This is a genomic window from Burkholderia sp. BCC0419, from assembly GCF_902830285.1.
Lineage (GTDB): Bacteria > Pseudomonadota > Gammaproteobacteria > Burkholderiales > Burkholderiaceae > Burkholderia.
Map to the genome: position 1 here is coordinate 569,906 of NZ_CADESR010000003.1, position 114,427 is coordinate 684,332.

Sequence of the window (114,427 nt, forward strand, 5' to 3'; positions counted from 1 at the left end):
AGCGCTCCGGCTGCGGCGCGGTGCTCTCGGCCGCGCGCGCGGGCGCGCGGCGCAGTTGCGCCTTGATCCGCGCGAGCAGGATGCGCGGCTCGACCGGCTTGTGCACGTAGTCGTCCGCGCCGAATTCGAGGCCGAGCAGCTCGTCGAACGGCTCGTCGCGCGCCGTCACCATGATGATCACGCCGTCGTACTGCTTGCGTGCCTCGCGGCAGATTTCGAAGCCGTCCTTGCCCGGCAGGTTCACGTCGAGGATGACGAGATCGGGACGAATGGACAGGATCGCCGGCACCGCGGCGTCACCATGCAGCACAGTGTCGACTTCATAGTCGTTCTTGCGCAGGTAGCCGGCGATCAGCGTGGACAGGCGGGTGTCGTCTTCGACGAGCAGGATGCGAAAAGACATGGGCGGCGGTCGGATCATCGGGGAAGCCGCGGCGGCGCCGGCCGGTGCCGGACGCCGGCCCTCGGCCGAAACGTACCGCATGATACTGCGCCCGCCGCTCGCCTGTTTGCCGGTCTTGAAAATAAGGGCGCGATTCCGGCCGCGCTTGACGAATCGGCGCCGGGACGGTTCCATACGGGCTCGCCGGAATCCGGCCGTGCCTCTACCCTGCCTGACGTGATGAATTACCAATCGATTCTTGAACGCATCCACACCGAACTCGCCCCCTGGATTGGCCAGGGCCGGGTAGCCGACTACATTCCCGAACTCGCGAAAGTGCCCGCCGACAAGTTCGGGATGGCCGTCGTGACGCTCGATGGAAACGTTTACACGGTCGGCGATGCGCACGAGCGCTTCTCGATCCAGAGCATCTCGAAGCTGTTCGCGTGCACGCTCGCGTTCCAGCTGCTGGGCGACGAACTGTGGGAACGGGTCGGCCGCGAACCGTCCGGCACCGCGTTCAATTCGCTGGTCCAGCTCGAAAGCGAGCGCGGCAAGCCGCGCAATCCGTTCATCAACGCGGGCGCGCTGGTCGTCACCGACGTGCTGTGCCGCCGCTTCGTGAAGGCCGAGACGGCGCTCGTCGAATTCGTGCGACGGCTGATCGGCGCGAACGACATCGACTACGACTCGCGCGTCGCGACGTCGGAGTTGCAGCATGCGGAGCGCAACCGTGCGATGGCGCACTTCATGGCGAGCTTCGGCAACATGCAGATGCCGCCCGATACGGTGATCGACGCGTATTGCCGGCAGTGCGCGATCGAGATGAACTGCGTCGAACTTGCCACCGCCGCGCTGTTTCTTGCGAACGGCGGCGTCGCGCCAGTGACCGGCGAGCGGATCGTCGATTCGAGTTCCGCGAAGCGGCTGTCGGCGCTGATGCTGACCTGCGGCACCTACGATGCGGCCGGCGATTTCGTGTATCGGGTCGGGCTGCCGGCGAAGAGCGGCGTCGGCGGCGGGATCGTTGCGGTGCTGCCGGGGGAGATGGCCGTGTGCGTGTGGGCGCCGGGGCTGGATGCGAACGGGAATTCGTTGGCGGGGACCAGGGCTCTTGAATGGTTGACGACCTATTCGGGGCGCTCGATCTTTTGAAGCGTCGAAGTCAAGCATGCCTCATGTCGCGCGACGGCGGCAGATTCCTGTCGGCGCGCGCCAGAGCGCTCAATGGGAAATTCGGCCATCGGCAGCAATCGACCCATCTCGGCCAGTCGACGGCGTAGCCGCGGATTGATCCAATCGCCCACAATCACGCCCCCTCTTTCGCGAGCGACCGCCAAGTAGCACAGAATTCACTGCGAGGATTGGCTGGCCGCGCAGCGCGTGCTCATCCCACCTGCGGTGGACTCGTCGCCGTCAATGCTTCTGCTACTTGCCACAGGCGAATCGAATCCGCGCTCTTGGCGGAGCGGGGCTGTTTGGCAACGTGCGAGTTCCCGACGAGCAGAAAACGTGGGCCGTAGAATGCGCCCTGAGTCGCTGTCGGATCGACTGCCGCGTGCAAGAGCGAGTCCGTGGCCCATTCCACGTCCATGGACGGTACAAGTCGGAACGATAGCCTCTTGCGGGTTGAATCAGTACCCATATTCGGACCGCTCGTCTGAAGATTGGTGCGCGTATGGCCTGGATGGGCACTCGTACTGAGCAGGGGCCAGCCACGCTCACGCGCAATTTCTGCCAATCGATTTGCCAACAGCAGGCAGGCTAGCTTGGACTGCGCGTACGCCGTCATGGGCTTGTACGACCTTTCGCCTTGAAGGTCGTCGAAATTGATTGTGGCACCAATTGCGGCGCTGCTTGTCATCGTGGCGACGCGAGGAGACTTCGCTTCAAGCAGAAGCGGCAACAGCAGATTGGTCAGTGCGAAGTGGCCTAGGAAATTGGTCGCAAACTGTAGCTCGAATCCGTCGGAGCTCAGTACACGGGTCGGCGGCATCATGATCCCCGCGTTGTTTACGAGCACGTCGAGAGGGCGTCCCTCCTCGAGCAACTGGCGACCAAAATTCCTCACACTCGCGAGGCTGGAGAGATCCAACGTGCGGACGTCAATCGATGCCCCTGGAAACTCCTTGCGTATATCCCGGCGGGCGGCATCGCCTTTCGACTCGCTGCGTACCGCCATGATGACGTCGGCACCAGCCGCCACCAATCGCCTAGTCGCCTCCTTGCCGGTGCCGCTATTGGCTCCGGTAATGACAATACGGCGCCCCCGCTGATCAAGAGGTTTGTACATTCGCGTTTCTCCTATGATTTCATTCGATAAAGCCGGGCTCGGACGCGGACAGCTGGCAGGCATTCAGCTTCAGCCGACAAGGCACGTGCAGCCGAGAAATGGGTCTGGTGTCGGCCGGTCCGGGTGGACCCGCAGGGATTACTTTGGTGAAGTACACCGTATAGTGTAGTTTTCTTGACGAAAAGTAAACTCACCGGTGTAAATTTTCGGCTGCTTAGGCAACCCATCCCGACGTGCCTTACCGACCGCAAGGAGCCGAACTCGGTCGTCGAAGGCAGCACGGCACTCGCCCGTCCGTCGGTACCGATGGAATCACATGCGAGTTTATATATTCGTAGCGCAGGGACGCTGGCGCTGGAGTGGTTGACGACTTATACGGGGCGGTCGATTTTTTGAGGGGGCGAAGTTGGGCACAACTCATTCATTGCAATGAGATTGCGGAAAGCGGACGTTCGTGCCATCGCTTGACTACGTGTAGCCGGTGATATGGAGCTTGCGACTGTCCCGAGCCGCAAGCCGCGTCGGCATTGGACTTCGCTATACGAGCCCCTGAGCGGTCATCGCCAGCAATAGTCGTTCAGCGCCGATGCCGAAACCGGCTCCCTCCTGATAGGCGCCGCCACCCACCACTTGCTGTTGTGCTCCAAGTTCGGTACAGCGCATTTCGAAGCCCCGACCGTTCAGATAGTAGCTGAGGCCTCTGCGGGCCGAATCGTCGATTTCATAGCGAAGGCCGAGTAAATCGAAAAAGCCGATCGCTACCTCCTGGCTGCGTTTGACCGCGGATTCCGGGTCGGGGCATAGATACTCGAATCCTAGCTGGGAGAATTCGCGGTAGCGACCGGCTTGAGGGCGTTCATAGCGGTAGCATCGAGCGATATAAAACAACATCCGCTCCCGTTGTCGGCCCAGCAGCTCGCTGCATCGCTCCTGGAACAGTGCCGTTGCCTCGGGAATCAGGCAGCAAGCGCGTCCCTTCTTATCGGGAAAGGCCCACATCTGGCCGATGATCTCGCTGCCCCCGGCTTTTTGAATGAATGTATCTTGCGACCACAACGCCGGGACAATCGCCTCCTCTGCTCCGACGTTAATGAAGATAGCTCCGGAATTGGGTTTCCAGAGCGCGAATTTGCGCGGCTTCCTTGCCAACAATGAAGCGTGTTCCGCGAATCATGGTCATGAGAGTCCTCCTCGGGGTAAAAAATAAAAAAGGCGCCGTAGGCGCCTTGGTCGTTTGTACAGGAAGGGGGAGCTGCAATCCCGAATGTCCTGCTATGGACGTAACGAACCACGGCGCATCGGGTGACGACCGTGATGATGACGAGACTGGTTCGGGACGTTACGGAGTTCCATGCGGTTCATATTGGCACATTAATTTTGATTTGTGAACCGATCCATATGTCTCGGGGGCCACGACGTGATCTTAAGGACCTAAACGAGTCGCACGGCTAAAGATCGTCGACGATTTATCCTCTGTTGCCGACTGACCGATTCTGGCCCGAACGCGGCCGGATGCCGCCCAGTGACGCGTGACCCGCGCAGATCGGCGCGAAGCAATCAGCCGATATCGTCGGAAGCAGACGTTTATAGTATGCGGCGCCGCACCGGGTTGGGTCACCGGAGAACAATGACTTTTCCACCGTTATGCTCGAACTCGGAGCGAGTCGTACGACTGACCTCATGCGCCAGCGAGTCACTGTGAAGAATGTCTCGAAAAGACACTTTTGGCGGTCGATACGCTTCCCGGAACCCCTGAAACGACCCGCCGGCGACGCTCGAGCCGACTTCTTCAACACACGCCAGCCATGAGCACTTGAGATCAGACCGCTTAAGCGCGGCGTTTACCCGGTGTTCAACAGCAAGATAACCGTCCGTACCTTCTGCGATTGCGTGAAACTCGTCTGCCGTTACCTGCGTAACGACGATTTCCGGTCGATCTGTGCTCGTTAAGGACACCCATCCCATGGTCGCCATGTCGGTGTCGGCAGAAAATTCGACGATGGGAAATTGCTTCGCGCTGATATTCGACTGTAACCAGACGATGGCATCGTAAATAGTGGTCATGGTAGATGGCAGAGAATAGGCAAATCAAGCGGTGCAGCCAACGCGACAGGATCGATTGTCGACGAACGATACAACCTTATTGAGCGACCGCGCCGGGATGACATGGTTGGTTGCTGGAGTTGCAGCACGTTGGCGCTCGAATGGTTGACGACTTATATGGAACAGTCGATTTTTTGAGGCGCAAAAGTCAAATGCGACTCATTCTGTGCAATGGCAGCACGCGCCAGCTTCGATACACCGGCTGAGCGATTTCATCCATTCGTTGCATCGACGGGTTGAATCCGCAAAGTACAGCGGTCACTCGCCGGGATATCGTCGCTGACAGGTGGTCGGCCGATACGGTCTTCCGCATGAGCGTCAGTCCGGTATCCCGTTATGGTCCCCGAGCGGTCTGTCGGGCCAGTCCGCCCATCGGTCCGCGCGGGTAAGTTCGTACGCTTCGTTGAGCGGGTAACGAATGCGGTTGTCGTCGCGAGGACGCTCGCCGATCACCATCAACCTGACTTCGTCCTTCGTATTGTTGATGAAGGTGTGACAAATTCCGGTGCCGGCCGGAAACGCGACGGAATCGCCCTCGGCAATGGGGTGAAGCACGCCGTCGATCCATACATCGGGCTTGCCTTCGAGCACGTACACAAACTCCTGCTCGGTACTTTCGGCGTGTGGATATGACGTCCGTCGTCCGGGCAGAAGTCTGACATGATGGATTCCAATACGCGTAATGCCGAGTGCGGCTGAAAGCGGCGCGTCGAGCGCCATTGGCTCGGTATCGCCGCGATAGGAATGCGCATCCGGCTCTTCGAGTTCAGTCCAGTGTTTGATGAAATCTGGCCGGCTCATCGGGTGTTCTCCTTTAAGAGGAACGTCCATGATAGCGGCTTACAGAATTCGGCTATCGGCAACAACCGCCCTTGAGCCGCCCTGCGGCCCTCTCGTTAGCAGGCATTCAGCATGAACATTCAGGCCGCAATACGTTTCTGCATGAACACACTCAATGGATCGTCCGTGTAGTCTCCAAACGCCCCCCGGCGCTCATAGCCTACTGAAGCGTACAAAGCCAGCGCCTCAGGTTGGTATGGGCCCGTTTCAAGTTTGAGCAACCTGCAGCCAAGATCTATGGCCCGTGACTCAAGCACAGCGATGAGTTGCCTGGCGATGCCTTGCCCTCGGCCGCAAGGGCTTACGTACATTCGTTTGAGTTCGCCAAATTTCGGGCCGACAACTATCGCTCCACAGCCGATCGCCTGGCCCTCAGCGTCCCGCGCGACGGCAAATAGGACATTCGGTTGCTTCAACGATGCGAGGTCGAGAGCGTGCCTGCTCTCGGGCGGATACAGCGTATCTTGGTAGGTGTCCAAATCGGCGATGAGGGCGATCACGTCCGGTTGATCAGGGGATTCGAAAGCTATAGTCATGGCTGAGTAAGCACAGGAAACAAAAAGCGCTAGCTAATGGATGGACGCGTAATCGACGACGGCCGCTGACCGGGGCACATTCGCAGATTGTCAATGACCTTTCCTGAACTGTCGAACGTCTCAAATTGGCTGCGGATTCAACCCGTCGATGCAACGAATGGATGAAAGCGCTCAGCCGGTGTATCGAAGTCAGGCGTGCCTCCTCTGGCGCAACGGGATTTGAAATCGACAACGGATCGCCAACAGCACTTTCAGCATGCCTTCAAGCGCTTGAGTGCCGCGTAACGCTCAGGCCCTTGCCCCGGAACTGACAGCGAACCGCTCGTGCCAGGCAATCCAGCCGACAACACCCGACAGTGTCGCCGCGACAAGCGGCGCCACGCCATGCCCGTATTCGCCGTGGAGCGTGACGGTCGCGAGCGCAGCCAGCATCACGGTGCAGCCGAGCACCGAACCCCACAGTCGCGTCCGCGCTCGCGCCAGCAGGAAGGCGGTCATGAGTTCCAGCGAACCGGTCACGAAATGAAACCCGGGCGGATATCCCCACTTCAGGTATTCGTCGATGATGGATCGCGGGGCGACGATATTGCTGAGCGATCCCGCGACGAAAAAAGCGGCCAGCAACAAAGGCAATACCTGGCGCCACGACATCTTGGACATTCGTCCTTTCTCCTAGTCAGATCCACGCGCCGCCGAAGACCCGTGTGGCCGGCTCGTCGACGAGCCGGCCGATCACCGCTGACTGCCGCGGCTCGAAAAGGCGGCCTACGCGCCCCCGTTCTCGATGTGACTGCCCCGATTCATGTGTTGGCGGCCTTGTGGGCCGCCGCAAAGACGTCGCGAGCGGACGTCGTGCCCGCGACGTGCTCCGTACCCTCGACGCCGAGGTCCATCCATCCCGCGTTGACGGCATCGAACATTGCTTCGGCCGCCCCGGTCCGGCCCTTCGGGACACCGAACTGTTCAAATGCCGCCGCCCACCCGGCCCGGGGAATAGCAAAGGCCTTGACGTCGCGCTGCATGACTTCGCCGAGTTGGGCCGCGACTTCATCCGCGCTGAACATCGAGCCCAGCTCGACGACGCGATGCCCGGACCAAGCCGGCCCGGTCAGCAGCGTCGCCACCTCGGCGCCGATATCGTCGGTTGCGACCATGGTCGATTTGCGGCTCGTCGGGTCGTAGTAGACGGGCAGCGTGCCGCCCTGGGCGACGTGCAAGCCGTAAAGGAAGTTATCGAAAAAACCGCCGGCTCGCACATAGGCAATCGGCAATGTCAGGTCGCGAAGTCCTTGCTCCAGAAGTGACAGGGCCGTGATCAATCCCACCCCGCTGGTTCTGTTCGCGCCCATCGACGAGAGCGCGACCACCCGCGCCGGTGCGGCCTTGGTCAGCGCCTCGACGTAGTTCGCGATCACGCTCCTTGCTTCGTTGAAATCAGGCGACGGGGCCCAGACACCGGGCAGCATGACAAATGCACCTTCGACCCCTTCGAGCGCCCGCTCGACTGCGGCCGCGTCGTTCCAGTCGCCGTCGACCAGTTCCACGCCCTGATCCGCCCAGTGCGCGGCCTTGTTGCGATCACGGACCAGCGCACGTACTTTCCTGGCTCGCGCCAACAGATGTCGGGCCGTTGCACCGCCGACGCGTCCTGTTATTCCTGTTACCAAAAACATGTGTTTCTCCTGAAATCAGTATTGCCTTCGAGCATCGATAACCGACACTTGACCCCCGGAAAAAGCCGCGGCAGCGCCTTCAATCCATGGCGACCTGGGTGTCCGCCGACGCCTGAATATCGAAAGCAGGGAAACAGGGGACCGGCATGAGAACCCCGTGAAGAACGGTCTATGTTCGAGGGCAGGCCTATCATAGAGACCCGCGCCTCGCACCGTAAGGAGGCAGTTTTTTGTTACCTGAAGAGTTGAAGGGAACCCGAATGAGCACTGCACAGAATGCGATCGACAGATTCGGCCAATATCAACGTCAGTCACGCGACGCCCAGCCCGCCCACTGCGCGGTCCGCGACGTGCTCGACCGCATCGGCGACAAATGGAGCATGCTCATGATCATGGAGCTGGCGACACGATCGCAGCGCTTCAGCGAGCTTCGCCGGTCCGTCCCAGACATTTCCAAGCGCATGCTGACTCAGACACTCCGCGATCTGGAGCGCGACGGACTCGTCACGCGTCATGTTTTTCCCACCAAGCCGCCGAGCGTCGAATATCGTCTGGCCCCGCTCGGCCAATCTCTGCTGGACCCGATGGCGGCCCTCGTCGATTGGGCCGATCGAAGTTATTCAGACATCCATGCCGCGCGTGTCCGCTTTGACGGTGCACTCGCCCGATAAGGCACCCCCCGCAAAATTGTCCGAGCTATTGGAGAACGTCGTTCATGAACGAGGAAAACGCACCGGATATCGAAATGGCCACCCGCTCACCTACCCATGACGACAACGCACGCGCTCAAGGCATGGCCGCGCCGATTCCCCCCATCGCGCCCTCGAAAACCGCGCTGCTCGTCATGCATTACCAGACCGACATCCTCGGCCTGTTCCCGTCGGTCGCGCCTGAATTGCTGTCCAATACACGCCGGCTATGCGACGCGGCACGCGCTGCCGGCATCGGCGTCTGGTTCGCGAATCTCCGCTTCAGCCCCGGCTACCCGGAAGTCAGCCCGCTCAACAAGAACGGTCAGGGCATCAAGCAACTCGGTCTCTTCATCGACGACGCCCCGTGCCCCGAACTGGCCAGGCAGCCCGACGAACCGCTGATCATCGCCCACCGCGCGAGCGTATTCTTCGGCACCGATCTGCAGGCGCGGCTCATCGCACAGGGCGTCGATTCGCTGATCATGGTCGGCATCGCGTCAACGGGCGTGATGCTGTCGTCGATCGCCCACGCGAGCGACGCCGATTTCCGCCTCTACACGGTCAAGGATTGCTGCTACGACCCGGACCCGGTGGTCCACGAGCATCTGTTCGCCACCGCGTTCGAATCGCGCACGACGGTGCTGTCGCTCGCGGATGCGTTGCGGCTGCTGGCGTAACAACGGCCGACCGCACCGCCGCCCGGAACCGTCCGCCCGACGACTGTTTACCGGGCCGCCCCAATCCCCGCCAGAATGAGGTCGATGCCGGCCAGGAACTGCGCGCGCTCGTCGTGCGCGGCCAGTTGCGCCGCCACCTTGCGCACGAACGGGTACTGCGCCGGTTCGAGCTGCGCCCACCGCTCGGCAACGGTCGCGACGATCTCCGGCTGCCCTGCCTCGCGCGGAAGCAGCCGCGCGCCGGCCGCATACTGGCCGGCCAGCCCGAAGATGTAGTGCATCAGCGCCGACGCCGCGTCGAATTGCGCAGGCTCGGGCACGCCCAACGCCTGAAGCTGACCGCCGACCCGCTCCAGGATCCTCAGCACCGCCTGCTGCCACGGCTCACGGAACAACTGCGCCCCCACCCACGGATGCGCGCTGAACGCGTCGAACAGGCATAGCGCGACGCGCCGGATCGCTTCCGCCGCATCGCCGTCACGCTCCGTCGGCACGTCCGTCAGCGCAGCCGCGATCACTTGATCCGCGGCCGCCGCGAGCAGGTCGTGCTTGTCGGCGACATGCCAGTAGATCGCGCCGCTTCCGGTCGCCAGGTGCGCGGCGAGCGCGCGAAACGTCAGCGCACCCTCGCCTGAATGGTCGAGGATCCCGATCGCGGCCTCGACGATCCGCTCTTTCGACAGCGCGTCCGCACGCCGCTCGGTCCGGTTGCTGGTTTTCATGCGCGCTAGCTTGACACATCTGGAACAGCGTTCCAATATCTCGCCAATGGAACAATGTTCCATTTATTTTCCGAACTGAGTGCGATGCCCGCGGGTACCGCCTCTCGCTTTCGATCACACCGGCCGCCTTGGCCCGAAACCGAGCCACCCGATGAATCTGCCCGTGACCCACGATGTCGTGATTGCCGGAGCCGGCCCTGTCGGCCTGTTTCTTGCCTGCGAATTACGCCTCGCCGGTGCGTCCGTGCTGGTGGTCGAGCAGGCGGACGATCCGGAATCTCCGCTGAAGCATCTCCCGTTCGGCATGCGCGGCCTGTCCGCGCCGACCATCGATGCGCTCTACCGTCGCGGCTTGCTCGACGGCATCGCGCTGCCGTCCCGCGCAAAGGACACCGCGCACTGGATGCAGCAATCGCGTCGGCCGGCCGGTCATTTCGCCGGCATCCAGTTCTTTCACGACGACGTCGATGCATCGCAGTGGCCGTACCGCCTGCCCGGCCCGGCCGGCACGCACATGGCGACCGACATGGCGCGGATCGAATCCGTGCTGACCGCTCGGGCGTACGCAACGGGCGTCGAGATCCGGCGCGGCCTTGCCGTCGAAGGCTTCGATCAGTCGGACGATGGAGTCACGCTGTGCGCAGGCGACGAGACATTCCACGCACGCTGGCTCGTCGGCTGCGACGGCGGCCGCAGCGCGGTTCGCAAGGCCGGCGGCTTCGCGTTCGGCGGCACCGACGCCGAGTTCACCGGCTACTCGATCGAAGCCGAACTCGCCGAGCCGGGCGCGCTGCTGCCGGGCCGTCATTACACGGCGGCCGGGATGTACACATACACGCCGCCTGGGACCGTCGCGCTGGTCGAGTTTGACGGCGGCGCATTCCACCGGAGCGGACCGGTGACGCTCGAGCATGCGCAGGCCGTGCTGCGCCGCGTGTCCGGCACCGGCGTCACGTTGACCGCGCTCCGGCTCGCCACCACGTGGACCGATCGCGCGTACCAGGCGTCGACATACCGCAACGGCCGCGTGCTGCTCGCGGGCGATGCCGCGCACATTCACTCGCCGCTCGGCGGCCAAGGGCTCAATCTCGGGCTCGGCGATGCGATGAATCTCGGCTGGAAGCTGGCCGCGACGATCCGCGGCGACGCGCCGGACCGGCTGCTCGACAGCTACACGGACGAACGGCATCCCGTGGGCGCACGCGTGCTCGACTGGTCGCGTGCGCAGGTCGCGCTGATGCGGCCGTCCCCGAGTTCGCGCGCGCTCGCAGCGATCGTTCGCAATCTCGTCGACACGCGCGACGGCGCAACGTACTTCGCCGAACGCGTGTGGGGCGTGTCGCTCGCGTACGATCTCGGCGGCGGCCATCCGCTCGTGGGCCACGGCGTTCCCGACTTCGAACTGGCCGACGGCACGCGGCTCGGCGAACACGTCAGGCACGGCAAGGGCGTGCTGCTGGACTTCGATGTGAACCAATCGCTTCGGGTGCTGGCAACCCGCTGGCGCGACCGGATCGCCTATATCGCGAGCGACGCGAAGGACCGGCTCGGATTGCGCGCGGTGCTCGTGCGCCCTGATGGCTTCGTCGCATGGGCCTGCGAGGACGATGCGGACGTGGACGTGAACATCGACGCAGCCACGCATGCGGCAACGCGATGGTTCGGCGTGCCGTCCGCGGCGCGTTGAGCGCAGCCGTCCGACGCAGGAAACGGATGTGTATCGGCGACCGACAGACAAACCTGCATGTGCGCTTTCAACGACACACCGGACATCCTCGAATGCCCAGACCGCCCGCGACGTGCGCGATATCGCGCACGTCAGCCGCGCCCCCTCACTTCGCGATAAACACACCCGACGTCGGGCACGTGCCCTGCGTATTGCCGTCCGTCACGAGCGACGCCGCGCTCGGAAACTGCGTGGTTGCATTCGTCTTCACCGCGATCCACGCTTCGGTGAAGTAGCTCACGCCATTCGTCTTCGTGCATTTCAGCGACACCGCGCTGCGCGTGTTGCTGCCGAACGCGCCTTCGAACGCCGACAGCAACTGGTTACGCGTGACCGTCTTGCCCGCGTTCGCTTGCAGGAACGCGTTGAACGACGTGTTGCCCAACCGGCTGATCATGCCCGACGCCTGGTTCCAGTAAGCATCGGGCGTCGCCGAATTCGAACAGGTACCGTGCTTGAACCACTCGTGCTTGTCGAGACACGAAGCAACACCCGGCATGTACGTCGACAACGTGTTGCGCGTCGCGCTGCTGATCGGGTACGCGTCCATGCTGCACCACTGGTGCGCGTTGTCGAGGTCGATGTCGTTCTGCGGCACGCCGCAGTAGAACGGCTGGTTGCCGTCGTAGCGGTTCGGCCACAGCCCGTGCAGCGACAGGCTCGTCGCCGCATACGAGCCGGCGAGGTTCGTGCATTCCGGTGTGTCGTGCGACGCGCAGAAGCCGGGCTCCCACGATGCGGCGAGCAACAGGTAGTCGTAGCTGGTCTGCGCGGCGGCGTGCAGTGAAACGGAAGCGACGGCGAGTGCGGCAGCGGCGCGGGCGAGCGTCTTGAGCATGGCGTGTTTCCTCGGAAAAGGCTTGCGGGCGCGGGATGCGCCGCAAGGTTGTCGAATGTCTGCCCGCGATTGTTGCTGCCGCAACGTGGCACGAATGTGAAGGTGCACGAAAGAATTCGCGGGGCGCCGCCGACCCTGTTACGGCTGGTACCGGTACCGGTGATTGCCTTCCTCCGCATGCGACACCGGCATACGCTGTCGCCACTTTCATCCTGCAACGGAGCATCCCCATGGTGACGGCCACGCGGCTGGGCCAACCGTACTGCGTCGAGATCGGGAACGGGCGCAGCCTCGTGCGCTCGGACACGCACAAGGATGGCAAGGGCGGCGACGCCGGCATGCGGCCGCACGAACTGCTCGAAAGCGCGCTCGCGGCCTGCGTCTGCCTGTCGGTCGACCTGGCTGCGGAGCGGGCGGGCGTGACGCTGCCAACCTGTACGGTAGACGTCGCCATCGAACGCCTCGATCGCGAAACCGGTTTCGACATCACGGTGCGCTTCGCGGCGCCGCTGTCGGAAGCGCAGCAAACACTCGTCAATGACGCGGTAAGCGCGTCGCCGGTCACCCGCACGCTGGGCAAGCCGATACGGATCGGGCCGGCCACGATCGCGCACGACTGAGCTGATCGCCACGGACGTCGCATTGTCGACGCCAGTGCGTCGATGGTCGAACGGCATGCGCTTACCGCACGTGATCGCTCAGGCGCCGAGCTGCGTGCACGCGCGTGCCGACGCTTCGGGGCCCTCGAGCGCGAGAATCTGCCACACGCCGACGCTGACGCGCTGGCGCGCCGCCGTCGACGCATCGGCCAGCAACGCCTCGACACGCGGTGCGACATCGGGCGCCTTCTGCTGCAGCGCCGCGTGGTGCCGCGCACGCGACGCCGGCCCGGATTCGTACACGTCGCAAAGGCGCACCATGCCGGCGAGGCCGGCCAGAACGTCGTCCTTGTCGATCGGGGCCGGCTCGACGGGCGCGAGCCCGTCGCGCTCCTCCGGCGGCAGCTTGTTGCGCGCGCCTTCGTCGATCGCCGTGGCGGAAGCCGGCGGCAGGCCGCCGATCGCCGCGACGATCCGGCTGCCCGAGGCGATCATGTCGCCCTGGCACGCGATCTTCTCGGCGGCCGCGACGTTCGAGCAGAACGACACCGACATCCGGTACACGTCGTTGCTCATGCGCGGCACTTCGTCCGTGCCCGCCTGCGCGAGGCCGGCGCTCGCCAGCGTCAGCGCGGCGGGAATCAGGATGCGGAACGCTCTCGTCTTGTTCATTGTTGTCGTCCGTGGGTGCTGATGGCAGGCAAGATCGCCGGGCCGCGCGGAGACGCCCCTTGTGACGCCGGGCCCGCGTCCGGCGCCACGCGTTTCACTTCATCGACGCCGCCTCCGAGCCGCCGGGCGACAGCGCCGCGCTGTCCTGCTCGCGCCACGCGCGGCGCGACGCCATGATCGCGCTCACCGCCGAGCGCGCGACCTTCCACCACGCGAACGGACGCGGATCGGCGAGCATGCTGAGCGCGCGCGCATAGTCGAGCGTGAGCCCGGGCGTCCACGCCATCGTCACCGCGCGCTTGCGGATCTGTGCGGCCACCCACAGCTCGGGCGTAAGCAGCAGCCGCACGAACGCGCCCCACCCGGCCCGCGCGCCCTTCAGCCGCCACACCGCGCCGTCGAGCGCGGCCTCGAGTGCATTCGACACGGTGCTCGAGCAGTTGCGGTGCGTGAGGTTGTACGTCGTGTTCTGCCGGTACGACGACCAGAACGCATCGAGCTTGGCCGGATCGTAGTTGCGGATGCGCACGCGCACGGTCGACGGGCACCACGCTTTCGACTCGGTCGCATAGTCGGGCTGGAACAGGCCCGGCACGTCGTTCTCGCGCGTCGCGCGCAGGATGCGCGTGAATTCGTCCGGAGAACGATCGATTTCGACACCCGGATACAGGCTGATGTAGATGCCCTCCGGCGATTCCAGCGCCGCATGGCCGGTCGAGATCACACCGTTGACGTCCACCGCCGCGATATAGCGGTCGATCACCGGATAGCGGTGCGCTTCGGCCTTCGACGTGCCGGTCGGCGTCCACACGTGCACGGTGAGCGCCCGCTCGCCGTCGGCCGGCGGGCCGTCCCACTCGGATTGCGCGAACGGCGGCAGGTCCGGTGCATCGTCGAGATCCGGCGCAAGCGCCGGCGCGGGCGATGTCGCGAACGCCGGGTTGCGCGTCAGCCGCCGCACGCGTGCGGCGAGGCTCAGCATGTGCATCCCGCCGAACATCAGCAGCAGGCCGAGGCAGTACGGTACGGTGCCCGCATAGTGCGTCGGGTACGGCTGGAAGAAGAAGATCGCCAGCAGGATCTCGACGACGCCCCACGCGAACGCGACGTTCCAGCGGCGATAGCGCACCATCCACGCGGACGTGCATTGCAACAGCCCGTCGACGAGAAACAGCGTGCCGAAGATCATCGACAGCAGGAAGTGGCCGTGATGATGGCCGGCGAACACGAGCCCCGCGGCCACCACGACCGCGATACCTTTCACGTAGCGCAGGACGCGTTGCCCGCCGACCCCGCTGCCGGCCACCGCGAGCGTCGCGAGCCCCTCGATCAGGAACAGCCACGCGAACAGCTCGATCGGGAAATGCAGCGCGCCGTCGAGCGCGTCGACGAAAATGCCGACGCCCGCGGCGACCCACAGCCAGCCGAGCACGGTCAGCCCGCGCCAGCGGGTCCGCAGATATTCGATGCCCAGCAGCAGCAACACCAGTCGTACCATTGCGCCCTCGTGTCTTTTTTTGGGAAACGCGCGGCCTCGCGCTCCCTGTCGTGGCGACCGCGCGTCGGGCGACGCGCCGGCCGGAAGGCGGTCATCGTTGCCGGCGCGTCATGTCGTCGACATGATCGATGGCGGCCGGCACGCGCCGCTCTGGCCGAATAATAAGATATGGCGGGGCCGGTTGAAAGCCTCGCGAAAACGTTTTCGACGGGCGCGGACGGGCCCGGCCGCCCGCTGCCACGGCAGATTTCGGGTTCGACAACGTGCGGCGGATACGCGAGAATCCGGCTTCCGAGGGCGAAAGCCACCAAACCAAACCGAACCGCACAGACGGGACAACAAGAAATGAGCACATCCATCACGCGCCGGCGCCTGCTGGCCGCCGGCGTCGCCGCGAGCAGCCTCGCACTGTCGGGCTGTTTCACGCCGAAGCTGTACAAGAACGACGCCTACAGCGAATACGTATCCGCATTCATGATGACCGAAGACGGCAAGAAACTGGTCGTCCTCGGCACGCGCTACCATTACATCTTCGATCTGCCGGCCCAATTGCGGCCGGTACTGCTGTCCGGCTACCGGAAATCGGTACGCACGACATTCGAGGGCTTTCATGCGAGCGGCGGCAGCGTCACCGGGCATTACCGGATCGTGCTGCCGAAAGACGCTTCGGACGACGATCGACGGGCCGCCTCCGCCGACGGCTTCGCCAGCGAGCCGGCCGGCCTCGTGCTCGAAGGCGACATCGACGGCAAGCGCTACTCGACCGAGGGCTTCGTCGAGAAGGACAAGGCGGCCGCGCAACCGTTCAACCGCCCGTACTCGGTCTACATCAAGGAATCGCCGTCCGTCGTCGGCATGGGTCTGCGGATTCTCGCGACGCCGATCACGGTGGCCGCCGATGGCGTACTCGTGCTGGGCGGCATCGTGCTCGTGCCGTTCGCGGTAATCGCGATCCAGGCAAACGGCGGCATCCGGATCATGTAACGGCGCGCACGGTACGGCCGCACAGGAGCATCGCCATGACCGCCTCACCGCTTCATACGCCGCCGCTCGGCCCTCAACTCAAGCGCTGGCGCGCGCTGCACCGCGTGAAGCAAAGCCATGCGGCCGAACTGTTCGGCGTCGCACAATCGACGATCTCGCGCTGGGAGGCCGGCCTCCAGCAAATGTCGCCCGACGAGCGCGCGACGGCCGAACGGCTGCTCGCCGCGCGCATCGATTCGGCGGGCGACCACGCCCTCGCGCGGCTGATCGCCGGCAGCGCGGGCCGCATGCATCTCGTGTGCGACCTCACGCACCGCCTGCTTGCCAGTTCGCCGGCCCGCGCGGCCGAGTTCTCGCAGCCGCTTTCGACGCTGCTCGGCACGTCGCTGTGGCGCTACGCGCCCCCGGAAATCGTCCGCATGGAAGCCGCGCTCGACCCGCTCGGCTGGCACGACCGCGCGGGGCCGCCAAGCGTCGAGTTCGACACCGGCGCGAATGCGTCGCGCGTCGTGCCGATTCGCGGCAGCCGGTGCCGGTGGACGCGGATGACGCTGTCGGACGGCTCGGCCGTGCGACTCGTGGAAACGCTCGACGACACCGTGAATGGCATCACAATCCGGGAACGTACCGCATGTTGAAGCTGATCGTGCAAGAGCTTTTGCTCGGTGCGCTTGTTCTCTATATCGGTACCGGTGTACTGGTCGCGCTACGCTCGGGTGTCGCCAACGCCGGCGGCAAGCGCGTCGCACGCCGCGACCGCCCCTGCGCATTCGGGTTGATCGTGCTTGTCCAGATCGGCTTCGTCACCCTGTTCTGCTGGATCGCACTCACGCTGAAGTAAGCGCACGGCAACGCGCCATCATCGGCAAGCGAATCCGTGGCGCCCTGTCCCGCCTCCGTCACGCATATTTCATGCGTGGACGAACCCCTCGCGGCCGGCGTACGCTTGGCGGTTCATCGCAAGGACGCCGACCTTGACGTCCTGCTCCGCCTAAAGGCGGAGGATTCCCACATCTGGCGATGCACGTCCGCATCGGAGAATGTTCAACGCAGCGTTGGTATCTCGATCATGTTCGACACCACAGTCACTACAGGCCCACTCTCTTATTCGCAGTCCCGCGATACCTTTCGGCCGCGTCGTGCTGTCTTTCGACCCGCACGACGAACAGGACTGGGTAGAACCGCTTTCGTCCACTTCCTCGAACGTGGCTCCGTGCGCGATCGCTTTGTAGCGGAGCTTGTTTCGGAAGGACGACCAGGACGCGTCGTAGACGCTCTTCGCCATCCTGGTTCTGGCAAGTTTCGCGGCCGACACGTTGCCAACCGCGATGTAATCGAAACGCCGCACCAGATCGAGCGCGAGCTTGTGCTGGAAGTCGGCACGGGCGTTCGCCACCTTGGCGTACAGCTTCGCGATATGCCGCTTGTGCTTTCGCGCCCGTTGCGCTTTCGCCAGCTTTTCCGCCGCTCGTCGACCGAACCGGTCATTGGGCAGTTTCTCGCCGGTCGAAAGTGTGGCGAAGTCTTTCAGGCCGAGATCGATGCCGACACCGGAAAGGACCGGGCGGGCCTGCACATCGGGCATCTCGATCACGATGTTGAGAAACCAGTTGCCGCGTGCATCCTGCGCAAAGCTGGTTCCATCCTTGATCTTGCCTTCGGGAAGCGGGCGGCTGTTGAACACGCGAAAGGTGTTGCCGGCGAAACGGAACGCGTCGCCTTCGCGCTTCAGGTCACGGCCCTTCAGCGGCACCCAGCCCAGCGATTTCCGGCCGCGATAGCGCAGGTAGGGCCGATGGTGCTGACTGCGCGACTTCGCATATTGCTCGCACGTCGCGTTGATCGTGCCGGAATGGATCCCGAGTTCCTTGCTGCTGCCGGTCGTCAGCACGTTCAGGTCGAATCCTGTAGGCCACTTCTTGCCCCACTTCAGCGCGTGCTTCTGCGTGTCGTTGCAGAAGTTCCAAACGTAGTTCACCGCACGGCTCTGCTTGTTGAGCAGTCCGTTGAGCGACTTCACGCGGTAGCGGTAGACAAGGATCATGCCGGTGATCCTAACCCGTGGAAGAAGCTGCCTGTCAACAGCCCTCCTTTCCTTCCCGCCATCAATGGCGGGGTTTCTCGGGGCAAATTCTGATGAATCCCGATACGATCCGCGCGCGGCTCACTTTCCTGCGCGAAGCCGAACGCCTGAAGGACGTGCTGCGCAGCGGCCACACGTCGGCCGGACGCGCGGAAAGCACGGCCGAGCACAGCTGGCGGCTGTGCCTGATGGCGCTCGTGTTCGCCGATGCGCTGCCCGACGTCGATACGCTGAAGCTGCTGAAACTGTGCGTCGTCCACGACCTCGGCGAGGCGCTGCACGGCGACATCCCCGCGATCGAGCAGGCCGCGCACCCCGACAAGAGCGCACACGAACGCGACGACCTGCTGACGCTGACCGCATCGCTCGACCGCGCGGTGCGCGACGAGCTCGTCGCGCTGTGGGACGAATACGAGGCGGCCGCGTCGCCGGAGGCCCGCGCGGCGAAGGCGCTCGACAAGCTCGAAACGATCCTGCAGCACAACCAGGGCAGCAATCCGCCTGATTTCGACTACGCGTTCAACCTTGGCTACGGCCGTCGCTACACCGACGCCGCACCGCTGTTCCGCGCGATCCGCGAGATCGTCGACGCCGACACGCAGCGCAGGATCGGCGCGAGCGGACACCGCGCGTAAGCGCGCGGAATCGGGCGGCTTCACGCTCGCGCACCTCAACGAATGGCGGCCGACGCCCGAGCAAGGCGACACGTTGCCCGCGCTCGACGACGAACGCGCCCCGCCGACGATGGCGATCGCCGCCGCGCGGCAGTAGCGCGGGGCACGGCACGGGCGCTACTTTTTCACAGATCGCAACAATTACGCCGTCTGGCCAACCGCATTGGTACGGCGTCCGCACAATTCAGCACAAATTCCACACGATTCAGCGCGAATTCCTCGCTTACCATGAGCGCCTGATTCGATTCGGCACGCCCGCGCGATGCGTACGCGGACCCCGTCGCGGGCGACACGTCCGGCATGCAACGCCAACCGGATCGTTCCGTTCGGCCGCACGCATCGCCGGCGCCTGCTTCATCCTCGCCGCATTCTCATGACCCAGAAGACCCATCGCCGCCGGCGCATCGTGCTGGCCACCCTTGCCGTCGTCGCGATCGCCGCCGGTGTCACGCTGAAGGCCTGCGCGCCCGACAAGCGTCCGCAGTACCTGTCCGCGCCCGTCACGCGCGGCGATCTCGAGAACGCGGTACTCGCGACCGGCGCGCTGCAGGCGTTCAAGCAGGTCGACGTCGGCGCGCAGGTGTCGGGGCAGTTGAAGACGCTGAAGGTCAAGCTCGGCGACAAGGTCACGAAAGGCCAGTGGCTCGCCGAGATCGATCCCGTGATCTCGGAAAACGCACTGCGTCAGGCGCGCGCCAGCGAAGAAAGCCTGCGCGCGCAGCAGCAATCGACCGCCGCGCAATTGACACAGGCCGAACTCGCGTTCCGCCGCCAGCAGGCGATGCTGCCCGACGATGCGACGTCGCGCGAGTCGTTCGAGGCCGCGAAGGCGACGCTCGACGTGCAGCGCGCGACCCTCGCGTCGCTCGCCGCGCAGATCCGTTCGGCCCGCATCCAGATCGAGACCGCGCAGGCCAACCTCGGCTACACGCGCATCGTCGCGCCGATCGACGGCGAGGTCGTCGCGATCGTCACGCAGGAAGGTCAGACCGTGATCGCGCAGCAGCAGGCGCCGGTGATCCTGAAGCTTGCGAATCTCGACACGATGACCGTGAAGGCGCAGGTGTCGGAAGCCGACGTGATCCGCGTGAGCGCCGGCCAGAGCGCGTATTTCACGATCCTCGGCGAACCGGACAAGCGTCACTACGGCAAGCTGCGCGCGATCGAACCGGCGCCGCAGAACTACGCCGACGCGCAAAGCCCGCTCGGCGGAGGTGCCGGCGGCGGCGCGAAGCCGAACGCCGCGGTGTTCTACAACGCGCTGTTCGACGTGCCGAATCCCGAGCACCGGCTGCGCATCGCGATGACCGCGCAGGTCAACATCGTGCTCGGCGACGCGCGCAACGCGCTGATCATTCCGGCCGCCGCGCTCGGCGAGAAGCGCAAGGACGGCACCGTTGCGGTACGCGTGCTGCGCGCCGACGGCAGCACGGAAACGCGCCATATCCGCATCGGCATCAACAACAACGTGCGCGTCGAAGTGCTGGCCGGCCTGAAGGACGGCGAGCGCGTCGTGATCGGCGAAGCGTCGGCGGACGAGCACGCGCCGCTGTCGGACGTGGTGTAACGATGAGCCAGCCCCTGCTGAAACTCGCCGCCGTCACGCGACGCTTTCCTGCCGGCGACAAGGACGTCGTTGTCCTGAACAACGTCAACCTGGCGATCGACGCGGGCGAGATCGTCGCGATCGTCGGCGCGTCGGGTTCCGGCAAGTCGACGCTGATGAACATCCTCGGCTGCCTCGATCACCCGAGCGAAGGCACCTACACGGTCGGCGGACGCGACACGCACATGCTCGACAGCGACGAGCTCGCGCAGTTGCGCCGCGAGCACTTCGGCTTCGTGTTCCAGCGCTATCACCTGCTGCCGCACGTCGACGCGGTCGCGAACCTCGAAATGCCGGCGATCTACGCGGGCACCGCGCGCGCCGAGCGGCACGCCCGCGCCCGCGCATTGCTCGCGCGCCTCGGGCTCGCGGATCGCGCGCATCATCGGCCCGGGCAACTGTCCGGCGGCCAGCAGCAGCGCGTGAGCATTGCGCGCGCGCTGATGAACGGCGGCCAGGTGATCCTCGCGGACGAACCGACCGGCGCGCTCGACACGAAAAGCGGCCAGGACGTGATCCGCATCCTGCACGAGCTGAACGCGCTCGGCCATACGATCGTGATCGTCACGCACGACAAGGCCGTGGCGCGCCATGCGCGGCGCATCATCGAGATCAGCGACGGCGAGATCGTCGCCGACCGGCCGAATCGGCAATACGCGGAGGCGCTCGCGGAATCCGGTGTCGGCGCGGCCGCAACGGCCGAAACGACCGAAACGGCAGCCAACACGCCGTCCGCACCGGCTTCCGAAGATGCACCGCCGCCCGCCAATGCCAGCGCCGACACCGATCCCGGCCCGCGCGCCGGACGCTTCGTGGCCGGCACGGGCCGCTTCGCCGAGGCGTGCCGGATGGCGTGGATCGCGCTCGTGTCGCACCGGCTGCGCACGCTGCTGACGATGCTCGGCATCATCATCGGCATCACGTCGGTCGTGTCGATCGTCGCGATCGGCGAAGGCGCGAAGCGCTACATGCTCGAAGAGATCGGCAGCATCGGCACCAATACGATCAACGTCTATCCGGGCACCGACTGGGGCGACAGCCGTGCGGACACGATCCAGACGCTCGTGCCCGCCGACGTCGCCGCGCTCGCCGAGCAGCCGTACGTCGACAGCGCGACACCCGAAACGTCGCGCACGCTGCTGCTGCGCTACCGCAACATCGACGTCAACGCGCTCGTGAGCGGCGTCGGCGACCGCTACTTCCAGGCACGCGGGATGCGTTTCGCGTTCGGCGTCGCGTTCGACGACGACGCGGTGCGCCGCCAGGCGCAGGTGGCCGTGATCGACCAGAACACGCGCCGCAAGCTGTTCGGCGCGACGCGCAATCCGGTCGGCGAAGTGATCCTGGTCGACAACGTGCCGTGCGTCGTGATCGGCGTGACCGTCGACAAGAAGAGCGCATTCGGCAGCGTGAAGAGCCTGAACGTGTGGGTGCCGTACACGACCGCGAGCGGGCGCCTGTTCGGCCAGCGCTATCTCGACAGCATCACCGTGCGCGTGCGCGACGGGCAGCCGAGCGCCGCCGCCGAGAAAAGCCTCGAGAAGCTGATGATCCAGCGCCACGGCCGCAAGGACTTCTTCACGTACAACATGGACAGCGTGGTCAAGACCGTCGAGAAGACCGGCCAGTCGCTGACGCTGCTGCTGTCGCTGATCGCGGTGATCTCGCTCGTCGTCGGCGGGATCGGCGTGATGAACATCATGCTGGTGTCGGTCACCGAGCGTACGCGCGAGATCGGCATCCGGATGGCGGTCGGCGCGCGCCAGTCCGACATCCTGCAGCAGTTCCTGGTCGAGGCCGTGCTCGTATGCCTGCTCGGCGGCACGATCGGCATCGCGCTGTCGTTCGGCCTCGGCGCGCTGTTCTCGATGTTCGTCGCACAGTGGAAGATGGTGTTCTCGGCCGGCGCGATCGTGACCGCGTTCGTGTGCTCGACGCTCACCGGTGTGATTTTCGGGTTCATGCCCGCGCGCAACGCGTCGCGGCTCGATCCGATCGATGCGCTCGCGCGCGACTGACGAAACATGGCCATCACGCACTCCTCCCCGCTTCATCGCCTCGGCGCATTCGCATGCGCGGCCGCGCTGCTCGCCGGCTGCGCGGGTGCGCGCCACGCTCCGCTGCCGGCCGTCGCGATGCCCGTGAACTGGGCCGCGCCGGTCGCGGCCGACGCGCCGGCCGCCACGCGCGACTGGTGGCGCAACTTCGGCGATCCGCAACTCGACGCGCTGATCGACGACGCGCTACGCGCCAACGGCGACCTCGCGATCGCGGCGATCCGCGTGTATCGCGCGCAGTTGCAGGCCGGGCTCGTCGACACGAACCTGACGCCGAACGTGGCGCTCGGCGCGAACGGCACCGTGTCGCGCACGCTCGATACGCACCAGATGAGCCGGTCGAGCGGCCTCAGCGGCTCGCTCAGCTACGAAATCGACCTGTGGGGCCGGCTGGCCGCGCTGCGCGATGCCGCGCACTGGGAAGCCGACGCGACCGCCGCCGATCTGGAGGCCGCGCGGCTATCGCTGATCGGCACGACCGCGGCGCTGTACTGGCAGATCGGCTATCTGAACCGGCAGATCGCGCTCGGCGACGCGAACGTCGCGTATGCAGCGCGCACGCTCGCGCTCGTCCGGTCACGGCACACGGCCGGCGCCGTGTCGGGGCTCGACCTCGCGCAGGCCGAACAGAGCCTCGCCGCGCAACGCGCGGCGCAGACGCAACTGATCCAGCAGCGCACCGAGAACCGGCACGCGCTCGCGATCCTGTTCGACCGGCCGCCGCAGCAGCGCGCGGCCGAACCGGCGGCGCTGCCCGACGCCGCACCGCCCGACGTGGCGGCCGGCCTGCCCGCGAGCCTGCTCGGCCGGCGCCCCGACCTGCGTGCGGCTGAATTCCGGCTGCGCGAGTCGCTCGCGCAGGTCGACGCGACGCGCACGAGCTTCTATCCGACCTTCACGCTGACCGGCAGCGCCGGCACGACGAGCACGAGCCTCGAGCGCGTGCTGACGAATCCGGTCGGCACGCTCGGGCTCGGCCTCGCGCTGCCGTTCATCCAGTGGAACACGATGCAGTTGCAGATCAAGGTGTCGAAGTCGCAGTACGAGGAAGCGGTGGTCGGGTTCCGCCAGCGGCTCTACACGGCGCTCGCGGAAGTCGAGAACGCGCTGTCGGCACGCGTGCAGCTCGAACGCGAAGCCGAACAGCGCGCGCTGTCGCTCGCCCAGGCGCAGCGCGCCGAACGGCTGGCCGCCGCGCGCTTCGCAGCCGGCGCGACCGCCGTGCAACCGTGGCTCGACCAGCAGCAGGTGCTGAGGAGCGCGCAAAGCGCCGACGAACTGACGCGCCTGAACCGGCTCAACAACCAGATGAAGCTGTACCGCGCGCTCGGCGGCGGGACGTCCTGACGGGCCGTCACACGTCACACGCCATACGCCGGCCGCGTCATTCACACACGGCCGCCCCGCGCCGCGCCGGCGCGAACGCCACCGCGCTCGCGGCCGCGAGCACGGCCACGCCCGCCGCGCCGTACACCATCACCCAGCCGAACCCGTGCACGAGCGCCGCGTGCAGCGCCGCGCCGCTCGGGTCGGCCTGCGCGAGCGCCGGCGCGATCGCCTGCAGCCCGTCGGTGCGGCCCGACGCGATTTCCTGCGCGAGCCGGCGCAGCGCCGCGTCGCCGATCGCGCCGGCCGGCCCGCCCTTCAGGCTCGCGACGATCCCCGCCACCAGCACGAAGCCCATCGCCGCGATGTTCAGCGCGAGCGAGATCATCCGCGCGCTCATGTCGATGCCCGACGCCATCCCGGCCCGCGCACTCGGCACCGCGCCCGTCGTCGTGTTGGTGACGGGCGTGTTGGTCAAGCCGAGCCCGATGCCGGCGATCACGCAGCCCGGCAGCATCGTCAGCCAGCTCGCATGATCGGCCGCGCTGCCCAACCGCATCAGCACGAAACCGGCCGCGATCGTGAACAGGCCGCCCGGAATCACGACGCCCGGCCCGTAGCGCAGCGCGAGCCGTTCGCCGAACGGCGGCGCGATCAGCGTCGGCAGCGTGTACGCGAGCAACGCGAGACCGGCCGTCACGCTGTCGTAGCCGAGCGCGACCTGGAACCAGATCGGCAGGTAGATCATGAATGGCCAGAAGCTGAAGTTCATCCCCATCGAGCCGAAGATCGCGCCGGTGAACGCGCGAATCCGGAACACCGAGAAGTCGAACATCGGCCGCGCGCTGCCGCGCTCCGCGATGACGAAACCGGCCAGCGCGAGCACGGTCGCGCCGAGCACGCCGAGGCCGGCCGCGCTCGTCAGCCCGAGTTCGGCGCTTTGGGTGATGTAAAAGGCAAGGCCGAGCACCGCGAGCGACAGCGTGACGATGCCCGCGACGTCGAGCGCGCCCGCATGCGGATCGCGCGATTCCTGCACCGCGCCGCCGATCAGCACGAGTGCGACGGCCGCGAGCGGCGCATGGACGAGGAACACCCACGGCCAGCTCGCCAGCGCGACGATCGCGCCACCGACGATCGGCCCGAAGCCGAGCCCGATGCCGAACACGATCCCCCAGATTCCGAATGCGCGGCCGCGCTCGCGCCCTTCGCGGAACTGGTGCGACAGCACGGCGATCTGGCAGATCAGCATCGCGCCGCCGCTCGCGCCCTGCAGCAACCGGCCCGCGACGAGCACCGGCACGTTCGGCGCGAGCCCGCACAGCAGCGACGTCGCGCCGAACAGCACGGTGCCGATCACGTACACGCGCTTGCGGCCGAACCGGTCCGCGAGCGTGCCGGCCGCCATCAGCACCGTCGTACACGCGATCGTGTACGCGTTCATGATCCACTGCATGCCGTTGAAATCGCCATGCAGCACGTGTTCGAGCGTCGGCAGGATCACCGGCACGCTCGAGATTTCGAGGCCGAACATCAGCGACGTGAGACAGACGGCCGCGAGCGCGACCGCATTCCTGCGGGAGTCGGATAGCGTCATGCGTATTGCGCGGCGGCCCGGCGACAGGCCGCACGCCTCCAGATAAGTAGGATTCGCCGCGTGCGGCCGGCGACGCACGCTGGGCGGGAATCGGTACTATAGTGAGAATTCACCTCCCCATTGACGCACGCATTTCCATGCACTGGGGAATCTCAGGCCCCAATCAACGCAAACCCGCGATGACCGACAGACTCGACGGCGTAACGACCTTCGTCCAGGTCGTGGAATCGGGCAGCTTCGCGCTGGCCGCGGAACGGCTCGCCATGACGCGTTCGGCGGTCGGCAAGGCGATCGCACGGCTCGAGAAGCGGCTCGGCGCACGGCTGCTGCAGCGCACGACGCGCAGCCAGAGCCTGACCGACGACGGCCAGGCGTACTACGACCGCTGCGTGCGCGCGCTGGCGGAACTGGAAGCGGCGGAAGCCGATCTCGACTGCGGCCGCCACGAGGCGCGCGGCAAGCTGCGGCTGAGCGTGCCGCTCGCGTTCGGGCATCACTGCGTGACGCCGATCGTGCTCGACCTCGCGCGCACTTACCCGCACCTGCGGATCGACGTATCGATCACCGACCGTTTCGTCGATCTCGTCGAGGAAGGCATCGACCTCGCGGTGCGGATCGGCGCGCTCGCGGACAGCACGAGCCTCGCGGTGCGGCGGCTCGGCACGCAGTACGGCAGCCTCGGCGCGGCGCCGTCGTATCTCGCGCGCTACGGGATGCCGAAGACACTCGACGACCTGAAGCACCACCGGACGATCGCGTATTCGCGTTCGGGCGTGGTGCAGCCGTGGGACTTGCGCGCGCCGGACGGCTCGACGGTGCGGATCGACATGCCGCATCAACTGAGTTTCGACGACGTGCAGGCGATCGCGGCGGCCGGCGCGTCCGGGTTCGGGATTGCGTGGCTGCCGAGCTGGCTGCTCGATCAATACGTGAAGCGTGGGGAGATGGTGGTCGTGCTGGATCGCTGCTTCGTCTGCGAAGGCGACATTCACGCGATCTGGCCGAAGACGCGCTACCTGCCGCGCAAGACGCGCTGCGTGATCGACGCGCTTGCGGAGGCGATTCCGCCGATGATCGAGCGCCCGGACGAAGCGCGCTGAACGGGTCGCAGCCGACGCGCCGCGCGGCGCGTCGGGCCATCACGCAGAGATTACGCCGCGCCGAGATCGGCGAGCGGATGCGCGAACAGCTTCCACGGCGACGTCAGGAAATGCCGCACGCGTTCGGCGCGCAACTCGACGAGCGACGCGGGCGCCCAGCGCGGCTTGCGATCCTTGTCGACGAGATGCGCGCGCACGCCTTCGCGGAAATCGCCTTCCTCGATCGCGCGCGCGACGATGCCGAGCTCCATCCGGAACGATTCCGCGAGCGTCATCTGCCGGCCGCGCAACAGCGCCTCGCGCGTCACGGCGAGCATCGTCGGCGAATGGCTCGCGAGCGCATCGAGCGTCGCCTGCAACCATTGGCGGTGCTCGCGCGCCAGTTCGTCGCGCGCCAGATCCTGCGTGAGCGTCGCGACGATCCGCTCGACGGTCGAGCGCTTGTCGAAATGGCGGACGATCCACGGCATCTGCGTGTCGAGCGCCGCATGCGGCACCACGTTGCACGGCGGCTCGAACACCTTGCGCAGCGCCGGCAGCACGTCGCCGTCCCACTTGACGCTTTCGATGCGCGTCTCGAAAGTATCGAGCCACGCCGACGGCACGCACAGGTCCGCGAGCTTCGCGCTCAGCGCGTCGGCGCCCGACAGCATCGCGCCGGTCAGCCCCACGTACAGTTCGAGTTCGGCCGGCATGCCCGACAGGAAATGCGTCGCCCCCACGTCGGGCACGAGGCCGATGCGCGTTTCCGGCATCGCGATCTTGCTGCGCTCGGTCGCGACGCGCAGCGCCGCGCCCTGCGCGAGACCCATGCCGCCGCCCATCGTCACGCCGTCCATCAGCGCGACCACCGGCTTCGGGAACGTGTGGATCGCGTAGTCGAGCCGGTATTCGTCGACGAAGAACGGCAGCCAGGTTTCGCGCTGCGCGACCATCTTGTACAACGCACGCACGTCGCCGCCCGCGCAGAAGCCCTTCTCGCCCGCGCCGCGCAGCACCACCGCGACGATCTGGTCGTCGTGGCGGCAGCGCTCGAACAGCGCGGTCAGCTCGCCGATCATCGCGTACGACAACGCGTTGAGCGCGGCCGGCCGGTTCAGCGTGATCAGCGCCACGCGGTTCACCACGCGATACAGCACCTCGGGCGCATGCTCCGCGAATGCGTCGGGATTCGTCACCGGCGTGCTCATCGTTGCGGCTCTCCATCGGTGCGCCACTGCGGCGCGCGCTTGCCAAGGAACGCCGCCACGCCTTCGCGCGGATCGGCCGTGTCGAACAAATCGACGAAGCGTTCGCGCTCGACCGCGAGCGCCGCGCCGCGCGGCACGCCGCGGCGGGCGAGGCCGATCAGCTCCTTGCTGTAGGCGACCGCGTGCGGGCTTTGCCGCGCGACGTTGCGCGCCAGTGCGAGCGCCGCATCGCGCGCGGCGCCGCTTTCCACCACGTCCTCGACGAGGCCGATCCGCAGTGCGGTGGCCGCATCGACGCGCGCGCCGGTCAGGATGATCTTCTTCGCCCAGCCTTCGCCGACGAGCCAGGGCAGCGTCTGCGTGCCGAGCCCGCACGGCAGCAGGCCGACCGACGGTTCCGGCAGCGCCATCTGCGCATGCGTTTCGGCGATCCGCAGATCGCACGCGAGCGCGCATTCGAGGCCGCCGCCCATCGCATAACCGTTGATCGCCGCGATCGTCACGACGCGCGCGTCGTGCAGCGCCTCGAACGCCGCGCCGAAGCGCGCGGCCATCGCACGGGCGACCGCGCGGTCGCCGTCGGCGAACGTGTTGAGGTCGGCGCCCGCGCTGAAGAACTTCGGGCCGTCGCCGGTGATCACCAGCGCGCGTACGCGCGGGTTCGCGTTCAGTTCGGCGACGGTCGCCTGCAGTTGTTGCAGCCCGTCGGCGGTAAAGGCGTTCGCGGGCGGACGCTTGAGCGTCGCGCACGCGATCGCGCCGTCGTCGACGTAGTCGAGTTCGATCATGAGGCGTCCTTCTTCGTGGCCGGTTGGTACAGGCGGATCACCGCCGAGAAATCGAGCTGGCCGTCGCCGCGGCTGCTCATCGTCTGGTACAGCTGCTGCGCGAGCGCGCCGAGATAGACGGGCTGGCGCGCCTGCTTCGCCGCATCGTTCGCGAGGCCGAGATCCTTCAGCATCAGGTCGGTGCCAAAGCCGCCCGAGTAGCCGCGGGACGACGGCGCGGTCTCGATCACGCCCGGATACGGGTTGTAGGTATCCGAGCTCCAGCAGCGGCCCGTCGACGTGTTGACGATGCCGGCCAGCACCTTGGGGTCGATGCCGAGCGCGACGCCGAGCGACATCGCCTCCGACACCGCCGCCATCGAGATGCCGAGCACGAGGTTGTTGCAGACCTTCGCGACCTGCCCCATCCCCGTCGCGCCGCAGTGGACGATGTTCTTGCCCATGCCGGCGAGCACCGGCTTCACGCGCTCGAAATCCGCATCGCTGCCGCCGACCATGAAGGTCAGCGTGCCGGCCGCCGCGCCGCCGGTGCCGCCCGACACCGGCGCATCGACGAACGCACCGCCGTGCTCGCGCACCAGCGCGCCGAACGCCTGCGCGCTCGCCGGGTCGATCGTGCTCGAATCGATCACCGTTGCACCCGCGCCGAGGCCGGCCAGCACGCCGTTCTCGCCGGACAGCACCGAGCGCACGTGCGGCGCGGCCGGCAGCATCGTGATCACGAATGCCGCGCCCGACGACGCATCGCGCGGCGACGCGGCCACCTGTGCGCCGGCGTCCTGCAGCGCGCGCAACGCGTCGGCGCTCAGGTCGAACGCATGCACTTCATGGCCGGCTTTCAGCAGGTTCAGCGCCATCGGCGCACCCATGTGGCCGAGGCCGATAAATCCGATTTTCATGTTCGTGTCCTCCGCCGCTCAATGCAGCCGGATCGTCGTATTCACCGGGCCGGCCGTCGTGTCGTCGTCGAACCAGCGCGCGGTGACCGTCTTGGTCTGCGTGTAGAACTGCACGACCTGCTTGCCGTACGGGCCGAGATCGCCGAGCTTCGAGCCGCGCGAACCGGTGAAGCTGAAGAACGGCACCGGCACCGGGATCGGGATGTTGATGCCGACCTGGCCGACGTCGATCTCGCTCTGGAACTTGCGTGCCGCCGCGCCGCTCTGCGTGAAGATGCCCACGCCGTTGCCCATCGGATTCGCGTTGACGAGCGCGATCGCGTCGTCGAGTGTGTCGGCTTCCATCACGACCAGCACCGGCCCGAAGATTTCATGCGTGTAGACCGACATGTCGGGCGTCACACCCGAGAAGATCGTCGGCCCGATGAAGTTGCCCTGCTCGTAGCCGGCCACCTTCACGTCGCGGCCGTCGAGCTCGAGCTTCGCGCCCTCCTTGATGCCCGCGTCGATCAGCGTCAGGATCCGCGCCTTGGCGCCGCGCGACACGACCGGCCCGACGTCGGTGCCCGTTTCCGCGCCCGCGTTGACCTTGAGCGCCTTCGCCTTCGCGACGATGTCGGGCAGCCAGTCGCGCGCGTTGCCCACCAGCACCGCGACCGACGTCGCCATGCAGCGCTGGCCGGCCGCGCCGAAACCCGCGCCGACGAGCGCGTTGATCGCCTGCTCGCGGTTCGCGTCGGGCAGCACGATCGCGTGGTTCTTCGCGCCCATCATCGACTGCACGCGCTTGCCGTGCTGGCTGCCGAGGTTGTACACGTGCGTGCCGACGGCGGTCGAGCCGACGAACGAGATCGCCTTCACGAGCGGATGCGTGCAGATCGCGTCGACGACTTCCTTGCCGCCGTGCACGACGTTCAGTACGCCTTTCGGTACGCCGGCCTCGAGCGCGAGTTCGACGAGCTCCATCGTCGACATCGGGTCCTGCTCCGACGGCTTCAGCACGAACGTGTTGCCGCACACGATCGCCATCGGGAACATCCACAGCGGAATCATCGCGGGGAAATTGAACGGCGTGATGCCCGCGCAGACGCCGAGCGGCTGGCGCAGCGTGTAGGTGTCGACGCCGCCCGCGACGTTCTCCGCGAATTCGCCGAGCTGCAGCGTGCCGATCGAGCACGCGTGCTCGACCACTTCGAGGCCGCGGAAGATGTCGCCCTCGGCGTCGGGAATCGTCTTGCCCTGCTCGGCCGTCAGCGTCTTCGCGATGCGCTGCTGGTTCGCGCGCACCAGATCCTGGAACTTCAGCATGATGCGCATGCGCGCGGCGATCGGCGTGTTCCTCCACGTCGCATACGCGGCGTGCGCGGCCTGCACGGCCGCGTCGACTTCCGCGACGGTCGCGAACGGCACGCGCGCGAGCACCTGCTGCGTCGCCGGGTTGACGATGTCGCGCCACTCGTTGGTGGCGGACTCGACGAAGGCGCCGTCGATCAGCAGCTTGACCGTCGGCACGTCTTGCCCTGTACGGGGCGTCGGATTCGCGTTCATCGATGCATTCTCCTTGCAGAGGGCCGCGAAGCGGAATTCCGCCCGGCGGCCGGTTCAATTCGGCTGCGGGCGGCGGCCGCGGCATGCGGCGCGCGCGGCCCGCGGTCGGTCATTTCAGTTCGGCGGCGAAATCCTCTTCCCAGTATTCGCCGGGCATCCGCGCAGTCGCGTCGTCGTCGCGCTCGATCTCGCGGCGGCGCAGCTCGACGCGGCGGATCTTCCCCGAGATCGTCTTCGGCAGTTCCGCGAACTGCAGGCGGCGAATGCGCTTGTACGGCGCGAGCTTCTCGCGCGAGAAACGGAAAATTTCCAGCGCGAGCGCGGGGCTTTCCTCGTAGCCCTGCCGCAACGTGATGAAGGTCTTCGGCACCGACAGCCGCACGGGGTCGGGGCTCGGCACGACGGCCGCTTCCGCGATCGCCGGATGCTCGATCAGCACGCTCTCGAGTTCGAACGGGCTCAGCCGGTAGTCGGACGACTTGAACACGTCGTCCGCGCGGCCGATGTACACGTAATAGCCGTCGTCGCGACGCATCGCGATGTCCGACGTGCGGTAGTGGCCGTCGCGCATCGCGTGGGCCGTCGCGTCGGGGTTGTTCGCATAGCCCTTCATCAGCCCGACCGGGCGCGCGACGTCGGCGCCGATCGGCAGCGCGACCTCGCCTTCGGTCACCAGCGCGCCGTCCGGATCGAGCAGCGCGATCCGGTAGCCGGGAAGCGGCCGGCCCATCGAGCCCGCGACCACCGGCTGGCCCGGCGAGTTGCCGATCAGGCAGGTCGTCTCGGTCTGGCCGTAGCCGTCGCGAATCGAGATGTTCCATGCCTTCTTCACGCGCTCGATGATCTCGGGATTCAGCGGCTCGCCCGCGCCGACGATCTCGCGCAGCTTCACGTCGAACGACGCGAGCGGCTGCTGCACGAGCATGCGCCACACGGTCGGCGGCGCGCACAGCGTCGTCACGCGGTATTTGACGAGCGCATCCAGCACGACCTTCGGCTCGAAGCGCGCATAGTTGAACGCGAACACGCACGCCTGCGCATTCCACGGCGCGAAGAAGCAGCTCCATGCGTGCTTCGCCCAGCCCGGCGAGCTGATGTTCCAGTGGATGTCGCCCGGCTGCAGGCCGACCCAGTACATCGTCGACAGATGGCCGACCGGATAGGTGCGGTGCGTATGCTCGACGAGCTTCGGCTTCGACGTCGTGCCCGACGTGAAGTACAGCAGCATCGGATCGTTCGCGTGCGTGACGGCGTCCGGCTCGAACGCGGCGCTCGCCGCATAGCCGTCGTTCATCGCGAGCCAGCCCGCGCGCGGCGCGCCGGCAACGATCTTCTGCTTGAGGCCGAGGCCGGCTTGCTCGAACTTCGCGGTTTCGTGCTCGTCGACGATCGCGTAGGTCGCGCCGCCGATCTGCACGCGGTCGCGCACGTCGTCGGGCGACAGTTGCGTGGTGGCGGGCAGCACGATCGCGCCGAGCTTCATCGCGGCCAGCATCGCGTCCCACAGCTCGACACGGTTCGGCAGCATCAGCAGAATGCGGTCGCCGCGCCCGACGCCGATCGAGCGCAGCCAGTTCGCGATCCGCGACGAGCGCTCGGACATCTGCGCGAACGAGTACGGATCGCCCGTGCCGGTTGCCGCGTCGACGATCCACAGCGCGGGCTGGTCGTTGCCGCGCGCCATCGGGTCGAAGTAGTCGAGCGCCCAGTTGAACGCATCGAGCGCCGGCCATTCGAAATCGCGATACGCGGTGTCGTAGTCGGTGCGATGGCGCAGCAGGAAGTCGCGTGCGTCCAGGAATGCCTGTACCGTCATGTGTCGTCTCCGTCCAGTCTCCAGCGGTCAACCGGCGCATGTGCTGCGGCACCTTCCCGGTTCCGTGTTGCACGGCTCACGGTCACGTCGTTGCGTGCCGCGTTTGCCGTGCTGCCCTCGTGCCCTGCGTGATGCTGTCGTCGGCGCGACCGTCGCGGCTCACAGCTGCCGCGCGATCACCATCCGCTGCACTTCGCTGGTGCCTTCGTAAATCTGCGTGATGCGCGCGTCGCGATAGTGACGCTCGACTTCGTAATCGACCAGGTAGCCGTAGCCGCCGTGAATCTGGATCGCGTCCGAGCACACGCGCTCGGCCATCTCGGACGCGAACAGCTTCGCCTGCGACGCTTCCGACAGGCACGGCAGCCCGGCCGTACGCAGCTTCGCCGCGTGATGCACGAGCAGGCGCGCGGCGTTGATCTGCACGGCCATGTCGGCGAGCTTCTGCTGGATCGCCTGATGCTCGGCGATCGGCTTGCCGAACTGCACGCGCTCGCCCGCATAGCGGCGCGCCTTGTCGAACGCGGCGCGCGCGATGCCGAGCGCCTGCGCGGCGATGCCGATGCGCCCGCCTTCGAGGTTCGACAACGCGATCTTCAGCCCTTCGCCGCGATTGCCGAGCAGGTTCTCTTCCGGAATCGCGCAGTTCTCGAACGTGATCGGGCACGTATCCGACGCGCGGATGCCCATTTTCTTCTCGGGCTTGCCGACGACGAAGCCCGGCGTGTCGGTCGGCACCAGGAACGCGGAAATGCCGCGCTTGCCGGCGTCCGGATCGGTCATGGCAAAAACGATCGCGACGCCCGCGCGCTGGCCGTTGGTCACGAACTGCTTCGCGCCGTTCAGCACCCATTTGCCGTCGCGCAGTTCGGCCCGCGTGCGCAGGTTGTTCGCTTCGGAACCGGCATGCGGCTCGGTCAGGCAGAACGCGCCGATCACACGGCCGGCCGCCATGTCGGCCAGCCAGCGATCCTTCTGCGCGGGCGTGCCGAAACCGAGGATCGGCCCGCAGCCGACCGAGTTGTGCACGCTCATCATCGTCGCGCACGCGGCGTCGCCGGCCGCCACTTCCTCCATCGCCAGTGCATAGGCCACGTAATCCGTGTACGAGCCGCCCAGTTCCTGCGGCACGATCATCCCGAGCAGGCCCAGCTCGCCGAGCTGCGCGACGATCGCGTCGGGCAGGTGCGCGTCGTGGTCCCACTGCGCGGCGTTCGGCGCCAGCACCTCGGTGGCAAAAGCGCGCGCGGCGTCGCGGATCATCCGCTGGTCTTCGGTGTAAAGCTCGTCCATGGTGCTGCTGTCTCCCGCGGCCGCCGGGCGCGACCGTCCTTGCGTTTCGATGCAACAAGTGTAGGCAAGCGCGCGCGACTGTTCGATGCTCGCGTCGCTCATTTACACTGAGCGTTTTTGCCACACCGGCGACACCGATGAAGCAGGAAGACAAGGGAACCGTCGCGATCAGCCTCGTCGCGTACAGCGTCGCGCTGGCCACGCGGCGCGGCGTCGCAGCCGAGCCGCTGCTTGCCCAGGCCGGCATCCCGCCCGCGCTGCTCGGGCAGCCGCGCGCACGCGTGTCCGCGCAGCAATACGGCGCGCTGTGGAACGCGATCGCGCGCACGCTCGACGACGAGTTTTTCGGGCAGGATCGCCACCCGATGCGCAGCGGCAGCTTCATCGCGATGAGCCAGGCCGCGCTGTCGGCACGCGACGGGCTGCACGCGATGGCGCGCGCGGTGAATTTCATGCACTGCGTGCTCGACGACCTGCACGCGGAACTCGATGCGAATCCGCAGCGCGTGCGGCTGCGTTTCGTGCACCGCAACAACGGCGCGACGCCCGCGATGTTCACGTACGCGACCTATTTCATCATCGTGTACGGGCTCACCTGCTGGCTGATCGGGCGGCGCATTCCGCTGCTGCATGCGAGCTTCCGCTGCGACACGCCGCCCGCCGATCACGAATATCCGTCGATGTTCTGCGACGACATGCGTTTCAACGAGCCCGATTCGTATGTCGATTTCGATCCCGAATTCGCGACGCTGCCGGTCGTGCAGAACGCGAAGACGCTGAAGACGTTCCTGCGCAACGCGCCGGCCAGCTTCATCGTCAAGTACCGCAATCCGAACGCGCTCGCGCAGCGCGTGCGCGCGGTGCTGCGCGGGATGCCGCCCGCCGCGTGGCCCGGCGCGGGCGGGATGGCCGCGCGGCTGCACGTGGCCGAGGCCACGCTGCGCCGCAAGCTGCACCAGGAGGGCCATGCGTACCAGTCGATCAAGGACACGCTGCGGCGCGATCTCGCGTTCGAGGCGCTGGCCGACCCCGCACGTACGATCGCCGACGTCGCCGCCGCGACCGGGTTCGCGGAACCGAGCGCGTTCTACCGCGCGTTCCGCAAATGGAGCGGGCGCAGCCCGGCCGAGTTTCGTGACGAAGCGCTGGCGCGAGCGGGCGACCGGCGCTGACGCCGAAGCGGGCGGCCCGCGGGTCGGCAGCCGGCGCTGACGCCGCTCACCGGCGCCCCCGTATCGCGCAGCCAGGTCGCGCTGGCGGCCGTCCAAACGGGATCGCCCCCACGGCTTCGCGCTTTCCACCGAAACCGCCTAATCTTTAAGCATCGGGCCCACGCCCTTTTTGCGAGCCGGACGGCGTGCGGCTGCGCGCCGCCTGGACGCCCCGATGCGTTTTCATCGTCATGGGCCGTCGCCGGCGCCCGTCGCACCGGACGGACACCCTCTGCACTCCCGTCACCCGCTGACCGCGCGGGTCGCGCGCGCCGCGCTGTTCGCGGCGCTGCTCGTCGTGTGTGCGGCCGTCGCGGCGCCGACGCCGGCCGCCGCGTCCGGCACTGCGGCTGCGCCCGCGGGACCGCCGGCCGTCGTCGTGATCCCCGTCAACGGCGCGATCGGGCCGGCCAGCGCCGACTTCATCGTGCGCTCGCTCGAGCGCGCCGCACGCGAACATGCGCCGCTCGCGATCCTGCAACTCGACACGCCCGGCGGCCTCGACACATCGATGCGGCAGATCATCAAGGCCATCCTCGGCTCGCCGGTGCCGGTCGCCGCGTTCGTCGCGCCGGGCGGCGCGCGCGCCGCAAGCGCGGGCACCTACATCGTCTATGCGAGCCACTTCGCGGCAATGGCGCCCGGCACCAATCTCGGCGCGGCGTCGCCCGTGCAGATCGGCGTCGGCGGCGCCGCGCCGCCGGGCGCGAACCCCGCAGCGCCACGGCCCACCGGCGCATCGGGTGCATCGGGCGCGTCCGCCACGGCTGCCGCGCTGCCGACCGACACGCAATCGACCGAGATCCGCAAGGCGATGCAGGATGCGTCGGCCTATATCCGTGGCCTCGCACAGTTGCGCGGGCGCAATGCCGGATGGGCCGAGCGCGCGGTGCGCGAAGCCGTCAGCCTGTCGGCCAGCGAGGCGCGCGCGCAGCACGTGGTCGATCTGATCGCGCAGGATCCGGCCGACCTCGCGCGTCAGCTCGACGGCCGCAGCGTGACGACCACCGCCGGCACCGTGCGGCTCGCCACCGCGCATGCGCCGCTCGTCGTGGTCGAACCCGACTGGCGCAGCCGCTTCCTGTTGATCATCACCGATCCGAACGTCGCGCTGATCCTGCTGACGATCGGCATCTACGGCCTCTTCTTCGAATTCGCGAACCCCGGCTTCGTGCTGCCGGGCGTCGCCGGCACGATCTGCCTGCTGGTCGGGCTGTTCGCGATGCAGTTGCTGCCGGTCAGCTATGCGGGCCTCGGCCTCGTGCTGCTCGGTCTCAGCTGCCTCGTCGCCGAGGCGTTCCTGCCGACCTTCGGCGTGCTCGGTTTCGGCGGGATCGTGTCGTTCACGATCGGCGCGCTGATGCTGATCGACACCGACGTTCCCGGCTACGGAATTCCGTGGCCCGTCATTGCGAGCTTGGCGCTCGGCGGCGGACTGCTCGTCGCGGGCGTGTCGAGCGTCGCGCTGCGCGCGCGGCGGCGCCCGGTCGTGACGGGCGCCGAGGCGATGGTCGGCAGCATCGGCGAAGTGCTCGACGACGGGTTGCAGGCCGACCAGCCGCCCGGCGCAGCCGGCCCCGCGCCGTCGGCCGCGGGCTGGGCGCGCGTGCACGGCGAGCGCTGGCACGTCGCGAGCGCCGTGCCGCTCGCCGCGGGCTGCCGCGTGCGCGTCACCGGCCGCCACGGATTGCTGCTCACCGTCGCACCGCTCTACGACGTGCCGGCCCCCGAACAACAACACCAGGGAGAACCAACATGATGGGCTACACGTTCGGCTTCAGCAGCGTCCTGATCGTCTTCGTCGTGGTGCTCGTCGCATCGTCGATCCGCATCTTTCGCGAGTACGAGCGCGGTGTCGTGTTCATGCTGGGCCGGTTCTGGAAAGTGAAGGGGCCGGGGCTGGTGCTGATCATCCCGATCGTCCAGCAGGTCGTGCGGATCGACCTGCGCACCGTCGTGTTCGACGTGCCGCCGCAGGACGTGATCACGCGCGACAACGTGTCGGTGAAGGTCAACGCGGTCGTGTATTTCCGCGTCGTCGATCCGGAGAAGGCCGTGATCCAGGTCGCGCGCTTCTTCGACGCGACGAGCCAGCTCTCGCAGACGACGCTGCGTTCGGTGCTCGGCAAGCACGAACTCGACGCGCTGCTGGCCGAGCGCGAACAATTGAACGCCGACATCCAGAAGACGCTGGACGCGCAGACGGATGCGTGGGGGATCAAGGTGTCGACGGTCGAGATCAAGCACGTCGACCTGAACGAGACGATGGTGCGCGCGATCGCGCGGCAGGCCGAAGCCGAACGCGAGCGGCGCGCGAAGGTGATTCACGCGGAAGGCGAATTGCAGGCGTCGGAGAAGCTGCTGCAGGCCGCGCAGCGACTCGCGCAGGAGCCGCAGGCGATGCAGTTGCGCTACCTGCAGACGTTGACGACGATCGCCGCGGACAAGAATTCGACGATCGTGTTCCCGCTGCCGATCGATCTGCTGGGAGCGTTGCTGGATCGGTTGGGCGGGAAGCGGGATTCGTGACGAATGCACGCGGCATCCACCGCGCAACAGCCGCCATACGATTTTGTCGGCCCTGCCTATTCAACCATTGACGTTCAGTACCCGGCTTCGCGTTGATGCCGGATCGCGAGAATCGTGACGCCTTCATCATCGACGCGGTACATCACCACGTATCCGCTATCGCCGAAGTCGATCAGCCATTCGCGAAAAACGGCGTCGAGTTCGTCGACCGGACGCCCAAGTCGTGGCTGTTGCACCAGCACGTTGACGCCGGCACGAATCGCCTTGATCGCGCGGCGCGCGGCGGCCGGATCCTGGTCGGAGAGAAAACGATGAAGACGGGCGATGGCTTGTTGGGCAGGTCGAGTCCAGATCAGTCGTGACACTCAGGCGGCTCCGCTGCTTCACCGGTCTCGAGCTTCTCGAGGTATGCGTCCATTTCCTCGTGCGTCACGTGCAGGCCGGTCGACTGATAGTCTTCCCATGCCTGCATCGCCTCCTGTTTGAACGATTCGCGCTTTTCCTCACGCTCCACGTATTCGGCGATCGCCTCGCGCATGATCCAGTGCGGTGTACGTCGGCGCTGTTCGGCCAGGTGGCGCACCCGATCCTGAAGGGTCGGATCGAGTTTGATTGAGGTTGCCATGATAACGAGTATCCAGAAGTATTACCTTTGAGTAGTTTAGGCGTGTCCTCGCTCAAATGGCAAATCCCCCGAACGCTAGAGCCCTCCCTCCATTTCCCCCTTCCATTAGGACAAATCCTCACGTCCCGCGCCGCGGAACCGTCTATGATCGTTACATTACTCAATGACACATTAAATGCTGACTGAATAACCCGTGGCGATGAACGCCGGCGGGCGCGTTCCGGATCAGCACCCCCAACGGAGACGCATCATGACCGCCCACCATCCGCTGCCGGAAGTCCAGCTCGACGAGCTGCCGCAATTCCGCGCGGTCCAGCAGCTTGCCTACCGCTGCGTCGAAACCGTCGGCGCGATGCTCTACCCCGGCATCACCGAGAAGGAGGCCGCGCGCCTGTTGACCGAATGGCTGCAGGACAACGGCGTGCACGACTGGCTGCACAAGCCGTTCGCGTGGTTCGGCGACCGCACCGCGTTCGAGGGCTTCTCGGGCCTCAAGCACATGGGCGGCTTCAATCTCGCGTTCTTCCCGAGCAGCCGGCAGCTCGAAACCGACATGCCGGTGATCCTCGACGTCGCGCCGGTGCTCGACGGCATCGTCGCCGATGTCGGCTACGCGCACTGCCTCGGCCGCAACCCGATCCTCGAACAGTTGCAGGACGACCTGATGGACCATCGCGACATGATCGTGCGGCTCGTGAAGGCGCGCCGGTCGATGGCGGAAGTCGCGCAGGAAGTCGACGCGCTGTGCCGCCGCCAGGGCGTCGAGCCGCGCCACAAGGCCTATCCGTTCAAGGTGCTCGCGCATCGTGTCGCGAAGATCCACAAGCTGTCGAAGCCGCGCTTCGTCGCGCGCTTCGGGCTGAACGCGACGCGCAACCTGCTGCTCGACCAGGGCCGCGCGGCGAAACAGCAAGGCTGGTCGCCGCTGTGGTCGATCGACCGTCGCTCCGAGCATGCGCCCGTGCCGGGCCTGTGGGCCGTCGAGCCGCATCTCGGCTTCGCCGGCGTCGGCGCGAAATTCGAGGAGCTGCTGGTGATCACCGACGACGACGCGTACTGGCTCGACGAGGACCTGCCGCACGTGCGCCGCTGGCAGCGCCGCCAGGCCGAGCGCGCGCAGGCGGTTGCGACCGTTCCGGCCGCCGCCTGACCCTCCACGCCCTCCTCCCCCTGAACGACGGACTTACGATGCAGCCTCTTTCCGACGAAGCGCCGCTGGCCCTGTTCGAATCGGTTCACAGCGAAACGGCGGTCGCCTCCGGCGACCTGACGCTCGCGGTCAGGACCTGGGGCGACCCGGCCCGCTCGCCCATCGTGCTCGTGCACGGCTATCCCGACGACAGCAGCGTCTGGCAGCACGTCGCGCCGCTGCTCGCGCGCAAGCACTACGTGATCGCCTACGACGTACGCGGCGCGGGCCTGTCCGGCGCGCCGACGCGCACGGCCGACTACCATCTCGCGAAGCTGACCGACGATTTCGTCGCGGTGATCGATGCGCTGTGCCCGGGGCGCGCCGTGCACCTCGTCGCACACGACTGGGGCTCGATCCAGGGCTGGGAATTCGTCACCGATCCGCGCCTGGCCGGCCGCATCGCGTCGTATACGTCGTGCTCGGGGCCGTGCCTCGACCACGTCGGCTTCTGGCTGCGCGAACGCGTGCTGCGCCCGACGCCCGCGTCGCTGGCCAAGCTCGGCGGCCAGCTCGTGCGCTCGTGGTACGTGTACTTGTTCCATCTGCCGTTCATCCCCGAGCTCGGCTGGCGGCTGTGGCTCGGCCGCGCGTGGCCGGGCCTGCTGCGCCGGCTCGAGAAAACGCCCGCCGCGCCGCGCCCGACGCAGGCCGACGACGGCGCGCGCGGCGTGCGCCTCTATCGCGCGAACTTCATCCGCTGCCTGTTCGCGCCGCGCGAGCGCTACGCGCACGCCCCGGTACAGACGATCGTACCGCTCGGCGACAAGTACGTGAGCCCCGCGCTGTCCGAAAACCTGTCGCGCTGGGTGCCGCAGTACTACCGCCGCGAAGTCGCGGCCGGCCACTGGCTGCCGCTCGCCGATCCCGCGCGCTTCGCGGATCTCGCCGGGCAATTGATCGACGCGGTCGAATCCGGCAACGAAGCGCCCGCGCTCGCGAACGCGCGCCGGCGCGCCACCAGCGGACGCTTCAGCGGCAAGGTCGCGGTCGTCACCGGCGCGGGCAGCGGGATCGGTCGCTGCGCGGCGCTGGCCTTCGCACGCGAAGGCGCGACGGTCGTTGCTTGCGACATCGATCTCGCGAGCGCCGAACGCACCGCGCTGCTCATCGGGCTGACCGGCGCGCACGCGCATGCGAAACGCGTCGACGTCGGGTCTGCGGACGAAATGGAAGCGCTCGCGGCATGGGTCGGCAGCGAACTCGGCGGCGCGGACGTCGTGATCAACAACGCGGGCATCGGCATGGCCGGCGGCATCCTCGACACGAGCACGCGGCACTGGGAGCGCATCCTGCACGTGAACCTGTGGGGCGTGATCCACGGCTCGCGGCTGTTCGCGCAGCAGATGGCCGCGCGCGGCACCGGCGGGCACATCGTCAACACCGCGTCGGCCGCGGCATTCGGCCCGTCGCGCGACCTGCCCGCGTATGCGACGGCGAAGGCCGCGGTGCTGATGCTCAGCGAATGCATGCGCGCGGAACTCGCGGAGCAAGGCATCGGCGTGACGGCCGTATGCCCGGGTTTCGCGGAAACCGGAATCATGGCGTCGACGCACTACGCGGGCGCCAACGCACAGGACGAAGCGCGGCTGCGCAAGCGCGCGACCAAGCTGTACCAGATGCGCGGCCTGAAACCCGAAACCGTCGCGCAGGCGATGGTCGACGGCGTGCTGCGCAACCGCCCCGTCGTCGCGGTCGGCGGCGAAGCGCACGCGATGCGCTTCGTCGGCCGCTTCATGCCGTGGCTGGGCCGGATGATCGCCCGCGTCAGCATGGCATCGCATTGACGGCGCACGACGCCGCACAGGGAGACAAAATGACCGATACCGCCGACTACCACAAGATCAGGGCCCGGCACGTGAAGTTCGACTTCAGCGACACGCCGATCACCTGGGTGCCGAACGATCCGGGCAGCACGCACATCATCAACACGCTGAACCTGCTGTTCCCGGAAGGCGAGCTGTGGTTCTGCCGCGTGTACAACAAGGCGCTGCCGCTGATCACCGATGCACGCCTGCGCGACGAAGCCGAAGGCTTCCTGCGGCAGGAAGCCGTGCATTCGCGCTCGCACGGCGGCGTGCTGAAGCACTACTACGACCGCCACGGCATCGACACGAAGCCGTTCACGCAGAAGCTCAACCGGTTGTTCACGCGCGTGCTCGGCGAGCAGCCGCTGGGGCTGAAGATCGGCCATACGCGCTTCTGGCTGCGGCAGCAACTGGCCGTGATCGCGTCGCTCGAGCATTTCTTCGGCTATCTCGGCAACTGGGTGCTCAACGCGCACGGCCTCGACGAAGGCCGCGCCGACCCGACGATGGTCGACCTGCTGCGCTGGCACGGCGCCGAGGAAGTCGAGCACCGCACCGTCGCGTTCGACATCTACCGGCACCTGGGCGGCACCTATCCGGAGCGCTGCGTGCACATGGCGTTCGTGATCCTGCTGCTGCTCTACTACATCACGACCGGCGCGAAGTTCATGTACCGGCGCGATCCGGACGCCGGCCGCTACCCGGGCTTCGTGCTCGCGTGGTGGCAGGGTTCGCGGCGCGGACACCTGCCGTCGTTCTGGAAAGTGATCGGCGCGGCGTTGCGTTATTTCAAGCCGGGCTATACGCCGCACCACGAAGGCTCGACCGAGCAGGCGCTCGCCTACCTCGCGCGCTCCCCGGCCGCGCAGGCAGCCGCGCACGGCGGCAACTGGGGTACGACGAAGGGCGCCTGACCGCATTTCCGGCCGGTTCGGCGGCGGCGCCCGCCGAAATGCGTACAATCGCGGCTTCATTTCCCGGAGGTGCCGCGATGGCCATGAAGAAAACCGATCTCGAAAAAAACAAGGCGCTCAAGCTGACGCAAGCGATGAAGCAGTCGGGCGCCGCCCGTTTCGGCAAGGGCGCCGAAGACACGGCCAAGCTCGACCGCCGCGCGCAGCGCAAGCTCGACCAGGAACAGGGCCTCGTGCCGTTCGCGTGCAAGCTCAACGCCGAGCTCGTCGAACAGCTGAAGGCACGCGCGGCCACGCACCCGGAAGGGATGACGGGCCTGCTGTCCGAACTGCTCGTGAACGGCCTCGCGCAACGCGACGCGTAACCGCCACGTCTCTCGACATTTCCGTTGACACGGCTGCGCGGCCACGACACACTCGTTCGCATGCTTATGCTCAAGCTCATCGCCATCGCGCATAAAAACCGAGTGAACGCCCACCCGCGGCGATCACCGGAGGCGCTTGTGCGTTAGCATCGAGATTCAGTCACGCATGTCACAAGGCCTCGCCGGAAACGGATGAGGCCTTGTTGTTTTGGTGCGCGTCATCCCGCCCGGCTCAACGGATGGAGATGACGATGGACCAAGCAAGCCGGCTGGTTGCCTGCCCCGATCGGTGTCGCACCGATACGATCGCATTGCCGAGCGTCGAGTTGCATTTCATGGTCGCGCCGCGCAAGACGCTGGCGTGGCGCGCGCAGCACGACGCCGAGATTCGCGTACACGACGCCACGCTGTGGATCACGCGGCTCGGCAGCATCGACGATTACTGGCTGCGCACCGGCGACGTGCTGCGCGTGCAGCGCGGCGATCGCGTCTGGATCAGCACCGACGACGACCAACCCGCCGAAGCGTCGATCACGACCGTGTACGTGATGCAGCGCGATACGTGGCTTGCGCGTGCGCTCGCGTGGATGCGTGACCGGCTGAGTGAGCGATGTCGAAGTCGCGCATGACGCACGCATCACTGCGCACCCGATCCCGATGCGCAGCGACATCATTAAACGCCGCAGGCGCGCGGCAATGCATCGCCCGCGCATCTCCCCAAAATAGTCGTTGACAACGCCGCACGCCGACAACAAAATCGTTCGCATGCCTACGTTCAAGCTCATCGCCATCGCGATTCATTGCCCGGTGAACATTCGAAAGAATGGATCACGGGAGGCGCTTGTGCGTTAGCAATCGAGCAGTACCGCATGTCACACAAGGCCTCGCCGGAAACGGATGAGGCCTTTTTGTTCTGGTGCACGTCATCCGTCCGGCTCACTGAATGGAGAAGACGATGGACCAGGCAAGCCCGCTGTTTGAACGCCGCGATCGGCGCCACGCCGGCACGATCGCGTTACCGACCGTCGTGATCCGCTTCGCGGTCGCGCCGCGCACGACGATGACCTGGCGCGCGCCGCAGGATGCGGAAATCCGCGCGCACGGCGCGGCGCTGTGGATCACGCGGCCGCCGAGCATCGACGATTACTGGGTGCGGCCCGGCGAGGTGCTGCGTATCGCGCGCGGCGAGCGCATCTGGCTCGGCACCGATACCGACCGGTCGGCCGAAGCGACGATCACGACCGCGTACGTGCGGCGCGGCGAACGCGTCAGGCGCATGCTCGCGCAAGTGCAACGTTTGCTCGTCGGGGTAGGGAGAAGGAGCGGATGAGCGGCGCGCCGTTACGCACGCGCACGCGACACGCGGAACGGCCGCGACCGGAAACGGACGCACCCGCTGCGCAACGCGCCGCAGGTGCGCATCGAAGAACGCGGCACGCCGGTGCGTGCCGCGGGCGATCGCGCGCCGTGCACAGCGACGGGATGCAGCAGGTGCATCAGGTGCTGGCGGCGAGACGCGGGCCCGTGCTCCGGGGCGTGGAATCGAGGTCGGGACGTTGCGCGGCCTGCGAGGTCACCCACGGATCGATGCCCTGCTTCTGCACCTCTTCGAGGAATGACACACGTGTGCGCCAGTAATCCGCCTGTAATTTCGCATCGATGACGCGCTGTTCGGCTGTGAACAGTTCCATGCGCGCCGTCACGAGCATCGACGCGGCGGTTTTTTCCGGCGTGGGGGCGTGTCGCATCGCCCAGCGGCTGATCCAGTTCAACATGCTGACCTCCGTGATTACGGACGAACCCGCATCGGGCAATCGCAATCGGCACGCGCCTAACCGGCCGTGCCTAACTGGCCGTGCCTGCCCAAACGCGCAACGGCCTTGACCGCCATTCACCGCCTGGCCTGCACGGACTGCGACTTCCCCGCGTCGGCAATTACCGGCCGGCGTGTGCATGCGCGGTGTATCTATCCTAGAAAGACTTGCCGGTTTACGCGATGGGGTCTTGCAATCTTTTACACAGAAACCACAGTCGCCCCCGCATCGCGAAATGGCAGTTGCGGACGGGACGGCTTCGGCGCACGATAGCCCGATCCCTGCGACCGCCCGGACTGACGAACGGCCGCTGCACGCGGTTGCCGTGTCGTGTATCCGCACCGGCAGCACACGTGCGTTCGCTCGCCTGCACCGCGTTCGTGCAGCATGCGGGCGCTCCGTTTCAGTCGCATGTCATCGCGCACCGACCGCGTGCGACGCTGCCGGCATGCCGTTGCGCACGCATCGGCCGGTGCCGCCCGCCTGCCCCGCGCCCCTTCCGCTCGTTTCCACCGCTTCCACCGTTTCAGCCATTTCTGCCGGCCCGTGCCGCGCGAACCGGTAAAATGCGCGCCTTCGTCGCGCGGGCGGGCTGCCCGACCGTTCGCGCGCAGGCAACCGATCGTGCCCCCAACTATATCGTCCGAGCTATCCACGCTATTACAATCCGCCGATAGCCGGACAATAGTGGCTGGTTACAGTTAGCCGGCCGCGCTGCCTTTACAACAATTCGGCACAACAATCAACACGACAACCCGACCGGAGAAACGCCTTCATGGAATCCATCAAGCGGTATTTCGGCTTCGCTGAAGCCGGCACCGATTTCCGCACCGAAATACTCGCGGGCGTCACCACGTTCCTGACGATGGCCTACATCATCTTCGTCAACCCCGCGATCCTCGGCGACGCCGGCATGCCGAAGGAATCCGTGTTCGTCGCGACCTGCCTCGTCGCGGCGCTGGCGTCGATCATCATGGGGCTGTACGCGAACTACCCGATCGCCTGCGCGCCCGGCATGGGCCTGAACGCGTATTTCGCGTACACGGTCGTCAAGGGGATGGGCTTCACGTGGCAGGCCGCGCTCGGCGCGGTGTTCATTTCCGGCTGCCTGTTCCTGCTGGTCACGCTGTTCCGCGTGCGCGAGGCGATCGTCAACGGCATTCCGAAATCGCTGCGGATTTCCATTACCGCCGGTATCGGCCTGTTCCTCGGCATCATCTCGCTGAAGACGTCGGGCGTGATCGTCGGCAACCCGGCCACGCTCGTCACGCTCGGCGACCTGCACAAGCACGAGACGATCCTCGCGATCGTCGGCTTCTTCACGATCGTCACGCTCGACCACCTGCGCGTGCGCGGCGCGATCCTGATCGGCATCATCGGCGTGACGATCCTGTCGTTCTTCTTCGCCGGCAACCAGTTCCACGGCGTGTTCTCCGCGCCGCCGTCGATCGACGCGACGCTGTTCAAGCTCGACATCGGCGCCGCGCTGTCGACCGGCATCATCAACGTCATCCTCGTGTTCTTCCTCGTCGAGCTGTTCGACGCGACGGGCACGCTGATGGGCGTCGCGAATCGCGCGGGCCTGCTCGTCGAAGGCAAGATGAACCGCCTGAACAAGGCGCTGCTCGCCGACAGCACGGCGATCGTCGCGGGCTCGGTGCTCGGCACGTCGTCGACCACCGCGTACATCGAGAGCGCCTCGGGCGTGCAGGCCGGCGGCCGCACCGGCGTGACGGCCATCACCGTCGCAGTGCTGTTCCTCGCGTGCCTGTTCATCGCGCCGCTCGCCGGCGTCGTGCCGGCCTACGCCACCGCGCCCGCGCTGCTGTACGTGTCGTGCCTGATGCTGCGCGAGATGGTCGAGGTGCCGTGGGACGATGCGACGGAAGCCGTGCCGGCCGCGCTGACCGCGCTGCTGATGCCGTTCACGTACTCGATCGCGAACGGCGTCGCGTTCGGCTTCATCGCGTACGGCGGCCTCAAGCTGCTGACGGGCCAGGCCCGTACGGTCAAGCCGATCGTGTGGATCATTGCGGCCGTATTCCTGTTCCGCTTCTTCTATCTCGGCAGCGAGTAAGCGAAGCGCATTGCTGCACCGTACGATGAAATGCAAAAAACGCCACCTTCGGGTGGCGTTTTCGTTTTTGCACGATTCTTCTGCGATCCTCACGAATCGATGCGCATGCCCCTGCCGACGCTCGGGCCATCCCGCGCGGCCCGCATGCGAAAATGCCGCCCGGCCCCACCGAACGGCATTGCGTGAAAGGCAACGTCTTCGCGTGCACCGCGCTCCGGCGCGCGCCGCAAGACGAGCGTCGTGTCGTCAGCGCCAGTTGGCCTCGTAGAAACGCACGTAGCCGCTGCGCAGCGTCACGCATTGCGCGCGCGTTTCCGACAGCAGGCGCCGTGCGGCCGCCTCGATGCGCTCGCGGTGCTGGTCGAATGCGCCGACCATGTCCTCGAAACGCGGCGATGCCGCGCCGAAGTGGTCTTCCAGCGCCTCGGCGGTGATCTGACACTGGACGCGCTCGCCATTGACCAGTGCCGTGAACGCCAGCATCAGGTCACGCCCCGAATATTCAGGCTTCTCGTTCGTGAAATGGATCTGCATGGAAGCCGCCTCGACCGGTAGAAAACGAATGACCGCGTCCGTCGTCCGCTACCGGCCGGACGAAATGTACGCGGGCTCGCCGGCGGAGGCCCCGACCGCGGAGTGTGGCGCGATCGATGCATGCCGGTTGAATTCCACTTTAGACGGTTTCGCGCGGGAGACAAAAATTTCGGTGTGCGTCGTTCCGACGCGCATTTCGTCTGATCTGCGCGGCATCCAGCACCGTTTCGCAAACGGACGTCAGTGCGGGTCGGTCGGCCAGACGTTGAGCGCGATCGCGGCGGTCGTGGCGCCCACCGCAATCGCGGCCGCCCCGTATCTCACCGCGTCGGTCAGGTCGAACAGCAATCCGTGGATCGCCACGGCAATGCCGCCCAGCATGATGAAGGTGGCGATGGCCGCCAGCACGACTCTCAGTTCCGCCCGAACCATGATGCGTCTCCCGAACGGATGCATGTCGCGTCGCATGCTTGTTGCACTGCGGAACACGGCGCGTGCGTGCTCCATTTCCATCATTGCAGGCGGGCGCTTAAAAGCAAGGGGATTTTGTTGACGGTCGCACATCGCACGTGGCGCTTGTATGATGATGCGTACCCGGACGGACGGCTGTTGCGCCAAATGGTGCACCGCGAGCGGAGATGCACTCCGCCGCCGATTCCGATCCGGTCGGCCCCGGCGGCCCCGGGAACAGGAGACAAACCATGCCGCAACCCTTCGTGCTGCCCGCCACCGCGGGGCGTACCGACCTGCTCGCGCAGGCGCATGCGCGTTCGACCGCGGTCGGCCTGCGCGCGCACGAACGCCCCGATTTCTCGCCGCTGTCGCGCGTCGCGCTGCGCGCACTGCTCGACACGAACCACACGCTGTTCTCGCACGCCCGCCCGGTGATGGAGGATCTCCACGCGCAGATCGCCGAGACGCAAAGCCTCGTGCTGCTGACCGACGCCGACGGCGTGATCCTGCACAGCATCGGCGACGCGGACTTCATCGAGAAAGCCAACCGCGTCGCGCTGTGCAACGGCGTGTCGTGGGCCGAAGGCGCACGCGGCACCAATGCGATCGGCACCGCGCTCGCGTCGGGCCAGGCCGTGGTCGTGCACGGTTCCGAACATTTCCTGCGCGCCAACCACATCCTCACCTGCGCGTGCGCGCCGATCGTCGATCCGTTCGGCCGTACGCTCGGCACGCTCGACGTGAGCGGCGACCCGCGCGGCTCCAGCCCGCATACGCTCGCGCTCGTGCGAATGTCCGCGCAACTGATCGAGAACCACCTGTTCGCGAACCAGTGCGGCGAAGCGCTGCGGCTGCGCTTTCACGCACACGAGGATTGCGTCGATTCGCTGTTCGCGGGGCTCGTCGCCTTCGGCCCCGACGGCGGGCTGATCGCCGCGAACCGCAGCGCCCAGTTCCAGCTCGGCGCGTCGTTCGACGCACTGCAGCACCAGGCCAGCGACGCGTTGTTCGGCATGCGCTTCGGCCAGCTCGCGCAGCAGGCCGCGCGCGCGCCGGGCGCCACGTTCCGCCTCACGCTGTCGACCGGCGTGCGCGTGCTCGCACGCTGCGAATTCCCGGAAGCGCAGAAAACGACCGTCGCGGTCACGCCGCCCGCGCCGGCTGCGCGCGTGCGTGCGCCGGACCCCGACGCGATCACGTTCGCGACGCTCGACACCGGCGACGCGCGCATGGCCGCCGTACTCGAACGCGTCGCGAAGATCCGCGGGCGCGACCTGCCGCTGCTGATCCTCGGCCAGACCGGCACCGGCAAGGAATGGCTCGCCCGTGCGCTGCACCAGGCGTCGCCGCGCGCGGACGGCCCGTTCGTCGCGGTCAACTGCGCGGCGCTGCCCGATTCGCTGATCGAGGCCGAGCTGTTCGGCTATGAAGACGGTGCGTTCACGGGCGCACGCAAGCGCGGCAGCCCCGGCAAGATCGTGCAGGCCGACGGCGGCACGCTGTTTCTCGATGAAATCGGCGACATGCCGCTCGCGCAGCAGGTGCGGCTGATGCGCGTGCTGCAGGAGCGCGCGGTGATGCCGCTCGGCGGCGCACGCGCGGTGCCGGTCGACGTGCGCGTAGTCTGCGCGACCCACCGCGACCTGCGCGCGATGATCGCGGACGGCACGTTCCGCGAGGATCTGTTCTACCGGATCAACGGGCTCGCGGTCACGCTGCCGGCGCTCGCCGCACGCACCGACCTGCCGGCGCTCGTCGAGCGGATCCTCGCGCGGCTCGCGCGCAGCGAGCCGATGCCGCGCCGCCTCGCGGCCGACGTGCTCGACGCGTTCGCGCGCCACCGCTGGCCCGGCAACCTGAGGCAGATGACCAACGTGCTGCGCACGGCCGGCATGCTCGCCGAAGACGAAGCCGAAATCACGCTCGCGCATTTGCCCGACGATTTCTGGCTCGACTGCGACGACGCCCCGGCTACGCCGGCCGCATTGACCCCGTCGGCCGGCAAGCGCGAAGGCACGACGCTGCAAAGCCACCAGGCCGCGATGATCGACGCGGTGCTCGCGCGGCATGGCGGCAACGTATCGGCGGCCGCGCGCGAGCTCGGCCTCGCCCGCAATACCGTGTACCGGTATCTGCGGCGGCACTGACGCCCACGGCTGGCGGCCGTCGTCCGCCAGCGGGTTCGGGTATGCTTGGCGCGTTGCCGCCGACCCGCCGCCCGCTTCAGTCATGACCGATCCAGAACACCCACCCCTCGTGCGCATCGAACCGCTCGGCGCAACCTTCGACGCACCCGATGCGCTGACGGTGCTCGAAGCCGCCGCGTTCGCCCGCGTGTCGCTGCCGCGCTCCTGCCGCAACGGCACATGCCGAAGCTGCCTTTGCCGGATCGTCAGCGGCAGCGTACGCTACACGATCGAATGGCCGGGGCTGAGCCGCGAGGAAAAGGCCGACGGCTATACGCTGCCGTGCGTGGCCGTTGCAACGTCGGACCTCGTGCTCGACGTGCCCGACGCGGTCATGCTCGACTAGACATGGCGCGCGGCCGCGCGCGTCGCCCTGCAACGCTCGATCCTGCATGGAGAACATGATGATCCAGCAAACCGATCGCATCGAAAAACAGACGCTGCTCGCCGCGTCCCCCGACCGCGTCTGGGCAGCCGTCAGCAATTCCGGCGAATTCGGCCAGTGGTTCGGCGTGTCGTTCGACGGCCCGTTCGAAGCCGGCCAGCCGTTGTTCGGCCGCATCACGCCCACCCGCGTCGACGACGACGTCGCGAAGGCGCAGGAGCCCTATGCGGGCACCGTGTTCGAAATCGTCGTCGATCGTATAGAACCCAAACAACTGTTCTCGTTTCGCTGGCATCCGTTCGCGATCGATCCGAATTTCGATTACACATCCGAGCCGATGACGCTCGTGACGTTCACGCTCGCGGCGCAGGCCGGCGGCACGCTGCTCACGGTCACCGAAACGGGTTTCGACCAGTTGATCGAAGCGCGTCGCGCGACGGCGCGCGACATGAACGACCAGGGCTGGGCCGCGCAGATGACGCTGATCGCGAAGTATCTGGCGCTGCACGCGTAGCGCGCTGCTACGCCGCACGTGCGTGTCGGGCAGCAATCCGAAGACGATGATCTTCCTGTCCGCGTTCATGCCGCAGTTCATCGTGCACGACCGCCCGCTCGCGCTGCAGTTCGTCGTGATGTACGCGACGATCGCCTGCACGGTCGTGATCGTTCACAGCGTCTATTCGGCCGGCGTGCGCCGCCTGCATCGCGGCGTCGGCATGAGCCGCGCGGTGCGCGCGCTCAAGCGCGCGAGCGGGCTGCTGTTCGTCGGGCTCGGCATCAAGCTGCTGACCGCACGGCAGGCGTGAGCCGGCCCGATCCCGTCAGCGCATGCGAGCGGCCAGCGCGGCCGTGACCTCGTCGAACGACGGCCGCGCATCGACGTCCTCGTTCACGCACGCCGTCGCCAGCGCGTCGAGCTCGCCGGCATGCGGTTCGCAGCGCTCGAGCAGTTCGCCGAGCAGATAGCCGAACGCACGCACTTCGAGCCGCTCGAACCTCGCGCCGCGCGCGCGCTCGTTCACGTCGTACAGCGACGCCGCCCCGAAATCCCCGAGCAACGCGCCGCCCGCGCCGTCGTGCAGGATGTTGTGCGCATACAGGTCGCCATGCATGATGCCGCGCGCATGCAGATGGCCGGCCGCCGACGCGATGCCGTGCGCGATCCGCAACGCTTGCGCCGGATCGAATGTCGCATCGGCGCCATAGACGTCGCGCGTGCACGATGCGAAGCTCGGCGGCCCGGCGAGGTTCGTCAGCGCGGGATCGACCTGCTCCATCACGAGGCCGTGCGTGCCGTCCGGATGCCCGCGCACCTTGCCGATCACCGGGATCAGGTGCGGGTGACGGCCGGCATGCAGGCACGCGGCCATTTCGCAATCGGGCAGGCCGTCGCTCGTCACCGCGCCCTTGAACAGCTTGACCGCGACCGTCCGCGGCGGATGGCCGTCCGCACGCCATTGCGCGCGATAAATGACACCCGACGCGCCCTCGCCCAGTTTCAGTTCACATGACAGCGCGGCCCAGTCGATCTCCGTGACGTCCGGCCCCGCCGACGCCGCGGCCTCCGGCGCCGCGCCGAGCGGATTGCCGGCAACGGCGAGCCATGCGAGACGCGGCAGGCGCAGCAGCCAGTCGGGCAACGCGTCCAGCCGGTTCGCCGACAGACGTACCAGCTCCAGCGCGCGGCAGGCGGCCATTTCCGCGGGCAGCGCCCGCAGCTGGTTGCCGGCAAGCATCAGCTTCTGCAACCGCGCACAGTCGCCGATGTCGGTCGGCAGTTCGCCGATTGCATTGTCGGTCAGGATCAGCCAGCGCAGCGCACGCGGCAGCGCGCCGCGCGGCACGGTACGGATCCGGTTCGCCTTGAAGCCGATCATGTCGAGTTGGCCGCACGCGCCGAGCACGTCGGGGAAGGCGGTGAAGCGGTTGCCCGACGCGAACAGGATGCGCAGGCGATGCAGCCGAGGCAGATCGTCCGGCAGCGCGGACAGCGCATTGCCGGTCAGGTCGAGGACTTCGAGCGTGTCGGCCAGATCGAAGATCTCGCGCGGAAATTCGGTCAGCCCGCACGCGAGCTTGAGTTGCCGCGCGCCCGACAGTTGTCCGGCCTGCAGTTGTTCGAGAGTGTGGGTCACGGGGAGAAAACGGGTGGCGGTTGCGGTGATCGTCGGGTCGATCGGACGAATTCTACCGGGATCGATCGGGTGCCCGTACACGACCTTGTCATACCCCCTTCACAAATGCGAAATGTGACGTTAGAATTGCGCCCCTTGCAGTGCCGACGTGGTGAAATTGGTAGACACGCTATCTTGAGGGGGTAGTGGCGAAAGCTGTGCGAGTTCGAGTCTCGCCGTCGGCACCAGATGCGTTTTCCTCGCATTCCGAGCATGGTCAGAAACCCGCGACAGCACATGGCTTCGCGGGTTTTTTGTTTGCAGCTACGCGAGCAACAGAAAATTCCGCACCACCGCGGACGGCTCGTCGCAGCGCGACGCAATGGCCAGCCTGGCGCGAAACCGGTTACCCGCGAACGGCCGGTACACGACCCCGGGAACCTGCACCTGCGTAATCGCCTTCGGCACGACCGACACGCCGAGCCCGGCCGCCACCAGCGTCACCGCGGACGCGATCTGCGGCGCCGGTTGCGCCATGCGCGGCTCGAACCCGGCGGCCTGGCACGCAGCGACGATGTCGTCGAACAGCGCGCCGCCGGCCGTGCGCGGCACCTGCACGAACGACTCGTCGGCCAGCTCCGCCAGATCGATGCGCCGCCGCTGCGCCAGCCGATGCGCGACAGGCAGCGCGACGAACATCGGCTCCTCGTCCCAGTCGGCTACCCGCAGCGTCGCCGCGACGCGGCGCTCCGGCCGCACGATCGCGACGTCCAGGCGCCCGGCCTCCAGCGCCTCCAGCAGGACGCCCGACGTCGCTTCCTGCAACGTCAGCTCCGCCTCCGGATACGCCTCGCGAAAGCGGCGAATCAGATCCGACACTTTCGGATTGAACGCGGCCGTCCCGGTGAAGCCCACCCGCAAATGGCCGGTTTCCCCGCGCGCGGCGCGCCTTGCCGCCCGTGCCGCGCGCTCGGCATCGTCGAGCACGCGGCGCGCCTCTTCCGCGAACACCTCGCCCGCCAGCGTCAGCTCGGCGCCGCGCGCGGTCCGCTTGAACAGCTCCACGCCGAGTTCGTTCTCGAGCGCCTTGATCTGCTGGCTCAACGGCGGCTGGCCGATGCCGAGCGTTTCGGCGGCCTTCGTGAAATTCGACGCGGCCGCGACAGCCAGAAAGTAGCGCAGATGCCGGAGTTCCATGCGTGACGTGACCTCGCGATGAGTCGGGCTGGCCTGTCGTCAGCCAGTGTTAAAACATATTGCTGCGGTTCCTTTCATATATTGGACATATATATGGCAGTGCGCAAGAATTCGCGTATTCCGTCGCACATCGAGTGCCTTCATGTCCTCCGCTTCGATTTCCCGATCCATGCCCGGCCCGCAACAATCCGCGTCCGATGCGCTGCCGGCCGGCGTGTCCCCGCGCTCGGCCGCGTACAAGCGCATCGCGTTCGCGCTCTTTCTCGCCGGCTTTTCCACCTTCTCGCTGCTGTACTGCGTGCAGCCGCTGCTTCCCGCGTTCGCACGCGAGTTCAACGTCGGCGCGGCGTCGAGTTCGCTGTCGCTGTCGCTGTCGACCGGGATGCTCGCGGTGTCGATCCTGTGCGCCGGCGCGCTGTCCGAACGGGTCGGGCGGCGCGGGCTGATGTTCACGTCGATGACGCTGGCCGCGCTGTTCAACCTGCTCGCTGCGTGGTCGCCGAACTGGCACCTGCTGCTGGTCTGGCGTGCGCTCGAAGGCTTCGCGCTGGGCGGCGTGCCGGCGGTGGCGATGGCCTATCTCGCCGAAGAAATCGCCGCCGACGGGCTCGGCTTCTCGATGGGGCTCTATGTCGGCGGCACCGCGTTCGGCGGCATGATCGGGCGGATCGGGATGAGCGCGCTCGAGGAGCACTTCTCGTGGCGAACGGCGATGCTGTCGATCGGCGTCGTCGACCTGCTCGCGGCGCTCGCGTTCGTGATGCTGCTGCCGGCCTCGCGACGCTTCGTGAAACGCACCGACCTGACGCTGCGTCACCACCTGCGGCTGTGGCACGCGCAACTGCGTCACGCACGCCTGCCGTTCGTGTTCGCGATCGGCTTCCTGGTGATGGGCGCGTTCGTGACGATCTACAACTACGCCGGGTTCCGGCTCATGGCGGCGCCGTTCAACCTGAGCCCGACCGCATGCGGGCTGATCTTCGGCGCGTACCTGTTCGGGATGGTGTCGTCATCGAGCGCCGGCGCGCTCGCCGATCGGCTCGGGCGGGCGCCGGTCCTGGTCAGCGGCATCGCCGTCTTCGCGGCGGGCCTCGCGCTGACGCTGTCGCATTCGCTCGCCGCGATCGTCGTCGGCATCGTGCTCGTGACGATCGGCTTCTTCGTCGCCCACTCGGTCGCGAGCGGCTGGGTCGGCGCGCTCGCGGGCGCCGCGAAGGGGCATGCGGCTTCGCTGTATCTGCTGGCCTACTATGCCGGGTCGAGCGTGCTCGGTTCGGTCGGCGGCGCGTTCTGGCAACGCGGCGCGTGGACGAGCGTCGCCGCGTATGTCGCGGTCCTGCTCGTCATCGCATTGCTGGCTGCGCGGCGGTTGAGCCGCGGTTGAGCCGCACTTGAGCCGCGCGTGATGCGGCGCGGTACGGCGCGGCGCGCACCCCGCACCGCGCAACGGCCGCGCAGCCGTCACGACGCCAGCGCATCGTCCCCCTTCACCGCATACACCGCCTCGCGCCGCCGCAGCTTCATCGCGATCAGCGCCGCCAGCACCGCGAGCGCGACGCCGGTGAGAAACCCGCCCGTATAACCGACCTTCGCGGTCAGCGACAGGATCGTCGACGACGCGATCAGCTCGCCGAGATCGCGCGTGCTCTGCACGGCCGTCACGTCGGTGCCGGCCTGATCGCTGCCGCCCGCGAAACGCATGCCGGCCGTCATGATCGACACGGACGTGATGCCGGTCGCCAGCGAGCCGAGCACCGTGCACAGCCACGCCCACGACGGCGACACCGGCAGCCACCCGCTCGCCTGCGCGAACCACAGCAGCGCGGCCGCGCCCGCGCAGCTCACGCCGGCCGTAAACGCGCGCCACAGGCCGAGCGCCCTCACGAGCCACGCGCCGCCGCCGCAACCGAGCACGACCGTCACGACGCCGCCCGCCATCCCGAGTTTCCCGATCGCGTCGAGCGACCAGCCCGCGTCGTTGAGAAACAGCTTCGACAGGCCGAAGCCCGATACGGCGGTCATTGCCGACAGCAGCGCGAGCGACAGCAGCGACCACGAACGCGGCCGCTTCGCGAAGCGCACGAGGCTCGCGTCGTGTTCGGGCCGCGCGCGGGCGCAATCCGCGTCGCGCGGCAAGACCCACAGCACGCAGACGAGGCTCGCGAGCGGGACGGCCGCCAGCGCGAGAAACGCGGTTGGCTGGCCGAACAGGCCGATCAGTGTCAACGTGCCGGCGCCGCCGCCGAAGAAGCCGATCATCACGCCCGCGATCTGGATCGCGTTGATCTTCGCGAGCGTGTCGCCGCTGAAGTGCTCGGCGGCCATCCCGTCGTTCGCGATGTCCTGCGTCGCGCTCGCCAGTGACGCGACGGCCAGCAGCCCGACCGCCCAGCCCGCCGTCGCGACCGTCATCCCGATCTGCGCGAGGCTGCCGAGGCACAGCACGACGAGGGTCTGCATCGGCAGCATCCAGCTGCGCCGCCGGCCGATGCGGGGCGACCAGCGGTTGTCGACGACGGGCGCCCACAGGAATTTCACGACCCACGGCAGCCCGACGAGCGGCAGGAACGCGAGTGCGTGAAGCGGCGCGCCGTCGTGGCGCAGCAGCGTCGGCATCGCATCCATCGCGATGCCGATCGGGATGCCCTGTGACAGGTAAAGCAGCGTGATCGTGATGACCAGGCGGCGGTGTTCGAGCAGATCGCGCATCGAAGTCTCCAGTTGCATGAGGTTAAAAAGGTTCGGCGCCGGCCGGCACGCGCGCGGCCTGCATTGCATCGCGACGCGGACGGCGCGCCGCCCGCAGCAGCAATGCGCCGAATGCGACGAGCGCCGCGTCGATCGGCCAGTACACGGGTTGGCGTGCGCCCAGCAGCGCGATCGCGCAATGGGCCGCGCCGGCCAGCCCGTATGCGACGCCGGCCGCGCGCATCAGGACGCGCAGCCATGCCGCGCGATCGGCGACACAGGCGGCGAGCGCAATCGCGCCGCCCCACACGGCCCAGAACAGCATCGCGAGCGCATGGTCGACGTGCACGCCGTCGGGCAGCGCACGGCCGGCGAACAGCAGCGCGCCGCCCGCGAGCACGAGCCCGCCGCACACGCCGACCGCGGCGGCGGCCAGCACGTCCGCCGAACGATCGCGCTGGGCGCGCCGCCGCTCGATCCACAGATGCAGCCCCGTTGCGCACAGCGCACACGCGGCGAGCCCCATCAGGCAATGCAGCACGCGCAGCACCTCACCGGCCGCCCCCACCCAGCCGTATTGCGCGAAATGCAGCGGCTGCACCGCGATGAACGCGCGCAGCCAGAAGCCGCGGCCGCGCGACGTGGCATCGGCGAGCCATTGCCCGTCCGTCGCGCGGTACAGGTGGCGTTCGAACACGGCCGTGCTCGGCAGGCCCGCGGTCGTGCCGGCAATCTCGACGCGCGCATTCACATCGCCCCAGCGATGCAGCACGACGGCTTCCGGCCGGAAATCCGGCTTGCGCGCCGCGTCGCGCCGCAGCAGCGCATCGAGATCGGGCGCATGCCGCCACGCGCCGCCGGCCTCGACGGGCGGCGGTCCGCCGAGCAGTTCGGCGAACGCACGCTGCGGCTGCCCCGGATACGCGACGCCCGCGAGCGATACCGTGCCGAGCGCGCCGAGCCCCGACAACGCGCCGGTGAACGCGAACAGCACGAGCCACGGCGTGCCCCACAGGCCGATCCACGCATGCAGGTCGAACAGCGCGACACGCAAGCCGTTGCCGCGCCGGATACGCGCCGCGTCGGGCCAGCGCTTGCGATGCACGACGACGCCCGCGACGATGAGCACGAGCAGCACGATGCCCCACAGGCTGACGAAGATGCGCCCGGGGAAACCGGCGAACAGCGTCTTGTGCAGCGTGACGATCAAGGTCGCCCGCCCTGCGTCGGGCAGCGGCGCGCCGGTCGCCGGATCGAGCGCGAGCGTGCACGTCTGGCGCGCGTCGCAGAAGCGGATGGCCGGATCATCCGGCCGCGGCAGCACGATGCGCGTGTCGTGCAACGCCACGCCGAGCGCCGCCGCGCGCGCGACGAGCGCATCGAGCGGCAACGTCGGCCGCGCGACGGCGAGCGCCGGCGGCCGCCACCAGCCCTGCATCGAATCGAATGCGAGACTCCAGGTGCCGCTGAACAACACGACGAACAGCACCACGCCGAACAGCGCGCCGGCGCCGCGATGCAGCGCGCGCCAGCGCGAACGCGACGAAGCGTCCATGTCAGTGCCCTCCCCAGAACATCGCGCACGGCACGAGCACCGCGAGCCACACACCCGCGCGCCAGACGGCCGGCCGCCAGCCGGGGGCGACGAGCACCCACAGCAACGCGGCGACGCTCGCGGCGAGCGTCAGCAACACGGCCGCATAGAGCCGGTTCAGGCCGTCGTCGGGGTAGTGACGGGCCAGCGTGAGCGCGAGCGCGACCGCACCCGGCAGCACGCCGCCGATCGCGATCGCCGCCCGCGTGCCCCAGCCGGACGCCATCAGAATTGCCCGCGCACGGTCAGCATCACGTTGCGCGGTTCCCCGTAACGGTTGTTCCAGCCCGGCTGGCTCAGGCTCAGGTAGTAGTTGCGGTCGAACAGGTTGTTGACGTTGAGCGCGGCGCTCCAGTGCTTGTCGTAGCGGTAGCCGAGCCGCACGCTTGCGAGCGCGTAGCCGCCCTGGCTCATCGAGACGCCGTTCGCCTGCGCCGAGTAACTGCTCTGCACCTGCATGCCGCCGCCGATGCTCCAGCGCCGCTCCTGCCACGGCAGGTCGTAGTTGGTCCACAGCCGGAACAGGTGGTGCGGGTTCAGCAGCGGCGCGAACGAACCCGCGTTCGCGAGGTTGTCCGCATAACGCATCGTGTCGTACGTGTAGCTCGCCCACACGCTCCACCACGGCGTGATGCGGCCGTTCGCCTCGAATTCGAAGCCCTGGCTGCGCACACTGCCGCCGTTCACGTAGTAACAGCTCGGCCCCGCGCACGGATGCGCGAGGTCAACCTGCGGGTTGTTGTCCAGATCGATGCGGAACGCCGCGAGCGACACGTCGAGCTTGCCGCCCGCCAGTTCGCCCTTCACGCCCGTCTCGTAGGTGCGCCCCTTCACCGGCGTCAGGATGCCGCCGCCCCACATCGACTTGGTCTGCGGCTGGAACACTTCCGCATAGCTCGCGTACCACGACCAGTCGCGGGCGAAGTCCCAGATCAGCCCGCCGTACGGCGTGAACTGGTGGCCGGTGTTGTAGTGCGCGCCGAGGCTGTCCTGGTTCCACCAGCTCATCCGGCCGCCGAGCACGAGCGTCACCGGTTCCGCGAGCTTGATGCGGCCGAGCCCGTAGACGCCCTTCTGCGAAACGTCGTTCTGCTGCGATTGCTGGTACGGCCCGATGCCGGGCTCGGGCACGCTGCTCGGGTTCCAGCGGTACACGTTCACCGGCGTGCCGGCCACGTCGCCGAGCAGCGGCGCCGTCATCTGCCCGCTGCTGCTGTTCGCGTAGGTGACGCCGAACAGCAGGTCGTGCGTGAGCCCGAACGCGTGCACGGGGCCCTGCACGTTCGCATCGAGGCTGCGGCTGTAGCTGCTGAACTGGTACGCGGCGCCGGTCAGCCGGCCGCCGGCGCCCGTGGCCGGATCGATCGCGCCGAACGAACCCGCGTACTTCAGGTCCGAGCGCATGCTCTGGTATTCGCCGCTGACCTTCGCCTTCCAGCCGGCGCCGAGCTTCTGCTCGACCGACGCGAACGCGCGCGTCGTGTCCCAGTTGAAACGGCCCCACGCGGTGTCGAGGAACGTCGAGCGCGACAGGCCGAGGCTCGATCCGTCGCGCGCCATCGGCACGCCGGACATGTCGGGCACCGACGTCGTCGTCTGGTACTGCGCACCGAACGTGAGCAGCGTGTCGCGCGTCACGTCGACTTCCGTGACACTATAGATCGAACGCGTGTCCTGCTTCGCATGGTCGTAGAAGAAGTGGCGATCCTCGTACGCGGCGACGAGCCGGCTGCGCACGGTGCCGGCCGCATTGAGCGGGCCGCCGATGTCGGCTTCCGCGCGATAGCGGCCCCAGCTGCCGACGCTTGCGGTGGCGTGCGCGGAGAACTGGTATTGCGGGCGCTTGCGCACGAGGTTGACGGTCGCGGCCGGATTGCCCGAGCCGTGCAGCAGCCCGTTCGCGCCGCGCAGGATTTCCACGCGCTCGTACACCGAGATGTCCTGCGGCGCGCTCGCCATGTCGCCGATCACGACCGGCACGCCGTCGAATTCGAACGAATCGACCTTGAAGCCGCGCACGAAGTACGCGGTGGTGAGCAGCACGTAAGGCTGAACGGTCACGCCGGCCGACTGCTGCATCACCTCGTCGAGCGAGAACAGGTTCTGCTGGTCGATCCGCTCGCGCGTCGTCACGCTGACCGACTGCGGAATCTCGCGCAACGCGAGCGGCATCTTGCCGACCGTCGCCACCGACGGATCGTCGGCCACACCGCGCGACGCATTCACCGCAATCGCCTTCAGCTCGCCGCCGGCAGGCTGCGCGGCGGCCGCCTCTTCCTTGCGGACTTCCGTGCCGCCCGCCGGCGCCGCATCGGCGAACGCCGCCGCCGGATGCGCGGCGATCAGCAGGCCGAGATACAGCGACGGACGCCAGCGCCCGAAACGGGCGGCGCGTGCGCCCTTCATCATCGATCTCTCAGGTTCCCGTACCTCGTACCGCATCCACGCCCCCGTATTTGATAATCATTCTCATTATCAATTAGAACCGGCAGGCGATTTTTCGATCGAGAGGCTTTTCCTATCGATTCCGGGCACGGCGGCCCGCATTGTTCACGTCAGTGCTCGGATTCGGCCGGACGGGTTTCCGCATCCGCGCCGGCGGGCGGCGCCTCGTCGTGCGGCCGCCCCGCGCGGGCGAACGTCGCGTACCACGCATCGGCCTCGATCAGTTGCGCATGCGTGCCGGTCGCGCGCACGCGGCCCGCGTCGAGCACGACGATCGTGTCGGCGGCCGCCGCGAGCGCCGGCTGGTGCGTGACGACGATGCGCGTACGCTGCCCGCGCAGCGCGACGAGACTGTCGCGCACGCGCCGCGCGCTCAGTTCGTCGAGGCTTGCGGTCGGTTCGTCGAACATCAGCACCGGCGCCCGCGCGAGCAGCGCACGCGCCAGGCATGCACGCTGACGCTGCCCGCCCGACAGTAACTGGCCGCCCGGCCCCACGTCGGTGTCGAGGCCGTCCGGCAAACGCTCGGCGTCGCGCAGCAGGCCTACCGCGTCCAGCGCGGCGCGCAGCTCGGCATCGGTCGCATCCGGCCGCCCCATCCGCACGTTCCACGCCAGGCTGCCGCGAAACAGCCCGTTGTCCTGGAACACGAGGTTGCGCGTCGCGGCGAGCGTCGCCTCGCTCAGGTGCCGCACGTCGGCGCGGCCGAGCAGCACGCGCCCGGCGCACGGATCGTCGAGCCGCGCGAGCAGGCCGAGCAGCGTGCTCTTGCCCGCGCCCGTGGGGCCGACGATCGCGACGAAGCCGCCCGCCGGGCAATGCAGGTCGATCCCGTCGAGCAGCGTCGCGCCGCTGGCCGACCGATAGCCGACGCGCACCGCGTCGACACTCGCGTCGTGTACCGGCGTGCCGCGCTCGGGGCTGTCGAAACGCGGCGCGTGCAGCACCGCGAGCACCGTGTCGAGCGCGCGCCAGCCGCCGCGCAACGCCTGGTCGAGCTGCGTGAGCTGGGCGAGCGGCTCGATGAAGCGCACGAGCAGCACGAGCACCGCAACGGCCGTCGCCGGGTCAAGCCGGCCGGCCGCGACGGCCCACGCGCCGCCGATCAGCATCGCGACGAACACGCCCTGCACCGCGCCCGCGAAGCCGAGTTCGAGCGGCAGCGAGCGCCGCATCAATGCACGCGTGCGGCGATGCTGTTCGTCGAACGCGCGCTGCAGCGCCGCGCGCGCGTCGCCCTCCCGGCCCGCGAAGCGCAGCAAGCCCTGATGCGCGGCGAAGGTCTGAAGCTGCACGGCCATGTCGCGATCGCCGGCGGCGCGCGCCTGTTCGAATGCGAGCGTGCGGGCGCCGCCGCGCTCCAGCAGCGCGAACAGCAGCACGGCCGCCGCCGCGACACACAGCGCGATGCGCCAGTCGATCCACGCGAGCCCCGCGACCACCGCGAGCGGCGTGACGACCGCGCCGATCAACGGCCCGAGCAGATGCGCGGGAATCCCCATCGCCTGCATGACCGGCCCGCGCAGCAACCCGGCCGGATGACTGTCGCGCACGGTCTGCCACGACGCGATGCGCGGCAGGTGTTGCACGAGGCGTTCGACGAGACCGACGGCCAGCGCGCCGCCCGCGCGATAGCCGCCGCGTTGCGCGACGTACAGCACGAGCGCATGGCACAGCGTCAGCGCGCCGAGCACGACCGTCCAGTGCAGCACGGCCGCCTGCGCGCCGGCGAACCATGCGCGGATCAGCGGCACGAGCAGCAGCCCGCACGCGCCGTCGAGCAACGCGGCGGCCATCGCCCAGCCCATCCCGCGCCACAGCGCGCGGCGCGTGTCGCGCGGCAGGCACTGCAAACGTTTGAGCGATTGCGTCATTAGGCTGCCTCCGCGCCTGCGGCGCCGCGTTCACGCCAGAGCCGCGCATACAGCCCGTGCGCGGCCAGCAGCGCCGCATGCGTGCCGCGTTCGACGATGCGGCCGCGCGCCATTACGAGAATCTGGTCCGCGTGCCGGATCGCGTCGAGATCGTGGCTGACGATCACGCGCGTACGCGTGTCGGCGCGCAGCGCATTGCGCAACGCGCGCCCGGTTTGCGGATCGAGCGCCGACGCCGGTTCGTCGAGCAGCAGCAACGGCGCGCGCGACAGCAGCGCACGCGCAATCGACAGCCGCTGCAGTTCGCCGCCGGACAGGCGCACGTCGCGCCCGCACACGCAGTCGTAGCCGCCCGGCAACGCGTCGATGCGTGCGTCGAGACAGGCCGCGCGCGCGGCGGCGCGAATCGCGTCGCGATCGGCATCGGGCCGGTACAGCGCGATGTTCGCGGCAATCGACACGTCGTCGAGCGCGGTGGCCTGCTGGAACACCATCGCGACCTGTTCGCGGCGCGTCTCCGATGCGAGCAGCCGCAGATCGGCGCCGCCGAGCCGCACCGTGCCGCGATCCGGATCCATGAAGCGCGCGAGCAGCATCAGCAGCGTGCTCTTGCCCGCGCCCGACGGCCCGACGATCGCGGTGGTCGTGCCGGCCGCGATCGTCGCGTCGATGTCGCGCAGGATCGGCTCGCCGTCGATGTCGACCTGCACGCCGCGCAGTTCGACCGACGCATCGCGCGGCACCTGTACCGCGCCGTCGACGGGTTCTTGCAGGCCCGGCTGCGCGAGCAACGCATCGAGCCGCGCGGCGGCCGCGCGCGCCTCGCGCAACGCATCGGCGCCGTGGCCCAGCGCGCGCACCGGCGCCGCGACCGCCCAGATCAGCAGCGCAAACGCACACAGCGTGCCGACCGGCAACTGGCCGGCCGTCAGCCACGTCGCGCCAAACACGACCCACGCGAGCAGGAACGGTGTGCCGAGCAGCACCTGTGTGCAGGCGCCGAGACCGCCGATGCGGCCGACCCACGCCGAGAACGCGCGCGAGAAATGCCCGGCCGACGCCAGCGCGGCCGCCTCGATGCCGGCGCCCGGATACTGCCGCACCAGCGCCGGGTTCTGCGCGAGCTGCGCGTAGTCGCCCATCAGCCGTTCGAGCGCCGCGTTGCGTGCCGTGAAGGCCGGTGCGAATCGTGCCGACCGCATCCAGCGGAACAGCGCCGCACCGGCGACGAGCGGCACGAGCGCGAATGCCAGCAGCGCGGGATTCAGGTAAAGCAGGCACGCGAGCGCCGCGCACGGCACGACCACGAGCTGCGTGAGATCGGCCGGTGCATGCGCAACGAGCTGGTGCAGCGCGCGCACGTCCTGGTCGACATGGCGCGCGACGCGGTCGCTGCCCGCACGCGCGAACCAGCCGAGCGGCAAACGCTGCAGATGATCGGCGAGGCGCTTGCGCAGGCGGTCGCCGAGATCGGCGTCGACGCGGTGCGTCAGGTGCAGCGCGATCGTCTGGCCGCCGAGCCAGCACGCCCCGGCCGCCACGGCCGCGACGAGCCAGCCGCGCGCCGCCGCGTCGAGCTGCGCCGTCACGCGCCATGCGTCGGCGAGATGCGCGAGCGCGAGCCACGGCACGAGCGACGCGATGCCGGCCAGCGCCTGCAACACCACCGCCGTGACGAGCGGCACCGCGAACGGCCGCAACATCGAAAGCAACGATCCGTTCATGCGGCACGCTCCAGCAGCATGCCGAGCGTCGCGGCGCGCGCATCGCCCGGCGGCTGCTCCGGAAAACCGAGTTGCGCCGTCAACTGCTGCCAGACGCGCGCCACGTCGATGCTGCGCTGGTTGCACGCCTGCAGCCCTTCGCCGGACACGAGCCGGTCGACCGCGCGCACGGCCGCCTGCGGCCAGCAGCGCGCGTGAATCTCGCCCCACGTGTCCTGTGCGTCGTCGCAGATCTGGAGGCTCGGCATGTCGTCGCCGGCCGGTTCGCCGAAGATCGGGAACAGGCCGTCCTCGTCCATCGTCGGCTCGCGCAGCGCGGGCGCCCACCACAGCGGGCCGTGCGGCGACGCGAGCGTCCACGTGCCGGCGTCCGTCGTCAGCGTGATGCCGAACAGCAGGCTCATCCGGCCGTCGTCGGCGGCCGCCATCTCGTTGTGCACGCGCAGCGACACCGGCGTTTGCGCGAGCACCATCGCGCATTCGCGCATCGACGACAGCGCCGGCCCGATCGGTTCGACCGACCACGGCCCGACGCCCTGCAACGCGGCCGCGAGCACGTCGAGCGCCGCGTAGCTCGCCTGCACCGAGCACACCACGTCCGCATGCACGGGTGCGCTCGTCTCGCGCAGCCGTCGCGCGACCGCGATGAAGCGCGCGACGACCGGCAGGTTCGGATAGAAGCTGTTGAGCAGGCAGCGGCGGCCCTGGCGCGACGCGGTGCGCAGCACGCGGTCCCACTCGTCGGGCAGCAGCGGATGCTCGATCACGACGTCGATCCCGCGTTCGAGCAGCCGGCAGGCCAGCGCGGCGCCCTCCGCGCCGCGCGCCGCGCCGCCGACGGCGACGCACGCGACGCGCACGTCGTCCGGCAACGCGTCGACGCGGTCGAACACCGGCGCGCCGACGCGCGCAGCCAATGCCGCCGTGCGCGCGCTGCCCTGGCCGAGGATGCCGGCGACGTGATACGAACCGGACGCCGCGAGGCCCGCCGCATAGAACTGACCGAAACGGGAGCCGGCCACGACGACCGGCAGCGGATGGACCTTCATCGTGCCTCCTTCAGGCGGGTGTCGACGAACGCGGCGTTCAGGCAATCGAAATGACCGCCGGGGATATCGACGGCCGTGATGCCGCCGAGCGCCTGCGCCGTCCAGTAATCGGTGAGCGCCGCGCGCTGCTGCGGAATCAGCGGGTTGCAGCGCTCCGGCACGAACAGCCGCAGCGCGCCCGCATACGGCGCCTCGCCGGCCCAGTGGCACGCCTGCACCGAATGCATGAAGAGCCGGTAAAGCCGCTCGCGCTCGTCGAGCAGCGGATGCGCGACCTCGTCCTGCATCGACAGGCCGGCCGCCGCGCGCAACACGCGGCGGCGCAGCCCGTCGAGCGGCTCGCAGCGATCGCCGAAGATCTCGAGCTGCGCCTGCAGGCTGCCGGGCGCGAGCCGCGCGGGGTCGGCCTTCAATGCGTCGGCGAGCGCGTCGGCCAGCACGTACGTTTCGGGAAAACCGAGCGCGTCGAGCGGCAGCCCGAGCGTCGCCGCGAAGTTGAACAGCACGAGCCGCTCGTCCTCGATCAGGTACGGAATCCGGTAGCTCGACACGATGTCGAGCGTGCGCACCGCGACGCCGAGCTGCACCAGCGACTTCGCCATCTCCAGCGCGACCAGCCCGCCCGAGCAGTAGCCGAGCACGTCGACCTCGCGCACGCCGCTGCGCCACAGCGCATCCGCGTAACGCCGGCCGAGCGTCGCGTTCAGGTGCCGCACCGGCAGGTCGAGATAGTCCTGCGCGTCGCGCACCGCGAAGCCGAGCACCGGGCCGAGCCGCGCGAGCGCGGGAAGCACCGGACGATAGGCATGCACGGTGCCGAGCCCTTCGTGCACGATCACGCGCGGCACGCCGTCGCCGGGCGCGAGCGGAATCGGCCGCACGTCGGCGCGCACGCGCGGCGCCGGCGCATGGACGACCGCCGACGCATGCGCCGCGCGCGAGGCGGCAGGCGCGGCCGTCGGCGTCGCGCTCGCCGGCTGTTCGCCCGCGTCGCGCAGGCATTGCGCGAACGCGGCCGGCGTCGGCTGCGCGAGCACCCAGCGCAGCAGCCGGTCGAACGGATGCGCGTGCGCGAGCGGTTCCTCGCCGCGCAGCCGCGACACGAGCTGCGCGATCAGCAGCGAATCGCCGCCCGCGGCGAAGAAGTCCTGATCCGGCGAGACGTTGCGCGTATCGAGCACGGTTTCCCACAAGCCGATCAATCGCGCCAGCAGCGGATCGGCGGCCGGTGTCGCGACCGGCCGGACCACGGCCGGCACCGGTTCGCGGATATCGGCGATGCCGGCCAGCGTACGGCGGTCGATCTTGCCGTTCGCGGTCACCGGCAAACGTTCGAGCACGCGCAGTTGCGACGGCACCATGTAGCCCGGCACGCGCTCGGCCACGAACGCCAGCAGCGTATCCGGCGCGATACGCGCCGCGCCGCGCTTCACGTGGGCCAGCAGGATGTCGTAGCCGAGCGCGGCGAGCGGCGTATCGGGCGCGACGCAACCGAGCGCGCGATCGCCCGCTTCCGCCTGCAGCCATTCGAGCCACTGCGCGTGCGGCACGAACAACCGCGCCGATGCGGCCCGCGCGTCGTCCGGCGTCTCCATCATCAGCCCCTGGCTGATGCTGATTTCCGGATGCTCGTCCGTCAGTTCCTGGATCACCCACCACGCGTCGGGCGCCGACAGCGCACGCAATCCGGCGATCAGCGCAACCGTATCGCGTGCATTGTTCAGCGCGCCGGAGCTGATCGTCAGGTCGACCGAATGCGGTGCAATGCCCTGCGCGTCGCATGGCGCGTTCATGTCGAAGCGCACGAAGCGCATCCACGGATACGAAGCGAAACGCTCACGCGCGGCCGCGAGGAAGTAGCTCGACACGTCGCTGAACAGATAGTCAATGCACGTCCCGGCTTCGACCAGCGGCGCGAGCGCATCGACGATCGCGCGCGTCGCGGCGGCCGTGCCCGCGCCGATCTCGAGGATGCGCCACGCGCGCTGCGGCTCGCGTGCGACCACTGCGCGCACGGCCTGCGCCATCCCGCGATGCAGTGCGCGGGCGTGTTCGCCGTCGCTGTACATCGCTTCGGCGATATGCGAAGCCCCTTCCGGGAACATCAGGCCGGCCGGCGATACGCTGCCGTCGATCTGCGCGCCGAGGCATCCGGCGCTGTCGCGGAAGTAGTCGACGAGGACGGCTGGCCACAGCTCGGGCGATGCGTGTTGCGCGAATGCGTCCCAGCAGGCTTGCGCGTCGACGCGGCTCGCATCAGGCCGCATACGCCAGCCCTCTTCGGCGTCCGCATCCAGCACGCCGTGCGCGACCAGCATCGCGAGCCAGTGGCGCAGCAGATGACGTCGTGCCGCCGGCACACGCAGCCGCTCGCACAGCATCGCGAAACCGGTCGAGCCGTCGGTCGTCAAGCCGCCGGCGGGCACGATCCACGCGGCGAGCGACGCCACGCACGCCATTTCGAGTTGCGCGACCGAACGCGACACGTCTGCTTGCGCGGGCCAGCGCGCGGCGTCGAACGCCGTACGCACGTGCGTCGCGATCTCGTGCAACGCGTCGTCCTGCGCTGGCGGGGGCGCTTCCGCGCCGTGCAGCGACACGAAGCTCGCGAGCCGGCGCTCCGCGCCGTCGCCGAGCACGATCGTCGCCGCTGCGCCGACGAGCGGATGCGCGGTCAGCGCCGCGTCGATCTCGGCGAGCTCGATCCGGTAGCCGCGGATCTTCACCTGATCGTCCTGCCGCCCCAAGAATTCGAGCGAGCCGTCGGCCCGCACGCGCCCGAGATCGCCGGTGCGGTAAAGCCTGCGCCCGTCCGGATGACGAATGAACCGTTCGTCCGTACGCACGGGATCGTTCGCGTAGCCCGTCGCGAGCCCGACGCCGCCGATATGGATCTCGCCGCGCACGCCCGGCGGGCACGGACGGCCGAGTGCGTCGAGCACTTCCATCGTCTGCCCGGTCAGCGCGCGGCCGTACGGAATGCTCGCGAGCTGCGTGTCTTCCGGACGGATCGGATGCTCGATCGACCAGATCGACGCTTCGGTCGCGCCGCCGAGGCTGAACAGCGCGCTGTCGGGCCAGCGGCGCCACCAGCGGGCCGGCAGCGTCACCGGAATCCAGTCGCCGGACCACAGCACGCGGCGCGGGCCCGGCACGTCGAGCGCCGGTTCGCCTTCGAGGTAGTCGATCAGCATCTGCCCCTGCGCGGGCACCGAGTTCCACAGCGTCACGCGATGGCGCACCATCAGTTCGGCCCAGTGCGACGGATCGTTGCCGCGCGCCGGATCGGGCAGCACGATGCACGCACCGCGCGCGGTCGCGCCGAAAAAGTCGTAGACGGACAGGTCGAAGCTCAGTTCGGCCAGCCCCAGCACCACGTCGCCCGCGCCGACCGCATGCCGCGCGCTGATGTCGGCGAGCGTGTTGCACACCGCCGCGTGGCTCAGCATCACACCCTTCGGCTCACCGGTGGAACCCGACGTGTAGATCACGTAAGCCAATGCGTCGGGGGCGATGTCGCACGCGGCGCGCGGCGGCCATTGCGGATCGATCGGCAATGCATCGATATCGATGCGCGCGCAACTTTCATGCTCGAACGCGAGCGCCTGCACGCTGACGACGGCACGTACCCGCGCATTGCGCAGAATGGCCTGCTGCCGCAGCGCCGGCTGGCGGCTGTCGACCGGGACGTACGCGGCGCCCGCCTGGACGATCGCGAGCACGGCCGCGAGCTGATGCGCGCACTTCGGCATCAGCACCGCGACGGTATCGCCCGCGCCGACGCCGGCCTGTTCGAGCGCGGTACGCAACGCCGCCGCATGCTGCGCGACCTCGCGGTACGTGCGTGCGCCTTGCGCATCGATCACGACCGGCGCATCGGGCGTGCGCAACGCCTGCGCAGCGAAACCGGCCGCGATATGCGTATCCACGTCCGGATGCACGCCGGCGACGGGCGCCGCGGACGGCAATACGATATCGCCCGCACGCGACCACCATTCGGCATCGTCGGCCAGCCGGCCCAGCAGCGCGACATACGCATCGAACATCGCGGACGGCATGCCGTCCGGAAACAGGTCGTCGCGCACGTCCCAGCCGATTTCCAGCCCGCCGAACTGGTCGGTCACCTGGCAGTCGAGCCACACCTGCGGCGTCTGGCTGATCATGTAGCGCGGCGGTTCGGCGCGAGTCGCCTGTTCGCCGAGCAGGCGCCCGACGCTGCCGATCCCGCTCGTGAACACCACCGGCATCAGCGCCGCGTCCTTGCCGCGCCGCCGCGCGAGTTCGCGCATCACGTCGACGCCGGTGAATGCGCGATGGTCGAGATCGTCGAACATCCGCGCGCCGATCGTGCGGGCACGCTCGACGAAATCGCGCCCGTGCGTCGCGTCGACGGCGAGCAGGCTCAGTGCGGTGAAATCGCCGAGCACCGCATCGATGCGCGGATGCACGGGCGGACGGTTCAGCACCGTCAGGTTCAGGCAGAACGCCGGCGCCTGGCTCCAGCGGCCGACGACCTCGGCGAACGCGACCAGCGCGACGCTCGCCGCGCTCAGCCCGAAACGGCTCGCATGGCCGCTCAGCGCGGCCCATTGCACGCGATCGAGCCGCGCATGCCGATGCGTGAAGCGCGGCCGCCCGTCGGTACGCATCGCGGGCACGACCGGCAGATCGGGACGCGCGGGCAGATCGTCGAGGCGCGCGAGCCACCACGCCTTGTCGCGCGCATGATCGGCACGCGTGCCGGCCTGCGCTTCATGCATCACATAGTCGCGAAACGTCGCGTCGAGCGGCGCGGGTTGCCATTGCGGATCGCCGTAACGACGCCACCATTCGGCGAGCAGCAATTGCAGGCTCGCGTAGTCGATCAGCGTGAAATCCACGGACAGGTGCAGCACCGCGCCATCCGGGCCGAGGCTCACTTCCGGCTGCAGCACCGGCCAGCGGTCGAGCGCGTGCACCGCATGGTCGAGACGCTCGCGCACGCGGTTCAGGTGGGCGTCGAATGCGTCCGCGTCTGAGTCGCGCAGGTCGTGCACGGTGAGCGGCTGCCACGGCACGTCGGGCAGCACGCGTTGCCATGCGTTGTCCTCGACGATCGCGCGCAGCATCGGATGGCGCGCCACGCACGCATTCCACGCGGCTTCGAAGCGCACGCAGTCGAGATCCCTGGGTTCGTCGTATTCGACGTACAGATGGCAGGCACTGCCGCCGAACTCGAACGATTCGTGCCGGCCGAGCACGTACGCGGCCTGCACCGGCGTCAACGCGAACCGTTCATGCCGGTGCGCCGGATCGCTGCGCCATGCGCCGTCCTGAAGGAAACGGACGAACGCGTCGCGTTCAGCCTTGATGCGCGCGGCGAGATCCGCATCGAGCGCGCCGGCCGGCGCGCGATAGCGCAACTGGCCGCCGTCGTCGCACCACAGTTCGATCCGTCGTTCGCGGCAGAGATCGAGCACGTCGTCGAAGCTCACAGCACGCCCTCCTCGATCGTCGCGACCGATGCGTCGCCATCGACGGGCGCCGCCGGCGTCAGTTCGTCGAGCTGCGCCGCGAGACCGGCCAGCGTCGGCTGCCGGTAGAACGCGGCCATCCCGATCCGCACGCCGAGCCGCTCGCGCAGTTGCGCGAGCAGGCGCGTCGCGAGCAGGCTGTCGCCGCCGAGCGCGAAGAACGTCGTGTCACGCACGTTCGCCGCGCGGCCGAGCGCCTGTTCCCAGCAGGCGAGCAATATCGCGTGCCGTTCGCCGACGGGCACGAACGCGTCGTGGGCGGCCGGTGCGTCGCCGAGTGCGCGCGCGAGCGTATCCCCGACTGTCCGGCGGTCGATCTTGCCGTTCGCGTTGAGCGGCCAGCGCGGCACGCACCACAGCGCATCGGGGCGCATCGCGTCGGGCAACCGGTCGCGCAGCCAGTCGGCCAGCGCCGCCTGCGCGATCGGCTCGCCGACCCTCCGCGCATCGATGCAGGCGAACGCCGCCGAGCGCCAGCTCCGTGCATCGAGCGCAAAGCCGCATGCGTGAGCGGCCGCCGCGAGCGCATCGTCGGCGAACGGCCGCGGCAGCGACGCATCGCCCGCGACGCTCGCGACGAGTTCGCGCAGCGGCGAATCGCGCAGCACGTCGGCGAGCAGCAGGCGGCCGTCCCGCGCGAGCAGTGCGGCCGCGATCCGGAACGTGTCGCGCGGATCGTCGCGCAGGTGCACCGCCGCGAAACTGATCACGCAATCGAATGCGCCGAAATGACGCGCCGGCAGCAAGCCGTCCTGCATCGTCTGAAGCGCGGGCATCGTTCGCGTGAAGCGTGCCTGGGCGTTGTGCAGCAGGCCCGGCGACACGTCGAACAGCGTCACGTCGAAACGCGGATCGTCGAGCACGCCGAGCCCCGCATCGAGCGCTTGGCCCGCACGCGCATCGAGCACCGCGACGCGCAACGCACCTGCGTGTGCCGCGGCCTGCGCGTCCAGCGCGGCGGCGAATTCGCGCAGCGCGCGGGCGCCGTCCGGCAAACGCGTCGCGAACGCGAGCGGCGCCACGCACGGGTCCAGCGACACGCGCTGCGCGGCGGTATCCGGATCGGCGGCGAGCGCGCACAGCGCCGCCGTCAGATCGTCGAGATCGGTTGCCTGCCAGTCGAGCCGATCGAGCGCATCGTCGATGGCGATCGATGCGTCGCCCTTCGCGTGCCAATGCGCATACAGCGACGGCGGCAAGCCCGCGTCGCCATCGAGCAGCCGGCCGGCAACCGCGCGCGCGACGGCCGCTTCCGCGGGCATCGTGTCGGCCATGCCGGCCTCCGCAAGCGACGATTGCGCGGTGTCCGCCGCGCAATCGGCCGGCACGAACGCCGCGACGATGCGCGCGGCCTCGCCTTGGACGACGTTCGCACACGCGCCGTCGATCTGCGGATGCGCGGCCAGCGCCGCCTCGATCTCGCCGAGTTCGATCCGGTGCCCGCGCACCTTCACCTGCCGATCCTCGCGCCCGAGGAATTCGAGCGTCCCGTCCGGCCAGTAGCGGCCGCGATCGCCGGTGCGATACCAGCGGCCCGACGCGTGCTGCATGAAGCGCTGCGCGGTCAGCTCGGGATCGTTCCGGTAGCCGCGCGCAAGACTGTCGCCGCCGATCAGCAATTCGCCCGGCACGTAATCGGGCGCATCGCGCCCGTCGCCATCGACGACGCGATACGCCTGCCCCGGCAACGGCCGGCCGTACGGAATCGAACGCCAGTGCGGCGGCACGTCGCGCACCGTCTGCACGTTCGACCAGATGCCGGCCTCGGTCGCGCCGCCGAGCGCGTGGAACGCACAGGCATCGCCGCAGCGGGCGCGCAGGCGCGCCGGCAGGTCGAGCGCGATCCAGTCGCCGGACAGCAGCGCCGCGCGCACGCTGCGGCACGCGTCGCTCGCCGCCGGCACGGCCAGCGCCATTTCCAGCAGCGCGGGCGCCGAGTTCCACAGCGTCACGCGGTGCTGCGCGATCAGTTCGATCCAGCGCGCCGCATCGCGCGCTTCATCCTGCGTCGGCAGCACGAGTTCCGCGCCGGCGCCCAGCGCACCGAACAGGTCGTACACCGACAGGTCGAAATCGAGCGCCGACACCGCGAGCAGCCGGTCGTCCGCGCGCACGCCGAGCAGCGCATCGATCGCGTCGATCGTGTTGATCGCCGCCGCGTGCGTCATCTCGACGCCCTTCGGCACGCCCGTCGAACCGGACGTGTAGATCACGTAGGCCGTCGCCTGCGGCGCGACCGCGAGCGGCGCGGCCAGCGGCGCATGCCGCAGCAGCGCGGCGATGCCGACATGCGGCAGCGGCCCGTCCGCGCACGCGGTGTCGCCGATCACGGCCTTCACGCCCGCCGCACGCTCGATCAGCGCCTTGCGTGCGACCGGCTGCGCGATGTCGAGCGGCACGTAGCACGCGCCAGCCGCCAGCACGCCGAACACGGCCGCGACCTGCGCGACCCCGCGCGGCAGGCTGATCTCGACGGCGTCGCCGTGCCCGATCCCGGCCGCCCGCAACCCACCCGCGATCGCGAGCGCCTGCGCGGCCAGCTCGCCGCGCGTCACCGCGCGATCGCCGCATCGCAGTGCCACGGCGGCCGGCTCGTGTGCGGCCAGCGTGAAGAAGCCATGATGCAGCGTGCGCGCGCGGCCGGGGGCCGGCAACGCGTTGAGCGTATCGCGCACGCGCCGCTGCGCGGACGGCAGCTCGACCGCGATCGGCAACCGCCAGTCGCGATCGCACAGCGCCTGCACGAACGCGACATACGCGCCGAACATCGCGTCGATCATCCCGTCCGGGAACAAACCGTCGACGCTGTCCCATGCGAGCAGCGCGCCGCCCGGCACGCGATAGAGCTGGTGATCGAGCCACACCTGCGGCGTCTGCGAAATCATGTCGTGCAGCGCGCCGAATACCTGCGCGAACGCATCGGGCACGAACGGCGCGTCGCCGAGATTGCACGAGAACACGACCGGCGCCGCGCGCGGCGTGCCCTGCCGACGCGCATCGCGCAGCACGTCGAGCGCCGGATACGCGGCGTGCGCGATCGCACCATGCAGCCGCTGCTGGAATGCGCGCACCGCGTCGGCCGCGCTCGCCTCGGCGTGCACGTCGCATTCGACGAGCAGCAGCGTCGTGAAGTCAGCGATCACGCGTCCCAGGTCGGGCGCATCGCCGTGCCGGTCGAACAGCGGCACGTTGAGCAGGAACGCATGCCGGCCGCTCCAGCGCGCGAGCACCGCCGCGAACGCCGCGCCGAACACCGACGACAGCGTGACGCCATGCTGCGCGGCCCGCGCCTGCAGACGCGCCAGTTCGTCCGTGCTCAGCGTATGCGCGACGCGGCTGAAACGCGGCGCGCGTATCGTTTCCGGCGCACGGGCGAGCGGCAGCGCCGGCCCTTCCGGCAGCGTCGCGAGCCGCGCCTGCCATGCATCGCGCGCCGCGGCCCGTGCATCGCGCGTCTCGGCTGCGCGACGCGCGAGCCAGACTGGGAACCACGTCGACGGCGCAGCGAGCAACGCCGACGGCTCGGCATAGGCGACGCCGATCTCCTGCATCAGCAGCCGCACGCTGTCCACATCGGCCGCGAGCAGGTCGACACTGAGCCACACGCGATCCTCGCCGCCGGGCATCTGCACGAGCCCCATCATGAACACTTGCGCGTGCTCGACGTCGAGACATTCGTGCGAACGGAACGCGCGCAGCGACGCCCATTCGGTTTCCGCATCGGCCGCCGTCCGGTCGCGCCAGTCCGCGTGCGCGAACACAGGCGCATCCGGCGCCGCGACGATCTGCTGGCGGCCGCCGTCGAAACGCGCGCGCAGCATCGGATGACGCTCGCGCACGCGCCGGCATGCCATGTCGAGACGAACGGGATCGATCGCGCGGCTGCGGAATTCGAGAAACGCGTGGCAGCTCACGTTGCCGAGCACCTCGCCATCGCCGCGGCCGAGCCAGTACGCCTGCTGCACCGCGGACAACTCGAACGGCGCATGCACGTCGACCTCGTCGACCGCTTCGGCAGCGACGCCGGCTTCCGCCCGAGCGATACGCGGCGCATTCACCAGCAACGCGACCCAAGCGCCGAGCGTCGGCATGCGCGCAAACGCGTCGAACGTCAGCGCGTAGCCGAGCCGGTTCACGCGCGTCTGCAGATACATCAACCGGATCGAATCGAGGCCGCAGCTCAGCAGGTCTTCGTCATCGTCGAGCGACGCGATCTCGTCGACGGATTCGTCGAGCAGCTCGGCGATCAGCGCGACGAGCTGCGCGCGAAAGTCAGTGGGGGAACAACAGGAAGGATCGGAATGGTCGGTAGTGGAATCGACAACGGTCTGGCTCATGGGCACGCCTTGTATGGGTCGTTCGACGGCGGGTCCGCGCGGCGGCGGCCACCGGTTAATGAGAATCTATCTCATTAACACCCATGAGCCCGGTCGATTCCTTTAGGCTGCCGGTCAGTTGTTTTAGATCGCCGCGCCCACCCGTTCCTCGCTGTCGATCGCGTTGGGCGACACGCGAATATCGCTCGGCGAAATCCCGTAACGCTTGCGGAACGCGATCGAAAAATGCGCGGGGCTGTAGCCGACGCGGTATGCGACGGTCGACACGTTCGCATCCTCCGCGCACAGCATCGCGTGCGCGGTCCGCAGCCGGTATTCCTGCAGATACGCATACACGCTCGTGCCGAACACCTTGCGGAAGCCCGCCGTCAGCTTGCGCGAATTCATCCCGACGCGGCCCGCGAGCGCGTCGAGCGTCGGCGGATGCTGGAGCTCGCGCGTCAGGATGTCGCTCGCCGCATACACGCGCTCGACATCCGACGACGTGACGCGCACGTCGGCCGGCGCGGACTGCCGCTGCGTGGCCAGCAACTGCGCGCTCAGCGCGGTCAGCTCGAACGCCTTCGCCTTCAGGTAGTACTCGCGCACCGCGCCCTCGAACGGGCAGGTGGCGATCTGCACGGCAAGCGCCTGCAGCGCCTTCGACGCCGGGCAACTGACGATGCGCGGATCGCCGCCCGTCGGCGCGAGCATCTTCTCCGGCAGCAAGCTCAGGTTGCGGTCGAGCGCGTCGAGGCCGAGCTGCACGATCGTGTAGCGCAGCGGCACGTCGCGGTCGTAGATCTGGTGCGTCGTGAATTCGCCGTCGTTGGCGATCACGCACAGGCCCGGCCCCTTGATGCATTGCTCGGGCTGGCCCGGCACGCGGCAGCGCAACTGCCCGCTCTGCACGAGGACGAGCTTCAGCCCTTTTTCGAGCGGCTCCTCGTACCAGTCGCGGCTGTCCGAGCACAGCGTGCCGCTCATGAGTTTCATGCCCGCGTCGATGTGCACCACGCCCGGATGGTTGCCGGGCACGAGCACCGGCGGGTGACGTCGTGACGAAGCGAAGGAGGTCGATCTCATCGGAGGTCCGTTGGTGAGGCGGCACGCGCGGACCGGCGCGCGCCGGCGGCGACCGGCCGATTGTCCGGCCGGATCGGGCGGGTGCCGCGCGACCGGCGCCCGATCGAACGAAATTGCCGCGATATCAAAAGAAACGGCGCTATCGCAGCACCTGTTACAAATGATAATACCTCTCATTTACATTTTCTGACAACTTGCCGGAACCCAGGTCAGCGCATGCAATCCTCCCCTTCCTCCCTGGCGGCGGCCGTGCCGGCCGACGCGCCCGATTGGCCAGACGACTTCGCGCGCCGCTACCGCGACGCCGGCTACTGGCAAGACACGACGTTCTTCGACGCGCTCGACGCGTGCGCGCAGCGCCATCCCGACGCGCTCGCGATCATCGACGGCGCCTGCCGCCTCCACTATCGCGATCTGCTGGCGCGCATCCGCCGCCTCGCGGGCGGCCTCGCCCGACTCGGCCTGGCGCGCGGCGACGCGGTCGTCGTCCAGTTGCCGAACGGCGCGCGCTTCATCGAGACGTGCTTCGCGCTGTTCCAGCTCGGCGTGCGGCCGGTGCTCGCACTGCCCGCGCACCGTCACTACGAGATCGGCGCGTTCTGCCGCTTCGCCGGCGCGCGTGCGTACCTCGGCGCGTCGCAACTCGGCGAGTTCGACTGCCGGCCGCTCGCAGCCGCGTTGCAGGCCGGCTGCCCGACGCTCGAGCACATCGTGATGAGCGGCGACGATCACGCGTTCACGTCGTTCGATGCGCTGTACGACGCACCGCCCGTGCATGCCTGCGCGGCAAGCGCCGACGACATCGCATGCTTCCAGTTGTCGGGCGGCACGACCGGCACGCCGAAGCTGATTCCGCGCCGCCATCGCGAATACCTGTACAACGTGCGCGCCTGCAGCGCCGCGAGCGGTTTCGATGCCGACACCGTCTATCTCGCCGCGCTGCCGATGGCGCACAACTTCACGCTGTGCTGCCCCGGCACGATCGGCGCGCTGCTCGCGGGCGGCCGGGTGGTGACGACCACACGGCCCGAGCCCGACCAGAGCTTCGCGCTGATTGCGCAGGAACGCGTCACGCATACCGCGCTCGTGCCGCCGCTCGCGCTGCTGTGGCTCGACGAGCAGCCGCAACGGCAGGCCGACCTGTCGAGCCTGCGCGTGCTGCAGGTCGGCGGTGCACGGCTGATGGACCACGCGGCCGCGCGTGTGACACCGGTGCTCGGCTGTCGATTGCAGCAGGTGTTCGGCATGGCCGAAGGACTCATCTGCTGCACGCGGCTCGACGATGCGCCCGAGCGCATCGCGCACACGCAGGGGCGCCCCGTATCCGAAGGCGACGAAGTGCGCATCGTCGACGAAACCGGCGCACCGGTCGCGCCCGGCGAAATCGGCGAACTGCAGGTACGCGGCCCGTACACGATCCGCGGCTACTACCGGCTCGCGGAGCACGACGCGACGGCGTTCACGGCCGACGGCTTCTACCGCAGCGGCGACCGCGTGCGGCGCACCGCGGACGGCGACCTCGTCGTCGAAGGCCGCGACAAGGATCAGATCAACCGCGGCGGCGAGAAGGTCTCCGCCGAGGAAGTCGAGAACCTGTTGCTTGCGCATCCGCAGGTGCACGACGCAGCGGTCGTCGCGATGCCCGATCCGATACTCGGCGAGCGGACCTGCGCGTTCGTCGTCGCACGCGCGCCTGCCCCGTCGAGACTGGTGCTGAAACGCTACCTGCGCGACTGCGGGCTCGCGGCCTTCAAGATCCCCGATCGCATCGAGTTCATGCCGCGCTTTCCGGAAACCGGCATCGGCAAGACCAGCAAGAAATCGCTGCGCGACCTGCTGCGCCGCCAGTTGCAGGCGGCGGCCGCATGAGCGCGCGCCCGACCGATTCGAACTGGATTCGCGAGTTGCGGCTGTCGCCGTGCCCGCGCGCGCAGCTCGTCTGCTTTCCGCACGCGGGCGGCACCGCGAATTTCTTTCGCGGCTGGAGCCGTGCGCTGCCGTGGGACGTCGATCTGCTGGCGCTGCAGTACCCGGGCCGCGAGGAACGCTTCGGCGAACCGTGCCTGCACTCGATCGACGCGCTCGCCGGCCCCGCCGCCGACGCGCTGCAACGCTATGCACACGCGCCGCTCGTGCTGTTCGGGCACAGCCTCGGCGCGGCGCTCGCCTATGAGGTCGCGGTACGGCTCGAAGCGCGCGGCGCCGCGCCGCTGTACGTGGCCGTTTCCGCGCTGCCGCCGCCGCATCGTCAGCGTCCGTCGGATCTGCACCTGCAATCCGACGACGCGCTCGTCGGCGATGTCGCCCGGCTGTCCGGCGAGCACGCCGCGCTGCTCGCCGATCCGGAAATGCGCGCGATCTACCTGCCGATGATCCGCCACGACTACCGCGCGATCGAAACGTATCGGCGCGACCGCCCGCCGCGAATCGATGCGCCGCTCGGCGTGATGCTGCCGCTCGCCGATACCGAGCTCGACCACGACGAAGCGCATGCGTGGCAGGACGTCGCGACGCGCCCGATCCGCGTCGAGACGTTCAACGGCGACCACTTCTACCTGCGACACCAATACCCGGCGGTGATCGCCCATCTGGTCGAACGGATCGACCCATCCCTTCGTTACGGAAAGGAGTACACATGAAAACACCGGACGCCTGCACGGGGCTTCCCGACATTCGCGAAGCCATCGATCGCCTGGACGCCGACATCATCGACGCGCTCGGCCGGCGCATGCAGTACGTGAAGGCCGCGTCGCGCTTCAAGCCGAACGAAGCGAGCATCGCCGCGCCGGAACGGGTGGCCGCGATGCTGCCCGACCGGCGCCGCTGGGCCGAACAGGCCGGCCTCGACGCCGACTACGTCGAGACGCTGTTCGCCCATCTCATTGCGTGGTACATCGCGCAGCAAACGCAATACTGGCGACAACAGCGGGGGCTCGCATGAACACCGGCCTTCCGCTGCTGCACGACACGTTCGCGCGTGCGGCCCGCCGCGCCGCCGCCACCGGCACACCGACGCTGGCGTCGGTCTCGGTGCCGCTGCGTCCGCTCGACTTCTTCGACCTGATCGCCGCCTGGGACGACGGCGTCACGCCGTGGTGCTTCCACGAAGCCGGCGACGCGTCCGTCACGCTGTTCGGCTGGGACTGCGCAGTCGAACTGAGCGCCACCGGCGACACGCGCTTCGCGCAGATCGATGCGCGCTGGCGCACGCTCGTGCGCGACGCGATCATCGCCGGCCCGCAACCGCCGCGGCTGGTGGGCGGCTTCCGGTTCGATTCGCAGGGCCCGCGCAGCGCGCACTGGGCGCCGTTTCCCGATGCGAGCATGACGCTGGCAAAACTGCTGATCGTGCGCGAAGGCGACGCGCACTGGGCCGTCTGCCAGCAGGTCGTCGCCGCCCACGACGATCCGGCCGCGCTCGCGCATGCGTGTCTCGCGCGGATCGAGTCGCTCGGCGCGCTTGCGCCGGCCGCGGAGGACGATGCGCCGCAACTGCTGCACACGCAGGCGTTGCAGGCAAGCGAATGGCAGCACGAAGTCCGTCGTGCGGTGGACGCGATCCACGACGGCGCATTCGGCAAGGTCGTGCTCGCCCGCGACGTGCTCGAACAGTACGCGCGGCCCGTCGCGATCGCGCCGCTGCTGCGCCGGCTGCGGCGGCGCGACGCGCATGCGCACCTGTTCGCGGTCCGCCGCGAAGGGGCGTGCTTCGTCGGCGCCACGCCGGAGCGGCTCGCGCGGGTCGCGGCCGGCGACGTGCGCACGCATGCGCTGGCCGGCACGATCAGGCGCGGCGCCACGCCCGACGACGATCGCGCGCTCGGCGCCGCGCTGATGGCTTCCGCGAAGGAACGGCTCGAACATGCGCTCGTCGTCGACGCCATCCGCGCCGCGCTGGCGCCGCTATCGCGCGCGCTCGACGTGCCCGATCGACCGTCGCTGCACCGGCTGCCGAAGCTTCAGCACCTGAGCACGCCGATCCGTGCGACGCTGAATGCGGATGCATCGCTGTTGCAGGTCGTCGCCGCGCTGCACCCGACGCCCGCGGTGGCCGGCCATCCACGCGCACCGGCGCTCGACCATATCCGTGCGCACGAAGGCTTCGATCGCGGCTGGTATGCGGCGCCGATCGGCTGGATCGATGCGCACGGCAACGGCGATTTCATCGTCGCGCTGCGCTCGGCGCTGATCGCGGGCGGCGCGTGCCGGCTGTTCGCGGGCTGCGGCATCGTCGCCGAGTCCGAGCCGGTCAACGAATATCAGGAAACCGAACTGAAGCTGTCGGGCATGCAGGCGGCGATCCGCATGCGCGATGCGGCGGCGGAGCGGCCTGGCCGCACGCAGGTGTCGGCCTCGTCGATGGCCGACTGATTCGCGTCGACCGTCACAGCAACGGCAGCGTTTGCCGGATATGGTCGGCGAATGCGGCCGTCAGGTGCGACGGCCGCTTCCGGTCGAACCTCAGCGTAATGCCCACGGCCGGCAACGGCGGCAAGTGCGGATTGCCGTTGACGATCGCGAGGTCGGCCGGCACGGCCGTCTGCGTCATCACCGCGAACGCCTGCCCCGAGCGCACCAGCGCGATCAGCCCGGCAAGGCTGCTGCTCGCATACGCGACGCGGTAGTCGCGGCCGGCGCGATGCAACGCGTCGCAGGCCGCGAGGTGATCGAGCGTATCGCGGTCGGACAGCGCAAGCGGCAGCGGATCGAAATGCGCGGGTTCGAGCCCCGGATAGCGGATCCACACCAGTTGCTCGCGGCGAATGATGTCGTCGGTCGCGCCGTCGTCCGGCACGGAGATCATCGCCAGATCGACCGCGCGCTTCTCCAGGTGTTCGACGAGCCGCGGCGTCGGCCCGCAGACGACTTCGACGATCGCCTGCGGATGCTGGCTCGAAAACTGCCGCAGCAGCGACGGCAGCCACACTTCGGCGTAATCGTCCGGGCACCCGAACCGGATCGTCCCCGACAGCCCCGTGCCGCACAGGTCGGCCATCGCCTCGTCGTGCAGCCGCAGGATGCGCTGCGCATGCACGAGCAGCCGCTCGCCCGGATGCGTGAGCACCACGCCACGGCCGGTGCGCTGGAACAGCGGCTGGTCGACAACTTCCTCGAGCCGCTTCATCTGCTGGCTGAGCGCGGATTGCGTGCGGCCGACGCGCGCGGCCGCGCGGCTCAGCGCGCGCACCTCGGCGATCACGACGAACGAGCGCAGCAGGTCGATTTCGAGCGAAAGCGCCAAGGTATTAGCTCCTTTTCTAGCTTGCATTAGAACTATTCGTTTCCATCAAACCAGACGCGCGCCTAGACTGCAAGCGATCCCTGCCCTTTGCCCGGAGCCGCCCGATGTCCGTGAACGACGACGCAACCTTCTGGCGCAACGCCAGGCAGCACCTGGTCCGCTACGGCGGCACGTTCGAGCCGATGATCATCGAGCGCGCGAAAGGCAGCTTCGTCTACGACGCCGACGGCCGCGCGATCCTCGATTTCACGTCGGGCCAGATGAGCGCAGTGCTCGGCCACAGCCATCCGGAGATCGTCTCCGTGATCGGCGAGTACGCGGGCAAGCTCGACCACCTGTTCAGCGGCATGCTGTCGCGGCCGGTCGTCGATCTCGCGACGCGCCTCGCCGACATCACGCCCGCCGGGCTCGACCGCGCGCTGCTGCTCAGCACCGGCGCGGAATCGAACGAGGCGGCGATCCGGATGGCGAAGCTCGTCACCGGCAAGTACGAGATCGTCGGCTTCGCGCAGTCGTGGCACGGGATGACGGGCGCCGCCGCATCGGCCACGTACAGCGCGGGCCGCAAGGGTGTCGGCCCCGCGTCGGTCGGCTCGTTCGCGATTCCGGCGCCGTTCGCGTATCGGCCGCGCTTCGAGCGCAACGGCGCGTACGACCCGCTCGCCGAACTCGACTACGCGTTCGACCTGATCGATCGCCAGTCGAGCGGCAATCTCGCGGCGTTCATCGCGGAGCCGATCCTCAGTTCGGGCGGGATCATCGAGCTGCCGGAAGGCTATATGGCCGCGCTCAAGCGCAAATGCGAGGCGCGCGGAATGCTGCTGATCCTCGACGAAGCGCAAACCGGCGTCGGTCGCACCGGCACGATGTTCGCGTGCCAGCGCGACGGCGTGACGCCGGACATCCTGACGCTGTCGAAAACGCTCGGCGCGGGGCTGCCGCTCGCGGCAATGGTCACGTCCGCGGCCATCGAGGAACGCGCGCACGAACTCGGCTACCTGTTCTATACGACGCACGTGTCGGATCCGCTGCCGGCCGCCGTCGGCCTGCGCGTGCTCGACGTCGTGCAGCGCGATGGCCTCGTCGCCCGCGCGAACGTGATGGGTGACCGGCTCAAGCGCGGCCTGCTCGACCTGATGGAGCGCTTCGACTGCATCGGCGACGTGCGTGGGCACGGGCTGCTGCTCGGCGTCGAGATCGTCAAGGATCGCCGGACCAAGGAGCCGGCGGACGGGCTCGGCGCGAAGATCACGCGCGAGTGCATGAATCTCGGGCTCAGCATGAATATCGTGCAGTTGCCCGGCATGGGCGGCGTATTCCGGATCGCGCCGCCGCTGACCGTCAGCGACGAAGAGATCGACCTCGGCCTGTCGCTGCTGGAGCAGGCGATCGCACGCGCACTGTAACGCCCTTCCCCGCGTCACGCGGTCCGTCGCACCGGCTCAACAACCAGCCGGTGCGACGGATTCCCGATCGATCAGGGCCTGTTCACGCTAATAACGGGCTTGCGCTGGCCCTAACCCGCTTCCGCCGCCCACGCTTCGGCATCTGCGCCGGCCGGCATGCGCATCGGGCTCGACGGATCGGTCGCCGCGCGCCACACGGCTTCGGCGACGTCCTGCGCACGGGTGATCGGCCCCGACGCATCGAGCATCCGCGCCACGGCCTTGCCGACGAAGTCTGCATACGCTTCGTGCTCGAAGCCGTGCATGTTGGCCCGAGCGTTGTCCGCGAAACGTGTGCCGGGCGCGCGGCCCGGCAGCACGAGATGCGTGCGCACGCCGAACGGTGCGAGTTCGACCGCCATCGATTCGGTGAACGCATTCACCGCCGCCTTGCTCGCCCGGTACGCGCTGACCAGCGGCAACGCCTTCAGCGTGACGCTCGACGTGACGTTCACGACCACGCCGGCGCCGCGCGCGCGAAACTGCGGCAGCACGGCCTGCGTCACCGCGATCGTGCCGATCGTGTTGGTGTCGAACAGCGCGCGCACCGTGTCGAGCGGCGTGAGTTCGGCCGGTGCGGCCGCGCCGAAGCCCGCGTTGTTGACGAGCACGTCGATCGGGCCGACCGCGTCGATCGCGGCGCGAATGCTGTCCTCATTCGTCACGTCGAGCGGCAGTACGCGCAAACGCTCCGACGGCGGCAGCACGTCGTCGCTCGGCTTGCGCATGGTCGCGACGACCTGCCAGTCGTGCGCCAGAAAATGGCGGGCGATTTCGAGGCCGAAGCCGGAAGAACAGCCGGTAATCAGTACGGTCTTCATGCGAACTCCTGGGATGTGTTGAGCATGTGTCCGTACGATAGATGGCCCGAACCGTATTCGCTACAATCGACAATCCGCTTTTCTTTTGCGAGAGTCCGGCGATGATCGACCCGCTGACCGAAGTCGTGACGCTGCTGCAACCGGGCGCGCGGTACTCGAAGTACGTGCGCGGCGCGAGCCCGTGGGCGATCAACCGCACGGTCGCCGGCGAGCCGTTCTATTGCGCGGTCCTCGACGGCGGCTGCCGGATCGCGATCGACGGGCACGCGCCGATCGAGCTGCTGGCCGGCGACTTCATGCTGATTCCGGCGGCCTACGGCGTGGCGATGTCGAGCCTCGAACCGCCGCCGCCGGGCGTCGACACCGCGCCGCCCGTCATGCTCGAGCACGGCGAATACCGGATCGGCGACCCCGCGAACCCGGTCGACACGCGGATGATGGCCGGCAACTGCAGCTTCGGTTCACCCGACGCAGCGCTGCTGGTGTCGTTGCTGCCCCGCTTCGTGCACGTACGCGGCGAGCCGCGGCTGACCACGCTCGTGCAACTGGTGCGCGACGAATCGCGCGCGCAGCGGCCGGCCCGCGAGATCGTGCTGGCGCGCCTGCTGGAAGTGCTGCTGATCGAGGCGATGCGGTTCACGACCGGCACGCACGCGTCGCCCGGCCTCGTGCGCGGGCTGGCCGACAGCCGCCTCGCGGCCGCGCTCCGCCGGATGCACGAACGCCCCGCGCATCCCTGGACGATCGTCGAACTCGCGAAGGAAGCCGCGCTGTCGCGCTCGACGTTCTTCGAACGCTTCAGCCGCGCGGTCGGCGTCGCGCCGATGGAATACCTGCTGACCTGGCGCATGGCGCTCGCGAAGGATCTGCTCCGCCGCAACGAAGGCCGCATCGCGGAAATCGCGGCGCGCGTCGGCTATAGCTCGGCGAGCACCTTCAGCGTCGCGTTCGCGCGGCACGTCGGCCGGCCGCCCGCGCAATATGCGCGCGACGAACAGGCGACGGTGAACGAGCCATGAACCGCACCCGCCTCCCCTGTTCCGCCACCTGCCACCCCGTTCCGTCGCGCCACGACGATGTGCGAGGCACCCGATGACGACCGACGCAAAGGCCGTCGGCGAACCCGACCACTGGCTCGTCGCGCGCCGCGATGCGGAAACCGGCATCGAAAGCCTGCACGCGCATTTCAACGGCCATGCGTACGATGCGCACGATCACGACGACATGCTGGTCGGCTTCACCGAACAGGGCGTGCAGCGCTTCCAGTGTCACCGCTCGCTGCATACCAGCGTGCCGGGCCGCGCGATCCTGATCGAGCCGGGCGCGATGCACGACGGCCACGCGCCCGAAGCCGGCGGCTTCACGTACGGAATGCTGTACCTGCCGCAGGCGTGGGTCGAGCGCGCCGCGCGCCGGCTCGACCTGCCGGGCCTCGGCAGCGTCGAAGCCACGTTCGGCCATACGCTCGTCGACGATCGCGGCCTCGTCGATGCGATCCGGAACGCGTTCTTCGCGATCCACGACAACGAAGGCCGGCTCGCGCGCGACCAGACGCTCGACCGCCTGCTGATGCGGCTCGGCAGCCAGCTGGGTGGCCCGCTCGCGCTGGAAAGCAGCGTCGTGCCGCCCGCGATCGCACGCGTGCGCGACCTGCTGCACGAACACATGGACGGCAACATCGGTCTCGACGAACTCGCGAGCGTCGCCGGCATCGACCGGTTCCGGCTGACGCGGATGTTCCAGCGCGCGTTCGGCACGTCGCCGCACGCGTACCTCGTGCGCTTGCGGCTGCGCGCCGCGCGAAAGCTGCTGGCAGCCGGCCGCACGCCCGCGCAGGCGGCAGCGGACGTCGGCTTCGCCGACCAGAGCCACCTCGGCCGCTGGTTCCGCCGCGCGTACCGGATCACGCCGGCCGCGTACCGGCAACTCTGCACAAACGTTCCAGACTGATCGCGCACGACGTCCGATCATGGGCGCTCCAACCAGGAGCAAGCATGTTCGATACCAAAGTAGCGCTGATCGTGCGCGACGATCTCGCCGCGTGGCAGAAACTCAACGTGGTCGCGTTTCTCGCGACGGGTGTCGCGGCCGGTGCGCCCGACGCACTCGGCGAGCCTTACGAGGACGCGGCCGGGCGCCGCTACGGCCGGATGCTCGGCCAGCCGATGATGGTGTTCGCGGCCGATCTGAACGGATTGCAGGCCGCGCACCGACAGGCGCTGTCGCGCGAACTGACGATCGTGCCCTACGTGCGGGCGATGTTCTCGACCGGGCACGATGCGGCCAACCGCGAAGCGTTTCGCGCCGAGGATGCAGAGAATCCCGATCTGGTCGGGCTGGCGTTGCACGGGCCGAAGAAGGCGGTGGACAAGGCGGTGAAGGGGCTGGCGTTGCATGCGTGAGCCGGTGTGCGCGGCTCGCCGTCGCCGGTCAGCGATGCGCGAGCACGTTGACGCGCTTGCCGAACGGATCGCGTACATGGAAGCGCTGCCGCGATACGGGTAACAGATTGAACACCGCCAAAACACAATACAACCCGACACGGAAAAATCCAACACGACGATTGTCAATCAATTCGCACTCCGTATATTTTTCCGGCTGCAGCAAAAAATACGACGTTTGCCTGCTCACAGCGACTATGCTTGTGCTACGGGAATACGCGTCTGTGCCGGGCGCGCCGATACTCCCCGCAGCAATCCGCCGTGATCTCAGCGAGCGCACATGCAGCCGCATGACCAGATAGCCTCCGAGCAGGTCAGGATCGTCTACGACGCCGTCACGCCCTACGTCATCGGCGGGACGCTGCTTGCCGTTTCCGCGACCCTCTCGATCGACGCGCTCGGCCAGCTGAACCCCATGTCCGGCTATGCATGGATGATCTGCATCGCGGTGTGTTCGGCGGGCCAGGTTTTCCTGTCGCGCCTGTACCGCCGGTCGCCGACATCCGCCGCCCACTGGCAGCGCTGGGCCCTTTGGCTGCTGGCCTTCAGCACGGCCGCCGGCATGGGCTGGGGATGGGCATCGATTCATCTCGCGACGGGCGCCGACTTCCGGATCGCGAGCCTCGTCACCATCGCGACCTTCAGCATGGTTGCCGGCGCGATACCGGCGCTCAGTACGTACTTCCCTGCGTTCATCGCCTTTCTGTTGCCGGCCACCCTCCCGACCATCGGCGCCGCGATCGTTTCGCCGAATGCGAGCCAGCAGGCCACCGCGCCGATGATGCTGATGATCGCGTGCGTGGTCGGCTATCTCGGCCGGCAGGCGAACTGCGCCGCAACGCAAAACATCCGCCTGCGTTTCAGTGCGGAACACACCGCGGGCGACCTGCAAATGCAGAACGAACGGATCGAGCGGCTCGCCGTCGATCTCCGCTGCCAGCGGCGGATCGCCGATGAAGCCAGCCTCGCGAAATCGCAATTCCTCGCGGCGGCCAGTCACGATCTCCGGCAGTCCGCGCATGCGCTGAATCTGCTGATCGGCGCACTGCACGGCATCCCGATGCCGTCGGAAGGGCAGCGGCTCGTCGAGCGCATCGAACGCGCGTCGGATGCGCTCGGCCGTCTGTTCGGCGCGCTGCTCGACCTGTCCCGGCTCGACGCCGGCGGCGTCGAAGCGCGATGCCGGCCGTTCGCGATCGACACCGTGCTCGAATACGTCTGCAACGACTGCCTGCTCGATGCCCAGACCAAAGGCATCGCGCTGACGCGCATTCCGTGCCGCGCAGTGGTTCACTCGGATCCGGTGCTGATCGAACGCATCGTGCGCAATCTCGTGTCCAACGCGGTGCGCTATACCGATCGCGGCAAGGTCGTCGTCGGCTGCCGGCGCCGCGGCACGCACCTCGCGGTCCAGGTCTGGGACTCGGGCTGCGGCATTCCCGATCATCTGCAGAAGCTCGTGTTCCACGAGTACTACCAGATCGGCAACGCCGAGCGCGACCATGAAAAAGGGTTCGGCCTCGGGCTCGCGATCGTGCGGCGGCTCGCCGCGCTGCTCGATTGCCGGTTGAGCGTGCACTCGGAGCCCGGACGCGGATCGTGCTTCGAAGTCGAGGTCGCGCTCGCCACGCGCAGGCCGGCCCCGCTCGACATGCCGCTCGCCGGCCACTACGACGTGCCGGCGTCGACGGGGCTCGTGGTGGTGATCGACGGCAACCGCGCGACCCGCACCGGATTGTCCGAACTGCTTGCGACGTGGGGCTACGAAACGATCGCGGCGCGCTCGGGGAAAGATGCACTGGAGCGGCTGGCGGCCTGCGCGCGTCGGCCCGACCTGCTGATCTGCGATTACCTGCCGCCGCGCGGCGAAAGCGGCATCGCCGTGATCGAGCGGCTGCGCGAGGAAGTCGATCCGGCGCTTCCGGCGCTGCTGATCAGCGGCGATACGACCGACGAACAACTGGCCGCCGCGCATGCGCACGGGCTGGTTCTGCTCCACCGGCCGTTGCCGAACGGCAAGCTGCGGGCGGCCGTCGGCAATCTCGTCGCCGCCGGTGCGCGACGGCGCTCGACAGCCGACACGGACGCGCACGGCATCGAAATCTAGCAGCACGGCGTGCGTCCGGATGCCGCGGCCGGCTCCAGCGGATCGGGCCGCGCGAGCGCCGCGACCGTCCCGCAACGGTTCAGGCGCAGCACGCAGAGCAACTGCTCCGACGATGCCACGGTCATCATCGATCGCATCGACAGGCTTTCGAGATGCCGGCGACTTCCGGCGTCGCGCCGAGACGAAACATGCCGATCGCCCGGTCCGTCAGCAGCAATCGCTGCGCCCGCCACAGACAAGATAAATTCAGATCTCGAATTGAACCCTCTTCATTGCTAGTTCCCATATTGCACCTTGATTGATCCTGAATCAGGCCGATGGAGACGTCTCGCCAATTCGTACCCGGGAACATGCGTTGTTTCACGGTGCGAATCGGCTGATTCAACGTCAATTGCCCGAATTTCGGCAGGCAATCAATTCGCAATAGACAGTGCGCCCCGTATTGGCACGTTCGGTTCTTTTTATCGTATAGTCAGCACCCAGGTTCAATCGCGCCCCGAAATTCTCGGCTCGCGCCATGCGTCCGGGCTCCTGCAATCGCGATCGTCGTTGTGTGTCCTGGCGCACAGAAAACCGCGGCAGCCCAGTGTCGACCTTGCATTTCCCGATGTAAATCCGACGTTAGGCCATGGCAAAACAAAGTCGAATACGACCAAAGTATTAAGACTTTCCGAAAAGCCGGGTTCTCCCAGAGCAGAAGAGATCCGCCCCCGACTTTATTTTTATTTACATGAAAATACTCATTGTCGATGATCATCCGGTTCTGCGCGACGGCGTGGCAACGTTGCTGCGCCAGGATAACGGCGGCATGGTCGACATTCAGGCAAGCAATGCCGATGATGCGATGCGGCTGCTCGAGCTGCACACCGACCTCGACGTCATCGTCCTCGATCTGAAAATGAACGGCATGGACGGCTTCGCCGCGATTGCCGCGATCACGCAGATCCGGCCCGAGCTGCCGATCATCGTGCTGTCGTCGTCCGAGGATCCGCGGGACGTGCGCGCCGCATTCACGCATGGTGCGCTCGGCTACATTCCCAAGTCCGCCACCGCGCACACGCTGCTGTCGGCGATCAGGATGGTCATGAACGGCGAGCGGTACGTGCCGCCGCTGCTGCTCGACACGCAGTCGACCCATCGCGATCCCGTGCCCGCGCACGAACCCGACGCGCCGCGTCTGACGCTGCGCCAGCTCGACGTGCTGCGCCTGATCGCCGAAGGCGTGCCGAACAAGCTCATTGCGGACCGGCTCGGTCTGTCGGAGAAAACCGTGAAGGCACACATCACCGCCATCTTCAAGGCGCTGCACGTGCGCAATCGCACCCAGGCGGCAGCGATGGGCCAACGCCTGGGGCTGCTCTGACCGGCTTCGTCGAGCCGTATGCAACACGTGCGCGGCCGGCTGCACGACGACACGACGATACGGACCGGCCAGCTCACACGCGGCGCGCGCCGGCCAGGCCGGCGGCGCCGCGCCATCGACGTGCACGTTATCGCGCCGCGCCGGTGACCGACGCCGCCCCGCCCGGCGACTGCATCAGCGCGGTTCGCACGCGCGGCATCGCTGCCGTCACCGCGCCGGCAGCCGGGATCGTTCCCGACGACGATGCGCCGACCGGCGGAACCAGCGCGATGCCATCCATCGCGTTGCCGTTGACGACGATCTGGCCGGCCGTGCAACCGCGCGACAACAGCGACACCGGTGTGCCGACGATCGACGCGAACGTGTTGTCGGAGACCTGGAACGCGCATACGTTGCCGAGCGCCCGGAACCCCGCGTAGGCCGATCCCGATACGCGGTTGCGCATCACCTTGACGGTCGACACCGAGCCCGACCACGTATCCAGTTCGATCGCGCCCTGCTGCGTCGGCTGCAGCCCGTTGTTCACGTTCGCGTTCTGGATGTTGGTCACCACGTTGTTGTCGATCACGACGTTCGACGATCCGTAGGTATGCCAGCTGTCCTCCTGCGCGACCAGAATGCCCGCCGCCTTCTGCACGCCGTCGACCGTATTGTTCGAGATCGTCACGGCCTGCCCGCCGACCACGGAGATGCCGCGCCCCCAGTCATTCCCCGACACGGCATTGTGGTCGATCAGCACGTTGCTGCTGAGACGTCCATCGCCGAGATAGCTGACCACCGCGATCAGGTCGTCGCCGGTGCCCGTCACCGTATTGTTCTGCACCAGCACGTTGGTCGAGCCGTAGGTCGTGTGGATGCCGTCGGCCAGCGTGTCGCGCACGGCATTGCCGACGACCGCGACGTTGCTGCCGCCGAACACGAAGATCCCGGCGCTGGCGCCGCCGTGGATCGTCACGCCGAGCACCTGGACGTCCGTACCCGTCACCTCGACCTTGGTCGACTCGGGCGTCGTGAGCCGCGTCGTGCCGGTGCCGATCAGCGTGACGCCGGCCAGCGTCGAGCCGGCGCCTCGCATCACGATCGTCTGGTCGGCCGGATTGGTCGCGACGAGCGTCGCGCCGTAGCCCGATACCACGACGTTCGACCCCGTCACCGACAGCGAACGGCTCACGGTATAGCGTCCCGGCGCGAGTATCAGCGTTTGTCCGGGCTGCAGTGCGTTGAGCGCCGCCTGCAATGCATCGGTCTGGTCGCTGCCGTCGCTGGCCGGCCGGACCGACACGGCCGCCGGTGCGGCAGTCGCGGCCAGCCGCGATCGCGCATGCGCGATACGCGACGGCGCGGTGTAGCCGGCAAGCGTCGCCGCGCCAACCTGAACCTGGAAGCCGGCAATGCCGCACGCGAATGCGACCATCCCGGCGCTGACAATACGAAATGACCTGGTCATGGTGACCCCCTCGATAGGCATCCGTCCAACGCAGCGCGAGGCGACGGCATCCGGTCGCAACGCGTCGACGGTCGGCCGGCGAGCCGGCGCGACACGTGTCGAGCATCGGAGCAGAACGATTTCGTGCGGAAGCAATCGGGCAGCGCCTCGCTTCAGGAAACTCCCCGTTCGTCTGCCGATACGGGCGGGCCGCTCCCCCAAGAGCGGCTCGACGTCGACGGTGCCGGCAGCGTGCGACCGTCGAGCGACATGCCGAAGCCCTGACGCGAGCGAAGTGGGTCGGCCGGCTTCGTGTCCGGCCCCGTACGATCATTTCGCTCGATTGGAAGTCTATTTCGCCGTCGGCGCGCGTAAATCGGACAGAAGCCCCGCGACGTCGTAGGACGGGTCGCGAGCCCCGGTCGCATCCGCGACATGGACTGGCTTACGACCGGATCGGCCATGCTGGCGCGTTTCGGAACGCGCTGCGCGGCATCTGCACGACGTACTCAAACGCACGTTCAGGATCGGACAGGGAAGACAAGGCCGAGACCCGGCCCTGCGTGCGGACACAAACCGACCAGGAACACCGTGACGCCTTCGTCGCGGATCGTCCGGATGATGTCGAAGATCTGCGCGATCACGAGCGGTGCGAGGCTGAGCGTCGGTTCGTCGAGCAGCAGCAAATGCGGCTTGCTCATCAGCGCGCTCGGGCTGAGCATAAACTTCGTGCAGTTGCCCGGGATGGGCGGCGAATCCGAATTGAGCGGGTCTTGCGTTGGCCCGTCAAAACGGCAGCAGCTATTTATTGCGCGCCCAGCAACTCGGGTTTGTTCGTCGTCACCCACGCCTTCACGTCTTTCATGAGCGCCGTCGCACTCGCAAAACACTCATTGACCGCGGACGCTTGAACCACGTCTCCGGAGTAATCGGACAGATTGCGCTGCTTGCGCAGCGCGTCGAGCACGATCATGCGGACGACCGGCAGACCGATCGTCTGCGGGAGCGTCTGAATCGCTGTCTGGTGATGTCCCGGCCGGCTCGTCATCGTGCGAAAGCCGTTTGCATGCAAAGCCAGCATCGCGAGTTGCATGATCGCCTTATAGGCCGCGTCAAAGCGGTTTTCGTTGCTCAATCCCGCGAGTTGCGCATCCGCCAGATTTCGCTCCGCGGCAGCGAATAGCCGCATCGTTTGCTCCCGGTCCGGCTGGACCGCATCGAGGCTAACGCCGAGTAAGTTCTGCAAGGTCATCGTCGCTACCGATCAGGAAGATCTTGGGTTTTCCGAGCACGTCCCGCAAGAATGCGTCTTGCCTGTCGACACCGGCACGAAACTCGTCGGGCGACAGCACCTGGGGATTGATATCCCGGCCCAATGTCGCTTGAGCATCGTAAAGCATCCCTACCACCGCTGCGAACCCGACCGAACCGATCACCATCACGTCGACATCGCTGTCCGCCGTCTCCTGACCGCGCGCAACCGAGCCGAACACGAACGCCGCGACGATTTGCTCGGCGCAAGGCAGCAGTGCTTCCGCCAGCACGTCACCCATGCCCGAGGTCTTTCGCATGATCGAAGCCAGCTCCTCATAGATCGGACAGCTTCGATTGGCGCGATAAACAACCTGATTTCCCTGTCGATCCCGGCTCAAGATGCCAGCTTCGGCCAGTTTGCTCAGTTCCTTGTGCAGGGTACCGGGAGTTGTGCCCGTCAAACGGGCAATTTCGCGAACGTGCAACGCCTGATCGGGCCGCAACAGGAGCAGGCCCAGCACACGGCGCCGGTAGTCGCTAAATAGGGTCGAGGCAATGGATCGTAGCATGATTGGCTACGATTGTAGCCTAATTGGCTACAAGATAGCGTTCCGCCGAATGCGCTTGTCGGTCCGGAGCGGCAAGTTAGACGTAGCCGATTCGGCTACGATCGAAGCCGAATCGGCTACAGACCGCCTGCGAACCTCTGTTCCAAAGCGTCACAAGACGAAGACCACGCCAATCAGATCAGCACCGCCGCCGGCCCGTTGCAGGCCGGCGGCTTCCCGTCGATCAACCGCCGAGATAAGCCTGCTTGATCCGGTCGTTCGCGAGCAGATTCGCGCCCGTGTCGGCCAGCACCACGCGCCCCGTTTCGAGCACTTAGCCTCGATCGGCCACACCGAGCGCCTTGTTCGCGTTCTGCTCGACCAGGAACACCGTGACGCCCTCGTCACGAATCGTCCGGATGATGTCGAAGATCTGCGCGATCACGAGCGGCGCGAGACCGAGCGTCGGTTCGTCGAGCAGCAGCAAGCGTCGGTCTGCATCGCGAAGCGACACCGGAATCGCGCGCGCAACCACTGCGTCAGCGGCCGGCCGTCTCCATGTCCGCGCAGCGCGGCCGCGCATGCCGCGCGCCGTGCTTGCCGGCTAGCCAGACGCCGATCGCGACGACGACGATGCCGACATAGGTCGTCACCTCGATCCGGTCGCCGAACATCCACGCGGCCCACATCAGCGTCACCGGCGGTTCGAGATAGACGAGCGTCGCCACGCGCGTCGCCGGCATCCGCTTGAGCAGCGCCCACAACGACAGGTAAGCGATGAAGGTCGAGAACACCGTCAGCCACACGACCGACACCCATACGTTCGGCTGCGTCGGCACGTGCAGGTCGCCAGTGACGATTCCGCACGCCGCGAACAGCACGAGGCTTACGCAGCCCTGCACGAACAGCGGCAGGAACAGCCCGTCCTCGTTGCTGCGCACGGCCGTCAGCGCGCGGCGACGCTGATAGATCGTCGCGATCGACAGCCCGAACGCGGACACCAGCGGCAGCAGGTACATGACGATCCCGACCGACCCGGCCGGCAGCGCGTATTGCCCGCCGATCACGATGCCCACGCCGACGAACCCGACGACGAGCCCGGCCCACTGGCGTGCCCCGCTGCGCTCGCTGCCTCCGAACGACGTTATCGCCGCCGTGATGAGCGGCTGCAACGCCGCGACGATTGCGGCGATGCCCGGCGGCAGACCATGCTGAATCGCGACGTACACGCAGACCAGATAGAGAAACTGCGACAGGAAGCCGATCACCGCGTGATAGCGGATTTTTTCGAGCGTCAGGCGCGCGAGTTGCCGATTGAGGACGATCGCGAGGCACAGCGTGACGAGCAGGAACCGCCAGAACAGCAGGTTGAACGCGCCGGCCGTCTCCGCGCCGAGCTTGGCACCGATGAACCCGGAACTCCACGACAGGACGAAAACGAGTTGAAGCAGGAATAGCTGCATGGAGCGACGGTTCTCAGAAAGTGGCCTCGGACAGGCGCGGAGCGCCCGGATCTTCCAGGCGAATTGGTTCGAGCCGTTGACCCGAGAATATGAGATGCCCAATAATTCCGTCAATCGACATTACCTGAATCACTGATTCGGAAAAACCAAATCATGCCGCGCACCCTGGACGTCGACCTGCTGCGTACCTTCCACGCCGTCGCGAAGCTCGGCCGCTTCAAGGACGCGGCCGTTCATGTGAACCGCAGCCCCTCGTCCGTCACCGCGCAGATTCAGAAGCTGGAAGAGATGGTCGCGCAGCGACTGTTCACGCGGAACAATCAGGCGGTCGAACTCACGCAGTTCGGCCACAAGCTGCTGAGCGACACCACCGAATTTCTGCTGAGTCACGACCGGCTCGTCGAATCGCTGTCGCCGCAGATGCTGACCGGCAAGCTGCGGCTCGGCATCCCCGATTCCTACGCGGCGCACTTCATGGCGGAATTCCTGCCGCGCTTCGCCACCGAGCGGCCGCTACTGGAGTTGACGGTCGAAGCGCGCTCCAGCGAAGAGTTGCAGTTGCTGTTCTCGCGCGGCCAGCTCGACATCACGATCGCCGTGGTGCCGAAGGCGCTGCCGCACGCCGAGCTGCTCAGCAAGACCCATCCGGTGTGGGTCGCCGCGCGCACCTTCAAGTTCAATCCCGATGCGCCGCTGCCGATCGCGGTGCAACTGCACGGCTGCCCGTACCGAGACACCGCGCTGAGTGTGCTGAAGAAGGCAAAGATCGCGCACCGGATGCTGCTCGAAAGCGCCAGTTCGCCGGCAGTCGAAGCGTGCATCGCGAACGGGCTCGCGGTCGGCGTCATCGAGCACGATCGCGTGTCCGGCAACCTGACGAGCCACGTCGCGGGCATCGCGCTGCCCGATCTGCCACCGCACCTGATCATGGTGCTGACGGACGACAGCAATCGCGCCGCGCTGCATCTGCGCGACGTACTGAAAAGCACGTTCAGGATCGGATAAGGACGACGAGGCCGGGAACCGGCCTTGCAGGCGGACACAAACCGCCAGGCAAAACCGCCGCCGGCCCGTTGCAGGCCGGCGGCTTCCCGTCGATCAACCGCCAAGATACGCCTGCTTGATCCGGTCGTTCGCGAGCAGGTTCGCGCCCGTGTCGGCCAGCACCACGCGCCCCGTTTCGAGCACGTAGCCACGATCGGCCACACCGAGCGCCTTGTTCGCGTTCTGCTCGACCAGGAACACCGTGACGCCTTCGTCGCGGATCGTCCGGATGATGTCGAAGATCTGCGCGATCACAAGCGGCGCGAGGCCGAGCGTCGGTTCGTCGAGCAGCAGCAAACGCGGCTTGCTCATCAGCGCACGGCCGATCGCCAGCATCTGCTGCTCGCCGCCCGACATCGTGCCGGCCCGCTGCGCCGCACGTTCCTTCAAACGCGGAAACAGCTTGAACACGTGCTCGATGCCGTCGTCGATCTCGTGACGGCTCGCGAAGAAGCCGCCCATCTTCAGGTTCTCGAGCACGGTCAAACTCGGGAACACGCGCCGCCCTTCCGGCGAGATCGCCATCCCCTGCCGCATGATCTGGTGCGTCGACATCGCGGTGATGTCGTTGCCCTCGAACAGCACGCGGCCCGACGACGCGCGCGGCGTGCCGCACACGGTCATCATCAGCGTCGTCTTGCCGGCGCCGTTGCTGCCGATCAGCGTGACGATCTCGCCCTTCTTCACCTCGATCGACACGCCCGCGAGCGCTTCGACCGCGCCGTAGTGCGTATGGATCTGTTCCAGCTTCAGCATCACTCTTCCCCCAGATACGCCTTGATCACGCGCGGGTCGTTGCGGACCGCTTCCGGCGTGCCGATCACGATCGGCCGGCCGTGCTCCATCACGAGGATGCGGTCGGACACGCCCATCACGAGGCTCATGTCGTGTTCGATCAGCAGCACCGATACGCCGAATTCACGGCGCAGCTTGTCGATCAGATGCTGCAGCTCGATCTTTTCCTGCGGGTTGAGGCCGGCGGCCGGCTCGTCGAGCATCAAGAGGCGCGGCTCGGTGATCATGCAGCGCGCGATCTCCAGACGCCGCTGGTGCCCGTACGACAGCGTGCCCGCGGGCCGGTTGGCGACCGACGTCAGCCCCATCCGGTCGAGCCACACGGCCGCGCGTTCGAGCGCTTCCTTCTCCGCGTGACGATACGCGGGCGTCGCGAACAGGCCGTGCAGCAGCCCCGCCTTCACCTTGCGATGCTGCGCGACGAGCAGGTTCTCGACGACGGTCAGCGACTTGAACAGGCGGATGTTCTGGAACGTCCGCACCAGGCCCTTCAACGCGATCTTGTGGCTCGGCAGCCCCGCGATCGCATGGCCGTCGAGCACGACGTCGCCGCCGGTCGGCTTGTAGAAGCCGCCGACGCAGTTGAACACCGTGGTCTTGCCCGCGCCGTTCGGCCCGATGATCGCGAACACCTCGTCGCGGCGCACGTCGAAATCGATGCCGTCCACCGCGAGCAACCCGCCGAAGCGCATCTGCAGCCCGGCGACCTTCAACAGTTCTGCATGTGCGCTCATTGCGGCAGCTCCACGTGGGGACGGCTCGCGGGCAGCAGGCCCTGCGGACGCCACATCATCATCAACACCATCACCAGACCGAAGATCAGCATCCGGTACTCGGCGAACCCGCGCGCGACTTCCGGCAGCACGGTCAGCAGGATCGCCGCGAGAATCACGCCGAGCTGTGAGCCCATCCCGCCGAGCACGACGATCGCGAGAATCAGCGCCGATTCGATGAAGGTGAACGATTCAGGATTCACGAGGCCCTGACGCGCCGCGAAGAACGCGCCGCCGATCCCCGCGAACGCCGCGCCGAGCGTGAACGCCGACAGCTTGATGCGCGTCGGGTTGAGACCCAGCGAACGGCACGCGATCTCGTCGTCGCGCAGCGCTTCCCACGCGCGGCCCATCGGCATGCGGATCAGACGGCTCGTCACGAACAGCGTGAAGCCGACCAGCACCAGCGCGATCAGGTACAGGAAGATCACCATGTGCTCGCCGCTGTATTCCAGCCCGATCAGTTCATGGAAGGTCTTCGCGCCTTCGACGCTCGCCGAGCGCGCCATCTCGAAGCCGAACACCGTCGGCTTCGGAATGCTCGAGATGCCGTCCGGGCCGCCGGTGAGGCTCGTCAGGTTGTTCGCGAGCAGGCGGATGATTTCGCCGAAGCCGAGCGTGACGATCGCCAGATAGTCGCCGCGCAGGCGCAGCACCGGGAAGCCGAGCAGAAAGCCGAACGTCGCCGCGGCGATCGCCGCGATCGGCAGGCATTCCCAGAACGACAGCCCGAAATACTGGTTCAGCATCGCGTACGTATAGCCGCCGACCGCGTAGAACCCGACATAGCCGAGATCCAGCAGCCCCGCGAAACCGACCACGATGTTCAGCCCGAGGCCGAGGATCACGTAGATCAGCGCGAGCGTCGCAACGTCCACCGCGCCGCGCGAGCCGAAGAACGGCCACACGAGGCCGACCGCGAGCAGCACCCAGATGATCACGCGCTGCTGCTGTGCGCCCATCGCGGGCGCCGCCGGCAACTTCACGGCCGCTTTCGCGCGCATCAGCCACGGCTTGAACAACTGGAACAGGAACACGCCCGCGACCGCGATCCATACCGGGCGCCAGTGCGGCGTCAGCACCACCTGATAGCCGTCGAGCTTCAGTTGCAGCCCGAGCACCGGAATCGTGAGGATCGCCGTCAGGACCGCGGCGGCCACCGCATTTTTCAGCGCCTGGCCGATCGAAGCGTCGGCGGCCGGGCGGCGAATGGAAATGACTTGACTCATCTGCGTCTCCCTCAAACCTTTTCGATGTCCGACTTGCCGAGCAGGCCGGTCGGGCGGAAGAGCAGGATCAGCACGAGCAGGCCGAACGCGACCACGTCCTTGTACTCGGCCGGCATGTAGCCCGCGGCGAAGGTTTCGGCGAGGCCCAGCAGCACGCCGCCGAGCATCGCGCCCGGGATGCTGCCGATCCCGCCGAGCACCGCGGCGGTAAACGCCTTGATGCCTGCGACGAAGCCGATATACGGATTCAGCTTGCCGATCGTCAGCCCGATCAGCACGCCGCCGACGGCCGCCAGCATCGCGCCGAGCACGAACGTGAACGAGATCACGCGGTTCGTGTCGATGCCGAGCAGGTTCGCCATCTTCATGTCCTCGGCGCACGCGCGGCACGCACGGCCCATCCGCGAATGCGAGATGAACAGCGTGAGCGCGATCATCAGCACCAGCGTCACGCAGACGATCAACAGGCGCGCATACGGAATCGTCACGTCGAAGTCGCCGCCGAGATGGATCTCGAATGCGCCGGAGATCAGCACGGGCACGGACACGTCGCGCGCGCCCTGGCCGATCTGCACGTAGTTCTGCAGGAAGATCGACATGCCGATCGCGGAGATCAGCGGCACGAGGCGCGGGCCGCCGCGCAGCGGGCGATACGCGACGCGCTCGACCGCGAAGCCGTACAGGCCGGTGACGATCACCGACACGATCAGCGCGGCGCCGAGCACGAGCGGCAGCGGATAGCCGGCGGAGATGCCGATCGCAGTGAGGGTCACGAGGCCCACGTACGCGCCGATCATGTAGATCTCGCCGTGGGCGAAGTTGATCATGCCGATGATGCCGTAGACCATCGAATAGCCGATGGCGATCAACGCATAGATCGCACCCAGCGTCAGGCCGTTGACCAGCTGCTGGGCGAATTGAGGAAAGAAGTCAGTCATGTGCGGGAAGCTCCCGTTGGCGCTGGGTCGCATGCCGTCGCCGGATCACGGCGTTCGGCCGCGCGCAACGCACGGTGTCGTCTCGGGCCGCCCTCTTTGGCCGCGCATGGGAATGCGCAGCCAAATGCGCACGCGCCCCGTCCGGGTCTCGGACAGGGCGGGTGCGCGGGCGGATACTCCGTTGTTACTTGGCGGCGGTCTTCGTCGCGTCCTTGTGCCACGTGTAGACGACGAACTTGAACGCCTTCAGGTCGCCCTGTGCGTCATACGCGACCTTGCCGATCGGCGTGTCGAACGTCGTCTTGTGCATGTACGCGGCGACCTTCGTCGGATCGGTCGTCTTCGCGCCCGCGATCGCGTCGGCGATGATCTTCACCGCTGCGTACGAAGGCATCTGGAACGGGCCGTTCGGGTCGCGCTTCTTGTCCGCGAACGCCTTCACGAGCGCCGCGTTGGCCGGATCGGCCGAGAAGTCAGCCGGCAGCGTGACCAGCATGCCTTCCGAAGCCGGGCCGGCGATCGCCGTCACGTCCTTGTTGCCCACGCCTTCAGGCCCCATGAACGTCGCCTTCACGCCCTGCTCGCGCGCCTGGCGCATCAGCAGGCCCATTTCCGGGTGGTAGCCGCCGAAGTAGACGAAATCGACGCCTTGCGACTTCAGCTTCGTGATGATCGCCGAGTAGTCCGAATCGCCGGCGTTGACGCCTTCGAACAGCACGACCGGGATCTTCGCGGCTTCGAGGTCCTTCTTCACCGACGACGCGATGCCCTGGCCGTACGACTGCTTGTCGTGCAGGATCGCGACCTTCTTCGGCTTCACGTTGTTGATGATGTAGTGCGCGGCGGCCGGGCCTTGCTGGTCGTCACGGCCGATCGTGCGGAAGATGAAGTGGCGCTTCTTGCCTTCCGTCAGCTGCGGCGCGGTAGCCGACGGCGTGACCATCACGATGCCTTCGTTCTCGTAGATGTCCGATGCAGGAATCGTCGAACCCGAGCACACGTGGCCGATCACGTACTTGATCTTCTGGCTGACGATCTTGTTGGCGACGGCAACGGCCTGCTTCGGCTCGCACGCGTCGTCCATCATCACGACTTCGAACTTGTTGCCGCCCGCACCGCCTGCCGCGTTGATCTGTTCGATCGCGGTCAGCGCGCCGGCCTTCACCATGTCGCCGTATTGGGCGACCGAGCCGCTCATCGGACCAGCGATGGCGATCTTCACGGTTTCCGCTTGCGCGGCGGCGGCGCCGGCGGCGAACAGCACGGCGGCGACGGAAATGGACGTAAGACGGGACAGCGTCATCTGGGAGCTCCTCGATGTTGTTTAGTCATACGGGCAAAGGCGGCATGACTTGCGCAATCGAACAGCACCCGGGGCGAGGACATGGGACACGCCCGAGACACATAGAAGACGGAACTCCAGCGGAATGTTGCGTAGCGGGGCCCGGCTCTTGCAGTCCCCGAAGGGGACGTCTGGTTCGGAAAGACATCGTGATGCGTCTTGCATTGCGCAAGCGTTTCGCCTGCCCCGCTTGCCAAATCGCTGGTTCGGAGGGATGGTCCGACAGCTGTTGGCAAGGCAGCCGAAATTATATGAGCGTTTTTCAATCGTCTGTCAAAAATGCCTGTCGACTGAGGGAAAACACGTACTTTTTTGAGATGGGCGGGTGGCGATGGGAGCGCAACCTTGGGGAGGCGGGGACGGTTGCTTTGGGTGCAATTGGGTTGCTATTCGGCAGGAGGATCGGGGTGAGTTCCTTGCTGGGCTTGGTGTTCGGCGATGGGCGGTTCTCGGTTTCGTATTTTTCGGGCTACCGAGGGCACGGTCGCTGGAAATCAATCGACTGATGATTTCGGGAGCACGCACCAGGACGGGGCGCTCGGCGAGGCGGTAAATCTTTCTGTTTACCAATCAAATCTAAACAGCTTGAAAGCTTTTTGATATTTCCATGAAATAATACGAATTCGCCTCTGCAATCCAGCCAGCCTCCCTGCAAGTCGCGCTCGCCGCGCCTCGCAGTCGCTTCAGGGCCGCTTCGACGCCCCCCTCGTCGCCCAGCCGCCAGCCAGTGATCTGCCGTTCTTTCAATGCACATCACCTGCTTCGGATCGCCCATGAATTGCCCTATCCGCCTATCTTCCGCCGCCGCGATTGCGTGCGCGCTTTCTGTTTCTGCCTCCCATGCTTCGGGACGCGATGCGCTGACCGATCGGTCGGCCGGTGCCAATGTGTTTCGCTCGGAGCGGCGTGCGGCTGCTCGGGATGACGGGCATGCGGCGCGTATGAGCCGCCGACGGGTGCAGTTCGCTGCGCCTGACGCACGGAGCCCGTTCGATACGCTGGATACGCGGCCGTTGAGGGTGACAAGCGATGCGCTCGTGGCATCGCCGCCTTCTTTTAAACACGAACCCGATTTTGTCTCGGCTCCGAACCGCGTCGCGCTTGGCGCGGGCGGGAGCGACAGTTTTGGTCGCGCAGTGCCTGGATATGAGCAGCGCGAGCAGAACTGGAATGAATACCTGCGCGCGAACGGATCGCGACCGGCTGGTAGCGGCGGGTCGTATGCACCTCAGCGGCCGTACGATGCGCCGCGCGGTCCACACGGGGCGCCGAATCCATTCGATCCGTCGGTGCCGCAGCCGGAGACGCGGACGTTCTACGACAACGGATCGGGGACGAAGTGCACGGCTACCGGCGGTGCGGGGACGTCGCGGTCGTCTTGCGATATCGCTTGGTGATGTGCGGTTTTGGGCGGCTGCCGCTTGCGGCTGCTCTACCCTGTCCGGCGCGCTGCGCGACGTCGCGCAGCGCGGCCGCATCCCGCGGCGTTGCGCTTACAGCTGCGTGATGATCAGCCTCCCCGGCTCAATCTCGATCCGCGCCTTGCGGCCCGGAACAAAACACGCATCGTTGATCAGCCACATTCCACCAATCTTCATGTACGGATAAAACGTCTCCGGCCTCGGATCCATGGTCTTCGGGGTACCCCACATTTCCTGGACCGTGATGAAACGTTCCGTCTTCGGCGGTCGTGCTTTATGATTCGGCTTAGCCATGGACAACTCTCTCTTAGTTGACTGTGGTTAGCGGGTCGTGAGTGTTGGTAGCACTTGCGGCCCGCGCTCGTTTACCGCGGCGTTTTTATGGTTCGGATTCCTCCTTTGTTGGTGGATCGATGAAAGCAATGCTTCGGTAGAGGATCAGCGCGTGTGGCACTTCCGCTCGCGTGCACGGCAGGCAACACGATCATCATCAGTTGGACATTGCACATTAAACCATCGTTTGCGCGCATTTAAGCGCACGTTAGCCATTGGGCATAGGTACGCGGCTTGGTCAGTTTTCTGGTTATTGCGCATGTTGACGGTAATGGCGAGCATGTCGACGCCTGCGCCATCTATTCGGAACACGATTAAGCGGAGCGTGACGATTTGAAACAGTTCTACGAGTTCGGACTCGACGATGTGCGCCGGCTCGATACTCGTGTAGCCCATACAAGGCTTTTGAGCGCGCACGCACGTGGATGCCACTTGTGATGAACGTGCGAATCCAGCAACGTCACAACGCGCGGCCGATCATCTGTCGAAGTTGCACTTACGGTTTTCATGCAGGCCCCTCAGATGGCCTACACACTCGAGGCGCTTCAGATCAGGGGTGCGGTGCGGAGTTCTCGCCGTGTAGGGTTGATTTACTCGAGGCCGCTCTGCTCGCTACGACTCAGCACCTCGGACCAATCCTAATCAGGATATATTTCGCGCAACCTCTCATGTCGATCAATTTTCGACCATACCGCATACTTCCATCTAACTTTACCGCACTTAAAAATTAATTAAACTCTATCCTCAAATTCCGGATAAAAATTCGACGCAACATAAAAATCAACAACGTGATTGTCGTCACTCAAAAAGTCACCAAGGCGGTCAACCCTATCAACAATCTCGAGAAAAAAATTATCCCCTTCCCCCCTTCGCGATATAGCGCCCCTTTTTGCCCATCACAACCAAACACGCATCAAATAGTGACCCAATCCTTCCAACTAACTCGATAAAATCTACATCTTCCAGAAGAATCACACTCAAGCACCGATCAGCCCCAGACACCAATTCACCCATAGATTTATATCGAATTCAGTTTATCTAGATAGAGATCTGATCCAGCAGAAACCCTCCCGCCCCTACCTTTCAGGTCCTCAAAAAATTCGATTGCGAATCGCTTCATTTCAGAGACAAATTCAAAGCGATCCACAACCACCTTTAAGGTTTCTCGAACGGTTACAGAAAAAACCACACTGGCGCCGTGCACCGCAAACTTTATTTCGATAGGCTGATCTGGAAAATAAGTCTTGAACCCCTCCCCGCGTGAAACACACACCAAACCTTCAGCCAAATACGCCCATAGTTGATTAACACAATCCCACATTGATTTATCAAGAAGAACGACCCCATCTACAGAGAGCTCAATAGCCCCTTCGATGTAATCTGGATCTTGTATTTTTCCATCGAAACTATGGAAATCTACAAACCCACCCTCGGACTTGAGATATGTTATTACCTCTATCACCGCCTCACCTTGTTTGAAAGACCCCTTACCAAGGGGAGCAACAAACCCGCACTTTTTTGTTATTTTTCACCACATAAGCAAAATGGGATCGAACCTCCCCATAGCACCGCTCCCTCACAACGCACCTTTAACACCTCCTCACCAAAAACAGCAATAGACCAGCCACTTCAGAATGAATAAACCCACAACTCATTGAAGACAAAATCCAAACTTAGAAAATCTGTTAATCGCTCGAAATCATCAAACTCGTCCGGCAACGAAAGCCCCACTCCCTTTATGTCATCCACCTGAACAAATCCGCACCATGCGATCTGCGTTTCCGTATTTTTCAATACGTCGCCCACTGTCATGCCTGGCCATAGTTTTCCCTGGAAATTCCCTCTAAACTTATTATTGCAAGCCAGACTTTCGATACGACCATTCGCCGGATCATGGTAGACAGAAATCGCGTTATCAACCTTGACCGCGTTCCGATCCATTCTGATTACGGCACATGTCGCACCTAATCTGTCAATGACATCCTCAACCGACTCACCGAGAAGAATCCCTCCCAGCGATTTTCCGGGGATAATTGTATTATCCAACATTTATACCCCCACTTTGGGTAATTAGATAACACTCCGCCCACATATACTGGATTATCGAAAATCTTGTCCTAATTCTGAAATTCAGGCGGACCAATTCGCCCCTGACGTGACTCGTCAGCTTGCACTGCGTCCGTAGCACCTCACTATGCAGATCGTCCCGTTCGATGTCCGCAACCGCGGCACCATCAAAACGAATCTGGTGCACATGCCCTGAACCGTAATGCAGCCAATCGATCGTGTGCTCGCCAGAAATCGTCGTGCTGACCCGATTGCCGAGCTCGTCGTAGGTGTGTGCGAGCCAGCCGGTCGGCGTGTATTCCTGTCGACGCCCCCAAGATCGATACGCTTTCATCGTTTCTTTTTGGTACGCCACTCGTTGAATGCAAGAGCCACCACATCAGCTTTGTCATTGCATGCGTTTATTCCACCCACCCACCAATCCATCCCCTCTTTTTCAATAATCGATTTTACCAATCGCGAATTCCATGGCGCGCCTTTTTCAATGTATCCGGAAAGATACAAATTTATACGTCGAACAAGCTGCGGATTGGAAAATATCGTCATATCATCCAAATTCCTGCGCACCCCTTGCTTTTCAACAAACTTCTCACCACCCTTGTAATAAATTCCCAACTCTTGATACGACGGACCCTCAAATTCTATTTCAGAGAAATTCGACTGATTCGACGCATACAGAGGATCCGACGACAGCATGGGCCACTTCACGGAGCAAAAATTTCTCCCAAAATCAAAAGACGCCATAGTCGGATTGAAAAGACGATACTTTTTCCCAAATTTTTCTGACTTTGCACCCTCCAAAACAGCATCAAAGTCAACATTAAATTCATCAAAAACTTCAATCCACTTTGTCACCCCAACAAAAATCACCCGAGAATACACAAGCCCCCACTCACCGCTCATTTCACAGGGAATTGCAACAATATCGCCTGGTTTTACTTTCAATAACCCCATATCATTTACCTCCGCATCGACCTCAGCTCGTCCGGCAACCCCGAAACATCGTTGTGGAAGCAATAAACGGCATCCCGTACATCCGCATCGTTAGCCGCCGCCTTCCCTTGATCGATCCGGGCAAGCGGCACATAACTATTCGACTCATACAAGTACGTCAGCGCTTCCTCGCCCTGACGATCGTGATACGTCTCCTGCGCCAACCGCATGCCGTCCCACAGGAAATCCGTACTCGCGTAACTGCCGTTGAGCTTCCGAATCCGCCGGCCAAACACGTCGTACTCGAAATGCGTTGGTACGGCCTCGATCGAACTACGATTTGACTATGGGAAATCAACACGTCAATCGTTTGTATGATTGCTCCTTGAATTCATGATTCAAGGAGAACCAAGATTGAATAACCACTCGTGATATTTCATCTTGTCACGATCTGTCAAGGTACCTGCAACGAGTTCACGAGCAAAATCCTTCTGCACATTCATTTCATGGTCGACTGGATTCGCCACATGTCCTCCAATCAACTCAAAACTCTCCAAGTAGTCGATTCGATTTATCAGAATCTCGGCACATGCAGCCAACTGTTCCACGTTGTATTCAGCACACCATTTCACCAAAAAAGACAGCCCTGCTAGCAAATCAGTTGCGCCTTGGGCAGCAGCATCGTCATCCATTTCGACAGCATCAGGGTCCCAGTCCACTTGCTCTAGATCGCTTAGCGGATTGGATTTTTCGTTTCCGTTCCACACCTGATCGAGGTAATCGCCGACTCGTTGTCTGATCTGTGCGCTTGCGTCCCTCGCATGCGTGGCAAGGAACTCGAATATTGAGTCGTCGTGCGCAAGTCCAATACAACACCAAACACCAAAACGAGCAAGGTTATCGAGCTTTCCAGCAGCAAGAATTGATTCGAGATATTTTTTATGTGACTCGATATCGAAAATATTCACCTCCAAACTACATCTGATGAAAGGTGCGGCCGCTCAGCGGCTTGACGAGCTTGATCAGCTTCAACTTGCTTGCAAACGCTACTAGCGGCGACCCTTGTCCGCCCAGCCCCGGATTGCCATCGCTTCGCAGGACCGAACGCTAGCCGAATGCCTCATCTTCAGAAACGAGCGAGCTGACGAATTGGTCAAATGAATCAGTCAGACGCCGATCAGCCTTCTGGCGGTTCTCCAAGTCCGTCAACGTTTCGTCGTAGGTGTCGGTCAACCAATAATGTACGGCACCGCCATCAGTGTCGACACAGAAGAGATTACCGCCAGGATCAGTGGCAAATGGAACAAAGGTTCGAGGGTATCCCCCCTTACCCGCGACTCGCGCATAAATGCTTTGAACGCTAGGCTTGCTAGCACCCTGCGTTCCGATAGGAAGGAATTCATGGATCCATATCGGCTCCCAATCATCCTCCATTGGAAACCAGTCGAGAACTGGCATGCCACCATTGAACTTCAGGTAGTGACCCTTCATCGCTTCCGGTAGCTGGACGCCTAAATCGCTCTCGAGCTTCTCTATGCCCGATCGGTCAATGGCGGGCCCACACTTCGAGAACTCGTTTTGCTTCATACTTCCTCCGTTAGCATCCTCGTTTGGGACTGCGCCCCTTCAACCATCCCTGCTCTTGGGCGACCCGCACGGCGTCGGGGGAATCGTATGCAACGCCAAAGTGCTTTGCAAATTGATCCGCCGAACCAGCATGCGGGAATGTGTCGATATGTGCTTGCGTTTCGACCAGTTGCATCGTCGTGCGCCCCGTCTCAGGATTGAAGTCGTTCAGATGGTGCCACGTATAGCCGGTGGCATCAGCCTTTGAAATATTCGCTTCTTTGAATGCCTGAACAAAGTCTCTCGATCTCGATCCCTGCATGGTGATCTCTACGATATTCCGCTGGCCTTCCGTCACCGGAAACAGATTGGGACTCCCAGAAAAGTCGACGCCCTGGTAAGCCCATCCCCACGGATCGATCCATTGGATCGGATTCGGTGCGTACCGGTAGAGGTTCGTTCCACCTAGCAGGCCGATCGGGTCGGGATTGATGAACCGACCGATATCCGGATCGTAGAACCGGAACGTGTTGTAGTGCAGCCCAGTTTCACGATCTAGATACTGCCCTTGGAACCGCAGGTTCTGTGGTCGTGGTACGTGCGTCGACGTCGGTGCGGCCACCGACACTTCACCCCAGGCGGCCGCCGACCGCCGCGGCGCCCGCGCAACCCACTCCTCCTGCACCGCATTGCCCCACACTTTGTAGCGCGCCTGCCAAACCAGCTCGCCATCAGCGTCAGTCAGTTCCTCCGGCAACCCCGAAACATCGTTGTGGAAGTAATAAACCGCATCCCGTACATCCGCATCGTTCGCCGCCGCCTTCCCTTGATCGATCCGGGCAAGCGGCACATAACTATTGGACTCGTACAAATACGTCAGCGCTTCCTCACCCTGACGGTCGTGATACGTCTCCTGCACCAACCGCATGCCGTCCCACAGGAAATCCGTACTCGCATAACTGCCATTGAGCTTCCGGATCCGCCGGCCGAACGCGTCGTACTCGAAATGCGTTGTCGCGATTCCGAGCCGGTCCTTCGTCACGACGGTCTTCAACTGGTTCCAATCGTCGTACTCAAGCACCAATTCTTTAGCCGGCCCATGCCCACTCAGCTTGCGAACGAGCCGCCCATACGCGTCGTACTCGAAGCGCTTGTCCTCGAACATCTTGAGCCGGTTGTGCTCAACGTAGCCGCCCGGGTGATCGCTCGACACCAAGTTCGCCGCCGCATCCCAGCGAAACACTTCCGACGGCAATCCCGGCCCTGCGGCCTGTTCGATACGCCCTGTCGGGTCATACCGATAGCTCGTCGTGCCATAACGCTGATCGCGCTTCTGGATCACGTCACCTGCTGCATCGTATTGCCACTGCTTCGCAAGCAACTCTCCGCCCGCCGTACCTCGCTGCGCAGTTTGCCGAGCACGGCGTCCCACCGCGTCATACCCGAAGTGACTCGTCAGCTTGCCCTGCGTCCGTAGCACCTCGCGATGCAGATCGTCCCGTTCGATGTCCGCAACCGCGGCACCGTCGAAACGAACCTGGTGCACATGCCCCGACCCGTAATGCAGCCAATCGATCGTGCGCTCGCCGGAAATCGTCGTGCTGACGCGATTGCCAAGCTCGTCGTAGGTGTGTGCGAGCCAGCCAGTCGGCGTGTATTCCTCGACGACTTCTCCACGCTTGTCGTACTTCAGGCTGACGCGATTCTTCAGCGCTGGCCCACGCGCGGCGAGGGTGTACAACTCGGCCGATGTGATCCGGCCTGCCTCGTCATACAGGTATTCGCAACGCTCGTGCGCGGCTTGCTTCGCCGTCAACCGCCCGACCGCATCGCGCTCGTATCGCGTCTCGATCTGTCCATCGCGTACGATCGTACCTTGACCGCACACGTCGTACTCGTACGTACGCTTGTGACCATCAAGACCGATCTGTGCGGAAACGAGATCGCGACGGTCATATTGAAAGCGATACGTCTCACGGTTCTCGTTGGTCAAGCTCGCCAACCGGAACGCATCGTCATAGCCGAACCGCACGACACGATCAGCCGCATCCGTGCGCGCCAGCAACAATCCACGCGGATTGAGCTCGTAACGCGTGCTGCGCTGATTCGCATCAACGACCTCAACGAGGCGCCCCGCCACGTCGTACCGAAACGTCTGATGCGCACCATCAGCCGTCCCGATTCCCGTGACCCGCCCCATCGCATCCGTTTCGTACACGGTGGCATGGCCGGCGGCATCCGTCACCCGCGCGAGCGCACCACGTGCGTCATACGCAAAACGCGTGACCTTGCCGGAACAATCGGTATACGCGGTCAACTGCGCCCGACCATTCCATTCGAGGAACTTGTACCCGCCACGCGCATCGCGAATCGTATGCACGAGCCCACGATCATCGCGGTAATACTCGGTCGCGAAACCCGCCGGATCGCGCGTCATCGTCAGGTTGCCGCGCGCGTCGTAACGATAGATCCATCGCGCGTTGGTCGGATCGATTTCCGCAACAGGCAGATCGTAGTGCCCGTTCCATTCGGTCCGCTCGACCTGGCCGAGCGCGTCGATGCGCTGCGTCTGCCGCCCGCGCTCGTCATATTCGAAGCGAGTGGCATGGCCGGCCGGATCGGTCGTGCTGATCAGCTGCCGCATCGCATTCCATTCGAACTGCCAGACATTGCCTTCAGCATCCGTATGGCTCGTCGGCTGCTGATCCTCGTTCCACGTCCAGCGCGTCACGCGCCCGATCTGGTCGGTGATCGTCACCGAACGCTGCGCAAGGTCCGCGTCGAACGTGTACGCTTCGCCGTCGTCGGTCCAGTGGCGCACGACACGCGCGTCGCGACCGACGCCGTTCCACGCGTAAAAGCACTGTAGTCCGCCGGGCAGCGTATGCCGTGTCATCAGGCCCTGTTCGTAACCGAAATGCCGCCCGGTATGGCCGCTGCGATCGGTGACCGATGCGAGTTCGCCGGCGTTCGTATAGCCGTAACGAACCAGGGTCTCGGGCAATTCGCCGTCGACACCACGTACCAGTTCGATCGATGCGACGCGTCGCGGATGCTCCGGATCGTAATGCAGCGTCAGCACACGGCCGGCGCTATCGTGGAGCCGAACCGGCCGCACCCGTTCGCCGACACTCGCACGCTCGACCTCGATCCAATTGCCGTTCCGGTCCTCGAGCCGCCGAAGGCCCAGCGTTTCAGCATCCGACGCCGGCGCCCCGGCCGGGCCGAAATCGCGATACGCGCCATCGACCGTTTCGATCACATAGTGCCCGCCGACGGTACAAATCAGGTAGATGCCTTCAGGCACGCTGAAATGACTCTCACCCGGCGGCACCGCCGGAAACTCGATATCACGCCCCTGCTCATCCCAGTACGTGATCGACGTGATGACGCCGTTCCCCCGCACCAACCTCAATTCGACACTGATCGGCACGCTCCAGCCGGCCCCGAACAAGCCATCGGCGCGATCGTCGTGGCTGCTGTAAAAGCGCCGCCAGACGATCGGCAGCGGGCCAGGCAACACGAAGTCCGTGTCGTCGCTGCCGTCGAGAATCTTGCCGCCGGTGATCACGTTGACGGGATGGCCGGCCGACGGCTGCATCTTGCTGCCGAGCCATGTGCCGAATATGCCGGCCGCGAAGTTCATCGCGAGACACGGCAGCTTGCCCTTGACGAAATCGCCCCAGCTTCCCTTGCCTCGACCACAGAGCGCAAGCGCGATACCGATCGCCGCGCCGAGTCCGGCGACCCACGGCCGCGCCGCACTGATGTCGCGCACGGTCTTCGTGCCGCCGCCGAAGAAGACGTCCGGCGAGCCCTTCGAGATCGTGCCGTCACAGGTGGTCTTGTCGTCGACTCGCGCCGCGGGCAGATCGTTGATGAACACCACGTCGGACCCTTGCGCAACGAATTGCGGACCGGGATGATCGCTGCACAGAACCGGATCCATGTCCGCGCCGTCGGCCGCGCGTGCGGCCGGCTTCCCGTTGACGAACACATCGGGGGAGCCGTTCTGGATCGTGCCTTTCTCCTCGGGCGGAGAAATGGCATTGCCGAGCCCCTTCGCGGCCTCGTCGATCTTGTCGTTGAGGCCGGAGCCCTGCATGTAGGCGGCCACGCCGACACCGATCGCCAGCACGATGGGCGTCGCCAGCCCACCGGTGCCGATTTCGAGCGCACCCAATGCACCGAACACGAGACCTTCCGCTATCGTGGTCAGCGCCCATCCGATCCCCAAGCCGCCCAGCAGCGACCCGCCCATGCCGAGCAGGTCGCCCGCGAGCGTCGTGTGGGTAAAGGGATCGTCCTTACGAGCGGCCGGCTGACTCATGGGCGGCCGGCATCCGAAACCAGCGTGGGCGCAACCGGGCGCGGCTGGAAGCTCTCCAGCATGCGCGCGGCGAGCGCACGTTGTTCGTCGTTGAGCGGCGCGGCATTGGTCAACGTCATCACGATCACCTGCCCGCCGGCATCGAGCCGAAACGCCGTCTGCATCTGATGAAAGGTGCGGCCGTCCTGTTCATGCGTCGATTCCGTCTGTACGCCGGGGCATTCCGCCCGCCCGACCGTCACCGGGCGTCGCGACTGCACGTTCAGGTTCTGCGCGGTGCGCGACGCCTGCGCCCATTCGCGCTCGACGAACGCGTCGATCGACTCTTGCTCGCGCAGCCGGCCGCGGGACACGACGAGACTCAGCCCGCCCGGGCCGACGGGAAGAATCAGCATGTTGACGGTGCAGTCGAGCGCCGCGTCCGGCAATTCGAAGGTGCCTTCATGGATTGCGTAGTGCATGGCTGGTGTCGTTCGAGTTATTTGTTGAGATCGATGCGCTTGCCGTTCACCGTCACGCCGTCGTCGGTCATCAGGATCACGGAGCCGTTGTGCTCGAGGCGAATGCCTTCCGGCGCGAGCGAGATCGAGCTGTTCTGCACCTTCAGCAAGATGCCCCGCTCGGCCACGTGGACCTGCGTGCCGCCACCGCCATCCTTGGCCGGCGTCGTCACCTCGACTGTGGTCGCGGTCGTACTGCGCTTCTCGGCGATCGTCTCGGTCAGGTTGCCCTGCGGAATCTGCTTTTCTTCGCTGCCCGTCGCCACGAGGACGGTACGCATCGGCCCGAACACCTTGTGCGTCTCGTTGTTCTCGACCACGGTGTTCATGTCCTTCTGCGCGTGCATGAAGAATTCCTGCATGCCGTTCGTGTCGGTCATGCGGATCTCGTTCGACCCCTGCCCCTTGTGCGTCTGGCTCTTGATCCCCATCGTCTGGCCGGCGGCGCCGTGATACGGGTTGCCCTGCTCGCCGTTGAACACGCGGCCGACGATCACCGGGTTATCCGGATCACCTTGATTGAACGCCACCAGCACTTCCTGCTTGATCCGCGGAATCGCGGCCGCGCCCCAGCCGTCGCCCGCCCACGGCTGCGACACGCGCACCCACATCGAATCGGAACCGTCCTTCTTGCCGCGCCGATCCCACGGAAAATTCACCTTCACGGCGCTCCCGTTGGTGTAGATTTCCTCGCCCTTCGGACCGACGACGATCGCCGACTGCGTGCCGTGAATCACCGGCTTCGGCGTCGCGCGCGGCGCACGGTAGGGAATCTTCTTCGGCAGCAGCGAGAAGCTGTTGCGGTACGGCAGCTTCGCACTGTGCTGCGTGTAGTCGTTCACGGCCTCGTGACGCACGTGCAGGATCACGTATTCCTGGTTGTTCTCGAGCACCGGGTGATTCGCCACGTTGACGGCGCCGGCCGTGGTCATGCGCCACGCATAGCCGCCGCCGGTATAGCGATGGGCTTGCGCCTCCTCGGCCTCCATCGCGAAACGCGCATAGCGGTTGCCGTCGTCGCCGTGGTCGTACAGCGACTGGTGCTCGAACCGCTCGGTCGCATCGAGCCGCGCATGCTTGAGGTTCTGCGGCCCGGCCTCCACCAGCATCAGCGGCGACGACGGATTCTGGTGATTGAAGTCGCGGAACGTGACCTTGCCGACGCCGAAGCGCCGGCCTTCATGCAACTGGTCGATGCCGCTGTCCTCGCTGGCCTCGGTCGCGGCGAACGGCACGGTGGCGAGCCCGTCGATCGGGCGGAACAGCAGGTTCGTGTCGCCGATCACGAGAAAGTGCTTGTCCTTCTCGTAACGATGCGTCCACACGAGCCCCTCCTGCTCCATCAGCCGCGCGCAGAAATTGTAGTAGCTCTCCTGGTACATCACGACGTACTCAAGCGGCTTCTGGCTGGTCCGGATGTCGAACACGAAATCGGCAAAACCGTGTTCCTGGAAAATCTCGGTGAGGATGTCCTGCGCGGTCTTGTTCTGGAAGATCCGGCAGTCGGTCGAGCGCGTCAGGAACCAGAACCACGGCACGGCCGTCAGGTGGTATTGCGTGACGTTCCCGGGGTTGCCGGCCCGGTCGAACGATGCAACGTAGCCGTCGAAGTAACGGTCGTTGTCGCCGGTGCCCGACGCCACGACGCGTTCGAGCGTCGACAAACGCGCCTGCTGGTCGAAGCGGATCTTGACCTGCTGGCCGATCAGGTCCTCCGGCCGCAGGTCGTGGCGGTGCGACAGCAGGTCGAGGTGGATTTCCGGCAAGCGGTTCACGTGCTCGTCGACGACGGCCGCGCTGACCAGCAGCACATCCGGGCCGAGCGGCGTATCGAGCGTGACGTATCGGTTGAGCTGGGTCAGGCGCGCGGGGGTGGCGGCGCCGTTGATCGCTTCGGCAATCGCTCCGGGCGTCTTGTCCATCAGCGAGAAGCCGGTCTGCGCGAGCTGCATCGCGCGCTGGACAGTGTCGACGTGCCCGGCCAGGCCGGCGAGCGGCCCGAGGCTGCCGGCCACACTCGACGCGATCGGGCCGGCGAGGCCCCCGAGCGCGCTCAGGGAGCCGAGCGCACCGCCGCCCAATCCATTGGGAATACCCCCGTTCGGAGCGAAACTCATTCTTGTTCCTTGCGTGTGATCTCAGGTTCCATCGGCCGGATCGCCGGTCCGCGGCCCCGATAATGTAGGGTAAAACCCGAGCGCTTGAAAGACGTCCGCAAACGTTTTCGTTCGGGCCCTGAAAATCGAAAAACTAGACCAGCGGCTGAGTGCCCGGACGCGGCGCACCACGCCGAAGCAGCGCGCCGGTAGCGGCCGAAAACAACACGACCTGCACGAAGCTGGTTACCGGCACGTATGGCGCGAAAAACCGGTCCATCACGTGCGCGAATCCGCTCAGGCTGAATGCGGAAAAACGCTGCTCGTCCACGACCAGCCGCACCTCCAGCCCGTGCACGAAAGCCGATGCCGGCTTGCCGGGCAGCCAGCACCGCACGCGCGCCGTCGACAACGACACGAGCGCATCGAAGCGCCGGCCGGCATCGACGGAGTCTTCCGCCCAGCGCGCGCAAACCCGCCTGAGCTGGGTCAGGCCGCCCTTGTCCAGCCGGATCGCCTGCGGCACGAGGAGCGACAGCAGATCCCACAGCTCCCCATGGCGGAAAGCGGGCGGCCGGCTCGGGGTCGGCCGGTTCAGCAGCCTGACCGTTCCCGCCGGATCGCCCGCGGGCAACGCCAGTTCGCGCTCATGCATCCCGGACAGATCACCCTGCGTGCAGGACAGCCGGATCTCCAGCTTGCGATGGCCGGGGTCGGCAGGTCGTCCGTCCCGGTCAACCAGCTCCAGTTCGACGCCGCGGAGCGCCTCGGCAGCCTCGGCCGGGGCCGGCGTCGGGGGCGTGTCCGCCTTCTTGGACCGGGAATCGACAGGTTCCTTCGGTGCCCGCCTTGCCTCATCGCGCAACACCGTCCAGAACAACCCGGGACGCCTATCCGCGCCATGCCGCAGCGACCGGAACGGCGCCAGCGTCGACGTTCCCGAGTCGGAAACATGACGAACGGTGTCGATCGACCAGATAGCCGTGCGCGACGCTCCCGCCTGCGCGAGCGCTCTCACCGCATAGTGGGCGCAACCGGCGCGTGTCTC

At 66.7% G+C, this 114,427-nt stretch carries 101 protein-coding genes, 1 tRNA gene and 2 pseudogenes (2 of these 104 cut by a window edge); 41 read left to right on the forward strand and 63 right to left on the reverse strand.

Annotated features, from left to right (window positions below; genetic code table 11):
- Positions 1-403: the 5' portion of a response regulator gene (locus HWW87_RS20855; protein ID WP_006498855.1), read on the reverse strand. The gene continues 308 nt to the left of window position 1, outside the view; only the first 403 of its 711 coding nucleotides appear in the window; it begins with the start codon at positions 401-403; the stop codon falls past the left edge of the window.
- A gap of 219 nt (positions 404-622) precedes the next feature.
- On the opposite strand from HWW87_RS20855, the gene HWW87_RS20860 reads away from it, so the two are divergent.
- A complete protein-coding gene (locus tag HWW87_RS20860) occupies positions 623-1,537 on the forward strand; it encodes a glutaminase (protein ID WP_175821930.1) in 915 nt (304 codons plus the stop codon).
- Positions 1,538-1,769: 232 nt separating this feature from the next.
- On the opposite strand, the gene HWW87_RS20865 is transcribed toward HWW87_RS20860, so the two are convergent.
- From HWW87_RS20865 to HWW87_RS20895, 7 genes are all read right to left on the reverse strand, one after another.
- Positions 1,770-2,675 carry an SDR family oxidoreductase gene (locus tag HWW87_RS20865; RefSeq protein WP_175821931.1) on the reverse strand — a complete coding sequence of 302 codons (906 nt, stop codon included), beginning with the start codon at positions 2,673-2,675 and terminating at the stop codon, positions 1,770-1,772.
- A 537-nt stretch (positions 2,676-3,212) separates the two neighbouring features.
- Complete coding sequence (locus HWW87_RS20870; protein ID WP_244107314.1) at positions 3,213-3,827, reverse strand: ATP phosphoribosyltransferase regulatory subunit; 615 nt, start codon at positions 3,825-3,827, stop codon at positions 3,213-3,215.
- A 462-nt stretch (positions 3,828-4,289) separates the two neighbouring features.
- Positions 4,290-4,739 carry a hypothetical protein gene (locus HWW87_RS20875; RefSeq protein ID WP_175821932.1) on the reverse strand — a complete coding sequence of 150 codons (450 nt, stop codon included), beginning with the start codon at positions 4,737-4,739 and terminating at the stop codon, positions 4,290-4,292.
- 357 nt (positions 4,740-5,096) lie between these two features.
- Positions 5,097-5,579: a cupin domain-containing protein gene (locus HWW87_RS20880; protein ID WP_175821933.1), complete on the reverse strand. Its 483-nt coding sequence runs from the start codon at positions 5,577-5,579 to the stop codon at positions 5,097-5,099.
- Between the two features lie 119 nt (positions 5,580-5,698).
- Complete coding sequence (locus HWW87_RS20885) at positions 5,699-6,154, reverse strand: GNAT family N-acetyltransferase (RefSeq protein ID WP_174430335.1); 456 nt, start codon at positions 6,152-6,154, stop codon at positions 5,699-5,701.
- A gap of 288 nt (positions 6,155-6,442) precedes the next feature.
- The gene (locus tag HWW87_RS20890; protein WP_175821934.1) at positions 6,443-6,814 is read right to left on the reverse strand and encodes a DoxX family protein; all 372 of its coding nucleotides are present in this window, start codon (positions 6,812-6,814) and stop codon (positions 6,443-6,445) included.
- Positions 6,815-6,954: 140 nt separating this feature from the next.
- Positions 6,955-7,827 (reverse strand): NmrA family NAD(P)-binding protein, encoded by an 873-nt coding sequence (locus HWW87_RS20895; RefSeq protein WP_175821935.1) that lies wholly within the window; start codon positions 7,825-7,827, stop codon positions 6,955-6,957.
- 260 nt (positions 7,828-8,087) lie between these two features.
- Here HWW87_RS20895 and HWW87_RS20900 point away from each other — a divergent pair, with 260 nt between their 5' ends.
- Positions 8,088-8,498: a helix-turn-helix domain-containing protein gene (locus HWW87_RS20900; protein ID WP_174430332.1), complete on the forward strand. Its 411-nt coding sequence runs from the start codon at positions 8,088-8,090 to the stop codon at positions 8,496-8,498.
- 44 nt (positions 8,499-8,542) lie between these two features.
- Positions 8,543-9,196 (forward strand): isochorismatase family cysteine hydrolase, encoded by a 654-nt coding sequence (locus HWW87_RS20905; protein WP_175821936.1) that lies wholly within the window; start codon positions 8,543-8,545, stop codon positions 9,194-9,196.
- A 47-nt stretch (positions 9,197-9,243) separates the two neighbouring features.
- Here HWW87_RS20905 and HWW87_RS20910 read toward each other — a convergent pair whose 3' ends face one another.
- Positions 9,244-9,918: a TetR/AcrR family transcriptional regulator C-terminal domain-containing protein gene (locus tag HWW87_RS20910; RefSeq protein ID WP_175821937.1), complete on the reverse strand. Its 675-nt coding sequence runs from the start codon at positions 9,916-9,918 to the stop codon at positions 9,244-9,246.
- Between the two features lie 151 nt (positions 9,919-10,069).
- Here HWW87_RS20910 and HWW87_RS20915 point away from each other — a divergent pair, with 151 nt between their 5' ends.
- Entirely contained in the window at positions 10,070-11,605 is a 1,536-nt protein-coding gene (locus HWW87_RS20915; protein WP_175821938.1) for an FAD-dependent monooxygenase, read from the forward strand.
- 145 nt (positions 11,606-11,750) lie between these two features.
- On the opposite strand, the gene HWW87_RS20920 is transcribed toward HWW87_RS20915, so the two are convergent.
- On the reverse strand, positions 11,751-12,482 hold the full coding sequence (locus HWW87_RS20920) for a ribonuclease T2 (RefSeq protein WP_027811744.1): 732 nt from the start codon (positions 12,480-12,482) through the stop codon (positions 11,751-11,753).
- A 230-nt stretch (positions 12,483-12,712) separates the two neighbouring features.
- Between HWW87_RS20920 and HWW87_RS20925 the strand changes: the two genes are divergently transcribed.
- A complete protein-coding gene (locus HWW87_RS20925; RefSeq protein ID WP_175821939.1) occupies positions 12,713-13,102 on the forward strand; it encodes an OsmC family protein in 390 nt (129 codons plus the stop codon).
- A 78-nt stretch (positions 13,103-13,180) separates the two neighbouring features.
- Here HWW87_RS20925 and HWW87_RS20930 read toward each other — a convergent pair whose 3' ends face one another.
- Positions 13,181-13,753 carry a hypothetical protein gene (locus tag HWW87_RS20930; protein WP_175821940.1) on the reverse strand — a complete coding sequence of 191 codons (573 nt, stop codon included), beginning with the start codon at positions 13,751-13,753 and terminating at the stop codon, positions 13,181-13,183.
- Positions 13,754-13,847: 94 nt separating this feature from the next.
- Complete coding sequence (locus HWW87_RS20935) at positions 13,848-15,251, reverse strand: DUF308 domain-containing protein (RefSeq protein ID WP_175821941.1); 1,404 nt, start codon at positions 15,249-15,251, stop codon at positions 13,848-13,850.
- A gap of 345 nt (positions 15,252-15,596) precedes the next feature.
- Here HWW87_RS20935 and HWW87_RS20940 point away from each other — a divergent pair, with 345 nt between their 5' ends.
- The 3 genes from HWW87_RS20940 to HWW87_RS20950 are packed head-to-tail and all read left to right on the forward strand — an operon-like array spanning position 15,597 to position 17,076.
- Complete coding sequence (locus HWW87_RS20940) at positions 15,597-16,235, forward strand: hypothetical protein (protein ID WP_175821942.1); 639 nt, start codon at positions 15,597-15,599, stop codon at positions 16,233-16,235.
- Positions 16,236-16,270: 35 nt separating this feature from the next.
- On the forward strand, positions 16,271-16,873 hold the full coding sequence (locus HWW87_RS20945) for a helix-turn-helix transcriptional regulator (RefSeq protein ID WP_175821943.1): 603 nt from the start codon (positions 16,271-16,273) through the stop codon (positions 16,871-16,873).
- On the forward strand, positions 16,867-17,076 hold the full coding sequence (locus HWW87_RS20950; protein ID WP_175821944.1) for a hypothetical protein: 210 nt from the start codon (positions 16,867-16,869) through the stop codon (positions 17,074-17,076). The genes HWW87_RS20945 and HWW87_RS20950 overlap by 7 nt, the downstream gene beginning before the upstream one ends.
- A gap of 150 nt (positions 17,077-17,226) precedes the next feature.
- On the opposite strand, the gene HWW87_RS20955 is transcribed toward HWW87_RS20950, so the two are convergent.
- The gene (locus HWW87_RS20955) at positions 17,227-18,279 is read right to left on the reverse strand and encodes an RNA-guided endonuclease TnpB family protein (protein WP_175821945.1); all 1,053 of its coding nucleotides are present in this window, start codon (positions 18,277-18,279) and stop codon (positions 17,227-17,229) included.
- Positions 18,280-18,371: 92 nt separating this feature from the next.
- Here HWW87_RS20955 and HWW87_RS20960 point away from each other — a divergent pair, with 92 nt between their 5' ends.
- The 4 genes from HWW87_RS20960 to HWW87_RS20975 all read left to right on the forward strand — a co-directional run bounded on the left by HWW87_RS20960 (position 18,372) and on the right by HWW87_RS20975 (position 24,002).
- Entirely contained in the window at positions 18,372-18,953 is a 582-nt protein-coding gene (locus HWW87_RS20960; protein WP_175822123.1) for an HD domain-containing protein, read from the forward strand.
- A gap of 412 nt (positions 18,954-19,365) precedes the next feature.
- Positions 19,366-20,559 (forward strand): efflux RND transporter periplasmic adaptor subunit, encoded by a 1,194-nt coding sequence (locus tag HWW87_RS20965; RefSeq protein WP_175821946.1) that lies wholly within the window; start codon positions 19,366-19,368, stop codon positions 20,557-20,559.
- Positions 20,560-20,561: 2 nt separating this feature from the next.
- Positions 20,562-22,616, forward strand: a complete 2,055-nt coding sequence (locus HWW87_RS20970; protein ID WP_175821947.1) for a MacB family efflux pump subunit — start codon at positions 20,562-20,564, stop codon at positions 22,614-22,616.
- A 6-nt stretch (positions 22,617-22,622) separates the two neighbouring features.
- Entirely contained in the window at positions 22,623-24,002 is a 1,380-nt protein-coding gene (locus HWW87_RS20975; protein WP_175821948.1) for an efflux transporter outer membrane subunit, read from the forward strand.
- A gap of 37 nt (positions 24,003-24,039) precedes the next feature.
- On the opposite strand, the gene HWW87_RS20980 is transcribed toward HWW87_RS20975, so the two are convergent.
- The gene (locus tag HWW87_RS20980) at positions 24,040-25,578 is read right to left on the reverse strand and encodes an MFS transporter (RefSeq protein ID WP_175821949.1); all 1,539 of its coding nucleotides are present in this window, start codon (positions 25,576-25,578) and stop codon (positions 24,040-24,042) included.
- Between the two features lie 179 nt (positions 25,579-25,757).
- Here HWW87_RS20980 and HWW87_RS20985 point away from each other — a divergent pair, with 179 nt between their 5' ends.
- A complete protein-coding gene (locus HWW87_RS20985; RefSeq protein WP_175821950.1) occupies positions 25,758-26,678 on the forward strand; it encodes a LysR family transcriptional regulator in 921 nt (306 codons plus the stop codon).
- 50 nt (positions 26,679-26,728) lie between these two features.
- Here the strand turns inward: HWW87_RS20985 and HWW87_RS20990 are convergent, their stop codons facing one another.
- From HWW87_RS20990 to HWW87_RS21015, 6 genes are all read right to left on the reverse strand, one after another.
- Positions 26,729-27,868 (reverse strand): enoyl-CoA hydratase/isomerase family protein, encoded by a 1,140-nt coding sequence (locus HWW87_RS20990; RefSeq protein ID WP_175821951.1) that lies wholly within the window; start codon positions 27,866-27,868, stop codon positions 26,729-26,731.
- Entirely contained in the window at positions 27,865-28,656 is a 792-nt protein-coding gene (locus HWW87_RS20995; protein WP_175821952.1) for an enoyl-CoA hydratase, read from the reverse strand. The genes HWW87_RS20990 and HWW87_RS20995 overlap by 4 nt, the downstream gene beginning before the upstream one ends.
- Positions 28,653-29,555 (reverse strand): 3-hydroxyisobutyrate dehydrogenase, encoded by a 903-nt coding sequence (gene mmsB, locus HWW87_RS21000; protein ID WP_175821953.1) that lies wholly within the window; start codon positions 29,553-29,555, stop codon positions 28,653-28,655. Before mmsB ends, HWW87_RS20995 begins: the two co-directional genes overlap by 4 nt.
- A gap of 18 nt (positions 29,556-29,573) precedes the next feature.
- On the reverse strand, positions 29,574-31,103 hold the full coding sequence (locus HWW87_RS21005; protein WP_175821954.1) for a CoA-acylating methylmalonate-semialdehyde dehydrogenase: 1,530 nt from the start codon (positions 31,101-31,103) through the stop codon (positions 29,574-29,576).
- A 109-nt stretch (positions 31,104-31,212) separates the two neighbouring features.
- The gene (locus HWW87_RS21010; protein ID WP_175821955.1) at positions 31,213-32,919 is read right to left on the reverse strand and encodes an AMP-binding protein; all 1,707 of its coding nucleotides are present in this window, start codon (positions 32,917-32,919) and stop codon (positions 31,213-31,215) included.
- A 159-nt stretch (positions 32,920-33,078) separates the two neighbouring features.
- Entirely contained in the window at positions 33,079-34,212 is a 1,134-nt protein-coding gene (locus HWW87_RS21015) for an acyl-CoA dehydrogenase family protein (protein ID WP_175821956.1), read from the reverse strand.
- Positions 34,213-34,349: 137 nt separating this feature from the next.
- Between HWW87_RS21015 and HWW87_RS21020 the strand changes: the two genes are divergently transcribed.
- The 3 genes from HWW87_RS21020 (at position 34,350) to HWW87_RS21030 (ending at position 37,952) form a co-directional block, all read left to right on the forward strand.
- A complete protein-coding gene (locus HWW87_RS21020; RefSeq protein ID WP_174385234.1) occupies positions 34,350-35,384 on the forward strand; it encodes an AraC family transcriptional regulator in 1,035 nt (344 codons plus the stop codon).
- A 214-nt stretch (positions 35,385-35,598) separates the two neighbouring features.
- Complete coding sequence (locus HWW87_RS21025) at positions 35,599-37,182, forward strand: nodulation protein NfeD (protein ID WP_175821957.1); 1,584 nt, start codon at positions 35,599-35,601, stop codon at positions 37,180-37,182.
- Positions 37,179-37,952 (forward strand): slipin family protein, encoded by a 774-nt coding sequence (locus HWW87_RS21030; protein WP_175821958.1) that lies wholly within the window; start codon positions 37,179-37,181, stop codon positions 37,950-37,952. The genes HWW87_RS21025 and HWW87_RS21030 overlap by 4 nt, the downstream gene beginning before the upstream one ends.
- Positions 37,953-38,026: 74 nt before the next feature.
- Here the strand turns inward: HWW87_RS21030 and HWW87_RS21035 are convergent, their stop codons facing one another.
- Both HWW87_RS21035 and HWW87_RS21040 read right to left on the reverse strand, forming a co-directional pair.
- The gene (locus tag HWW87_RS21035) at positions 38,027-38,317 is read right to left on the reverse strand and encodes a type II toxin-antitoxin system RelE/ParE family toxin (protein ID WP_175821959.1); all 291 of its coding nucleotides are present in this window, start codon (positions 38,315-38,317) and stop codon (positions 38,027-38,029) included.
- Positions 38,305-38,577: a CopG family ribbon-helix-helix protein gene (locus HWW87_RS21040; RefSeq protein ID WP_175821960.1), complete on the reverse strand. Its 273-nt coding sequence runs from the start codon at positions 38,575-38,577 to the stop codon at positions 38,305-38,307. The genes HWW87_RS21035 and HWW87_RS21040 overlap by 13 nt, the downstream gene beginning before the upstream one ends.
- A gap of 250 nt (positions 38,578-38,827) precedes the next feature.
- On the opposite strand from HWW87_RS21040, the gene HWW87_RS21045 reads away from it, so the two are divergent.
- The 6 genes from HWW87_RS21045 to HWW87_RS21070 all read left to right on the forward strand — a co-directional run bounded on the left by HWW87_RS21045 (position 38,828) and on the right by HWW87_RS21070 (position 44,183).
- Positions 38,828-39,727 carry a M24 family metallopeptidase gene (locus HWW87_RS21045; RefSeq protein ID WP_175821961.1) on the forward strand — a complete coding sequence of 300 codons (900 nt, stop codon included), beginning with the start codon at positions 38,828-38,830 and terminating at the stop codon, positions 39,725-39,727.
- Positions 39,728-39,765: 38 nt separating this feature from the next.
- A complete protein-coding gene (locus HWW87_RS21050; RefSeq protein ID WP_175821962.1) occupies positions 39,766-41,553 on the forward strand; it encodes an SDR family oxidoreductase in 1,788 nt (595 codons plus the stop codon).
- A gap of 29 nt (positions 41,554-41,582) precedes the next feature.
- Positions 41,583-42,488 carry a metal-dependent hydrolase gene (locus HWW87_RS21055; RefSeq protein WP_175821963.1) on the forward strand — a complete coding sequence of 302 codons (906 nt, stop codon included), beginning with the start codon at positions 41,583-41,585 and terminating at the stop codon, positions 42,486-42,488.
- Between the two features lie 77 nt (positions 42,489-42,565).
- On the forward strand, positions 42,566-42,853 hold the full coding sequence (locus tag HWW87_RS21060) for a hypothetical protein (protein WP_174430291.1): 288 nt from the start codon (positions 42,566-42,568) through the stop codon (positions 42,851-42,853).
- Positions 42,854-43,104: 251 nt separating this feature from the next.
- Positions 43,105-43,482, forward strand: coding sequence for a DUF2917 domain-containing protein (locus HWW87_RS21065; RefSeq protein ID WP_175821964.1), 378 nt, complete (start codon positions 43,105-43,107; stop codon positions 43,480-43,482).
- A 326-nt stretch (positions 43,483-43,808) separates the two neighbouring features.
- On the forward strand, positions 43,809-44,183 hold the full coding sequence (locus HWW87_RS21070; RefSeq protein WP_175821965.1) for a DUF2917 domain-containing protein: 375 nt from the start codon (positions 43,809-43,811) through the stop codon (positions 44,181-44,183).
- 166 nt (positions 44,184-44,349) lie between these two features.
- Here HWW87_RS21070 and HWW87_RS21075 read toward each other — a convergent pair whose 3' ends face one another.
- Complete coding sequence (locus tag HWW87_RS21075) at positions 44,350-44,628, reverse strand: hypothetical protein (RefSeq protein ID WP_027781227.1); 279 nt, start codon at positions 44,626-44,628, stop codon at positions 44,350-44,352.
- A gap of 814 nt (positions 44,629-45,442) precedes the next feature.
- Between HWW87_RS21075 and HWW87_RS21080 the strand changes: the two genes are divergently transcribed.
- Positions 45,443-46,744, forward strand: coding sequence for an NCS2 family permease (locus HWW87_RS21080; RefSeq protein ID WP_174385246.1), 1,302 nt, complete (start codon positions 45,443-45,445; stop codon positions 46,742-46,744).
- 246 nt (positions 46,745-46,990) lie between these two features.
- On the opposite strand, the gene HWW87_RS21085 is transcribed toward HWW87_RS21080, so the two are convergent.
- Both HWW87_RS21085 and HWW87_RS21090 read right to left on the reverse strand, forming a co-directional pair.
- A complete protein-coding gene (locus HWW87_RS21085; RefSeq protein ID WP_006480750.1) occupies positions 46,991-47,278 on the reverse strand; it encodes a DUF1488 domain-containing protein in 288 nt (95 codons plus the stop codon).
- A 240-nt stretch (positions 47,279-47,518) separates the two neighbouring features.
- The gene (locus tag HWW87_RS21090; RefSeq protein ID WP_244107315.1) at positions 47,519-47,710 is read right to left on the reverse strand and encodes a DUF2964 family protein; all 192 of its coding nucleotides are present in this window, start codon (positions 47,708-47,710) and stop codon (positions 47,519-47,521) included.
- 269 nt (positions 47,711-47,979) lie between these two features.
- Here HWW87_RS21090 and HWW87_RS21095 point away from each other — a divergent pair, with 269 nt between their 5' ends.
- The 4 genes from HWW87_RS21095 to HWW87_RS21110 all read left to right on the forward strand — a co-directional run bounded on the left by HWW87_RS21095 (position 47,980) and on the right by HWW87_RS21110 (position 51,108).
- A complete protein-coding gene (locus HWW87_RS21095; protein WP_175821966.1) occupies positions 47,980-49,878 on the forward strand; it encodes a sigma-54-dependent Fis family transcriptional regulator in 1,899 nt (632 codons plus the stop codon).
- Between the two features lie 82 nt (positions 49,879-49,960).
- Positions 49,961-50,263, forward strand: a complete 303-nt coding sequence (locus HWW87_RS21100; protein ID WP_175821967.1) for a 2Fe-2S iron-sulfur cluster-binding protein — start codon at positions 49,961-49,963, stop codon at positions 50,261-50,263.
- Positions 50,264-50,321: 58 nt separating this feature from the next.
- Positions 50,322-50,816 carry an SRPBCC family protein gene (locus HWW87_RS21105; protein WP_175821968.1) on the forward strand — a complete coding sequence of 165 codons (495 nt, stop codon included), beginning with the start codon at positions 50,322-50,324 and terminating at the stop codon, positions 50,814-50,816.
- Positions 50,797-51,108, forward strand: coding sequence for a LysE family transporter (locus tag HWW87_RS21110; RefSeq protein ID WP_279608042.1), 312 nt, complete (start codon positions 50,797-50,799; stop codon positions 51,106-51,108). Before HWW87_RS21105 ends, HWW87_RS21110 begins: the two co-directional genes overlap by 20 nt.
- A 15-nt stretch (positions 51,109-51,123) precedes the next feature.
- On the opposite strand, the gene HWW87_RS21115 is transcribed toward HWW87_RS21110, so the two are convergent.
- Positions 51,124-52,437, reverse strand: coding sequence for a leucine-rich repeat-containing protein kinase family protein (locus HWW87_RS21115; RefSeq protein ID WP_175821969.1), 1,314 nt, complete (start codon positions 52,435-52,437; stop codon positions 51,124-51,126).
- Positions 52,438-52,579: 142 nt separating this feature from the next.
- Here HWW87_RS21115 and HWW87_RS21120 point away from each other — a divergent pair.
- Positions 52,580-52,664: transfer RNA gene (locus tag HWW87_RS21120), tRNA-Leu, on the forward strand.
- A 76-nt stretch (positions 52,665-52,740) separates the two neighbouring features.
- Here the strand turns inward: HWW87_RS21120 and HWW87_RS21125 are convergent.
- Positions 52,741-53,613, reverse strand: a complete 873-nt coding sequence (locus HWW87_RS21125; RefSeq protein ID WP_174385256.1) for a LysR family transcriptional regulator — start codon at positions 53,611-53,613, stop codon at positions 52,741-52,743.
- Between the two features lie 142 nt (positions 53,614-53,755).
- Between HWW87_RS21125 and HWW87_RS21130 the strand changes: the two genes are divergently transcribed.
- Positions 53,756-54,997: an MFS transporter gene (locus HWW87_RS21130; protein ID WP_175821970.1), complete on the forward strand. Its 1,242-nt coding sequence runs from the start codon at positions 53,756-53,758 to the stop codon at positions 54,995-54,997.
- A 77-nt stretch (positions 54,998-55,074) separates the two neighbouring features.
- Here HWW87_RS21130 and HWW87_RS21135 read toward each other — a convergent pair whose 3' ends face one another.
- The 10 genes from HWW87_RS21135 to HWW87_RS21180 form a co-directional block, all read right to left on the reverse strand.
- Positions 55,075-56,322, reverse strand: a complete 1,248-nt coding sequence (locus HWW87_RS21135; protein ID WP_175821971.1) for a RhtX/FptX family siderophore transporter — start codon at positions 56,320-56,322, stop codon at positions 55,075-55,077.
- Between the two features lie 22 nt (positions 56,323-56,344).
- Positions 56,345-57,856, reverse strand: a complete 1,512-nt coding sequence (locus HWW87_RS21140; RefSeq protein WP_175821972.1) for a PepSY-associated TM helix domain-containing protein — start codon at positions 57,854-57,856, stop codon at positions 56,345-56,347.
- 1 nt (position 57,857) lies between these two features.
- Positions 57,858-58,121 (reverse strand): hypothetical protein, encoded by a 264-nt coding sequence (locus HWW87_RS21145; RefSeq protein WP_175821973.1) that lies wholly within the window; start codon positions 58,119-58,121, stop codon positions 57,858-57,860.
- Entirely contained in the window at positions 58,121-60,337 is a 2,217-nt protein-coding gene (locus tag HWW87_RS21150; RefSeq protein WP_175821974.1) for a TonB-dependent siderophore receptor, read from the reverse strand. Before HWW87_RS21150 ends, HWW87_RS21145 begins: the two co-directional genes overlap by 1 nt.
- A gap of 113 nt (positions 60,338-60,450) precedes the next feature.
- Positions 60,451-62,214, reverse strand: coding sequence for an ABC transporter ATP-binding protein (locus HWW87_RS21155; RefSeq protein ID WP_175821975.1), 1,764 nt, complete (start codon positions 62,212-62,214; stop codon positions 60,451-60,453).
- Positions 62,214-63,938, reverse strand: coding sequence for an ABC transporter ATP-binding protein (locus tag HWW87_RS21160; protein ID WP_175821976.1), 1,725 nt, complete (start codon positions 63,936-63,938; stop codon positions 62,214-62,216). Before HWW87_RS21160 ends, HWW87_RS21155 begins: the two co-directional genes overlap by 1 nt.
- The gene (locus HWW87_RS21165; protein WP_175821977.1) at positions 63,935-64,987 is read right to left on the reverse strand and encodes a Gfo/Idh/MocA family oxidoreductase; all 1,053 of its coding nucleotides are present in this window, start codon (positions 64,985-64,987) and stop codon (positions 63,935-63,937) included. The genes HWW87_RS21160 and HWW87_RS21165 overlap by 4 nt, the downstream gene beginning before the upstream one ends.
- Complete coding sequence (locus tag HWW87_RS21170; protein ID WP_175821978.1) at positions 64,984-70,461, reverse strand: non-ribosomal peptide synthetase; 5,478 nt, start codon at positions 70,459-70,461, stop codon at positions 64,984-64,986. The genes HWW87_RS21165 and HWW87_RS21170 overlap by 4 nt, the downstream gene beginning before the upstream one ends.
- Positions 70,458-74,837, reverse strand: a complete 4,380-nt coding sequence (locus tag HWW87_RS21175) for a non-ribosomal peptide synthetase (RefSeq protein WP_175821979.1) — start codon at positions 74,835-74,837, stop codon at positions 70,458-70,460. The genes HWW87_RS21170 and HWW87_RS21175 overlap by 4 nt, the downstream gene beginning before the upstream one ends.
- A gap of 123 nt (positions 74,838-74,960) precedes the next feature.
- Positions 74,961-75,902 carry an AraC family transcriptional regulator gene (locus tag HWW87_RS21180; RefSeq protein ID WP_175821980.1) on the reverse strand — a complete coding sequence of 314 codons (942 nt, stop codon included), beginning with the start codon at positions 75,900-75,902 and terminating at the stop codon, positions 74,961-74,963.
- 216 nt (positions 75,903-76,118) lie between these two features.
- Between HWW87_RS21180 and HWW87_RS21185 the strand changes: the two genes are divergently transcribed.
- From HWW87_RS21185 to HWW87_RS21200, 4 genes are read left to right on the forward strand one after another with little or no spacing between them, the layout of a single operon-like run.
- Positions 76,119-77,771 carry an AMP-binding protein gene (locus tag HWW87_RS21185; protein WP_175821981.1) on the forward strand — a complete coding sequence of 551 codons (1,653 nt, stop codon included), beginning with the start codon at positions 76,119-76,121 and terminating at the stop codon, positions 77,769-77,771.
- A complete protein-coding gene (locus HWW87_RS21190; protein ID WP_174430266.1) occupies positions 77,768-78,541 on the forward strand; it encodes an alpha/beta fold hydrolase in 774 nt (257 codons plus the stop codon). Before HWW87_RS21185 ends, HWW87_RS21190 begins: the two co-directional genes overlap by 4 nt.
- Positions 78,538-78,843: an isochorismate lyase gene (locus tag HWW87_RS21195; RefSeq protein ID WP_175821982.1), complete on the forward strand. Its 306-nt coding sequence runs from the start codon at positions 78,538-78,540 to the stop codon at positions 78,841-78,843. Before HWW87_RS21190 ends, HWW87_RS21195 begins: the two co-directional genes overlap by 4 nt.
- Positions 78,840-80,273, forward strand: coding sequence for an isochorismate synthase (locus HWW87_RS21200; RefSeq protein WP_175821983.1), 1,434 nt, complete (start codon positions 78,840-78,842; stop codon positions 80,271-80,273). Before HWW87_RS21195 ends, HWW87_RS21200 begins: the two co-directional genes overlap by 4 nt.
- A gap of 13 nt (positions 80,274-80,286) precedes the next feature.
- Here the strand turns inward: HWW87_RS21200 and HWW87_RS21205 are convergent, their stop codons facing one another.
- Positions 80,287-81,171: a LysR family transcriptional regulator gene (locus HWW87_RS21205; protein ID WP_175821984.1), complete on the reverse strand. Its 885-nt coding sequence runs from the start codon at positions 81,169-81,171 to the stop codon at positions 80,287-80,289.
- Positions 81,172-81,248: 77 nt separating this feature from the next.
- Here HWW87_RS21205 and HWW87_RS21210 point away from each other — a divergent pair, with 77 nt between their 5' ends.
- A complete protein-coding gene (locus HWW87_RS21210) occupies positions 81,249-82,550 on the forward strand; it encodes an aspartate aminotransferase family protein (RefSeq protein WP_175821985.1) in 1,302 nt (433 codons plus the stop codon).
- A gap of 110 nt (positions 82,551-82,660) precedes the next feature.
- Here HWW87_RS21210 and HWW87_RS21215 read toward each other — a convergent pair whose 3' ends face one another.
- A complete protein-coding gene (locus tag HWW87_RS21215; RefSeq protein ID WP_175821986.1) occupies positions 82,661-83,410 on the reverse strand; it encodes an SDR family oxidoreductase in 750 nt (249 codons plus the stop codon).
- 41 nt (positions 83,411-83,451) lie between these two features.
- Between HWW87_RS21215 and HWW87_RS21220 the strand changes: the two genes are divergently transcribed.
- From HWW87_RS21220 to HWW87_RS21230, 3 genes are all read left to right on the forward strand, one after another.
- Positions 83,452-84,429 (forward strand): AraC family transcriptional regulator, encoded by a 978-nt coding sequence (locus HWW87_RS21220; RefSeq protein ID WP_175821987.1) that lies wholly within the window; start codon positions 83,452-83,454, stop codon positions 84,427-84,429.
- Between the two features lie 73 nt (positions 84,430-84,502).
- Positions 84,503-85,360, forward strand: a complete 858-nt coding sequence (locus HWW87_RS21225) for an AraC family transcriptional regulator (protein ID WP_175821988.1) — start codon at positions 84,503-84,505, stop codon at positions 85,358-85,360.
- Positions 85,361-85,404: 44 nt separating this feature from the next.
- Positions 85,405-85,812: a DUF2000 domain-containing protein gene (locus HWW87_RS21230; protein ID WP_175821989.1), complete on the forward strand. Its 408-nt coding sequence runs from the start codon at positions 85,405-85,407 to the stop codon at positions 85,810-85,812.
- A 28-nt stretch (positions 85,813-85,840) separates the two neighbouring features.
- Here HWW87_RS21230 and HWW87_RS21235 read toward each other — a convergent pair whose 3' ends face one another.
- Complete coding sequence (locus HWW87_RS21235; protein WP_175821990.1) at positions 85,841-86,143, reverse strand: hypothetical protein; 303 nt, start codon at positions 86,141-86,143, stop codon at positions 85,841-85,843.
- On the opposite strand from HWW87_RS21235, the gene HWW87_RS21240 reads away from it, so the two are divergent.
- A complete protein-coding gene (locus HWW87_RS21240; protein ID WP_175821991.1) occupies positions 86,132-87,958 on the forward strand; it encodes a hybrid sensor histidine kinase/response regulator in 1,827 nt (608 codons plus the stop codon). The two genes, HWW87_RS21235 and HWW87_RS21240, sit on opposite strands and share 12 nt — an antisense overlap.
- Here HWW87_RS21240 and HWW87_RS37435 read toward each other — a convergent pair.
- Positions 87,955-88,086, reverse strand: coding sequence for a hypothetical protein (locus tag HWW87_RS37435; RefSeq protein ID WP_279608038.1), 132 nt, complete (start codon positions 88,084-88,086; stop codon positions 87,955-87,957). The two genes, HWW87_RS21240 and HWW87_RS37435, sit on opposite strands and share 4 nt — an antisense overlap.
- A 602-nt stretch (positions 88,087-88,688) precedes the next feature.
- On the opposite strand from HWW87_RS37435, the gene HWW87_RS21250 reads away from it, so the two are divergent.
- On the forward strand, positions 88,689-89,321 hold the full coding sequence (locus HWW87_RS21250; RefSeq protein ID WP_175821993.1) for a response regulator transcription factor: 633 nt from the start codon (positions 88,689-88,691) through the stop codon (positions 89,319-89,321).
- 127 nt (positions 89,322-89,448) lie between these two features.
- Here HWW87_RS21250 and HWW87_RS21255 read toward each other — a convergent pair whose 3' ends face one another.
- The 6 genes and pseudogenes from HWW87_RS21255 to HWW87_RS21280 form a co-directional block, all read right to left on the reverse strand.
- Positions 89,449-90,768, reverse strand: coding sequence for a right-handed parallel beta-helix repeat-containing protein (locus tag HWW87_RS21255; RefSeq protein ID WP_175821994.1), 1,320 nt, complete (start codon positions 90,766-90,768; stop codon positions 89,449-89,451).
- A 557-nt stretch (positions 90,769-91,325) separates the two neighbouring features.
- Positions 91,326-91,454: pseudogene (locus HWW87_RS21260) on the reverse strand (branched-chain amino acid ABC transporter ATP-binding protein); the annotation flags it as partial.
- 98 nt (positions 91,455-91,552) lie between these two features.
- Positions 91,553-91,999 carry a DNA-binding protein gene (locus HWW87_RS21265; RefSeq protein WP_175821995.1) on the reverse strand — a complete coding sequence of 149 codons (447 nt, stop codon included), beginning with the start codon at positions 91,997-91,999 and terminating at the stop codon, positions 91,553-91,555.
- Positions 91,971-92,570 (reverse strand): nucleotidyltransferase domain-containing protein, encoded by a 600-nt coding sequence (locus HWW87_RS21270; RefSeq protein WP_175821996.1) that lies wholly within the window; start codon positions 92,568-92,570, stop codon positions 91,971-91,973. The genes HWW87_RS21265 and HWW87_RS21270 overlap by 29 nt, the downstream gene beginning before the upstream one ends.
- 223 nt (positions 92,571-92,793) lie before the next feature.
- Positions 92,794-93,039, reverse strand: a pseudogene (locus tag HWW87_RS21275) (branched-chain amino acid ABC transporter ATP-binding protein); the annotation flags it as partial.
- 49 nt (positions 93,040-93,088) lie between these two features.
- Positions 93,089-94,012: a DMT family transporter gene (locus tag HWW87_RS21280; protein ID WP_175821997.1), complete on the reverse strand. Its 924-nt coding sequence runs from the start codon at positions 94,010-94,012 to the stop codon at positions 93,089-93,091.
- 153 nt (positions 94,013-94,165) lie between these two features.
- Between HWW87_RS21280 and HWW87_RS21285 the strand changes: the two genes are divergently transcribed.
- Complete coding sequence (locus HWW87_RS21285) at positions 94,166-95,017, forward strand: LysR substrate-binding domain-containing protein (protein ID WP_175821998.1); 852 nt, start codon at positions 94,166-94,168, stop codon at positions 95,015-95,017.
- 93 nt (positions 95,018-95,110) lie between these two features.
- On the opposite strand, the gene HWW87_RS21290 is transcribed toward HWW87_RS21285, so the two are convergent.
- The 5 genes from HWW87_RS21290 to HWW87_RS21310 form a co-directional block, all read right to left on the reverse strand.
- On the reverse strand, positions 95,111-95,812 hold the full coding sequence (locus HWW87_RS21290; protein WP_175821999.1) for an ABC transporter ATP-binding protein: 702 nt from the start codon (positions 95,810-95,812) through the stop codon (positions 95,111-95,113).
- Positions 95,812-96,585, reverse strand: a complete 774-nt coding sequence (gene livG / locus HWW87_RS21295) for a high-affinity branched-chain amino acid ABC transporter ATP-binding protein LivG (RefSeq protein WP_174430254.1) — start codon at positions 96,583-96,585, stop codon at positions 95,812-95,814. The genes HWW87_RS21290 and livG overlap by 1 nt, the downstream gene beginning before the upstream one ends.
- Complete coding sequence (locus tag HWW87_RS21300; RefSeq protein WP_175822000.1) at positions 96,582-97,853, reverse strand: high-affinity branched-chain amino acid ABC transporter permease LivM; 1,272 nt, start codon at positions 97,851-97,853, stop codon at positions 96,582-96,584. The genes livG and HWW87_RS21300 overlap by 4 nt, the downstream gene beginning before the upstream one ends.
- Positions 97,854-97,864: 11 nt before the next feature.
- Entirely contained in the window at positions 97,865-98,791 is a 927-nt protein-coding gene (livH, locus tag HWW87_RS21305) for a high-affinity branched-chain amino acid ABC transporter permease LivH (RefSeq protein ID WP_006749488.1), read from the reverse strand.
- 184 nt (positions 98,792-98,975) lie between these two features.
- The gene (locus HWW87_RS21310; RefSeq protein WP_175822001.1) at positions 98,976-100,094 is read right to left on the reverse strand and encodes a branched-chain amino acid ABC transporter substrate-binding protein; all 1,119 of its coding nucleotides are present in this window, start codon (positions 100,092-100,094) and stop codon (positions 98,976-98,978) included.
- A gap of 785 nt (positions 100,095-100,879) precedes the next feature.
- Between HWW87_RS21310 and HWW87_RS37575 the strand changes: the two genes are divergently transcribed.
- The gene (locus HWW87_RS37575; RefSeq protein ID WP_347879296.1) at positions 100,880-101,530 is read left to right on the forward strand and encodes a hypothetical protein; all 651 of its coding nucleotides are present in this window, start codon (positions 100,880-100,882) and stop codon (positions 101,528-101,530) included.
- Between the two features lie 96 nt (positions 101,531-101,626).
- Here HWW87_RS37575 and HWW87_RS21315 read toward each other — a convergent pair whose 3' ends face one another.
- The 11 genes from HWW87_RS21315 to tssF all read right to left on the reverse strand — a co-directional run.
- Positions 101,627-101,848, reverse strand: a complete 222-nt coding sequence (locus HWW87_RS21315) for a hypothetical protein (protein WP_175822002.1) — start codon at positions 101,846-101,848, stop codon at positions 101,627-101,629.
- A 144-nt stretch (positions 101,849-101,992) separates the two neighbouring features.
- Entirely contained in the window at positions 101,993-102,283 is a 291-nt protein-coding gene (locus HWW87_RS21320) for a hypothetical protein (protein WP_175822003.1), read from the reverse strand.
- A gap of 622 nt (positions 102,284-102,905) precedes the next feature.
- Complete coding sequence (locus HWW87_RS21325) at positions 102,906-103,349, reverse strand: hypothetical protein (RefSeq protein ID WP_175822004.1); 444 nt, start codon at positions 103,347-103,349, stop codon at positions 102,906-102,908.
- A gap of 167 nt (positions 103,350-103,516) precedes the next feature.
- The gene (locus HWW87_RS21330; protein ID WP_175822005.1) at positions 103,517-103,936 is read right to left on the reverse strand and encodes a hypothetical protein; all 420 of its coding nucleotides are present in this window, start codon (positions 103,934-103,936) and stop codon (positions 103,517-103,519) included.
- A gap of 348 nt (positions 103,937-104,284) precedes the next feature.
- Complete coding sequence (locus HWW87_RS21335) at positions 104,285-104,971, reverse strand: hypothetical protein (protein WP_175822006.1); 687 nt, start codon at positions 104,969-104,971, stop codon at positions 104,285-104,287.
- A 314-nt stretch (positions 104,972-105,285) separates the two neighbouring features.
- The gene (locus HWW87_RS21340) at positions 105,286-105,855 is read right to left on the reverse strand and encodes a hypothetical protein (protein ID WP_175822007.1); all 570 of its coding nucleotides are present in this window, start codon (positions 105,853-105,855) and stop codon (positions 105,286-105,288) included.
- Positions 105,856-105,994: 139 nt separating this feature from the next.
- Positions 105,995-106,474 (reverse strand): SMI1/KNR4 family protein, encoded by a 480-nt coding sequence (locus HWW87_RS21345; protein ID WP_175822008.1) that lies wholly within the window; start codon positions 106,472-106,474, stop codon positions 105,995-105,997.
- Between the two features lie 10 nt (positions 106,475-106,484).
- Positions 106,485-110,783: an RHS repeat-associated core domain-containing protein gene (locus HWW87_RS21350; RefSeq protein ID WP_175822009.1), complete on the reverse strand. Its 4,299-nt coding sequence runs from the start codon at positions 110,781-110,783 to the stop codon at positions 106,485-106,487.
- Complete coding sequence (locus tag HWW87_RS21355) at positions 110,780-111,244, reverse strand: DcrB-related protein (protein WP_175822010.1); 465 nt, start codon at positions 111,242-111,244, stop codon at positions 110,780-110,782. The genes HWW87_RS21350 and HWW87_RS21355 overlap by 4 nt, the downstream gene beginning before the upstream one ends.
- A 17-nt stretch (positions 111,245-111,261) precedes the next feature.
- Entirely contained in the window at positions 111,262-113,400 is a 2,139-nt protein-coding gene (gene tssI, locus HWW87_RS21360) for a type VI secretion system tip protein TssI/VgrG (protein ID WP_175822011.1), read from the reverse strand.
- A 133-nt stretch (positions 113,401-113,533) separates the two neighbouring features.
- A protein-coding gene (tssF, locus tag HWW87_RS21365; RefSeq protein ID WP_175822012.1) for a type VI secretion system baseplate subunit TssF crosses the window boundary here: on the reverse strand, positions 113,534-114,427 show its 3' end. The gene runs 987 nt beyond the window's last position; only the last 894 of its 1,881 coding nucleotides appear in the window; the start codon falls outside the window, past its right edge — the gene reads right to left on this strand; the stop codon is at positions 113,534-113,536.

Excerpts from the sequence above, each read along its gene's own strand:
- HWW87_RS20860 (WP_175821930.1), top strand. The coding sequence starts at position 623 with ATGAATTACCAATCGATTCTTGAACGCATCCACACCGAACTCGCCCCC.
- HWW87_RS20865 (WP_175821931.1), bottom strand. The coding sequence starts at position 2,675 with ATGTACAAACCTCTTGATCAGCGGGGGCGCCGTATTGTCATTACCGGA.
- HWW87_RS20875 (WP_175821932.1), bottom strand. The coding sequence starts at position 4,739 with ATGACCACTATTTACGATGCCATCGTCTGGTTACAGTCGAATATCAGC.
- HWW87_RS20880 (WP_175821933.1), bottom strand. The coding sequence starts at position 5,579 with ATGAGCCGGCCAGATTTCATCAAACACTGGACTGAACTCGAAGAGCCG.
- HWW87_RS20885 (WP_174430335.1), bottom strand. The coding sequence starts at position 6,154 with ATGACTATAGCTTTCGAATCCCCTGATCAACCGGACGTGATCGCCCTC.
- HWW87_RS20890 (WP_175821934.1), bottom strand. The coding sequence starts at position 6,814 with ATGTCCAAGATGTCGTGGCGCCAGGTATTGCCTTTGTTGCTGGCCGCT.
- HWW87_RS20895 (WP_175821935.1), bottom strand. The coding sequence starts at position 7,827 with ATGTTTTTGGTAACAGGAATAACAGGACGCGTCGGCGGTGCAACGGCC.
- HWW87_RS20900 (WP_174430332.1), top strand. The coding sequence starts at position 8,088 with ATGAGCACTGCACAGAATGCGATCGACAGATTCGGCCAATATCAACGT.
- HWW87_RS20905 (WP_175821936.1), top strand. The coding sequence starts at position 8,543 with ATGAACGAGGAAAACGCACCGGATATCGAAATGGCCACCCGCTCACCT.
- HWW87_RS20910 (WP_175821937.1), bottom strand. The coding sequence starts at position 9,918 with ATGAAAACCAGCAACCGGACCGAGCGGCGTGCGGACGCGCTGTCGAAA.
- HWW87_RS20915 (WP_175821938.1), top strand. The coding sequence starts at position 10,070 with ATGAATCTGCCCGTGACCCACGATGTCGTGATTGCCGGAGCCGGCCCT.
- HWW87_RS20920 (WP_027811744.1), bottom strand. The coding sequence starts at position 12,482 with ATGCTCAAGACGCTCGCCCGCGCCGCTGCCGCACTCGCCGTCGCTTCC.
- HWW87_RS20925 (WP_175821939.1), top strand. The coding sequence starts at position 12,713 with ATGGTGACGGCCACGCGGCTGGGCCAACCGTACTGCGTCGAGATCGGG.
- HWW87_RS20930 (WP_175821940.1), bottom strand. The coding sequence starts at position 13,753 with ATGAACAAGACGAGAGCGTTCCGCATCCTGATTCCCGCCGCGCTGACG.
- HWW87_RS20935 (WP_175821941.1), bottom strand. The coding sequence starts at position 15,251 with ATGGTACGACTGGTGTTGCTGCTGCTGGGCATCGAATATCTGCGGACC.
- HWW87_RS20940 (WP_175821942.1), top strand. The coding sequence starts at position 15,597 with ATGAGCACATCCATCACGCGCCGGCGCCTGCTGGCCGCCGGCGTCGCC.
- HWW87_RS20945 (WP_175821943.1), top strand. The coding sequence starts at position 16,271 with ATGACCGCCTCACCGCTTCATACGCCGCCGCTCGGCCCTCAACTCAAG.
- HWW87_RS20950 (WP_175821944.1), top strand. The coding sequence starts at position 16,867 with ATGTTGAAGCTGATCGTGCAAGAGCTTTTGCTCGGTGCGCTTGTTCTC.
- HWW87_RS20955 (WP_175821945.1), bottom strand. The coding sequence starts at position 18,279 with ATGATCCTTGTCTACCGCTACCGCGTGAAGTCGCTCAACGGACTGCTC.
- HWW87_RS20960 (WP_175822123.1), top strand. The coding sequence starts at position 18,372 with ATGAATCCCGATACGATCCGCGCGCGGCTCACTTTCCTGCGCGAAGCC.
- HWW87_RS20965 (WP_175821946.1), top strand. The coding sequence starts at position 19,366 with ATGACCCAGAAGACCCATCGCCGCCGGCGCATCGTGCTGGCCACCCTT.
- HWW87_RS20970 (WP_175821947.1), top strand. The coding sequence starts at position 20,562 with ATGAGCCAGCCCCTGCTGAAACTCGCCGCCGTCACGCGACGCTTTCCT.
- HWW87_RS20975 (WP_175821948.1), top strand. The coding sequence starts at position 22,623 with ATGGCCATCACGCACTCCTCCCCGCTTCATCGCCTCGGCGCATTCGCA.
- HWW87_RS20980 (WP_175821949.1), bottom strand. The coding sequence starts at position 25,578 with ATGACGCTATCCGACTCCCGCAGGAATGCGGTCGCGCTCGCGGCCGTC.
- HWW87_RS20985 (WP_175821950.1), top strand. The coding sequence starts at position 25,758 with ATGACCGACAGACTCGACGGCGTAACGACCTTCGTCCAGGTCGTGGAA.
- HWW87_RS20990 (WP_175821951.1), bottom strand. The coding sequence starts at position 27,868 with ATGAGCACGCCGGTGACGAATCCCGACGCATTCGCGGAGCATGCGCCC.
- HWW87_RS20995 (WP_175821952.1), bottom strand. The coding sequence starts at position 28,656 with ATGATCGAACTCGACTACGTCGACGACGGCGCGATCGCGTGCGCGACG.
- mmsB (WP_175821953.1), bottom strand. The coding sequence starts at position 29,555 with ATGAAAATCGGATTTATCGGCCTCGGCCACATGGGTGCGCCGATGGCG.
- HWW87_RS21005 (WP_175821954.1), bottom strand. The coding sequence starts at position 31,103 with ATGAACGCGAATCCGACGCCCCGTACAGGGCAAGACGTGCCGACGGTC.
- HWW87_RS21010 (WP_175821955.1), bottom strand. The coding sequence starts at position 32,919 with ATGACGGTACAGGCATTCCTGGACGCACGCGACTTCCTGCTGCGCCAT.
- HWW87_RS21015 (WP_175821956.1), bottom strand. The coding sequence starts at position 34,212 with ATGGACGAGCTTTACACCGAAGACCAGCGGATGATCCGCGACGCCGCG.
- HWW87_RS21020 (WP_174385234.1), top strand. The coding sequence starts at position 34,350 with ATGAAGCAGGAAGACAAGGGAACCGTCGCGATCAGCCTCGTCGCGTAC.
- HWW87_RS21025 (WP_175821957.1), top strand. The coding sequence starts at position 35,599 with ATGCGTTTTCATCGTCATGGGCCGTCGCCGGCGCCCGTCGCACCGGAC.
- HWW87_RS21030 (WP_175821958.1), top strand. The coding sequence starts at position 37,179 with ATGATGGGCTACACGTTCGGCTTCAGCAGCGTCCTGATCGTCTTCGTC.
- HWW87_RS21040 (WP_175821960.1), bottom strand. The coding sequence starts at position 38,577 with ATGGCAACCTCAATCAAACTCGATCCGACCCTTCAGGATCGGGTGCGC.
- HWW87_RS21045 (WP_175821961.1), top strand. The coding sequence starts at position 38,828 with ATGACCGCCCACCATCCGCTGCCGGAAGTCCAGCTCGACGAGCTGCCG.
- HWW87_RS21050 (WP_175821962.1), top strand. The coding sequence starts at position 39,766 with ATGCAGCCTCTTTCCGACGAAGCGCCGCTGGCCCTGTTCGAATCGGTT.
- HWW87_RS21055 (WP_175821963.1), top strand. The coding sequence starts at position 41,583 with ATGACCGATACCGCCGACTACCACAAGATCAGGGCCCGGCACGTGAAG.
- HWW87_RS21060 (WP_174430291.1), top strand. The coding sequence starts at position 42,566 with ATGGCCATGAAGAAAACCGATCTCGAAAAAAACAAGGCGCTCAAGCTG.
- HWW87_RS21065 (WP_175821964.1), top strand. The coding sequence starts at position 43,105 with ATGGACCAAGCAAGCCGGCTGGTTGCCTGCCCCGATCGGTGTCGCACC.
- HWW87_RS21070 (WP_175821965.1), top strand. The coding sequence starts at position 43,809 with ATGGACCAGGCAAGCCCGCTGTTTGAACGCCGCGATCGGCGCCACGCC.
- HWW87_RS21075 (WP_027781227.1), bottom strand. The coding sequence starts at position 44,628 with ATGTTGAACTGGATCAGCCGCTGGGCGATGCGACACGCCCCCACGCCG.
- HWW87_RS21080 (WP_174385246.1), top strand. The coding sequence starts at position 45,443 with ATGGAATCCATCAAGCGGTATTTCGGCTTCGCTGAAGCCGGCACCGAT.
- HWW87_RS21085 (WP_006480750.1), bottom strand. The coding sequence starts at position 47,278 with ATGCAGATCCATTTCACGAACGAGAAGCCTGAATATTCGGGGCGTGAC.
- HWW87_RS21090 (WP_244107315.1), bottom strand. The coding sequence starts at position 47,710 with ATGGTTCGGGCGGAACTGAGAGTCGTGCTGGCGGCCATCGCCACCTTC.
- HWW87_RS21095 (WP_175821966.1), top strand. The coding sequence starts at position 47,980 with ATGCCGCAACCCTTCGTGCTGCCCGCCACCGCGGGGCGTACCGACCTG.
- HWW87_RS21100 (WP_175821967.1), top strand. The coding sequence starts at position 49,961 with ATGACCGATCCAGAACACCCACCCCTCGTGCGCATCGAACCGCTCGGC.
- HWW87_RS21105 (WP_175821968.1), top strand. The coding sequence starts at position 50,322 with ATGATCCAGCAAACCGATCGCATCGAAAAACAGACGCTGCTCGCCGCG.
- HWW87_RS21125 (WP_174385256.1), bottom strand. The coding sequence starts at position 53,613 with ATGGAACTCCGGCATCTGCGCTACTTTCTGGCTGTCGCGGCCGCGTCG.
- HWW87_RS21130 (WP_175821970.1), top strand. The coding sequence starts at position 53,756 with ATGTCCTCCGCTTCGATTTCCCGATCCATGCCCGGCCCGCAACAATCC.
- HWW87_RS21135 (WP_175821971.1), bottom strand. The coding sequence starts at position 56,322 with ATGCGCGATCTGCTCGAACACCGCCGCCTGGTCATCACGATCACGCTG.
- HWW87_RS21140 (WP_175821972.1), bottom strand. The coding sequence starts at position 57,856 with ATGGACGCTTCGTCGCGTTCGCGCTGGCGCGCGCTGCATCGCGGCGCC.
- HWW87_RS21145 (WP_175821973.1), bottom strand. The coding sequence starts at position 58,121 with ATGGCGTCCGGCTGGGGCACGCGGGCGGCGATCGCGATCGGCGGCGTG.
- HWW87_RS21150 (WP_175821974.1), bottom strand. The coding sequence starts at position 60,337 with ATGCGGTACGAGGTACGGGAACCTGAGAGATCGATGATGAAGGGCGCA.
- HWW87_RS21155 (WP_175821975.1), bottom strand. The coding sequence starts at position 62,214 with ATGACGCAATCGCTCAAACGTTTGCAGTGCCTGCCGCGCGACACGCGC.
- HWW87_RS21160 (WP_175821976.1), bottom strand. The coding sequence starts at position 63,938 with ATGAACGGATCGTTGCTTTCGATGTTGCGGCCGTTCGCGGTGCCGCTC.
- HWW87_RS21165 (WP_175821977.1), bottom strand. The coding sequence starts at position 64,987 with ATGAAGGTCCATCCGCTGCCGGTCGTCGTGGCCGGCTCCCGTTTCGGT.
- HWW87_RS21175 (WP_175821979.1), bottom strand. The coding sequence starts at position 74,837 with ATGAGCCAGACCGTTGTCGATTCCACTACCGACCATTCCGATCCTTCC.
- HWW87_RS21180 (WP_175821980.1), bottom strand. The coding sequence starts at position 75,902 with ATGAGATCGACCTCCTTCGCTTCGTCACGACGTCACCCGCCGGTGCTC.
- HWW87_RS21185 (WP_175821981.1), top strand. The coding sequence starts at position 76,119 with ATGCAATCCTCCCCTTCCTCCCTGGCGGCGGCCGTGCCGGCCGACGCG.
- HWW87_RS21190 (WP_174430266.1), top strand. The coding sequence starts at position 77,768 with ATGAGCGCGCGCCCGACCGATTCGAACTGGATTCGCGAGTTGCGGCTG.
- HWW87_RS21195 (WP_175821982.1), top strand. The coding sequence starts at position 78,538 with ATGAAAACACCGGACGCCTGCACGGGGCTTCCCGACATTCGCGAAGCC.
- HWW87_RS21200 (WP_175821983.1), top strand. The coding sequence starts at position 78,840 with ATGAACACCGGCCTTCCGCTGCTGCACGACACGTTCGCGCGTGCGGCC.
- HWW87_RS21205 (WP_175821984.1), bottom strand. The coding sequence starts at position 81,171 with ATGCAAGCTAGAAAAGGAGCTAATACCTTGGCGCTTTCGCTCGAAATC.
- HWW87_RS21210 (WP_175821985.1), top strand. The coding sequence starts at position 81,249 with ATGTCCGTGAACGACGACGCAACCTTCTGGCGCAACGCCAGGCAGCAC.
- HWW87_RS21215 (WP_175821986.1), bottom strand. The coding sequence starts at position 83,410 with ATGAAGACCGTACTGATTACCGGCTGTTCTTCCGGCTTCGGCCTCGAA.
- HWW87_RS21220 (WP_175821987.1), top strand. The coding sequence starts at position 83,452 with ATGGCCCGAACCGTATTCGCTACAATCGACAATCCGCTTTTCTTTTGC.
- HWW87_RS21225 (WP_175821988.1), top strand. The coding sequence starts at position 84,503 with ATGACGACCGACGCAAAGGCCGTCGGCGAACCCGACCACTGGCTCGTC.
- HWW87_RS21230 (WP_175821989.1), top strand. The coding sequence starts at position 85,405 with ATGTTCGATACCAAAGTAGCGCTGATCGTGCGCGACGATCTCGCCGCG.
- HWW87_RS21240 (WP_175821991.1), top strand. The coding sequence starts at position 86,132 with ATGCAGCCGCATGACCAGATAGCCTCCGAGCAGGTCAGGATCGTCTAC.
- HWW87_RS21235 (WP_175821990.1), bottom strand. The coding sequence starts at position 86,143 with ATGCGGCTGCATGTGCGCTCGCTGAGATCACGGCGGATTGCTGCGGGG.
- HWW87_RS37435 (WP_279608038.1), bottom strand. The coding sequence starts at position 88,086 with ATGATGACCGTGGCATCGTCGGAGCAGTTGCTCTGCGTGCTGCGCCTG.
- HWW87_RS21250 (WP_175821993.1), top strand. The coding sequence starts at position 88,689 with ATGAAAATACTCATTGTCGATGATCATCCGGTTCTGCGCGACGGCGTG.
- HWW87_RS21255 (WP_175821994.1), bottom strand. The coding sequence starts at position 90,768 with ATGACCAGGTCATTTCGTATTGTCAGCGCCGGGATGGTCGCATTCGCG.
- HWW87_RS21265 (WP_175821995.1), bottom strand. The coding sequence starts at position 91,999 with ATGACCTTGCAGAACTTACTCGGCGTTAGCCTCGATGCGGTCCAGCCG.
- HWW87_RS21270 (WP_175821996.1), bottom strand. The coding sequence starts at position 92,570 with ATGCTACGATCCATTGCCTCGACCCTATTTAGCGACTACCGGCGCCGT.
- HWW87_RS21280 (WP_175821997.1), bottom strand. The coding sequence starts at position 94,012 with ATGCAGCTATTCCTGCTTCAACTCGTTTTCGTCCTGTCGTGGAGTTCC.
- HWW87_RS21285 (WP_175821998.1), top strand. The coding sequence starts at position 94,166 with ATGCCGCGCACCCTGGACGTCGACCTGCTGCGTACCTTCCACGCCGTC.
- HWW87_RS21290 (WP_175821999.1), bottom strand. The coding sequence starts at position 95,812 with ATGCTGAAGCTGGAACAGATCCATACGCACTACGGCGCGGTCGAAGCG.
- livG (WP_174430254.1), bottom strand. The coding sequence starts at position 96,585 with ATGAGCGCACATGCAGAACTGTTGAAGGTCGCCGGGCTGCAGATGCGC.
- HWW87_RS21300 (WP_175822000.1), bottom strand. The coding sequence starts at position 97,853 with ATGAGTCAAGTCATTTCCATTCGCCGCCCGGCCGCCGACGCTTCGATC.
- livH (WP_006749488.1), bottom strand. The coding sequence starts at position 98,791 with ATGACTGACTTCTTTCCTCAATTCGCCCAGCAGCTGGTCAACGGCCTG.
- HWW87_RS21310 (WP_175822001.1), bottom strand. The coding sequence starts at position 100,094 with ATGACGCTGTCCCGTCTTACGTCCATTTCCGTCGCCGCCGTGCTGTTC.
- HWW87_RS37575 (WP_347879296.1), top strand. The coding sequence starts at position 100,880 with ATGCACATCACCTGCTTCGGATCGCCCATGAATTGCCCTATCCGCCTA.
- HWW87_RS21315 (WP_175822002.1), bottom strand. The coding sequence starts at position 101,848 with ATGGCTAAGCCGAATCATAAAGCACGACCGCCGAAGACGGAACGTTTC.
- HWW87_RS21320 (WP_175822003.1), bottom strand. The coding sequence starts at position 102,283 with ATGGGCTACACGAGTATCGAGCCGGCGCACATCGTCGAGTCCGAACTC.
- HWW87_RS21330 (WP_175822005.1), bottom strand. The coding sequence starts at position 103,936 with ATGTTGGATAATACAATTATCCCCGGAAAATCGCTGGGAGGGATTCTT.
- HWW87_RS21345 (WP_175822008.1), bottom strand. The coding sequence starts at position 106,474 with ATGAAGCAAAACGAGTTCTCGAAGTGTGGGCCCGCCATTGACCGATCG.
- HWW87_RS21350 (WP_175822009.1), bottom strand. The coding sequence starts at position 110,783 with ATGAGTCAGCCGGCCGCTCGTAAGGACGATCCCTTTACCCACACGACG.
- HWW87_RS21355 (WP_175822010.1), bottom strand. The coding sequence starts at position 111,244 with ATGCACTACGCAATCCATGAAGGCACCTTCGAATTGCCGGACGCGGCG.
- tssI (WP_175822011.1), bottom strand. The coding sequence starts at position 113,400 with ATGAGTTTCGCTCCGAACGGGGGTATTCCCAATGGATTGGGCGGCGGT.